The organism is Streptomyces sp. NPDC127108 (assembly GCF_042677545.1).
Taxonomy (GTDB): Bacteria; Actinomycetota; Actinomycetes; order Streptomycetales; family Streptomycetaceae; genus Streptomyces.
The window spans coordinates 55,483-170,111 of the sequence record NZ_JBHXTE010000011.1; the positions used below are offsets into that span (position 1 = coordinate 55,483).

The 114,629-nt window shown below is 70.7% G+C and carries 98 protein-coding genes, 2 pseudogenes and 1 riboswitch (2 of these 101 only partly in view); of the genes and pseudogenes, 56 read left to right on the forward strand and 44 right to left on the reverse strand.

What is annotated here, in order from left to right; all coding sequences use genetic code 11:
- On the reverse strand, positions 1-436 hold the 5' portion of the coding sequence (locus tag ACFVHO_RS11540) for a c-type cytochrome (RefSeq protein WP_385712520.1). It extends 374 nt beyond the left edge of the window; the window shows 436 of its 810 coding nt (coding positions 1-436); it begins with the start codon at positions 434-436; the stop codon falls past the left edge of the window.
- A 103-nt stretch (positions 437-539) separates the two neighbouring features.
- A complete protein-coding gene (locus ACFVHO_RS11545) occupies positions 540-1,160 on the reverse strand; it encodes a heme-copper oxidase subunit III (RefSeq protein WP_030360900.1) in 621 nt (206 codons plus the stop codon).
- Positions 1,161-1,325: 165 nt separating this feature from the next.
- On the opposite strand from ACFVHO_RS11545, the gene ACFVHO_RS11550 reads away from it, so the two are divergent.
- On the forward strand, positions 1,326-1,727 hold the full coding sequence (locus ACFVHO_RS11550) for a hypothetical protein (RefSeq protein ID WP_385712522.1): 402 nt from the start codon (positions 1,326-1,328) through the stop codon (positions 1,725-1,727).
- 6 nt (positions 1,728-1,733) lie between these two features.
- On the opposite strand, the gene ACFVHO_RS11555 is transcribed toward ACFVHO_RS11550, so the two are convergent.
- From ACFVHO_RS11555 to coxB, 4 genes are all read right to left on the reverse strand, one after another.
- On the reverse strand, positions 1,734-2,981 hold the full coding sequence (locus ACFVHO_RS11555) for an Ig-like domain-containing protein (protein ID WP_385712524.1): 1,248 nt from the start codon (positions 2,979-2,981) through the stop codon (positions 1,734-1,736).
- Between the two features lie 146 nt (positions 2,982-3,127).
- A complete protein-coding gene (locus tag ACFVHO_RS11560) occupies positions 3,128-3,526 on the reverse strand; it encodes a cytochrome c oxidase subunit 4 (RefSeq protein ID WP_030360903.1) in 399 nt (132 codons plus the stop codon).
- The gene (ctaD, locus tag ACFVHO_RS11565; RefSeq protein ID WP_087883761.1) at positions 3,523-5,259 is read right to left on the reverse strand and encodes a cytochrome c oxidase subunit I; all 1,737 of its coding nucleotides are present in this window, start codon (positions 5,257-5,259) and stop codon (positions 3,523-3,525) included. The genes ACFVHO_RS11560 and ctaD overlap by 4 nt, the downstream gene beginning before the upstream one ends.
- Positions 5,256-6,218, reverse strand: a complete 963-nt coding sequence (gene coxB / locus ACFVHO_RS11570; RefSeq protein ID WP_030360905.1) for a cytochrome c oxidase subunit II — start codon at positions 6,216-6,218, stop codon at positions 5,256-5,258. Before coxB ends, ctaD begins: the two co-directional genes overlap by 4 nt.
- A 333-nt stretch (positions 6,219-6,551) precedes the next feature.
- Between coxB and ACFVHO_RS11575 the strand changes: the two genes are divergently transcribed.
- A complete protein-coding gene (locus ACFVHO_RS11575; protein ID WP_385712527.1) occupies positions 6,552-7,931 on the forward strand; it encodes a cysteine desulfurase/sulfurtransferase TusA family protein in 1,380 nt (459 codons plus the stop codon).
- Between the two features lie 49 nt (positions 7,932-7,980).
- On the opposite strand, the gene ACFVHO_RS11580 is transcribed toward ACFVHO_RS11575, so the two are convergent.
- Positions 7,981-8,955: a carbohydrate kinase family protein gene (locus tag ACFVHO_RS11580; RefSeq protein WP_385712528.1), complete on the reverse strand. Its 975-nt coding sequence runs from the start codon at positions 8,953-8,955 to the stop codon at positions 7,981-7,983.
- Positions 8,956-9,088: 133 nt separating this feature from the next.
- Between ACFVHO_RS11580 and ACFVHO_RS11585 the strand changes: the two genes are divergently transcribed.
- Both ACFVHO_RS11585 and ACFVHO_RS11590 read left to right on the forward strand, forming a co-directional pair.
- On the forward strand, positions 9,089-9,316 hold the full coding sequence (locus ACFVHO_RS11585) for a hypothetical protein (RefSeq protein ID WP_385712530.1): 228 nt from the start codon (positions 9,089-9,091) through the stop codon (positions 9,314-9,316).
- Positions 9,317-9,515: 199 nt separating this feature from the next.
- Positions 9,516-11,168, forward strand: a complete 1,653-nt coding sequence (locus ACFVHO_RS11590) for a hypothetical protein (RefSeq protein WP_385712532.1) — start codon at positions 9,516-9,518, stop codon at positions 11,166-11,168.
- A 104-nt stretch (positions 11,169-11,272) separates the two neighbouring features.
- Here ACFVHO_RS11590 and ACFVHO_RS11595 read toward each other — a convergent pair whose 3' ends face one another.
- Positions 11,273-11,629, reverse strand: a complete 357-nt coding sequence (locus ACFVHO_RS11595; RefSeq protein ID WP_030360910.1) for an iron-sulfur cluster assembly accessory protein — start codon at positions 11,627-11,629, stop codon at positions 11,273-11,275.
- Between the two features lie 253 nt (positions 11,630-11,882).
- Here ACFVHO_RS11595 and nadA point away from each other — a divergent pair, with 253 nt between their 5' ends.
- Complete coding sequence (gene nadA, locus ACFVHO_RS11600; protein ID WP_385712534.1) at positions 11,883-13,091, forward strand: quinolinate synthase NadA; 1,209 nt, start codon at positions 11,883-11,885, stop codon at positions 13,089-13,091.
- 1 nt (position 13,092) lies between these two features.
- Here the strand turns inward: nadA and ACFVHO_RS11605 are convergent, their stop codons facing one another.
- The 4 genes from ACFVHO_RS11605 to ACFVHO_RS11620 all read right to left on the reverse strand — a co-directional run bounded on the left by ACFVHO_RS11605 (position 13,093) and on the right by ACFVHO_RS11620 (position 16,343).
- On the reverse strand, positions 13,093-13,773 hold the full coding sequence (locus ACFVHO_RS11605; protein ID WP_385712536.1) for a response regulator: 681 nt from the start codon (positions 13,771-13,773) through the stop codon (positions 13,093-13,095).
- Positions 13,770-15,026, reverse strand: coding sequence for a sensor histidine kinase (locus ACFVHO_RS11610; protein ID WP_385712538.1), 1,257 nt, complete (start codon positions 15,024-15,026; stop codon positions 13,770-13,772). The genes ACFVHO_RS11605 and ACFVHO_RS11610 overlap by 4 nt, the downstream gene beginning before the upstream one ends.
- A gap of 196 nt (positions 15,027-15,222) precedes the next feature.
- Positions 15,223-15,501, reverse strand: a complete 279-nt coding sequence (locus tag ACFVHO_RS11615; RefSeq protein ID WP_385712539.1) for a hypothetical protein — start codon at positions 15,499-15,501, stop codon at positions 15,223-15,225.
- A 44-nt stretch (positions 15,502-15,545) separates the two neighbouring features.
- Positions 15,546-16,343, reverse strand: a complete 798-nt coding sequence (locus ACFVHO_RS11620) for a PspA/IM30 family protein (protein WP_385712541.1) — start codon at positions 16,341-16,343, stop codon at positions 15,546-15,548.
- Between the two features lie 277 nt (positions 16,344-16,620).
- Between ACFVHO_RS11620 and ACFVHO_RS11625 the strand changes: the two genes are divergently transcribed.
- The 3 genes from ACFVHO_RS11625 to ACFVHO_RS11635 all read left to right on the forward strand — a co-directional run bounded on the left by ACFVHO_RS11625 (position 16,621) and on the right by ACFVHO_RS11635 (position 19,257).
- Positions 16,621-17,220, forward strand: a complete 600-nt coding sequence (locus ACFVHO_RS11625; protein ID WP_030360916.1) for a DUF3043 domain-containing protein — start codon at positions 16,621-16,623, stop codon at positions 17,218-17,220.
- Entirely contained in the window at positions 17,217-17,972 is a 756-nt protein-coding gene (locus ACFVHO_RS11630) for a class I SAM-dependent methyltransferase (RefSeq protein ID WP_385712712.1), read from the forward strand. Before ACFVHO_RS11625 ends, ACFVHO_RS11630 begins: the two co-directional genes overlap by 4 nt.
- 202 nt (positions 17,973-18,174) lie before the next feature.
- On the forward strand, positions 18,175-19,257 hold the full coding sequence (locus ACFVHO_RS11635; protein WP_385712543.1) for a S1C family serine protease: 1,083 nt from the start codon (positions 18,175-18,177) through the stop codon (positions 19,255-19,257).
- A gap of 184 nt (positions 19,258-19,441) precedes the next feature.
- On the opposite strand, the gene ACFVHO_RS11640 is transcribed toward ACFVHO_RS11635, so the two are convergent.
- Positions 19,442-19,666: a hypothetical protein gene (locus ACFVHO_RS11640; protein ID WP_385712545.1), complete on the reverse strand. Its 225-nt coding sequence runs from the start codon at positions 19,664-19,666 to the stop codon at positions 19,442-19,444.
- 113 nt (positions 19,667-19,779) lie between these two features.
- On the opposite strand from ACFVHO_RS11640, the gene ACFVHO_RS11645 reads away from it, so the two are divergent.
- Positions 19,780-20,979: a bifunctional adenosylcobinamide kinase/adenosylcobinamide-phosphate guanylyltransferase gene (locus ACFVHO_RS11645; RefSeq protein WP_385712547.1), complete on the forward strand. Its 1,200-nt coding sequence runs from the start codon at positions 19,780-19,782 to the stop codon at positions 20,977-20,979.
- A 619-nt stretch (positions 20,980-21,598) separates the two neighbouring features.
- On the opposite strand, the gene ACFVHO_RS11650 is transcribed toward ACFVHO_RS11645, so the two are convergent.
- On the reverse strand, positions 21,599-22,810 hold the full coding sequence (locus ACFVHO_RS11650) for a class I SAM-dependent methyltransferase (protein ID WP_385712549.1): 1,212 nt from the start codon (positions 22,808-22,810) through the stop codon (positions 21,599-21,601).
- Between the two features lie 313 nt (positions 22,811-23,123).
- On the opposite strand from ACFVHO_RS11650, the gene cobT reads away from it, so the two are divergent.
- The 3 genes from cobT (at position 23,124) to ACFVHO_RS11665 (ending at position 26,901) form a co-directional block, all read left to right on the forward strand.
- Positions 23,124-24,317 carry a nicotinate-nucleotide--dimethylbenzimidazole phosphoribosyltransferase gene (gene cobT, locus ACFVHO_RS11655; RefSeq protein WP_385712551.1) on the forward strand — a complete coding sequence of 398 codons (1,194 nt, stop codon included), beginning with the start codon at positions 23,124-23,126 and terminating at the stop codon, positions 24,315-24,317.
- Between the two features lie 92 nt (positions 24,318-24,409).
- The gene (locus ACFVHO_RS11660) at positions 24,410-26,206 is read left to right on the forward strand and encodes a phosphatidylglycerol lysyltransferase domain-containing protein (protein ID WP_385712553.1); all 1,797 of its coding nucleotides are present in this window, start codon (positions 24,410-24,412) and stop codon (positions 26,204-26,206) included.
- A complete protein-coding gene (locus ACFVHO_RS11665) occupies positions 26,203-26,901 on the forward strand; it encodes a hypothetical protein (RefSeq protein ID WP_385712554.1) in 699 nt (232 codons plus the stop codon). Before ACFVHO_RS11660 ends, ACFVHO_RS11665 begins: the two co-directional genes overlap by 4 nt.
- Here ACFVHO_RS11665 and ACFVHO_RS11670 read toward each other — a convergent pair.
- Complete coding sequence (locus ACFVHO_RS11670) at positions 26,853-27,605, reverse strand: hypothetical protein (RefSeq protein ID WP_385712556.1); 753 nt, start codon at positions 27,603-27,605, stop codon at positions 26,853-26,855. The two genes, ACFVHO_RS11665 and ACFVHO_RS11670, sit on opposite strands and share 49 nt — an antisense overlap.
- A gap of 114 nt (positions 27,606-27,719) precedes the next feature.
- Here ACFVHO_RS11670 and ACFVHO_RS11675 point away from each other — a divergent pair, with 114 nt between their 5' ends.
- From ACFVHO_RS11675 to ACFVHO_RS11705, 7 genes are all read left to right on the forward strand, one after another.
- Positions 27,720-28,514: an adenosylcobinamide-GDP ribazoletransferase gene (locus ACFVHO_RS11675; protein ID WP_385712558.1), complete on the forward strand. Its 795-nt coding sequence runs from the start codon at positions 27,720-27,722 to the stop codon at positions 28,512-28,514.
- A 102-nt stretch (positions 28,515-28,616) separates the two neighbouring features.
- The gene (locus ACFVHO_RS11680; protein ID WP_385712559.1) at positions 28,617-30,182 is read left to right on the forward strand and encodes a leucyl aminopeptidase; all 1,566 of its coding nucleotides are present in this window, start codon (positions 28,617-28,619) and stop codon (positions 30,180-30,182) included.
- 339 nt (positions 30,183-30,521) lie between these two features.
- Positions 30,522-31,910, forward strand: a complete 1,389-nt coding sequence (gene lpdA / locus ACFVHO_RS11685; RefSeq protein WP_385712560.1) for a dihydrolipoyl dehydrogenase — start codon at positions 30,522-30,524, stop codon at positions 31,908-31,910.
- 101 nt (positions 31,911-32,011) lie between these two features.
- Complete coding sequence (gene sucB, locus ACFVHO_RS11690; protein WP_385712562.1) at positions 32,012-33,793, forward strand: 2-oxoglutarate dehydrogenase, E2 component, dihydrolipoamide succinyltransferase; 1,782 nt, start codon at positions 32,012-32,014, stop codon at positions 33,791-33,793.
- 118 nt (positions 33,794-33,911) lie between these two features.
- Positions 33,912-34,535: a GntR family transcriptional regulator gene (locus tag ACFVHO_RS11695; RefSeq protein ID WP_087883774.1), complete on the forward strand. Its 624-nt coding sequence runs from the start codon at positions 33,912-33,914 to the stop codon at positions 34,533-34,535.
- Positions 34,536-34,902: 367 nt separating this feature from the next.
- A complete protein-coding gene (gene aceE / locus ACFVHO_RS11700) occupies positions 34,903-37,596 on the forward strand; it encodes a pyruvate dehydrogenase (acetyl-transferring), homodimeric type (protein WP_385712564.1) in 2,694 nt (897 codons plus the stop codon).
- Between the two features lie 270 nt (positions 37,597-37,866).
- Positions 37,867-38,838 carry a helix-turn-helix transcriptional regulator gene (locus ACFVHO_RS11705; protein WP_385712565.1) on the forward strand — a complete coding sequence of 324 codons (972 nt, stop codon included), beginning with the start codon at positions 37,867-37,869 and terminating at the stop codon, positions 38,836-38,838.
- Positions 38,839-38,875: 37 nt separating this feature from the next.
- Here ACFVHO_RS11705 and ACFVHO_RS11710 read toward each other — a convergent pair whose 3' ends face one another.
- A complete protein-coding gene (locus ACFVHO_RS11710; RefSeq protein WP_385712567.1) occupies positions 38,876-39,904 on the reverse strand; it encodes an SDR family oxidoreductase in 1,029 nt (342 codons plus the stop codon).
- Between the two features lie 133 nt (positions 39,905-40,037).
- Between ACFVHO_RS11710 and ACFVHO_RS11715 the strand changes: the two genes are divergently transcribed.
- Positions 40,038-40,559 (forward strand): DUF4240 domain-containing protein, encoded by a 522-nt coding sequence (locus tag ACFVHO_RS11715; protein ID WP_385712714.1) that lies wholly within the window; start codon positions 40,038-40,040, stop codon positions 40,557-40,559.
- Between the two features lie 42 nt (positions 40,560-40,601).
- Here ACFVHO_RS11715 and ACFVHO_RS11720 read toward each other — a convergent pair whose 3' ends face one another.
- The gene (locus ACFVHO_RS11720; RefSeq protein WP_385712569.1) at positions 40,602-41,393 is read right to left on the reverse strand and encodes an SDR family NAD(P)-dependent oxidoreductase; all 792 of its coding nucleotides are present in this window, start codon (positions 41,391-41,393) and stop codon (positions 40,602-40,604) included.
- 141 nt (positions 41,394-41,534) lie between these two features.
- On the opposite strand from ACFVHO_RS11720, the gene ACFVHO_RS11725 reads away from it, so the two are divergent.
- The gene (locus tag ACFVHO_RS11725; RefSeq protein ID WP_385712571.1) at positions 41,535-42,191 is read left to right on the forward strand and encodes a TetR family transcriptional regulator; all 657 of its coding nucleotides are present in this window, start codon (positions 41,535-41,537) and stop codon (positions 42,189-42,191) included.
- A gap of 46 nt (positions 42,192-42,237) precedes the next feature.
- Here ACFVHO_RS11725 and ACFVHO_RS11730 read toward each other — a convergent pair whose 3' ends face one another.
- Entirely contained in the window at positions 42,238-43,386 is a 1,149-nt protein-coding gene (locus ACFVHO_RS11730) for a PP2C family protein-serine/threonine phosphatase (protein ID WP_385712572.1), read from the reverse strand.
- Positions 43,387-43,585: 199 nt separating this feature from the next.
- Positions 43,586-44,074 (reverse strand): GNAT family N-acetyltransferase, encoded by a 489-nt coding sequence (locus ACFVHO_RS11735; RefSeq protein WP_385712574.1) that lies wholly within the window; start codon positions 44,072-44,074, stop codon positions 43,586-43,588.
- Between the two features lie 62 nt (positions 44,075-44,136).
- Here ACFVHO_RS11735 and ACFVHO_RS11740 point away from each other — a divergent pair, with 62 nt between their 5' ends.
- The 3 genes from ACFVHO_RS11740 to ACFVHO_RS11750 all read left to right on the forward strand — a co-directional run bounded on the left by ACFVHO_RS11740 (position 44,137) and on the right by ACFVHO_RS11750 (position 49,128).
- Complete coding sequence (locus ACFVHO_RS11740; RefSeq protein WP_385712576.1) at positions 44,137-45,114, forward strand: TIGR01777 family oxidoreductase; 978 nt, start codon at positions 44,137-44,139, stop codon at positions 45,112-45,114.
- A gap of 179 nt (positions 45,115-45,293) precedes the next feature.
- Complete coding sequence (locus ACFVHO_RS11745) at positions 45,294-46,697, forward strand: NAD(P)/FAD-dependent oxidoreductase (protein ID WP_385712577.1); 1,404 nt, start codon at positions 45,294-45,296, stop codon at positions 46,695-46,697.
- A 223-nt stretch (positions 46,698-46,920) separates the two neighbouring features.
- Positions 46,921-49,128: a family 20 glycosylhydrolase gene (locus ACFVHO_RS11750; protein WP_385712579.1), complete on the forward strand. Its 2,208-nt coding sequence runs from the start codon at positions 46,921-46,923 to the stop codon at positions 49,126-49,128.
- A 44-nt stretch (positions 49,129-49,172) separates the two neighbouring features.
- Here ACFVHO_RS11750 and ACFVHO_RS11755 read toward each other — a convergent pair whose 3' ends face one another.
- Complete coding sequence (locus tag ACFVHO_RS11755) at positions 49,173-50,615, reverse strand: hypothetical protein (protein WP_030360942.1); 1,443 nt, start codon at positions 50,613-50,615, stop codon at positions 49,173-49,175.
- Between the two features lie 254 nt (positions 50,616-50,869).
- On the opposite strand from ACFVHO_RS11755, the gene lipB reads away from it, so the two are divergent.
- The 4 genes from lipB (at position 50,870) to ACFVHO_RS11775 (ending at position 54,197) form a co-directional block, all read left to right on the forward strand.
- Positions 50,870-51,733: a lipoyl(octanoyl) transferase LipB gene (gene lipB / locus ACFVHO_RS11760; RefSeq protein WP_385712581.1), complete on the forward strand. Its 864-nt coding sequence runs from the start codon at positions 50,870-50,872 to the stop codon at positions 51,731-51,733.
- 162 nt (positions 51,734-51,895) lie between these two features.
- A complete protein-coding gene (locus tag ACFVHO_RS11765; protein ID WP_385712583.1) occupies positions 51,896-52,861 on the forward strand; it encodes a lipoyl synthase in 966 nt (321 codons plus the stop codon).
- A 394-nt stretch (positions 52,862-53,255) separates the two neighbouring features.
- On the forward strand, positions 53,256-53,459 hold the full coding sequence (locus ACFVHO_RS11770; protein WP_189732871.1) for a hypothetical protein: 204 nt from the start codon (positions 53,256-53,258) through the stop codon (positions 53,457-53,459).
- Between the two features lie 30 nt (positions 53,460-53,489).
- A complete protein-coding gene (locus ACFVHO_RS11775; protein WP_385712584.1) occupies positions 53,490-54,197 on the forward strand; it encodes a DUF4191 domain-containing protein in 708 nt (235 codons plus the stop codon).
- Between the two features lie 134 nt (positions 54,198-54,331).
- On the opposite strand, the gene ACFVHO_RS11780 is transcribed toward ACFVHO_RS11775, so the two are convergent.
- On the reverse strand, positions 54,332-54,796 hold the full coding sequence (locus ACFVHO_RS11780; protein ID WP_385712586.1) for an RDD family protein: 465 nt from the start codon (positions 54,794-54,796) through the stop codon (positions 54,332-54,334).
- Positions 54,797-54,999: 203 nt separating this feature from the next.
- Here ACFVHO_RS11780 and glnA point away from each other — a divergent pair, with 203 nt between their 5' ends.
- The gene (gene glnA, locus ACFVHO_RS11785; protein ID WP_385712588.1) at positions 55,000-56,409 is read left to right on the forward strand and encodes a type I glutamate--ammonia ligase; all 1,410 of its coding nucleotides are present in this window, start codon (positions 55,000-55,002) and stop codon (positions 56,407-56,409) included.
- 295 nt (positions 56,410-56,704) lie between these two features.
- Here glnA and ACFVHO_RS11790 read toward each other — a convergent pair whose 3' ends face one another.
- The 3 genes from ACFVHO_RS11790 to ACFVHO_RS11800 form a co-directional block, all read right to left on the reverse strand.
- Complete coding sequence (locus ACFVHO_RS11790) at positions 56,705-58,246, reverse strand: hypothetical protein (protein ID WP_385712590.1); 1,542 nt, start codon at positions 58,244-58,246, stop codon at positions 56,705-56,707.
- Positions 58,247-61,190: 2,944 nt separating this feature from the next.
- Positions 61,191-61,727: an NUDIX domain-containing protein gene (locus ACFVHO_RS11795; protein ID WP_385712592.1), complete on the reverse strand. Its 537-nt coding sequence runs from the start codon at positions 61,725-61,727 to the stop codon at positions 61,191-61,193.
- A gap of 1 nt (position 61,728) precedes the next feature.
- Positions 61,729-63,090, reverse strand: coding sequence for a tetratricopeptide repeat protein (locus ACFVHO_RS11800; RefSeq protein WP_385712593.1), 1,362 nt, complete (start codon positions 63,088-63,090; stop codon positions 61,729-61,731).
- Positions 63,091-63,326: 236 nt separating this feature from the next.
- Between ACFVHO_RS11800 and ACFVHO_RS11805 the strand changes: the two genes are divergently transcribed.
- The 4 genes from ACFVHO_RS11805 (at position 63,327) to ACFVHO_RS11820 (ending at position 66,374) form a co-directional block, all read left to right on the forward strand.
- On the forward strand, positions 63,327-64,082 hold the full coding sequence (locus ACFVHO_RS11805; RefSeq protein ID WP_385712595.1) for a hypothetical protein: 756 nt from the start codon (positions 63,327-63,329) through the stop codon (positions 64,080-64,082).
- 94 nt (positions 64,083-64,176) lie between these two features.
- On the forward strand, positions 64,177-65,097 hold the full coding sequence (locus tag ACFVHO_RS11810; RefSeq protein ID WP_385712597.1) for a phosphotransferase family protein: 921 nt from the start codon (positions 64,177-64,179) through the stop codon (positions 65,095-65,097).
- Positions 65,098-65,796 carry a class I SAM-dependent methyltransferase gene (locus tag ACFVHO_RS11815; protein WP_385712598.1) on the forward strand — a complete coding sequence of 233 codons (699 nt, stop codon included), beginning with the start codon at positions 65,098-65,100 and terminating at the stop codon, positions 65,794-65,796.
- A gap of 29 nt (positions 65,797-65,825) precedes the next feature.
- Positions 65,826-66,374, forward strand: a complete 549-nt coding sequence (locus ACFVHO_RS11820; protein ID WP_385712600.1) for a hypothetical protein — start codon at positions 65,826-65,828, stop codon at positions 66,372-66,374.
- Positions 66,375-66,441: 67 nt separating this feature from the next.
- Here the strand turns inward: ACFVHO_RS11820 and ACFVHO_RS11825 are convergent, their stop codons facing one another.
- The 4 genes from ACFVHO_RS11825 to ACFVHO_RS11840 all read right to left on the reverse strand — a co-directional run bounded on the left by ACFVHO_RS11825 (position 66,442) and on the right by ACFVHO_RS11840 (position 71,150).
- Complete coding sequence (locus tag ACFVHO_RS11825; RefSeq protein ID WP_385712601.1) at positions 66,442-68,118, reverse strand: relaxase/mobilization nuclease domain-containing protein; 1,677 nt, start codon at positions 68,116-68,118, stop codon at positions 66,442-66,444.
- Positions 68,108-68,848: a plasmid mobilization relaxosome protein MobC gene (gene mobC, locus ACFVHO_RS11830; protein ID WP_385712603.1), complete on the reverse strand. Its 741-nt coding sequence runs from the start codon at positions 68,846-68,848 to the stop codon at positions 68,108-68,110. The genes ACFVHO_RS11825 and mobC overlap by 11 nt, the downstream gene beginning before the upstream one ends.
- Positions 68,849-69,049: 201 nt before the next feature.
- Positions 69,050-70,246: a DUF3631 domain-containing protein gene (locus ACFVHO_RS11835; protein ID WP_385712605.1), complete on the reverse strand. Its 1,197-nt coding sequence runs from the start codon at positions 70,244-70,246 to the stop codon at positions 69,050-69,052.
- A gap of 676 nt (positions 70,247-70,922) precedes the next feature.
- A complete protein-coding gene (locus tag ACFVHO_RS11840; protein WP_385712606.1) occupies positions 70,923-71,150 on the reverse strand; it encodes a helix-turn-helix transcriptional regulator in 228 nt (75 codons plus the stop codon).
- Positions 71,151-71,551: 401 nt separating this feature from the next.
- Here ACFVHO_RS11840 and ACFVHO_RS11845 point away from each other — a divergent pair, with 401 nt between their 5' ends.
- From ACFVHO_RS11845 to ACFVHO_RS11860, 4 genes are all read left to right on the forward strand, one after another.
- A complete protein-coding gene (locus ACFVHO_RS11845; protein WP_385712608.1) occupies positions 71,552-71,818 on the forward strand; it encodes a helix-turn-helix domain-containing protein in 267 nt (88 codons plus the stop codon).
- The gene (locus ACFVHO_RS11850; protein ID WP_385712610.1) at positions 71,811-73,088 is read left to right on the forward strand and encodes a tyrosine-type recombinase/integrase; all 1,278 of its coding nucleotides are present in this window, start codon (positions 71,811-71,813) and stop codon (positions 73,086-73,088) included. Before ACFVHO_RS11845 ends, ACFVHO_RS11850 begins: the two co-directional genes overlap by 8 nt.
- Before the next feature lie 123 nt (positions 73,089-73,211).
- The gene (locus tag ACFVHO_RS11855) at positions 73,212-73,577 is read left to right on the forward strand and encodes a hypothetical protein (protein ID WP_385712611.1); all 366 of its coding nucleotides are present in this window, start codon (positions 73,212-73,214) and stop codon (positions 73,575-73,577) included.
- 2 nt (positions 73,578-73,579) lie between these two features.
- The gene (locus ACFVHO_RS11860; protein ID WP_385712715.1) at positions 73,580-74,731 is read left to right on the forward strand and encodes a caspase domain-containing protein; all 1,152 of its coding nucleotides are present in this window, start codon (positions 73,580-73,582) and stop codon (positions 74,729-74,731) included.
- A gap of 693 nt (positions 74,732-75,424) precedes the next feature.
- Here ACFVHO_RS11860 and ACFVHO_RS11865 read toward each other — a convergent pair.
- Positions 75,425-75,568: pseudogene (locus ACFVHO_RS11865) on the reverse strand (integrase); the annotation flags it as partial.
- 366 nt (positions 75,569-75,934) lie between these two features.
- Between ACFVHO_RS11865 and ACFVHO_RS11870 the strand changes: the two are divergent.
- On the forward strand, positions 75,935-78,673 hold the full coding sequence (locus ACFVHO_RS11870) for an ATP-dependent RecD-like DNA helicase (RefSeq protein ID WP_385712613.1): 2,739 nt from the start codon (positions 75,935-75,937) through the stop codon (positions 78,671-78,673).
- Positions 78,674-79,260: 587 nt separating this feature from the next.
- On the opposite strand, the gene arsB is transcribed toward ACFVHO_RS11870, so the two are convergent.
- Both arsB and ACFVHO_RS11880 read right to left on the reverse strand, forming a co-directional pair.
- Positions 79,261-80,367 carry an ACR3 family arsenite efflux transporter gene (gene arsB, locus ACFVHO_RS11875; protein ID WP_385712614.1) on the reverse strand — a complete coding sequence of 369 codons (1,107 nt, stop codon included), beginning with the start codon at positions 80,365-80,367 and terminating at the stop codon, positions 79,261-79,263.
- A complete protein-coding gene (locus ACFVHO_RS11880; RefSeq protein WP_385712616.1) occupies positions 80,367-80,678 on the reverse strand; it encodes an ArsR/SmtB family transcription factor in 312 nt (103 codons plus the stop codon). Before ACFVHO_RS11880 ends, arsB begins: the two co-directional genes overlap by 1 nt.
- 91 nt (positions 80,679-80,769) lie before the next feature.
- Between ACFVHO_RS11880 and ACFVHO_RS11885 the strand changes: the two genes are divergently transcribed.
- From ACFVHO_RS11885 to ACFVHO_RS11895, 3 genes are all read left to right on the forward strand, one after another.
- A complete protein-coding gene (locus tag ACFVHO_RS11885) occupies positions 80,770-81,189 on the forward strand; it encodes an arsenate reductase ArsC (RefSeq protein WP_385712618.1) in 420 nt (139 codons plus the stop codon).
- Positions 81,190-81,420: 231 nt separating this feature from the next.
- Complete coding sequence (gene chrA, locus ACFVHO_RS11890; RefSeq protein WP_385712620.1) at positions 81,421-82,593, forward strand: chromate efflux transporter; 1,173 nt, start codon at positions 81,421-81,423, stop codon at positions 82,591-82,593.
- A 161-nt stretch (positions 82,594-82,754) separates the two neighbouring features.
- Positions 82,755-83,759, forward strand: coding sequence for an arsenic resistance protein (locus tag ACFVHO_RS11895; protein WP_385712622.1), 1,005 nt, complete (start codon positions 82,755-82,757; stop codon positions 83,757-83,759).
- On the opposite strand, the gene ACFVHO_RS11900 is transcribed toward ACFVHO_RS11895, so the two are convergent.
- Positions 83,760-84,134 carry an ArsR/SmtB family transcription factor gene (locus ACFVHO_RS11900; protein WP_385712623.1) on the reverse strand — a complete coding sequence of 125 codons (375 nt, stop codon included), beginning with the start codon at positions 84,132-84,134 and terminating at the stop codon, positions 83,760-83,762.
- 94 nt (positions 84,135-84,228) lie between these two features.
- On the opposite strand from ACFVHO_RS11900, the gene arsM reads away from it, so the two are divergent.
- The gene (arsM, locus tag ACFVHO_RS11905; protein ID WP_385712625.1) at positions 84,229-84,981 is read left to right on the forward strand and encodes an arsenite methyltransferase; all 753 of its coding nucleotides are present in this window, start codon (positions 84,229-84,231) and stop codon (positions 84,979-84,981) included.
- Positions 84,982-85,194: 213 nt separating this feature from the next.
- Here arsM and ACFVHO_RS11910 read toward each other — a convergent pair whose 3' ends face one another.
- The 8 genes from ACFVHO_RS11910 to ACFVHO_RS11945 form a co-directional block, all read right to left on the reverse strand.
- On the reverse strand, positions 85,195-85,800 hold the full coding sequence (locus ACFVHO_RS11910; protein WP_385712627.1) for a hypothetical protein: 606 nt from the start codon (positions 85,798-85,800) through the stop codon (positions 85,195-85,197).
- Between the two features lie 221 nt (positions 85,801-86,021).
- Positions 86,022-86,312 carry a DUF6355 family natural product biosynthesis protein gene (locus ACFVHO_RS11915; protein WP_385712629.1) on the reverse strand — a complete coding sequence of 97 codons (291 nt, stop codon included), beginning with the start codon at positions 86,310-86,312 and terminating at the stop codon, positions 86,022-86,024.
- A 116-nt stretch (positions 86,313-86,428) separates the two neighbouring features.
- The gene (locus ACFVHO_RS11920; RefSeq protein WP_385712630.1) at positions 86,429-86,926 is read right to left on the reverse strand and encodes an MmcQ/YjbR family DNA-binding protein; all 498 of its coding nucleotides are present in this window, start codon (positions 86,924-86,926) and stop codon (positions 86,429-86,431) included.
- Positions 86,927-87,008: 82 nt separating this feature from the next.
- Positions 87,009-87,929 (reverse strand): ABC transporter ATP-binding protein, encoded by a 921-nt coding sequence (locus ACFVHO_RS11925; protein WP_385712632.1) that lies wholly within the window; start codon positions 87,927-87,929, stop codon positions 87,009-87,011.
- Positions 87,926-88,981 carry a FecCD family ABC transporter permease gene (locus ACFVHO_RS11930; RefSeq protein ID WP_385712633.1) on the reverse strand — a complete coding sequence of 352 codons (1,056 nt, stop codon included), beginning with the start codon at positions 88,979-88,981 and terminating at the stop codon, positions 87,926-87,928. Before ACFVHO_RS11930 ends, ACFVHO_RS11925 begins: the two co-directional genes overlap by 4 nt.
- The gene (locus ACFVHO_RS11935; RefSeq protein ID WP_385712635.1) at positions 88,978-90,021 is read right to left on the reverse strand and encodes an ABC transporter substrate-binding protein; all 1,044 of its coding nucleotides are present in this window, start codon (positions 90,019-90,021) and stop codon (positions 88,978-88,980) included. Before ACFVHO_RS11935 ends, ACFVHO_RS11930 begins: the two co-directional genes overlap by 4 nt.
- A 57-nt stretch (positions 90,022-90,078) precedes the next feature.
- A riboswitch (cobalamin riboswitch) is annotated at positions 90,079-90,266 on the reverse strand.
- The gene (locus ACFVHO_RS11940) at positions 90,264-90,770 is read right to left on the reverse strand and encodes a VOC family protein (RefSeq protein ID WP_385712637.1); all 507 of its coding nucleotides are present in this window, start codon (positions 90,768-90,770) and stop codon (positions 90,264-90,266) included. It overlaps the preceding riboswitch by 3 nt.
- On the reverse strand, positions 90,767-91,678 hold the full coding sequence (locus ACFVHO_RS11945; RefSeq protein ID WP_385712639.1) for a helix-turn-helix domain-containing protein: 912 nt from the start codon (positions 91,676-91,678) through the stop codon (positions 90,767-90,769). Before ACFVHO_RS11945 ends, ACFVHO_RS11940 begins: the two co-directional genes overlap by 4 nt.
- 175 nt (positions 91,679-91,853) lie before the next feature.
- Between ACFVHO_RS11945 and ACFVHO_RS11950 the strand changes: the two genes are divergently transcribed.
- Entirely contained in the window at positions 91,854-93,014 is a 1,161-nt protein-coding gene (locus tag ACFVHO_RS11950) for a haloacid dehalogenase-like hydrolase (RefSeq protein WP_385712641.1), read from the forward strand.
- Positions 93,015-93,086: 72 nt separating this feature from the next.
- Here the strand turns inward: ACFVHO_RS11950 and ACFVHO_RS11955 are convergent, their stop codons facing one another.
- Together ACFVHO_RS11955 and ACFVHO_RS11960 are read right to left on the reverse strand one after the other, a co-directional pair.
- On the reverse strand, positions 93,087-94,055 hold the full coding sequence (locus ACFVHO_RS11955; RefSeq protein WP_385712642.1) for an asparaginase domain-containing protein: 969 nt from the start codon (positions 94,053-94,055) through the stop codon (positions 93,087-93,089).
- A 155-nt stretch (positions 94,056-94,210) separates the two neighbouring features.
- The gene (locus tag ACFVHO_RS11960; protein ID WP_385712644.1) at positions 94,211-94,570 is read right to left on the reverse strand and encodes a hypothetical protein; all 360 of its coding nucleotides are present in this window, start codon (positions 94,568-94,570) and stop codon (positions 94,211-94,213) included.
- Positions 94,571-94,799: 229 nt separating this feature from the next.
- Here ACFVHO_RS11960 and ACFVHO_RS11965 point away from each other — a divergent pair, with 229 nt between their 5' ends.
- The 5 genes from ACFVHO_RS11965 (at position 94,800) to ACFVHO_RS11985 (ending at position 99,227) form a co-directional block, all read left to right on the forward strand.
- Positions 94,800-95,168 carry an arsenate reductase family protein gene (locus ACFVHO_RS11965; RefSeq protein ID WP_385712645.1) on the forward strand — a complete coding sequence of 123 codons (369 nt, stop codon included), beginning with the start codon at positions 94,800-94,802 and terminating at the stop codon, positions 95,166-95,168.
- A 110-nt stretch (positions 95,169-95,278) separates the two neighbouring features.
- The gene (locus tag ACFVHO_RS11970; RefSeq protein WP_385712647.1) at positions 95,279-95,749 is read left to right on the forward strand and encodes a hypothetical protein; all 471 of its coding nucleotides are present in this window, start codon (positions 95,279-95,281) and stop codon (positions 95,747-95,749) included.
- Positions 95,750-96,051: 302 nt separating this feature from the next.
- Positions 96,052-97,089 (forward strand): glutamine synthetase, encoded by a 1,038-nt coding sequence (glnII, locus tag ACFVHO_RS11975; protein ID WP_385712648.1) that lies wholly within the window; start codon positions 96,052-96,054, stop codon positions 97,087-97,089.
- 386 nt (positions 97,090-97,475) lie between these two features.
- Positions 97,476-98,105 (forward strand): winged helix-turn-helix domain-containing protein, encoded by a 630-nt coding sequence (locus tag ACFVHO_RS11980; protein WP_385712650.1) that lies wholly within the window; start codon positions 97,476-97,478, stop codon positions 98,103-98,105.
- A 126-nt stretch (positions 98,106-98,231) separates the two neighbouring features.
- Positions 98,232-99,227, forward strand: coding sequence for an NAD-dependent epimerase/dehydratase family protein (locus ACFVHO_RS11985; RefSeq protein WP_385712652.1), 996 nt, complete (start codon positions 98,232-98,234; stop codon positions 99,225-99,227).
- Positions 99,228-99,796: 569 nt separating this feature from the next.
- Here ACFVHO_RS11985 and ACFVHO_RS11990 read toward each other — a convergent pair.
- Positions 99,797-101,983, reverse strand: a complete 2,187-nt coding sequence (locus ACFVHO_RS11990; RefSeq protein ID WP_385712654.1) for an MMPL family transporter — start codon at positions 101,981-101,983, stop codon at positions 99,797-99,799.
- A gap of 248 nt (positions 101,984-102,231) precedes the next feature.
- On the opposite strand from ACFVHO_RS11990, the gene ACFVHO_RS11995 reads away from it, so the two are divergent.
- From ACFVHO_RS11995 to ACFVHO_RS12005, 3 genes are all read left to right on the forward strand, one after another.
- The gene (locus ACFVHO_RS11995) at positions 102,232-103,509 is read left to right on the forward strand and encodes a sensor histidine kinase (RefSeq protein WP_385712655.1); all 1,278 of its coding nucleotides are present in this window, start codon (positions 102,232-102,234) and stop codon (positions 103,507-103,509) included.
- A complete protein-coding gene (locus ACFVHO_RS12000; RefSeq protein WP_385712657.1) occupies positions 103,494-104,144 on the forward strand; it encodes a LuxR C-terminal-related transcriptional regulator in 651 nt (216 codons plus the stop codon). Before ACFVHO_RS11995 ends, ACFVHO_RS12000 begins: the two co-directional genes overlap by 16 nt.
- Positions 104,145-104,219: 75 nt before the next feature.
- Entirely contained in the window at positions 104,220-105,758 is a 1,539-nt protein-coding gene (locus tag ACFVHO_RS12005; RefSeq protein WP_385712717.1) for a DUF1996 domain-containing protein, read from the forward strand.
- A gap of 93 nt (positions 105,759-105,851) precedes the next feature.
- Here the strand turns inward: ACFVHO_RS12005 and ACFVHO_RS12010 are convergent.
- Positions 105,852-106,300, reverse strand: a pseudogene (locus ACFVHO_RS12010) (hypothetical protein); the annotation flags it as partial.
- 112 nt (positions 106,301-106,412) lie between these two features.
- On the opposite strand from ACFVHO_RS12010, the gene ACFVHO_RS12015 reads away from it, so the two are divergent.
- The 5 genes from ACFVHO_RS12015 to ACFVHO_RS12035 all read left to right on the forward strand — a co-directional run.
- A complete protein-coding gene (locus ACFVHO_RS12015; RefSeq protein WP_385712658.1) occupies positions 106,413-109,550 on the forward strand; it encodes an alpha-N-acetylglucosaminidase TIM-barrel domain-containing protein in 3,138 nt (1,045 codons plus the stop codon).
- Positions 109,551-109,985: 435 nt separating this feature from the next.
- Positions 109,986-110,483: a tetratricopeptide repeat protein gene (locus ACFVHO_RS12020; protein ID WP_385712660.1), complete on the forward strand. Its 498-nt coding sequence runs from the start codon at positions 109,986-109,988 to the stop codon at positions 110,481-110,483.
- 68 nt (positions 110,484-110,551) lie between these two features.
- A complete protein-coding gene (locus ACFVHO_RS12025; RefSeq protein WP_385712719.1) occupies positions 110,552-112,516 on the forward strand; it encodes a hypothetical protein in 1,965 nt (654 codons plus the stop codon).
- 335 nt (positions 112,517-112,851) lie between these two features.
- Entirely contained in the window at positions 112,852-113,766 is a 915-nt protein-coding gene (locus ACFVHO_RS12030) for a metal-dependent hydrolase (RefSeq protein ID WP_385712662.1), read from the forward strand.
- A 1-nt stretch (position 113,767) separates the two neighbouring features.
- On the forward strand, positions 113,768-114,629 hold the 5' portion of the coding sequence (locus ACFVHO_RS12035; RefSeq protein WP_385712664.1) for a PDR/VanB family oxidoreductase. It continues 230 nt past the right edge of the window; only the first 862 of its 1,092 coding nucleotides appear in the window; the start codon lies at positions 113,768-113,770; its stop codon lies off the right edge, out of view.

The window sequence follows — 114,629 nt, forward strand, 5'->3', positions numbered from 1 at the left end:
TGGCGATGTCGGCGCCCTCGGGGCTGACCTGCTTCTCGGTGGGGATGTTGGGTCCCGCGCCGAGCGAGGCGATGTACGCGGCGAGCTGGTCGATCTGCGCCTGGCTGTAGATGACCTTCTTCTTGGGCGCCTGGGCGCCCTGCTGCTGGAGCGGCATCCGGCCGGTGCCGACCTGGAAGTCGACAGCGGCGGCGCCCACGCCCACCAGGCTCGGGCCGTCGGAACTGCCCTGACCGCCGGTTCCGTGGCAGCTGGAGCAGCCCACGGCATAGAGCTTCTTGCCCTCGTCGATGGCGAGGGACTGAGCGGTTTCGTCGGCCTGCGCCTTGTCCGCCGGCGCGAACGCGGCGTACAGCCCCCCGGTGGCCGCCAGCGCGAGGAGTAGGACGACGACCGCCGCCAGCGGATGGCGTCGTCGTGCGGAGAGCTTTTTCACGGATTACCCCGGTGTCAGGATCTTCTGCGTCGATGCTTCTGGAATGTGTCGGTACGTCGGGTGCGTCCGCGTGGCCGAGGGCCGCCGCGGTCCCCGCTACCGTCTACTTGATCATGTAGATCGTGGCGAAGAGGCCGATCCAGACGACATCGACGAAGTGCCAGTAGTAGGACACGACGATGGCGGCGGTCGCCTGCTCGTGGGTGAACCTCCTGGCCGCGTAGGTGCGGCCGAGGACCAGCAGGAAGGCGATCAGGCCGCCTGTCACATGCAGTCCGTGGAAGCCGGTGGTCAGGTAGAACACCGAGCCGTACGGGTCGGACGAGAGCGAGAGGCCCTCGTGCTTGACCAGCTCCGTGTACTCGAAGACCTGACCGCCGATGAAGATCGCACCCATGATGAAGGTGACGATGAACCACATCCGGAGCTTCTTCACATCACCGCGCTCGGCGGCGAAAACGCCGAGCTGGCAGGTGAGGGAGGAGAGCACCAGGATCGTGGTGTTCGTCGCCGAGAACGGGAAGTTCAGGCTCGACGCCATTTCCTTCCAGTGATCGGGACCCGTAACCGATCGCAGGGTGAAGTACATCGCGAAGAGGGCCGCGAAGAACATCAGCTCGGAACTCAGCCAGATGATGGTTCCGACGCTGGTGAGGTTCGGTCGATTGACCGGCGGGTGCGCGTGCCCGGTATCTACTGTCGTTGCTGTCGCCACGACCGACATTATGTCGGTCGCTTATCCCGCCCTCACCCCGGGGGGTGCCGTTCGGAGTGTCTGTGGGGTGTGTCCTGCCCGGATGGCCCATCGGAGCGGCGTCCGAAGCGCTGTTGACGGGGTGTCGGGAGGAGTAGCATCCGCGCGAGATGCCCTCGACCAAGCGGAGGAACCATGCAGCCGACCGCCACGGTGCTGGTCTACAGCGACAACGCGAACACCCGTGAGCAGGTCCGCCTGGCCACCGGACGCCGGCCGGCCAGCGATGTCCCAGAAGTCCGCTTCATCGAGTGCGCGACGCTGCCCGCGGTCCTCGCCGAGCTCGAACGGGGCGGGATCGACGTGTGCGTCCTTGACGGCGAGGCCGTCCCCGCGGGCGGCATGGGCGTGTGCAGGCAGATCAAGGACGAGATCTTCCAGGCCCCGCCGGTGCTGCTGCTCATCGGGCGCCCGCAGGACGCCTGGCTGGCCACCTGGAGCCGTGCGGAGGCCGCGGTGACCCTGCCGGTCGACCCGGTGGAGTTCGCGGCCTCACTGGCCGCCCTGCTGCGTGACAGGACGGCCCTGAGCGCCTGACGGGGCTCAGACCGACTGGGGGCGCAGTCTCGCCGCGTCCGCGGGCTTGGAGCCCTCCTTGGCGCCGCCGAGGAGGGCGCTGCCCTCGACCCACTTCTTCCAGCTCACGTTCCAGTCGCCGAATCCGTTCCCGAACGGGTCCATGTCGGCGCCGTAACTGTTGACGACCTTCACGATGTCACCCTGACGGACGGTCTCGTAGAACCACGCGGCGTTGCCGGTGCTCATGCCGGTGCAGCCGTGGCTGGTGTTGGCGTAGCCCTGGGAGCCCACCGACCAGGGGGCGGCGTGCACGTACTCGCCGCTGTCGGTGACCCTCGTCGCGTAGTAGACCATCTTGTCGTAGAAGTCCGAGGCGCCGATGCTGGCGCTGGTCATGCGGACCGCGTACTCCTTGCCCAGGACCACCTTGATGCCGTTGCGCGTCGCGTAGCCGGGCTTGCCGGTGGTGACCGGCATGGAGTTGATCTCCTCGCCGTTGCGGTAGACGGTCATCCAGTGCGAGCCCGCGTCCGTCACCGCCACGATCTTGTCGCCGGTGGTGAAGCGCAGGGGCTTGGTCGCGGTGCCCCAGAGCCTGTCGGTGACCTTGATGCCCTCGAGGTTGCTCTCGACGTCGACGGTGGCGTCGGTGGGCCAGTAGTCCTTGGGGCGGTAGTGCAGCGTCTGGCTGTCCACCCAGTGCCAGGCGCCGTCCGTGGCGGGCTGCGAGCGGACCTTCAGGGCGCGTTCGACGACGGCCCTGGCCTCCTTGCCCTTGACCTTGGCGCTGAGCTTGGCCGTGACGGGCTGGCCGACGCCGTACTTGCCCGCCTCGGGGCCGAAGGTGACCTTCAGCTGCTTCTTCTTGGCGGCCTTGTCCGTGGCGAAGTTCAGGACCTTGCGGCCCGGTGAGCCCTCGTCGTCCTCGGTGCTGACCCGCACCGTGTAGTCCGCGCCCGCCGCGAGGGGCGCCGTGCTGTGCCACCGGGAGCCGTCGGCGGTCAGCTCGCCCGCCACGTAGCGGCCCATGGCGTCGGTGGCCGTGACGTCGGTGATGCGGCCCTCGTCGCCCTGCGCGGTGATTTCGAGCGGCTTGTCGGGGTCCGCCTTCTGGCTGCCCGCGGGGCCGTTGAACGCGATCTGGCTCGCCGCGTCGTACGGCTTGGCCGAGAGCGGATGGCCGTCGCTGCCGCAGGCCGTGGCCCCCGCACCGAGGGCGACCACCAGCATCGTGCAGCTCAGTACCGTGCGGATTCGCGGTGAGTGTCTCATGAGCACACGTTATGAAGATTCGTCAGGACCGGCGCGCCGAGTGACCCGTACGAGGTCCCCCGAAAGGCCGAACGGCCGAACGGCCGAGGGGCCCGGACGCTCCTGACGGAGTGTCCGGGCCCCTCGGGACCGCTGGTGCGGGAGAGCTACTGGTTCTGGTTCTCGCCGCGGTAGTACTCGAAGACCCAGCCCCACAGTCCGATGAGGAGCAGCGGAGCGGAGAAGTACAGCAGCCACCAGCCGAAGACGACGCCCATGAAGGCGAGCGCGCCACCGACGGCCAGGGAGAGCGGCTGCCAGCTGTGCGGGCTGAAGAAGCCCACTTCGCCGGCCTCGTCCGCGACGTCGGCCTCGGTGTTGTCCTGTGCGGAGGCGTCGACACGCCGGGCCGTGAAGGCCAGGTAGTAGCCGATCATGATGCACAGGCCGAAGGCCAGGAAGAGCGCGGTGGTACCGGCGGGCTCCTTCGACCACCAGCCATAGACGATCGCCATGGCCAGTACGAAGACGCTCAGCCAGATGAACATCTTGCCCTGGATCTTCACTTGCCGGCCTCCTTGCCGCCGGCGAGAGCCTTCTCGCCGTGACCGGCGTTCTCGAGCTGGTCGAGAGCGGCGATCTCCGGGTGGTGCAGGTCGAACGCCGGGGATTCGCTACGAATTCGCGGCAGTGTGAGGAAGTTGTGCCGCGGCGGCGGGCAGGACGTCGCCCACTCCAGCGAGCGGCCGTAGCCCCACGGGTCGTCGACCTCGATCTTCTTGCCGTACTTGGCCGTCTTCCAGATGTTGTAGAAGAACGGCAGGATCGACAGGCCGAGCAGGAACGAGGCGATCGTCGAGATCGTGTTCAGGGCGGTGAAGCCGTCCGCGTCCAGGTAGTCCGCGTACCGGCGGGGCATGCCCTCCGCGCCCAGCCAGTGCTGGACGAGGAACGTGCCGTGGAAGCCGATGAACAGCGTCCAGAACGTGATCTTGCCGAGCCGCTCGTCCAGCATCTTGCCGGTGAACTTGGGCCACCAGAAGTGGAATCCGGCGAACATCGCGAACACCACGGTGCCGAAGACGACGTAGTGGAAGTGCGCGACCACGAAGTACGAGTCCGACACGTGGAAGTCCATCGGCGGCGAGGCGAGGATGACGCCCGTCAGACCACCGAAGGTGAAGGTGATCAGGAAGCCGATCGCCCAGAGCATCGGGGTCTCGAAGGACAGGGACCCCTTCCACATCGTTCCGATCCAGTTGAAGAACTTCACGCCTGTTGGCACGGCGATCAGGAACGTCATGAAGGAGAAGAACGGTAGGAGTACGCCGCCTGTGACGTACATGTGGTGCGCCCACACCGTCACCGAAAGGCCGGCGATGGCGATGGTCGCGCCGATGAGACCCATGTAGCCGAACATCGGCTTGCGGGAGAAGACCGGGATGACCTCGGAGATGATTCCGAAGAATGGTAGGGCGATGATGTACACCTCTGGATGGCCGAAGAACCAGAAGAGGTGTTGCCATAGCAAGGCCCCGCCATTGGCCGCGTCGAAGATATGGGCACCGAATTTGCGGTCCGCCTCCAGGGCGAACAGCGCGGCGGCCAGAACCGGGAACGCGAGCAGCACGAGCACGGCGGTGAGCAGCACGTTCCACACGAAGATCGGCATGCGGAACATCGTCATGCCGGGGGCGCGCATGCAGATGATGGTGGTGATGAAGTTGACCGAGCCGAGGATCGTGCCGAAGCCGGAGAAGGCCAGACCCATGATCCACATGTCGGCGCCGATGCCGGGCGACCGGACCGCGTCCGAGAGCGGCGAGTAGGCGAACCAACCGAAGTCCGCGGCGCCGTTCGGGGTGAGGAAGCCACCGACCGCGATCAGCGAGCCGAACAGGTACAGCCAGTAGGCGAACATGTTCAGGCGCGGGAACGCGACGTCGGGCGCGCCGATCTGGAGCGGCATGATCCAGTTCGCGAAGCCCGCGAACAGCGGCGTCGCGAACATCAGCAGCATGATCGTGCCGTGCATCGTGAACGCCTGGTTGAACTGCTCGTTCGACATGATCTGCGTACCCGGGCGGGCGAGCTCGGCGCGCATGAAGAGCGCCATGACGCCGCCGATGCAGAAGAACGCGAACGACGTGACCAGATAGAGCGTGCCGATCGTCTTGTGGTCAGTGGTGGTCAGCCACTTGATGACGACGTTTCCCGGCTGCTTGCGCCTGACCGGCAGCTCGTCCTCGTACGAGTCGGCTGCTGCCGCGGCACCCTGGGGTTCGTTGAGGATGCTCACAGGTTGTTCGTCTCCCGGTTCTTCTCGTGGCCCGTCTGCTCGATGCCGGCCGGGATGTAACCGGTCTGGTTCTTCTTCGCGAGGTCCTCGAGGTGCTTCTGGTAGCGCTCGGGAGAGACGACCTTGACGTTGAAGAGCATCCGGGAGTGGTCGACGCCGCAGAGCTCGGCGCACTTGCCCATGAAGGTGCCCTCCTTGTTCGGAGTGACCTCGAAGGCATTGGTGTGACCCGGGATGACGTCCTGCTTCATGAGGAACGGAACCACCCAGAAGGAGTGGATGACGTCACGCGAAGTCAGTACGAAGCGGACCTTCTCGCCCTTGGGGAGCCAGAGGGTCGGGCCGGGGTTGCCGTTCTGCGGGTTCCGCTCGCCGGGCGTACCGACCTGGTAGACGCCGCCGGCGTTGGCCGGGAAGTCCTTGCGGAACCGGTCCGGAATGGCGTCCAGTTCCTTGGCGGTCCTGGCGTTGTCCTTGTTGGAGCCCTTCACGTTCTCGATGTAGTTGAAGCCCCAGCTCCACTGGAAGCCGACCACGTTGATGGTGTGGGCGGGCTTGTCGTCGAGCTTGAGGAGCTTGGACTCATCGCGTGCCGTGAAGTAGAAGAGCACCGAGACGATGATGAGCGGGACCACCGTGTACAGCGCCTCGATGGGCATGTTGTAACGCGTCTGCGGAGGGACCTCCACCTTGGTGCGGCTGCGCCGGTGGAAGATGATGCTCCACACGATCAGGCCCCAGACCAGCACGCCCGTGGCGAGCGCAGCCGCCCACGAGCCCTGCCAGAGGGAGAGGATCCGCGGAGCCTCCTCCGTGACCGGGGTCGGCATACCAAGGCGGGGAAAGTCCTTGTATGTGCAACCGGTGGCGGTTACCAGGACCAGGCCCGCAGTCAATGCCTGCAGCAGCTTCCGCCGCATCGGGCGCCGCGGCGAGCGGTCGGAGCCGTTGGGACTCACGTAGCGCCTTCCCGAGAGTCTCGCCCGCGCTGTTGGCTGCGGCCTTCTCGGTGGTCGGTCGCCGCCCTGCGTCGGGCAGGGGTTTGGATGTTTATGCGGACCAAACCCTACTGGACGCTATTTGGGGTCGCGCGGGGAGGGTGCCTAACGCGCCGCGGGTCACCCTGAAGAGGTGGGATGCCCCTCCGTCGGCCGGTATCTGACGGAGGGTTGGGGCGCCTCTCGGCTCGGGGCTGAGCCTTTGTTCGGCGGCTGCGGGTCCGCTGTGGCCGGTCGCGCAGTTCCCCGCGCCCCTTGGGCACGGATCACTGGCCCGAACGTTAGTTTTGCGGTGTGTCCTACTTCGACGTTGCCTCCGCTGCGCCCCTCCATCCCGTCGCCCGGCAGGCGCTGATGGCCTCTCTCGACGAGGGGTGGGCCGATCCGGCGCGGCTGTACCGGGAGGGGCGGCGGGCCCGGATGCTGCTCGACGCGGCGCGGGAGGCCGCCGCCGAGGCCGTGGGGTGCCGACCGGACGAGCTGGTGTTCACTCCATCGGGGACACGGGCCCTGCACGACGGCATCGCGGGTGCCCTCGCCGGACGGCGTCGGGTGGGGCGGCATCTGGTGGTGTCCGCGGTCGAACACTCGGCCGTACTCCATTCGGCCGCGGCGCACGAGGGGACGGGCGGCGCGGTGACCGAGGTCGGCGTGGACCGGGCGGGCGCGGTGACGGCGGCGGCGTACGCGGACGCGCTGCGCGAGGACACGGCGCTCGCGTGTCTGCAGTCCGCCAACCACGAGGTCGGCACCGAGCAGCCGGTGGCCGAGGTCGCCGAGGTCTGCCGGGCGGCCGGGGTGCCGCTGCTCGTGGACGCGGCGCAGTCCCTTCCGTGGGGCGCGGTGGACGGCGACTGGTCGCTGCTCGCCGCCAGTGCCCACAAGTGGGGCGGGCCCGCCGGGGTCGGTCTCCTCGCGGTGCGCAAGGGGGTGCGGTTCGCGCCGCGGGGGCCGGTGGACGAGCGGGAGTCGGGGCGCTCCCCCGGCTTCGAGAACATTCCGGCGATCGTGGCGGCAGCGGCGGCGCTGCGGGCGGTGCAGGCCGAGGCGGTGGCGCAGGCGGCGCGGCTGCGGGAGCTGACGGAGCGGATCCGGGCGCGGGTGCCGGAGCTGGTGCCGGATGTGGAGGTCGTCGGCGATCCGGTGCGGCGGCTGCCCCACCTCGTCACCTTCTCCTGTCTCTATGTCGACGGGGAGACCCTGCTGCACGAGCTGGACCGCGCGGGCTTCTCGGTCTCGTCCGGCTCGTCCTGTACGAGCAGCACGCTGACGCCGAGCCATGTGCTGACGGCGATGGGGGTGGTGAGCGAGGGCAATGTGAGGGTGTCGCTGCCGCCGGGCACCGAGGCCGCCGAGGTCGAGCGGTTCCTGGACGTGCTGCCCGGTGCCGTGGCCGGGGTGCGCGAGAAGCTGGGCGCGCCGGTCGGCACCGCCGCCGTGGGCACGCTGGACGAGCTGACCGTCGACGCCCTGGGCGAGCGCTGCCCGCTGCCCGTGATCGAGCTGGCGAAGGCGCTGCCCCGGGTGCGGGTCGGCGGCACGGTCACCGTCCTGTCGGACGACGAGGTGGCGGCCGTGGACATCCCGGCGTGGTGCTGGACGCAGCGCCAGGAGTACGTCGGGGCCCGGGAGCGGGCGGACGGGGTGGCCTACGAGGTGCGGCGGCTGGTGTGAGCCGGGTGCCGGGTGCGGGCGCCGGTCGGCGTCCGCACCCGGCGGCCGGTCACGGCAGGTGGACCTTGACCTCGGCCGCGGCCTCGTCGCCGTACTGCTTGGTGAAGCGCTCCATGAACTGGACGCGGTGCAGCTCGTACTCCTGGGTGCCGGTGGTCTCGATCACCAGGGTGGCGAGCATGCAGCCGACCTGGGCGGCGCGCTCGTGCGAGACGCCCCAGGCCAGGCCGGAGAGGAACCCGGCGCGGAAGGCGTCGCCGACACCCGTCGGGTCGGCCTTGGCCTTCTCCTCGGGCACGCCGACCTCGATCGGGTCCTCGCCGACGGCCTCGATGCGCACGCCGTTCGCGCCGAGGGTGGTCACGCGGTGGCCGACCTTGGCCAGGATCTCGGCGTCGGTCCAGCCGGTCTTGGACTCGATGAGCCCCTTCTCGTACTCGTTGGAGAAGAGGTACGTCGCGCCCTCCAGGAGGGTGCTGATGTCGTCGCCGCTCATGCGGGCGATCTGCTGGGAGAAGTCCGCGGCGAACGGGATCTCGCGGGTGCGGCACTCCTCCGTGTGGCGGAGCATCGCCTCCGGGTCGTCGGCGCCGATCAGGACCAGGTCCAGGCCGCCGACGCGGTCGGCGACGGTCTTCAGCTCGATGAGGCGGGCCTCGCTCATCGCGCCGGTGTAGAAGGAGCCGATCTGGTTGTGGTCGGCGTCCGTGGTGCACACGAAACGGGCCGTGTGCAGGGTCTCGGAGATACGGACCGAGGCGGTGTCCACCCCGTGCCGGTCGAGCCAGGCGCGGTACTCGTCGAAGTCGGCGCCGGCGGCGCCGACGATGACGGGGCCGGTGCCGAGCTGGCCCATGCCGAAGCAGATGTTCGCGGCGACGCCGCCGCGGCGGACGTCTAGGGCATCGACCAGGAAGGAGAGGGAGACCGTGTGCAGCTGGTCGGCGACCAGCTGGTCGGCGAAACGGCCGGGGAAGGTCATGAGGTGGTCGGTGGCGATGGAGCCGGTGACTGCGATTCGCACGGCTGAAAGCTCCTGCGGCGAGGCGAGGGGTTGACGGTTAACGCTATCCGGTCGAACACCCAACATAGAACTGGCCAAAAATACCCAATAGTAGGGCTTTCTTCTTCGCCGTAGCGGTGCATACGGTTCCGTTATGGCCGTCACCCCGAAGTACAGCGTCCCGCAGCACTCCGCCGAAGCCGTGGAGGTGTCGCGCGCCGAGACCCTGGAGACGCTGCGCGGCGACTGCGCCCGCATGGCCCCGCACTGGGTGGTGCCCGCCGTCGCGGCCGCGCCGGTGCCGCCGTCGCTGATCCACGGGGTCACGGTCCCGGCCGCGTCCGCCCGCGTCATCGACCGCATGCCGGACTACGGCAACTGACACCGGAGTACGGGCACTGACACCGGCACTGGCACCGGCGCCGAAATCGGCCGCGCCGCCCGGCGCACGCTGAGGGAACCGTGCGCTCCCCCGCCGCGTCCCACCGCTGTCCCCTTCAGAGGGGATGCGATGTACGCCGAAACCTCATGGGTGGGGTTTCTGCGACCAGGGACGGCTGGGCGTTCTAAGGAGCGATGCGGTGAGCAGCGAGCAGACGCAGGACGGACAACGGCGGCGGTCACCGCTGATGGTCGCCTCGGTCGCGGCCGCGGTGCTGCTCGCGGGCGGCGGCGGGGCGTATCTGGCGACGATGTCGTCCGACGGCGACGGGGGCCGCGACTCGGCGACGGGTGACGGCGGCGCGCCGCCGCCGCTCACCCTCGACGCGTACACGGGCGACCGCGACGGCCGCAGCAGCCAGGGCCCCGACGGCAGCACCGAAGGCATCGCGCCGGGCGAGCCCGACCCGAGCGGCGCGACGTACAAGGCCGTGGGCGAGCTGCCCGACGGGCCGGACTCGGCGGCCGTGCACCAGGTGCGCGACGACGTCCCCCGGGACCGGGTGGACCGGCTCGCGAAGGCCCTCGGCCTCTCCGGCACCCCGGTCACCCGCGACGGCGCCTGGTGGATCGGCCCCTCGAACGACGGTGCGGGCCCCTCGCTGCGGGTGAGCAAGTCGGCGCCGGGCACGTGGACGTACACGCGGCACGCGACCCCGGGCGGCGACAACTGCCTGAAGGGCAAGCGGTGTCCGGGCACGGGTCCGGGCGCGGATTCGAGTACGGGCACCGGGACCGCCGACCGGCGTCCGGCCGACGACTCCGGCGGCGCCGTCAGCGAGGCCGCCGCGAAGAAGGCGGCCGCCCCCGTCCTGAAGGCCGTCGGCCTGGACGACGCGAAGCTCGACGCACGCCAGCTCATGGGGGCGGTGCGGGTGGTGAACGCCGACCCCGAGGTGGGCGGTCTGCCGACGTACGGCTGGTCGACGGGGGTCCAGGTCGGCGCCGACGGCCAAGTGGTCGGCGGCAGCGGTCACTTGACCGAGCCGGAGAAGGGCGCGACGTACCCCGTCGTGGGCGCGGACAAGGCCCTGGACCTGCTGAACAAGGCCGGTCGGGGCGACGGACGCGGGGGTGTCGGCGGCTGTGCGCGGCCGGTGCCGCACGCGGACGGCGAGGACGCGCGGAAGGGGCGGGGCACGGACGGCGGCGACCCGGCGCAGGGCCAGGGCGCCGACGGTGTGGCGCCGGGCGAACCCGCCCCCGGCGAGAACGCCCCCTGCCCGCCCTCCCCCAAGCCGCCGACGCCGCAGCCGATCGGGGTCGAGGACGCCGAGTTCGGGCTCGCGGCGCAGTTCGTGGACGGGCAGACGGCGCTCGTGCCGTCGTGGCTGTTCGAGGTGAAGCCCGCGGGCGCGCCGGACGCCTACACGGTGACGCACCCCGCGGTGGACCCGAAGTACCTGCGGGCTCCGGGCGACTCCGGCACCGTCGGCCCCTCGCAGGGGCCGACCACCCGGCCCGGCGACCCGGACACCCGTACCGAGGACGTGAAGGTCGAGAGCTACAGCGCGTCGGGCCGGACCCTGACCCTGCACTTCACGGACGGGGTGTGCAGCACGTTCGCGGCCTCGGCGAAGGAGCGCGGCGGGCAGGTCGAGGTGCGGGTCACCTCGACCACGAAGAAGGGCACGGTGTGCGTCGCCATGGCCCAGTCCTACGTCCTGTCGGTGAAGCTGGACGAGCCGCTCGGCGACCGGAAGGTCGTGACCGAGGGCGGCACGGCGGTGCCGCGCGACGACGGCACACGCAAGGGCACTCCGGCGCCCCGGAATCCGGCGGCCCGGAAGTAACGCCCGTACCGGGCACGACGAAGGCGGCGGCTCCCCCCGAGGGGAGCCGCCGCCTTCGTACGCGCGGCCTGGCCGGCGCCCGCGCGGGGCGGGCGTGGAGCGGCTTAGCTGAACGAGTCGCCGCAGGCGCAGGAGCCGGTGGCGTTCGGGTTGTCGATCGTGAAGCCCTGCTTCTCGATGGTGTCGACGAAGTCGATGGAGGCACCGCCCAGGTACGGGGCGCTCATGCGGTCGGTGACGACCTTCACGCTGCCGAACTCCTTGACGACGTCGCCGTCGAGCGAGCGCTCGTCGAAGAAGAGCTGGTACCGCAGGCCCGAGCAGCCACCGGGCTGAACGGCCACGCGCAGCGCCAGGTCGTCCCGGCCTTCCTGGTCAAGGAGGGCCTTGACCTTCTCCGCGGCGGCGTCGGACAGGAGGATGCCGTCGCTCACGGTGGTGGTCTCGTCCGATACGGACATCTGCTTCTCTCCCGGGTTGTACGGAGACTGCTTGCCGACGGTTGCAACCGGCGGAGCGGCGTGTTCATTCCCATGCTCGCACACGGGGCCGCACGGGGGATGCGTCACATCGACACAATGGCCATCGTCAAACTGACGTGAAGCAGTTATGATAGATAGCGTCAATTCGACGAAAAGGATCCGTGGTGCCGACCTCCGGCCCACTTCGGACGCGGCCCCGGCCGCGTCCATCACAGAAGAAAGGGTGTGTGTCGTGACCACCGCCCAGTCCACCGTGGACCGCTCCGACCTCGACGTACAGCCGACCCCGCTCGCCCTGCTGCTGCTCGGCCGCGAGGCCGACCCCCGGAGCGAGCGCGGCGTGGAGTGCCCCGGCGATCTGCCCTCGCCCTCGGACCCCGGCCTGGTGGAGCGCGCCCGCGCCGCCAAGGAGCGGCTCGGCGACAAGGTCTTCGTGCTCGGCCACCACTACCAGCGCGACGAGGTCATCCAGTTCGCCGACGTCACCGGCGACTCCTTCAAGCTGGCCCGGGACGCGGCCGCCCGCCCGGAGGCCGAGTACATCGTCTTCTGCGGTGTGCACTTCATGGCCGAATCCGCCGACATCCTGACCGGCGACGAGCAGAAGGTGGTGCTCCCGGACCTGGCCGCGGGCTGCTCGATGGCCGACATGGCGACGGCCGAGCAGGTCGCCGAGTGCTGGGACGTGCTGACCGAGGCCGGCATCGCCGAGCAGGTGATCCCCGTCTCGTACATGAACTCCTCCGCCGACATCAAGGCGTTCACGGGCAAGCACGGCGGCACGATCTGTACGTCGTCGAACGCGAAGCGGGCCCTGGAGTGGGCCTTCGAGCAGGTCGACGCCACCACCGGCAAGGTCCTCTTCCTGCCCGACCAGCACCTCGGCCGCAACACCGCCGTGCGCGACATGGGCATGTCCCTGGAGGACTGCGTCGTCTACAACCCGCACAAGCCGAACGGCGGCCTCACCGCCGAGCAGCTGCGGGACGCGAAGATGATCCTGTGGCGCGGGCACTGCTCGGTGCACGGGCGCTTCTCGCTGGAGTCGGTCGAGGACGTGCGGGCCCGCATCCCCGGCGTGAACGTGCTCGTCCACCCGGAGTGCAAGCACGAGGTCGTGGCCGCGGCGGACTACGTGGGCTCCACCGAGCACATCATCAAGACCCTGGAGGCGGCCCCGGCGGGATCGAAGTGGGCGATAGGCACCGAGCTGAACCTGGTGCGGCGCCTCGCGAACCGCTTCGCCGCCGAGGACAAGGAGATCGTCTTCCTCGACAAGACGGTGTGCTTCTGCTCGACCATGAACCGCATCGACCTGCCGCACCTGGTGTGGACCCTGGAGTCCCTCGCCGACGGCAAGCTCGTCAACCGCATCGAGGTCGACCGGGAGACCGAGCAGTTCGCGAAGCTCGCCCTGGAGCGGATGCTGGCGCTGCCGTAGCTCACTCGCCCCGCGGCCGGACCAGGCCCGACTCGTACGCGATGACGACGAGTTGGGCCCGGTCGCGGGCACCGAGCTTGGCCATCGCGCGGTTCACATGGGTCTTCACCGTGAGCGGGCTGACCTCCAGGCGTTCGGCGATCTCGTCGTTCGAGTGACCGCCCGCGACCTGCACCAGGACCTCCCGCTCCCGTCCGGTGAGCGCGTCCAGGCGCTCGCTGCGGGCGGGTGCGTCCCCGTCGGAGCCCTCGCCCTGCGCGAGGAACCGGGCGATCAGGCCCTTCGTCGCCGTGGGCGAGAGCAGCGCCTCGCCCGCCGCCGCGATCCGGATGGCGCCGAGCAGCTCGTCCGGCTCCGCGCCCTTGCCCAGGAAGCCCGACGCCCCCGCCCGCAGGGACTGCACGACGTACTCGTCGACCTCGAAGGTGGTCAGCATCACCACACGTACGTGGGACATGGCCGGGTCGTCGCTGATCATCCGGGTCGCGGCCAGACCGTCGGTGCCCGGCATGCGGATGTCCATCAGGACGACGTCGGCGGACTCGGACTTGGCGAGCCGCACCGCCTGGGCGCCGTCGGAGGCCTCGCCGATGACCTCCATGTCGGGCTCGGAGTCGACGAGGACCTTGAACGCGCTGCGCAACAGCGCCTGGTCATCGGCGAGCAGCACCCGGATCGTCACGCGGTAGTCCCTCCCTTGACCGTGGTCTGACCCCGGTCGCCCTGTTTCGCGGTCGTGACGGGCAGGATCGCATGTACCCGGAAACCACCTCCGTAGCGGGGCCCCGCGCTGCACCTCCCGCCGAGGGCACTCACGCGCTCACGCATGCCGAGGAGGCCGTGTCCGCCGCCGCGGTCCGGGTCGTCGGCGGCCTGGGCGTCCTCACCGGCGCCGTCGTCGAGGACGGTGATCTCCAGGTTCGGCCCCACGCGCACGACGCTGACCTCCGCCTTGGCGTGCTCCCCCGCGTGCTTCTGCACATTGGTGAGGGCTTCCTGGATGATGCGGTACGCGGCCAGGTCGACGGCGGCCGGGGGCGTCAGGTCGGCGTCGCCGCGGGCCACGTCCACGGGCAGGCCCGCGTTGCGGAAGGTGTCGACGAGGTCGTCGAGGCGGCCGAGGCCCGGCGCGGGCTCGGTGGGGGCCTCCGGGTCGCCGGTCTGGCGCAACAGGCCGACGGTGGCGCGCAGTTCGCCGAGCGCGGAGCGGCTGGCGTCGCGGACGTGGGCGAGGGCCTCCTTGGCCTGGTCGGGCCGCTTGTCCATGACGTGCGCGGCGACCCCGGCCTGCACGTTGACCAGGGCGATGTGGTGGGCGACCACGTCGTGCAGATCGCGGGCGATGCGCAGCCGTTCCTCGGCGACCCGGCGCCGGGCCTCCTCCTCGCGGGTGCGTTCCGCGCGTTCGGCCCGCTCCCTGATGGCGTCGATGAAGGCGCGGCGGCTGCGGACGGCGTCTCCGGCGGCCGCGGCCATGCCGGTCCAGGCGAAGATGCCGAGGTTCTCCTGCGCGTACCAGGGCAGGGGGCCCGCCAGCATGGCGACGCCGGTCAGGCCCGTCATGGTGACCAGGCCGATGCGCCAGGTGGTGGGGCGGTTGGTGGTGGCGGCGACCGTGTACAGGGCGATGACGGCGCACATCACGACCGGGGCGCGCGGACCGCTGGTCACCAGTTCCACGATGGAGAAGCCACAGGTGGCCGCGAGCACGGTCCAGGGGGCGCGGCGGCGGAAGACCAGGGTGGCGGCGCCGAGGCCCATGAGGGTGAGGCTCAGATTGCCCGGGGCGTGGACGTTCCAGGTGGAGCCGTGCTCCCCATAGGGCTCCGCGAAGGAGCCGATGACCATGCAGACGAGGGCGACGGCCGCGAGGACCGCGTCGACGGCCAACGGGTGCGTTCTGGCCCAGCCGCGGCACCGTTCAAAGTTGGTCACGTACTAAACGGTACGGGGCCGCTCAGACGGAGGGAACGGAAAGGGGGTTCCCTGGGCAGGCGTTGACCCGGCCCGTTGACGAGCACGGCCGAACACGGCCGAGCACGGCCGAGCACGGGCGGGGCACGCCGTGCGTCATCCGCGACCGGCCGTCGCTCGGCGCCCGACCGGTCCTGGCCCTCCGACCACCCCGGGGCTAGCCCGGGATGAGTCCGTCGTCGGAGAGCATGGCGCGGACCTCGTCCAAGGTCGCGTCGGGCGCCGGGAGGATCAGCTCGGACGGCTCGAGGGCGTCGTCGGGCAGTGGCTCGCCCAGCTCGCGCACCTTGTCCAGGAGCGCGTGCAGCGTCCTGCGGAAGCCGGGCTCGTCGCCGCTCTCCATCTCCTCGAGCAGCTCGTCGTCCAGCTTGTTCAACTCGGTGAAGTGGCTGTCGGCCAGCTTCACCTGCCCCTCCCCCATGATCCGTACGATCATGACGCCCTCCTCGGACGTGAGCGGTTCGGAAACGGCCCGAGCGGTTACTGCTTGTCGAAGCGCGGGGTGTCCCGCGGCTGCAGCTGCTGGCTCTGGCCGCCCTGGCCGCCCTCGATGGCCTGCTGCGACGCGCTGGAGCCGCCGGCCAGCTCGGCCTTCATGCGCTGCAGCTCCAGCTCTACATCCGTACCACCGGAGAGCCGGTCGAGCTCGGACTGGATGTCGTCCTTGGCGAGGCCGGAGGAGTCGTCGAGGGCGCCGGAAGCGAGAAGTTCGTCGATCGCGCCGGCCCGCGCCTGGAGCGTCGCGGTCTTGTCCTCGGCGCGCTGGATCGCCATGCCGACGTCGCCCATCTCCTCGGAGATGCCGGAGAAGGCCTCGCCGATCCGGGTCTGGGCCTCGGCGGCGGTGTACGTCGCCTTGATGGTCTCCTTCTTCGTGCGGAAGGCGTCCACCTTGGCCTGCAGGCGCTGGGCCGCGAGAGTGAGCTTCTCCTCCTCGCCCTGCAGCGTCTGGTGCTGCACCTCCAGGTCGCTGACCTGCTGCTGGAGGGCGGCTCGGCGGGACAGGGCCTCGCGGGCCAGATCCTCACGGCCGAGCGCGAGGGCCTTGCGGCCCTGGTCCTCCAGGGTGGAGGACTGCTTCTGGAGCTGGTTCAGCTGCAGCTCGAGGCGCTTGCGGGAGGTCGCCACGTCGGCGACGCCGCGGCGCACCTTCTGCAGCAGCTCCAACTGCTTCTGGTACGAGTAATCGAGGGTTTCGCGCGGGTCCTCGGCCCTGTCAAGGGCCTTGTTCGCCTTCGCGCGGAAGATCATCCCCATACGCTTCATGACACCGCTCATGGGCTTCGCGCGCCCCCTTCTGACGGACTTCCAGCTCCAGCTACTGCAACAGAACCCACGGTACGGGGTCTGTATCCATTACCGCACTGTTCGCGAGCGGATGCGCTCATCCCCAAGGACGACTGCACCGCCCGACTCTCCGGCGCAAGGAGTAGGTGCGCCCCTGGGAAACCGCCCCGCAAGGCCCCTTAGCCACATAATCAAGACGTCCGGTGTTGCGGGATCGTTCCCCACGGGACTGCGGTCCATTCCCCGGAACCCCGTACCCTTGGGCTTTGTGTTCCGTAGCCGATCCAAGGACGAGAAGGCCCCGGCAGCCAAGGCCCCGGTGACCGACTCTTCGTCCGAGCCCCGTGACCCGCAGGCCCCCAAGGGCCGCCCCACCCCCAAGCGTGCCCTGGCCCAGTCCCAGCGCCGCAGCGTGATGAACACGCCGACGACGCGCAAGGAGGCAGCCAAGCGCCAGCGCGACGAGCGCCGCGCCGCGATGGCCAAGCAGCGCGAGGCGCTGGCCAGCGGCGACGAGCGGTATCTGCCCGCGCGTGACAAGGGTCCGGTGCGCAAGTACGCACGTGAGTTCGTGGACTCGCGGTTCTGCGTCGCCGAGTTCTTCCTGCCGATGGCCGTGATCATCCTCGTCCTGAGCATGGTCCGCGTCCCGCAGCTGCAGAACATCGCGCTGCTCCTGTGGCTCTTCGTGATCGTCCTGATCGTGGTCGACTCCGTCGCCACGGTGATCCGGCTCAAGAAGCGCCTGAACGAGCGCTTCCCGGACGAGAACAAGAAGGGCGCCGTCGCGTACGCCCTGATGCGCAGCCTCCAGATGCGCCGACTGCGGCTGCCGAAGCCGCAGGGCAAGCGCGGGGGCCGGTCCTGAGCGAGGACCGGGGCGCGAGCCCTGGCGCGGGTGCGGCCGTCCGGCACGAACTGGTCGGCCGCCAGCTGGACGAGCGGATAGTGGCGCGGTTCCCGCTGGGCAAGCGGCTTCGGGTGCTCGACGTCGGCATGGGGCGCGGGGCGCAGGCGCTGCGTCTGGCCCGCGGCGGGCACGAGGTGACGGGCGTCGAGCAGGATCCGGACGCGCTCGCCGCCGTGCGCGCGGTGGTGGCCGCGGAGCCGGAGGGCATCCGGTCGCGGATGCGGGTCGTCGAGGGCGACGCGCGGGACACCGGCGTGCACTTCCTGCCCGGCAGCTTCGACGTCGTGCTGTGCCACGGCGGCCTGATGCACGTCGACGAGCCCGACGCGCTGCTCGCCGGGCTCGGCCGGGTGCTCGCGCCCGGCGGCCTGCTGTCCCTGGTGGTGCGCAACGCCGACGCCCTCGCCATGCGCCCCGGACTGCGGGCGGACTGGTCCGGCGCGCTCGCGGCCTTCGGCTCCGACACCTACCGCGACGAGAGCGGCGCCGAGGTCCGGGCGCACCGCCTCGACGCCGTCGGGCAGTCCCTCGCGGGCATCGCGGCACCGCTGGTCGCCTGGTACGGCGTCCGGGTCTTCTCCGAGGCCACCGACATACCGGCCGCCGGTCCCGACCTTGAGGCCCTGCTGTCCGCCGAGACCCGGGCCGGGCGCACGGACCCCTACCGGCGGGTGGCGACGATGCTGCACCTGTGCGGCGGGCGGGACTGACGCCTCGTGGCGAGGTGCGGGGCTCTGTAGCGAAGCACGGGGCCCTGTAGCGAGGTGCGGGACTCTTGGCGAGGTACGGGACCCTCGGGCGCCGCGGGCCGTGCGGCGCCCCTGACAGCGGCCCCTCTGCCCCCGGTCCGGCGGCCCCCTGTTCGGACGCTCCCCGCAGGACGGGGCGTTTGGCGCCGCCGAGACTCGGGCTATGAGACTGCTGCGTACCCGCGTCCCGTCGCTACCGGTGCTTCCCGCCGCCGCCGTCCTGGTCGTCCTCCTCGCCGGGTGTTCCGCCGGCGGGGGCGGTGGGGACGGGGACCGGGCGGACGAGTCGGACCGGTCGACCACGCAGGCGGCGCCCGCCGCCGCGAGCGACCTTCAGGACGACTACCAGAAGGTGATCAAGGACGTGCTGCCGTCGGTCGTCCAGATCGACGCGTCCGACAGCCTCGGCTCCGGGGTGGTCTACGACGACAAGGGGCACATCGTCACCAACGCCCACGTCGTGGGCGACGAGAAGGCGTTCCGGGTGACCACGGCCACCGGTGAGCAGCCGCTCGCGGCGAAGCTGGTGTCGGCGTACCCGGAGCAGGACCTCGCCGTGATCAAGCTGGACAAGGTGCCGAGCGGGCTGAGGGCCGCGAAGTTCGGCGACTCCACGAAGGTCGAGGTCGGCACGATCGTGCTCGCGATGGGCTCGCCGCTCGGCCTGTCGTCGAGCGTCACCCAGGGCATCGTCTCGGCGACCGGACGCACGGTCAGCGAGGGCCGGGACGACGGCGGCACCGGCGCCACCATCGGCAACATGGTGCAGACGTCGGCCGCGATCAACCCGGGCAACAGCGGCGGCGCCCTCGTGGACCTCGACGGTCAGGTCATCGGCATCCCGACGCTCGCCGCGACCGACCCGGACATGGGTGACGGCGCGGCCCCCGGCATCGGCTTCGCGATCCCCTCGTCCATGGTCAAGACGGTGGCCGGTCAGATCGTGAAGAACGGCCGGGTCACCGATTCGGGCCGGGCCGCGCTCGGCGTCACCGCCCGCACCGTGCTCGGCGACGACTACCGCCCGGCGGGCGTCGCGATCGTGGAGGTGCAGGACGGCGGCGCCGCGGCCGAGGCGGGCCTGGAGGACGGGGACATCGTCACCGACCTCGGCGGCACCCCCATCACCACCGTCACGTCGCTCTCCGAAGCCCTGGCGGCGGTCGAGCCGGGCGCCAAGGCGCGGGTGACGTACGTACGCGACGGGGCCGAGCGGACGACCGAGGTCACGCTCGGCGAGATGTAGCCGGGCGGCGCGCCGGTGGGTACGCGCGTCGCCGGACCGGCGGACCGGCGGACGGGCGGACGGGGGCGGCGCGAGCGCGCCACCCCCGCCGGAGCCGTCCGAGTCACCGGAGCCGCCCGGGTACCGGAGTCGCCCGGGCCGCCGGAGTCACCGGAGTCACCGGAGTCGCCGAAGCCGCTGGGCTTCAGGACCCCTGGGCCGCGTCCTGTGCGTGCAGGCTCATCGGGCCGTAGATCTCCGAGGTGTCCTCGAAGAGGGTCACCTGGTCCGCGCCGCCCTCGCTCAGGTCCTTCCAGTGCTCACCGAGCCAGGTCTCCGCGTCTCCCTGGGTGGTGAACTCCTCGGGCTGCACGGCAGGCTGGACCTCCGTCCCGTCCGCCTTCTCGAACCGCCACGTCCATGCCGCCATGTCAGCCTCCCGAGGTCCAGTGGGTGTCCCGGCAGCCGCCCGGAGCGGGAGCCGGAGCCGCTTGAAGCCTAGCCGGGCGCGCGGCCCCGGGGGCGACGCGGGAGGATCTTCCTGTGGAACTGACTCTGCTCGGCACCGGAGCCCCCGAAGGGCTGCCGTTCCCCGGCTGCCCCTGCGCCGTGTGCGCGACCGCACTCGGCGACGCGGCGCGGGCCGCCACGGCGCTGCTCGTCGACGGCGTCCTGCTGCTCGACCTCACGCCCGGCGCCGCCTTCGCCGCCGCCCGCGCCGGACACTCCCTCGGCGGGGTGCGCCAGGTGCTGCTCTCGCACCCGCACGACGGGCCCGCCGTGGAGGTGCCCGCGGGGCTGCCGCAGCCCGGGCGGGTGCCGGACGGCCGGGAGCTCGCGCTCCTGACCGGGCACCGGGTGCGCGCGGTGGCGACGGACGCGCCCGGCACCGGCTACGAAGTGACCGGGCCCGACGGCGACCGGCTGCTGTATCTGCCGCCGGGTGCGGCGCCCGCCGGTTTCCCCGCGGAGCAGGTCGCGTACGAGATGGTCGTCGCGGACATCGTCGGCCGCCCGGACGTCCTCGCCCGGCTGCGCGCGGCCGGGGGCGTGACCCCGACCACGGACGTCGTGGCCGTCCACATCGGGCACGGGGCGCCCGCCGGGGCGGAGCTGACGCGGCGGCTCGCGGCGGCCGGGGCGCGGGCCGTGCCGGACGGCACGACGCTGACCGTCGGCGCCTACGAGGACGTGCCCGACCTGCCGCGCCGCACCCTGATCCTGGGCGGGGCCCGCTCGGGGAAGTCCGTCGAGGCGGAGCGGCGCCTGGAGGCCTTCCCCGATGTGCTGTACGTCGCCACGGGTGGCACCCGGGGCGGGGACGGCGAGTGGGCGGAGCGGGTGCGGGCGCACCGCGAACGGCGCCCCGGTTCCTGGCGGACCACGGAGACCTGCGACCTCGTACCGCTGCTCACGGAGCCGGGGCCGCCGCTCCTCGTCGACTGCCTCTCCCTGTGGCTGACGCACGCGATGGACGAGGTGAGCGCCTGGGACGACGCCGAGTGGGCGAGCGGCGGGGAGCGCTCGCTGCGCAAGCGGGTCACGGAACTCACGGACGCGGTGCGCGGCACGCGCCGGGTCGTCGTCGCGGTCTCCAACGAGGTCGGCTCGGGCATCGTCCCCGCGACCGCCTCGGGCCGCCGCTACCGCGACGAACTCGGCCGCCTCAACGCCGCGTTCGCCACCGAGTGCGAACATGTGCTCCTTGTGGTGGCGGGCCAGGCGCTGACGCTGCGGGGCTGAGCGGGGCGGGTGTGAGCGGAGCGGCGCGCGGGCGGTGCGTGCGGAGCGGGGGCTTGCGAGGCGGGACGCGTCGGGGCGAGTACGCGTGAGGCGGGTACGCGTCGGGGACCACGCGTCGGGCGCCCCGTGGTCTCCCGCATCGGACACCGCGCGACGGCACGCGCCGGGCACGCCGCGACTGCACGCGCCAGGCGCCCGCCGCCTCACGCACCAGGCTCCGCCGCGTCGGCATCCCGCACCTGCGCGCCGGGAGCTCCGCGCCCTCCCCTGCCGGGAACCCCGCACCCCTGTGCCGGGCACCACGCAGCCGCACGCTTCGGGTACCCCCACAACCCTCCGTGCCCGACCCCATGACCTCATGCATCGGGCACCCCCACCCCGACTGTCAGGCATCGCACACCTGCGCGCCGGACGCCCCGCACCTCACGCGTCAGACACCCCGCACACGCGTCAGGCACCTAGCACCTCCCCCGCCGGGAACCCCGCACCCGCCACGTCGGGCACCCCCGCGACCTCACGCGGCCCGACACCGAGCCCCCCGTCAGGCCCCCACCCCCTCACATCAAGCACCTCGCAACCTCCCGCACCCCATGCCTCCCGCACCGGGCGCTCCGCCCCCTCAAGCCCCCGCCTCCCGGCGCGCGATCACCCTGTACGCGTTCCCACCCCCGATGCGCGTCAGCAGCGGCGCGAGGAGCAGGTCGGCCGCGTATGCGAGGGCGAGCAGGGGGGTGGCCGTGTGCCAGGCCGTTCGGCGGAGGTGGCGGCGCAGGGGGCTCGGGGGCTTCGGGTGCCACGGGGCGTCGGTCTCGGGCAGGAGCCGGTTGAGGACGAGTGCGCAGGCCGTGGTCAGGTCGGACGGCACGTGCGGGGTGCGGCGGTCGACGTCGACGACGGTGAAGCCGAGCTCGTCCAGCTCGCGGCAGAGGTTGGCGAGCGGCACGAAGTGCGGGTGGCGCGGCTGGCGGTAGGACGCCCACCACTTGCCGAGCAGCCGGGCCGAGCGGCACTCGGGATCCGGGGCCTCGATCAGGAGATGCCCGCCGGGGCGCAACACGGTGCGGGCGGCGGCGAGTTCCGCGCGCGGGTCGGGGCGGCGTTGCAGGTAGTGGACCATGCTGAGCACGTCGTAACGTCCGGCGAGGCGCTCGGCCAGGTCCGTGAGGTGGCCGCGGTGGGCCTCCTCGATGCGGCCGCGCCGCACCCCCGCCGCGAGGCCCGGGTCGGTGTCGAGCCCGTCGAAGGCCGTGTACGGCAGCACGTCCCTGGCGGCGCCGGGGAAGCGGGCGCGGCCTGTGCCCACGTCGAGCCAGCTCTCGGGCTCGTCGAGGCGGCTCAGCGCGCGGACCCCGGCCAGCCGCCGGGCGCGGCCCGACCCGGCCCGGGCGAGGAGGGCCGGGGCGCCGCCCCCGAGCCCATGGCACAGGTCCTGGCGCCAGAAGTCCCGGTGGCCGACGTCGTGGCGGGCCGAGCCCAGGCGGTAGAAGTCCAGGCCCTCGGCGCTGAGGCGGGGGTTCTGGAAGGTGTGGGCGCAGTCGTCGCACCGCTCCAGGGTGAAGCCGCCCGGCTTGCGCTGGATCAGGTCGGCGGTGCGCAGCCGCACCCGCAGGCGGGTCGAGCCGCACCAGGGGCAGTCGTCGCGGCGCGGTTCGTGGAACCGGGCGGTGCCCTCGGCGAGGCGGGCGAGGCAGGTGGAGCGGCGTTCGTCGGTCTGCTGGGCCAGGTCCATGACGTACTCCCGGATGCTTCCGGCCCGCGGGACGCTCGCGCGAGGCGGCAGCGCGCCGGAGGGGACGGCCGGCGGTACGACCATGCGATACATGCGGGACATTCGGAACGTATGGGACGCGCTTCGGGGATTCAATGACGTTGGGGCGCGCCTGCGTCGCATGGCGTAACCGGTCGATGGGTGGGCGCTGGGGACCAGGTGACGGGCGGGCGCCCGGGACCGGCCGGTGGGGCGGACGGCCGACATCGACGCCAACGCCGACGGCCGCTGAGGGCACGGACGGCCGACGTCGACCTCGGCCGAGGGTGCGGACGACCAGAGGGCGGCTGACGGTGCGTCATGCGGGTGCCGAACCTGGCCCGGGCCCCCGGGCCCGTCCGCGCGCGCGTCACACCCCGCCGGTACTGTTCGCCGAATGAGCTCGCTGATTCTCGACGACTTCACCGACCTGATCGAGCGGCCCGACGGCGGGGTGCGCCGTGACGCCGAAGAGCGCAGGGAGCGCCAGGCCGTGCCGCCCGGCGCGCTGGGCCGCCTCGACGACCTCGCCGAATGGCTGTCGGCGGCGCAGGGCGCGGTGCCGGTCAGGCCGATCGAGCGGCCCCGCGCGGTGCTGTTCGCGGGCGATCACGGGGTGGCCGAACTCGGCGTCTCCGCACGGGCGGCGGGCGGTGCGGCCGACCTCGTACGGGCCGTGCTGAGCGGCACGAGCCCCGCGGCCGTGCTCGCGCGGCAGCTCGACGTACCCGTGCGGGTCGTCGACATGGCCCTGGACTGCGATCCGGAGTCGCTGCCCGCCGAGGTCGCCGGGCACCGGGTGCGACGCGGCTCCGGGCGCGTCGACATCGAGGACGCGCTCACGCAGGAGGAGGCCGAGCGGGCCGTCGCGGCGGGCATCGCGCTGGCCGACGAGGAGGCCGACTCGGGCACGGACCTGGTCGTCCTCGGTGACATCAGCGTCGGCGGTACGACGCCCGCGGCCACGCTGATCGCCGCGCTCTGCGGCACGGACGCCTCCGTCGTCACCGGCCGGGGCGGGGCGCCGATCGACGACCTCGCGTGGATGCGCAAGTGCGCGGCCGTGCGGGACGCGCTGCGGCGGGCCCGCCCCGTCCTCGGCGACCAGCTGGAACTGCTCGCGACGGTGGGCGGGGCCGACGTGGCGGCGATGACGGGGTTCCTGCTGCAGTGCGCCGTGCGGCGGACACCGGTGATCCTCGACGGGGTCGTGGCCGCGGCGGCGGCGCTGGTGGCCCAGCGGGTGGCGTTCCGGGCGCCGGACTGGTGGCTCGCGGCGCACGACAGCGGGGAGCCCGCGCAGGCCAAGGCCCTGGACCGGATGGCGCTCGAACCGCTGCTCGCCCATGGTGTGCAGGTCGGCGAGGGCGTGGGCGCCCTCCTTGCCGTGCCGGTGGTGCGGTCCGCGGCGGCACTGTCGGCGGAACTGCCCCTGGCGGCCGCCGAGTCCGAGGAATCGGGTGAGTCCGGGGAATCCGGTGAGTCCGAGGAATCCGGCGAGGCCGGGGAAGCGGCTGTGTCCGGCGAGTCCGCCGAGGCGGCCGGAGCCACGGATCCCTTCGCCAAGTCCCCGGGCACACCCACCGAGTAACCCCTGACGACCCCCGACAACCCCCTGACAGCCGCGGCAGCCCGTCGCGCTGACGGCATATCACACCACAACGCCCCATAAGATCCCGTTTCATGGGAGATGAACGGGCAGGGGAAGAGCGGGCGGTCGACGAACGGCTCCGGACGTCCACAGCGGCCTCGCGGCGGGGGGCCGCCGTGGCCGTCTGGTATCTGCGGGCCGTCACGTTCGTGAACTTCCTCAGCGCCGTGTGGGTCTCCCTCGGCCAGGACCTGCGGCGCCACAACACCGAGAACTTCTTCACTCCGTACCTGCTCACCGCGGGCTTCGCCTCCGGCGTCTTCACGATGTTCCTGGCGATCACCATGCGGCGCCGGAAACGGGCCGCCTGGATCCTCAACCTCGTCCTGAGCGGCCTCTTCCTGCTCCTGTTCGCCTTCGCGATGTGCTTCCCGGAGATCAGGCAGTACGCGCAGAACTGGATCTCGCTCGGCCTCACCGCGCTGTTCGTCGCCGCGCTCCTCGTCGGCCGCCGCGAGTTCTACGCGGTCGGCGACCGCTCGAACCCCAAGCTCGCGGCGGCCGTGGCCGTCGGCGGGCTCCTGGTGACGTCCCTGCTCGCCGCGCTCCTGGTGACCGTCACCAACCACGCCCACGACGACTACCGCTCGACGTTCGTCGACCGCTGGCGCTACGGCACGATGCGCCTGGTGTCGCTGGCCGCCGACGACACCCGGTTCGCCGGGATCACCACCCCGGGCTGGGTCAACGTCACCATCAACGTCCTGAGCACGGTGCTCCTGTGCGCCGTCCTGTACGCCGCGTTCCGCTCCCGCCGGGCCGTCGACCCGCTGTCGGAGGGCGACGAGGAGCGGCTGCGGGCCCTGCTCGACCGGCACGGCGAGCGCGACTCGCTCGGCTACTTCGCGCTGCGCCGCGAGAAGAGCGTGGTGTGGTCGCCGACGGGCAAGGCGGCGGTCGCGTACCGGGTCGTCAGCGGCGTGTCGCTGGCCTCCGGCGACCCCATCGGCGACCCCGAGGCCTGGCCCGGCGCCATCGAGCCCTGGCTCGCCGAGGCCCGCGCGCACGGCTGGACCCCCGCCGTGATGGGCGCCGGCGAGGAGGCGGGCACCATCTACGCCCGGCATGGCCTGGACGCCCTGGAGCTGGGTGACGAGGCGATCGTCGAGATCGCCGAGTTCACCTTGGAGGGGCGGGCCATGCGCACCGTCCGGCAGGCCTACAACCGCGTCAAGCGCGCCGGGTACGAGGTCCGCATCCGGCGCCACCGCGACATCCCCGCCGACGAGATGGCGTACCTCCTGGAGCGCGCCGACGACTGGCGCGACGGCGCCACCGAGCGGGGCTTCTCGATGGCGCTCGGGCGGCTCGGCGATCCGGCGGACGGCGAGTGCGTGATGCTGGAGTGCCGGGACGGCGGCGCCGGGGACGGCGAGGGCGAGCTGCGGGCGGTGCTCTCGTTCGTGCCGTGGGGGCCGCACGGGCTCTCGCTCGACCTGATGCGGCGCGACCGGGACTCCGAGAACGGCCTGATGGAGTTCATGGTCATCGAGCTGCTCCAGCGCGCGACGGAGATCCAGATCACGCAGGTGTCACTGAACTTCGCGATGTTCAGGTCGGTCTTCGAGCGTGGCTCACGGCTTGGCGCGGGCCCGGTGCTCCGGCTGTGGCGCTCGCTGCTCAGCTTCTTCTCCCGGTGGTGGCAGATCGAGTCGCTGTATCGCGCCAACGCCAAGTACCGGCCCATCTGGGAACCCCGCTTCCTCCTCTTCGAGAAGAGCGGCGACCTGCTGCGCATCGGCGTCGCCGCCGCCCGCGCGGAGGGGTTCCTGGAGGCGCCGGGACTGCCGAAATGGCTGCACCGCACACATCTGGAGTCCCGACGATGAGCACCCTGTCCCGGCTGGCCCGCGCCGAGTGGGGCCCGCTGTACAGCACGGTCCGGGACAGACTCCTCGCCCGGCGCTGGCGCGCGATCCCCATGACGCTGGCAGCCGTCTGTCTGACGGCGTCGTTCCAGTACGTCCAGAACCAGTCCTGGGGCTACCAGTTCGTCCAGAACATCGGATGCGTCCGGGCCGAGGACCCGCTGTGGCTCTCCCTGCTGCGCACCCCGCTCTCACTCTTCGTGCCCGCCCTCGACCTGCCGGTGTGGGGCGCGCTCGCGCAGATCCTGCTGGTCTTCGGCATCGCGGAGTGCAGCCTCGGCTGGTGGCGCACGCTCCTCATCGGGTACGCGGCGACGCTCGGCGGCACCTTGTACGCGCGCCTCGGCATCGAGTTGGGTCCCGACAACTGGATCGGTCTGCCCGCGTCCGACGCGCAGGTGGTCGACACCGGCCCTTCGGCTGCGGTCGTGGGCCTCGCGGTGTACGTGTGCTGGCGCTACCGGGCGTACGCCACGGGGGCCCTGGTGATCGTCCTGATGGTCGTCGAGGTGCTCATCAAGAACAACCTCGCGGGCAAGGAGCACCTGGCGGCGATCGCCGGGGTCCTGGTGGCGACCGTGGTCGTCGAGGTGGTGGCGCGGGTGCGTCAGCGGGAGCGGGGCTCGGGGTCCGGCTTGCCGCCGATGAGGTCCTGAAAGCGGCGCCTCGGGCCCGTCCAGCGGCGGTCGTGGCGGAACGCGCGCAGGCCGGCGCGGGCCCGGGCGCGGGGCCGGTTGCGGTAGAACTTCCGCGCCCACGCCGAGCCGGGCCGGGCGAGGCGGATCGCGCCGACCAGCGCGACGAACGGCACCACCATCCCGATCAGGGCCGTGCGCAGCTTGCCCTTGGCCAGCGCGATCACGGCGAAGCCGCAGTTCAGGGTGATGTTCAGGGCGAACGCGACGCGGTCGTGGCGCTCGTCCGCGGAGAGCTCGTTCACGCCGAGCGGACTGAATCCGGTGAGGATGAGGACGACCAGGGCCGTCGTGAGGACCACGACCTCCACGCTCTTGCGGCCCTGCTCGCTCCAGTACACGTCGTCCAGGTGCAGGATCAGCGCGAACTCGTCCAGGACCAGGCCCGCGCCGATGCCGAAGATGACGGCGGCGCACATCGACCCGAAGCTGTGCCGCCCGGCGGCGACCGCCCAGAAGCCGCCCACCAGCATCAGGAAGATGCCCGGTACGACGTGGTGGATGTGGACGTCACCCGTACTGATGTTCCGGAACGGCCCCTTCCCGGCGCGGATGAGGCGGGTGATGGTCCTGGTGACCAGGAACGAGCCCACGAAGGCGACCAGCGCGAGCAGCAGGGGCAGCTTCCCCGGCTCGACGATGTTCCGGTACCACCAGTCGTCCATGGGCCCATCTTCCGGTTCGCCCCCCGCTTTCGCAGGCGGGGGCGGCGGCCGACGGCGTCGCGGGCGCCCCGTCCCGCCCCCGCCGGGCCCGGCCGCCCCGGGTAACCTCGCCGAATGCCCAGACCCACCCCCGCCGACGGCCTCCGGTTCGCCTTCGGGACGCTCACCGTGATCCCCGTCCACGTCCGCAGGTGGGACCGCGATGCCGCCCGCGCGGGCATGCTGTGCGCCCCGCTCGCGGGCCTGGTCGTGGGGCTCGGCGCGGCCGCGGCGGGGTCGGCCCTCCTGGCCCTCGGCGCGAGCCCGCTGCTCGCGTCCGTCGCCGCCGTCGCCGTCCCCGCGGCGGCCACCCGGGGGCTGCACCTGGACGGCCTCGCCGACACCGCCGACGGGCTCGGCAGCGGCAAGGCGGCCGAGGACGCGCTGCGCGTCATGAAGCAGTCCGACATCGGCCCGTTCGGCGTCATCACCCTCGTCCTGACGCTGCTCGCCCAGGTCGCGGCCCTCGCCGAGCTGTACGACGAGAGCTGGACGCACGGCGCCACGGCCACCGTCATCGCCGCCACCACGGCCCGCCTCGCCCTCACCCTTGCGGCCCGCACCGGCGTCCCCGCGGCCCGCCCCGAAGGCCTGGGCGCCGCCGTCGCCGAGACCGTCCCCGTGCCCGCGGCGGTGGCCGTCCTCGCCGTCACCACGGCCGCGGCGGCCGTGGCGGGAGTGCCCGGTGGGGCGCCCGCGGTCGCGCACGACGCGGCCGCCGTCGTGCTCGGCTGCGCCGCCGCCGGACTGCTCCTGCGGCACTGTGTGCGGCGCTTCGGCGGCGTCACCGGCGACGTCTTCGGCGGACTCGCCGAGACGAGCGCCACCACGGTCCTCCTTGTGCTCGCCCTCGGCCAACACGCACAGTGAGGCGCACCGCAACAATTACGGGCGTAGGCTCGCGACGGGCTTACCACCCAAAAGCCCGCAAGACTTCATTGAAACCTCCTATGAAAGAGGGACTTCAGCACCGTGACTGCTCTGACTCTCAGCACCGCCGCCGCGTCCGGCCTGCGTGCCGACGCGATCGTCGTCGGTGTCGCGAAGGGCGCCAAGGGGCCGGTCGTGGCTCTTGGCGCCGAGTCCGTGGACAAGGCGTACGACGGCAAGCTCGCGTCCGTCCTGGAGACCCTCGGCGCCTCGGGCGGCGAGGGCGAGGTGACGAAGCTGCCCGCGCCGTCCGGCTTCAAGGCGCCGGTCGTCCTGGCAGTCGGCCTCGGCGCGGTCCCCGAGAAGGACTCGGCGTACGACGCGGACACCCTGCGGCGCGCGGCCGGTGCCGCCGCCCGGGCCCTCGCGGGCACCAAGAAGGCGGGCTTCGCCCTGCCGATCGCCGACGCGGCCGACACGGGCGCCGTCGCGGAGGGCGCCCTGCTCGGCGCGTACTCCTTCGACGCCTACAAGGGCAACGGCAAGGACACCAAGGCCGCCAAGGGCAAGGGCAAGGCGGATGACGACAAGGGTGCCAAGGGTGCCAAGGCGCCGCTCGCCGAGGTCGCCCTGCTCGGCGCCAAGCCGCGCGACAAGGCCCACAAGGCCGCCGTCGAGCGCGCGACCGCCGTCACCGAGGAGCTCAACCGCGCCCGTGACCTGATCAACACCCCGCCGAACGACCTGAACCCGGAGGCCTTCGCGGCGGTCGCCACCGCCGCCGCCAAGGAGCACGGCGTCAAGATCCAGGTCCTGGACGAGAAGGCGCTCGCCAAGGGCGGCTTCGGCGGCATCCTCGGCGTCGGCGTGGGCTCGGACGCCCCGCCGCGGCTGGTGAAGCTGTCGTACACCTCGTCGAAGGCGAAGAAGCACCTCGCCTTCATCGGCAAGGGCATCACGTACGACTCGGGCGGCATCTCGCTGAAGCCCGCCGGGCACAACGAGACCATGAAGTGCGACATGAGCGGTGCCGCCGCCGTGTTCGCCGCCGTGATCTCCGCCGCCCGCCTGGGCCTGGAGGTCAACGTCACCGGCTGGCTCGCGCTCGCCGAGAACATGCCGTCCGGCTCCGCCACCCGCCCCGGCGACGTCCTGCGGATGTACAGCGGCAAGACCGTCGAGGTGCTCAACACCGACGCCGAGGGCCGCCTGGTCCTGGCCGACGCCATCGCCAAGGCCTCCGAGGACAAGCCCGACGCGATCGTGGACGTGGCGACCCTGACCGGCGCCATGATGATGGCCCTGGGCGGCCGCACCTTCGGCATCATGGCCAACGACGACGCCTTCCGGACCTCGGTGCACGAGATCGCGGAGGAGGTCGGCGAGCCGTCCTGGCCGATGCCGATGCCGGAGCACCTGCTCAAGGGCATGGACTCCCCCACCGCCGACATCGCCAACATGGGCGAGCGCATGGGCGGCGGCCTGGTCGCCGGACTCTTCCTGCGGGAGTTCGTCGGCGAGGGCATCACCTGGGCCCACCTGGACATCGCGGGCCCCGCCTACAACGAGGCCGCACCCTTCGGCTACACCCCGAAGGGCGGCACCGGCTCCGCGGTCCGCACCCTGGTGCGCCTCGCCGAGCGCACCGCCGCGGGCGACCTCGGCTGATTCCGTACGCTGGGTACGGCCCCGGAAGCCTCGGCTCCGGGGCCGTACCCATGGGTGCGCGCGGGCGACGTCCGGTGCGCGTACGCAAGGACGTACGGATTTCGCTGTGAATGAAATCCGCGTGTCCACACGTGGTCCTGACCCTTTCGACGGGCGATCGGCCGTCCCATCGCCCGGCCCGGCGTCCCGCCTGTCGCCGACAAGTGCGAAGATGGGTTCTCGGCAGGACAGGGCCCCCACCACAGGGCCGAAGAAGAGCGGCCGTATACCAGCCGACCGACCGGTCGTCCCCGTCTCACCGGGGTCCGGCGCACGGCGCACATGCATGGAGGACGTGACGTGGCGAACGACGCCAGCACCGTTTTCGACCTAGTGATCCTCGGCGGTGGAAGTGGCGGTTACGCCGCGGCCCTGCGCGCCTCGCAGCTGGGTCTCGACGTCGCACTGATCGAGAAGAACAAGCTCGGCGGCACCTGCCTGCACAACGGCTGCATCCCCACGAAGGCGCTGCTGCACGCCGGCGAGATCGCCGACCAGGCGCGCGAGGCCGACCAGTTCGGCGTCAAGGCGACCTTCGAAGGCATCGACATCAAGGGCGTCCACAAGTACAAGGACGACGTGATCGCCGGCCTGTACAAGGGCCTGCAGGGCCTGGTCGCCTCCCGCAAGGTCACCTACATCGAGGGCGAGGGCCGGCTCTCGTCCCCCACCTCCGTGGACGTGAACGGCCAGCGTATCCAGGGCCGCCACATCCTCCTGGCGACCGGCTCCGTGCCGAAGTCGCTGCCCGGCCTGGAGATCGACGGCAACCGCGTCATCTCCTCCGACCACGCGCTGGTCCTGGACCGGGTGCCGGAGTCGGCGATCATCCTCGGCGGCGGCGTCATCGGCGTCGAGTTCGCCTCCGCCTGGAAGTCCTTCGGCACCGACGTGACCGTCGTCGAGGGCCTGAAGCACCTCGTGCCCGTCGAGGACGAGAACAGCTCCAAGCTGCTCGAGCGCGCCTTCCGCAAGCGCGGCATCAAGTTCAACCTCGGCACCTTCTTCGACAAGGCCGAGTACACCGAGAACGGCGTCCGCGTCACCCTCGCCGACGGCAAGACCTTCGAGGCCGAGGTGCTGCTCGTCGCCATCGGCCGCGGCCCGGTCTCGCAGGGCCTCGGGTACGAGGAGCAGGGCGTCGCGATGGACCGCGGCTACGTCCTGGTCGACGAGTACATGCAGACGAACGTGCCGACGATCTCGGCCGTCGGCGACCTCGTCCCGACGCTCCAGCTCGCGCACGTCGGCTTCGCCGAGGGCATCCTGGTGGCGGAGCGCCTGGCCGGCCTCAAGACCGTCCCGATCGACTACGACGGCGTGCCCCGGGTGACGTACTGCCACCCCGAGGTCGCCTCCGTGGGCATCACCGAGGCCAAGGCCAAGGAGGTCTACGGCGCGGACAAGGTCGTCGCCCTCAAGTACAACCTCGCGGGCAACGGCAAGAGCAAGATCCTCAAGACCGCGGGCGAGATCAAGCTCGTCCAGGTCAAGGACGGTGCCGTGGTCGGCGTCCACATGGTCGGCGACCGCATGGGTGAGCAGGTCGGCGAGGCCCAGCTGGTCTACAACTGGGAAGCGCTGCCCGCCGAGGTGGCCCAGCTCATCCACGCCCACCCGACGCAGAACGAGGCGCTCGGCGAGGCCCATCTCGCCCTCGCCGGCAAGCCCCTGCACTCCCACGACTGACCCCTCAGTCACACGGGCGCGACGACCACAGACTTCCTTCCCCGGGCTCTCGACTAACCTCGAGCAGGGGAGGCCCCATTGCGTAAGGAGCAACAGAAACCATGTCGGTTTCCGTAACCCTTCCGGCGCTCGGCGAGAGCGTCACCGAAGGCACTGTCACCCGCTGGCTGAAGGCCGAGGGCGAGCGCGTCGAGGCCGACGAGCCGCTGCTCGAGGTCTCGACCGACAAGGTCGACACCGAGATCCCCTCCCCCGCCGCCGGCGTCCTGGCCTCCATCAAGGTCGCTGAGGACGAGACCGTCGAGGTCGGCGCCGAGCTCGCCGTCATCGACGACGGCTCGGGCGCGCCCGCCGCGGCCCCGGCCCCGGCTGCCGAGCCCGCTCCGGCCGCCGAGCCCGCCCCGGCGCCGGTCGCCGAGGCCCCGGCCGCTCCGGCCGCCCCCGCCGAGGCGCCCGCCGCCCCGGCCGGTGGCGCCGCCGAGGGCACCGAGGTCACCCTGCCCGCGCTCGGCGAGTCCGTCACCGAGGGCACCGTCACCCGCTGGCTGAAGGAGGTCGGCGAGGAGGTCGCGGCCGACGAGCCCCTCCTCGAGGTCTCCACGGACAAGGTCGACACCGAGATTCCGTCGCCGGTCGCGGGCGTGCTGCTCGAGATCGTCGTCGGTGAGGACGAGACCGCCGAGGTCGGCGCCAAGCTCGCCGTCATCGGTGCGCCTGGTGCCGCGCCCGCCGCCGCTCCGGCTGCCGCCCCGGCCGCCCCCGCCGCGGCTCCGGCTCCGGCTGCCCCCGCGGCTCCGGCCCCGGCTCCGGCTGCCCCCGCCGCTCCGGCCGCCCCGGCGCAGCCCGCCGCTGCCGCCCCGGCTCCGGTGCGGCCCGCGGCCCCGGCCGCTCCGGCGCAGCCCGCCGCCCCCGCCGCCCCGGCCCCGGTCACCCCGGCCGACGACGGCGCGTACGTCACCCCGCTGGTGCGCAAGCTCGCCTCGGAGAACGGCGTCGACCTGGGCTCGGTCAAGGGCAGCGGCGTCGGTGGCCGCATCCGCAAGCAGGACGTGCTCGCCGCCGCCGAGGCCGCGAAGGCCGCGGCTCCGGCCGCTGCCGCCGCCCCGGCCGCCGCGGCTCCGGCGGCCGCGTCGAAGGCCCCGGTCATCGAGGCGTCCCCGCTGCGCGGCCAGACGGTCAAGATGACCCGCATGCGCAAGGTCATCGGCGACAACATGATGAAGGCCCTGCACGGCCAGGCGCAGCTCTCCAGCGTGGTCGAGGTCGACATCACGAAGCTGATGAAGCTCCGTGCCGCGGCCAAGGACTCCTTCGCCGCCCGTGAGGGCGTCAAGCTGTCCCCGATGCCGTTCTTCGTCAAGGCGGCGGCGCAGGCGCTGAAGGCCCACCCGGTCGTCAACGCCCGCATCAACGAGGACGAGGGCACCATCACCTACTTCGACTCGGAGAACATCGGCATCGCCGTCGACTCCGAGAAGGGCCTGATGACCCCGGTCATCAAGGGTGCCGGTGACCTGAACCTGGCCGGCATCGCCAAGGCGACCGCCGACCTGGCCAACAAGGTCCGGGCCAGCAAGATCACGCCGGACGAGCTGTCCGGTGCGACCTTCACCATCTCCAACACCGGCTCGCGCGGCGCCCTGTTCGACACGATCATCGTGCCCCCGAACCAGGTCGGCATCCTGGGCATCGGCGCCACCGTCAAGCGCCCGGTCGTCATCAACCACCCCGACCTCGGCGAGACCATCGCGGTGCGGGACATGACGTACGTGACGCTCTCCTACGACCACCGTCTGGTGGACGGCGCCGACGCCGCCCGCTACCTGACGACGGTCAAGGCCATCCTGGAGGCCGGCGAGTTCGAGGTCGAGCTCGGCCTGTAGTCGCCCGCATACGGCTGTAACACTCGTCTCATCAGCGAGTACGCCCCCGTCCGGAGGTTTCCGGGCGGGGGCGCGGCCGTATTGTCTAGAGGTCGTTGCCCTGTATTTAGGAGCCCTCATGACCGCGCCCGTCGTTCACTCGCTGCGCGAACAGATCCGCGAGCACATCGTGGAAGGCATCGTGAGCGGGCGCTGGAAGCCGGGCGAGCGGATCGTGGAGCGACGGATCGCCGTCGAGCTGGAGGTCAGCCAGACGCCCGTGCGGGAGGCGCTGCGGGAGCTGGAGTCGCTCCGGCTGATCGAGTCCGCGCCCAACAAGGGCGTTCGCGTACGGAACTTGACCGCCGCCGACCTGGAGGAGAGCTACCCCGTCCGGGCCGGTCTCGAGGCCATCGCCGCCGAGCTGGCGGCCGAGCGGCTCGCCGACGACTGCTCGGCGCTCGAACCCCATGTCGCGGCGCTGTACGAGGCCGACAGGGCTTCCGACGGCACCGGGCAGGTGCGGCACACCGTCGGCTTCCACCGCGAGTTGGTGCGGGCCGCGCACAACTCCGTGCTCCTGCACACCTGGGAGGGGCTCGGCATCGAGGTCTTCACCGCGCTGTCCATCCGGTGGCTCGGCACGGTCCAGCAGTCGTACGCGGAGGAGCACGAGGCCCTCGTCTCGGCCTTCCGCCGGCGGGACCCGGCGATCGCGGAGCTGGTGAAGGCCCATGTGCTGGGCTGTGCGCCCCGGGCCTGACGGGTCCTGACGGGCATCAGTCGGGTGCTGACGGGCGCTGACGTGTGCCCGGACGGGCGGCACAGCCGCCGGGTGCTCATTCTCCGGAGCGGCTGCTCATACGTCGCCCCACCTGCGTAAATCCTTCGATTTGAAGGCACTCCGTGCCCTCCGGCGCGGCACCCTGTGCCCACTTTTGTCGATCTGAGGAAGTTTTCCCTTCAAGACTTTGATCGATCATCGATCGCGGGCTTACAGTCGACGACGGGCCCTCACCAGGGCCCTCGCCCTGTCCTGCCAAAGACCAAGGGCACCCCCGACCCTTTCCGTTTAGGGACCCCGCCCGACTCGGGCACGGGCACCCCGTCCGACTCAGGAAGGCGGCGTCATGACCGACCCCCGCATCCAGCCGAGCGAGCTCGACCAGCTCCCGGACCGCGACCCGGAGGAGACCGCCGAATGGCAGTCCTCCCTGGACGCCGTGACCAAGGCGGCCGGGCCGCACCGTGCCGCGTACCTGATGCGCCGCACGCTGGAGCGCGCCGAGGGCGCGGGCCTGGCCCTGCCCAAGCTTCTTGAGACGGACTACGTCAACAGCATCCCGACCTCCGCCGAGCCCGTCATCGACGGCGACGAGGCGATGGAATCCCGCATCACCGCGTGGAACCGCTGGAACGCGGCCGCGATGGTCACCCGCGGTGCCAAGCACGGCGTCGGCGGCCACATCGCCACCTTCGCCTCGGCGGCCTGGCTGTACGAGACGGGCTTCAACCACTTCTTCCACGGGAAGGAGGGCGACGGCTCCGGCGACCAGCTGTACATCCAGGGCCACGCCTCGCCCGGCATCTACGCCCGCGCCTTCCTCGACGGCCGTCTGAACGAGACGCAGCTCGACAACTTCCGCCAGGAGGCGGGCGGCAACGGCCTGCCGTCCTACCCGCACCCGCGGCGGCTGCCCTGGCTCTGGGAGTTCCCGACCGTCTCCATGGGCCTCGGCCCGCTGTCGGCGATCTACCAGGCCCGCTTCAACCGCTACCTCACCAACCGCGGCATCAAGGACGTCTCGTCCTCGCACGTGTGGGCGTTCCTCGGCGACGGCGAGATGGACGAGCCCGAGTCGACGGCGGCACTCGCACTCGCCGCCCGCGAGGGTCTGGACAACCTGACCTTCGTCATCAACTGCAACCTGCAGCGCCTCGACGGCCCGGTGCGCGCCAACTTCAAGATCGTGCAGGAGCTGGAGGCCCAGTTCCGCGGCGCCGGCTGGAACGTCGTGAAGTCGCTGTGGGGCAACGCCTGGGACGAGCTGTTCGCGCTCGACACCACGGGTGCCCTGGTCCGCCGCCTCCGCGAGGTCCCGGACGCGCAGGTCCAGACGTACCAGACCCGCGACGCCGCCTACATCCGCCAGGACTTCTTCGGGTCGGACCCGGCGCTCGTCGAGATGGCGAAGCTGCTCTCCGACGACAAGATCCTCGAGTGTTTCCACCTCTCCCGCGGTGGTCACGAGCCGCGCAAGGTGTACGCCGCGTACAAGGCCGCGCTGTCCCACAAGGGCGCGCCGACCGTCATCCTGGCGCAGACCGTCAAGGGCTTCACCCTCGGTGACGGCTTCGCGTCCAAGAACGCGAACCACCAGATGAAGAAGCTCACGACGGACGAGTTCAGGAACATGCGGGACCTTCTTGAGCTGCCCATCAGCGACAGCGAGTTCGTCGACGGCGTCGTGCCCTACGGCCACCCCGGCGCCGACTCCCCCGAGGTCCGCTACCTCCAGGAGCGCCGCGCGGCCCTCGGCGGCCCGGCCCCGGCCCGCCGCACGCACGCGATCGCCCCGCTGCCGGCCGCCGCCGACAAGGTCTTCGCCTCCTTCGACAAGGGCTCCGGCTCGCAGAACGTGGCGAGCACCATGGCGCTCGTACGGCTGCTCAAGGACCTCGTACGCGACAAGGAGACCGGCAAGCGCTGGGTGCCGATCGTCCCGGACGAGGCCCGCACCTTCGGCATGGAGTCGCTGTTCCCCTCGCTCGGCATCTACTCGCCGAAGGGCCAGACGTACGAGCCGGTCGACCGCGACCAGCTCATGTACTACAAGGAAGCCAAGAACGGCCAGATCCTCAACGAGGGCATCACCGAGGCCGGTTCGATGGCGGACTTCATCGCCGCTTCGTCGTCGTACGCGACGCACGGCGAGGCGATGATCCCCTTCTACATCTTCTACTCGATGTTCGGCTGGCAGCGCACCGCCGACCAGATGTGGCAGCTCGGCGACCAGCTCGGCCGCGGCTTCCTCATCGGCGCCACCGCCGGTCGCACGACGCTGACCGGTGAGGGCCTGCAGCACGCGGACGGCCACTCGCCGATGATCGCCGCGACGAACCCGGCGGCACTCTCCTACGACCCGGCGTTCGCCTACGAGATCGCCGCGATCGTCAAGGAGGGTCTGCGCCGTATGTACGGCGAGGCCGCTCCCGGTGAGGACCAGGACGTCTTCTACTACCTCACCGTCTACAACGAGCCGATGCCGCAGCCCGCGAAGCCCGCGGGTGTGGACGAGGGCATCGTGAAGGGTCTGTACCGCTTCAACACGGCGGAGACGGCGGGTCTTTCCCCCGCCGCCAACGCCGCGCGGATCCAGCTCCTCGGCTCCGGTACGGCCATCCACTGGGTGCTCAAGGCCCAGCGGATGCTCGCCGAGGAGTGGGGCGTGGCCGCCGACGTGTGGTCCGCGACCTCCTGGACCGAGCTGCGGCGCGACGCCCTGGAGGCGGACGCGGCGCTGCTGCTCGGCGAGGAGCGGATGCCTTACGTGCGGCAGGCGCTGCAGGGTGCCGAGGGACCCGTCCTCGCGGTCTCCGACTACATGCGCCAGGTCCCGGACCAGATCGCCCAGTGGGTCGAGCAGGACTACTCCTCGCTCGGCGCCGACGGGTTCGGCCTGTCCGACACGCGTGACGCGGCCCGCCGCCACTTCGGCGTCGACGCCGAGTCGATCGTCGTGGCCTCGCTGGCCCGCCTCGCCGCCCGCGGCGAGGTGCCTGCGGCGGCGGTGAAGGAGGCTCGGGCCAAGTACGGCCTGTAAGCGGGGGTAAGCCTCCGGCTCGGTACGCAGGTGTGGGGCTCCGTCGGGGTGACGGGGCCCCACACCTGCGTTGCCCCCCGGCAGCCGTTTCCCCGCCGCTCCGCGGCGGGGTCTCCCACCCACCCACCCGTGACCGTCGGACCCGGGGCGCCCCCTGCTCGGGCGAAGCCGAGCGCTTGCGGAGGGTGGGCACAGGCTGACCTCCGGCGCCGGGCAGCCTCTTCGCCCCTGCTCCAGCCTCGGTGCCTCGCACCCGGCATCATGGGGAGCATGCGCGCTGCCCGGCTCATCAAGATGGTGCTTCTGCTTCAGTCTCGGGCCTCCATGACCGCCGCCGAGCTCGCGGAGGAGCTCGAGGTCTCGGAGCGCACCATCACGCGGGACGCGCAGGCGCTGTCGGAGGCGGGCGTGCCGGTGTACGCGGACCGGGGGCGGACCGGCGGGTACCGCCTCATCGGGGGGTACCGGACCCGCCTGACGGGCCTTGCCCGCAGCGAGGCGGAGGCCCTGTTCCTGTCCGGAGTCCCGGGCGCGCTGCGCGAGATGGGCCTGGAGGACGCCGCGTCCGCCGCCCGCCTGAAGGTCTCCGCCGCCCTCCTCCCCTCCTTGCGCGACGCCTCCGAGAGCGCCGCCCAGCGCTTCCACCTGGACGCCCCGGGCTGGTTCAAGGAGTCCCCGGCCCCGGCCCTGCTGCCCGCCGTCGCGGACGCCGTGTGGGACGACCGCCGCCTGATCGCCCGCTACCGCCGCCAGGAGTCCGAGGTCAGCCGCGAACTGGAGCCCTACGGCCTCGTCCTGAAGGCCGGCGTCTGGTACCTGTGCGCCCGCGTCCCGGAGACCGGCTCCTACCGCGTCTACCGCATCGACCGCTTCACCTCCGTCGAACCCCACGGCGAGCACCGCTTCGAACGCGACGAGGACTTCGACCTCCCGGGCTTCTGGGAGGAGCGCGCCGCCCAGTTCGCCCGCGCCATCCTGCGCGACCACGCCGTCCTGCGCCTGTCCCCGGACGGCGCCCGGCAACTCCCCTACGTCACCGACCGCGCCGCCGCCCACGAGGCCCTGGCGGACGCCGAACCCGACGAGCGGGGCTGGGTCACCATCACCCTGCCCGTCGAGTCCACCGTGGTCGCCTACACCCAGCTCCTCATGCTGGGCTCGGAGGCCGAGGTCATCGGACCGCCGGAGCTACGGGACCGCATCGCGGCGACGGCGGCCCGCATGGCCGCCCTCTACCGCTAGCCCGCCCTAGCGCCGCTGGCCCGTCCTACCACCCGCCCTAGCGGTAGCCCGTCACGTCCGCCTCCTTGCTCTCCTGGTCCACCTCCGTGATGTACCGCCACGCGTCCGGCGCCGAGCCGTCCACGTCCGTGAAGCCGTACTCCTTGGCGAGGCCGCCGCTGGACAGGGACGCGCCGTTCCACCGCGCCACCTCGGGGTCGGTGGCGAGGGCGACCAGGGCCCGGCCCACGAACGTCGGTGTCTCGGAGATCGCGAAGTGCGGGTTCTGCTTGGTGCCCGCCATCCAGTCGTCCTCGGTGACCTTGAAGTACGTGTCGAGCATCGCCTCCGAGCGCAGCCAGCCCGGCGTCAGACACAGCGCCGTGCAGTCGTACTCCTTCACCTCCTCCGCGAGCGCGCGGGCCATGCGCAGCGGGGCCGCCTTCGCCAGGTCGTAGTAGAACGGCTTGCGGTAGCGCTGGTTGTACTCCTCGGTGCCGTCGGTCACCTCGACGACGAGGCCGCCGGGGCTGCGGACAAGGAGCGGCAGCGCGAAGCGGCTGGTGACGATGTGCGTCTCCATGCCCAGGCGGAGGATCCTGAGGCCCTTCTCCAAGTCGTGCTCCCACATCTTCTTGTCCCACTCGACATGGACGTCACCTCCCCAGATGTCGTTGACCAGGATGTCGAGGCGCCCCTGCTCCCGCTCGATCCGCTCGACGAGCGCGCGCACCTGCTCGGGGTCCAGGTGGTCCGTCGGCACCGCGATCCCCGTACCGCCGGTGCCCGCCTCGGCGCCCGCCGCGCTGACGAGTTCCGCCGTGCCCTCGATGGTCTCCTGGGTCCGGCCCACCTCGCTCGTGTGCTGCCGCGTCGTCCGCCCCGTCACGTAGACGGTCGCCCCCGCGCGGCCCAGCTCCACCGCCATGGCCCGCCCGGCCCCGCGCGTGGCCCCCGCCACCAGCGCGACCTTCCCGGCCAGCCCTTCGGCCGCCCCGGTCGTCCCGGTCCCCTCGGATTCCGGCTTCGTCGTCACTGCGCTCTCCGCTCCGCTCGCCAGGCCTGCCGACTGCTGTGTGTTCTCCATGGGGGGAGCCTCGCAGCGAATGCCGACACCTCCTGTCGGTCTTTCCATGGGCATGTGCACACATAACGACACAGCCGCATTCCGGAGCACTCCGCGTGCGCCCCCACTCCCCAGGACCGATGCTTGACCCGTGATGGACGAGACGGAGTTCTGGGAGATCGTGGACAGCACCCGCGAGGCCGCCGAGGGCGACCCCGAGGACCAGGCCGAGCTGGTCATCGACAAGCTCCTCGAGTACGACCCGGACGCCGTCCTGGACTTCGCGCGGCACTTCGAGGCCCGCTACAACCGCGCCTACCGCTGGGATCTGTGGGGCGCCGCCTGGATCGTGCTCGACGGGGCGAGCGACGACGCCTTCGACTACTTCCGGTGCTGGCTGATCGGGCAGGGCCGGGAGGTCTTCGAAGGCGCCGTGCACGACCCGGACTCGCTGGCGGAACTCCTCGACGAGTTCGACGACGAGATCGACGGCGACGGCGAGGAGCTCGGCTACGCCGCCGACGAGGCCTACGAGCGGATGACCGGCGTCGTCGCCCCCGACCTCGGCATCGCGCCCGCCCCGCCGGAGCCGGAGGGCACCCCGATCGACTTCGAGGACGACCGCGTCCTCGCGGAGCGCTACCCGAAGCTGTGGGAACGCTTCGCGGCACGCTGAGGCCGGTCCGGCGCGCCTCCGCGGATCATCGGGCCCGCCGCCTCAGAAGTGGGTGCCCCCGTCCACCCGTATCTCCGTGCCCGTGATGAACCCGCCGTCCTCGGACGCGAGCATCGCGACGACGGACGCCACCGTCTCGGGGCCCGCGAAGCCCTGACCGATCGCCGGGGCCAGCTTCGCGAACAGGCTCAGGTCCGCGTCCTCGGGCAGGCCGGGGCCGTGGCTCTGCCCGCTGGCGCCGCTGCCGTCGGTCATGCCGCTGGAGATGGAACCGGGCTGGACCGCGGTGAAGCGGATGCCCCGCTTCGCGTACTCGCTCGCCAGGGCGTGGGTCATGGACTGGATGCCGCCCTTGCTGGCCGCGTACGCCGCCATGTACGGATGGGCGAACGCCGCCGACGTGGAGCTGAAGTTGACCACGGCCGCGTCCTCGCCCTCGAGGAGGGACGGGATCGACTCGCGGATCATCAGGAACGTGCCGGTCAGGTTGATCCGGAGCACCTGCTCGAAGGAGTCGAGGCTGGTCTCGTGCGTGTGCGAGGAGCGCAGCACGCCCGCCGCGTTGACCAGCACGTCCAGGCCCCCGAGCGCGGTGACCGCGGCGGCCACGCCCGCGCGCACCGACGCCTCGTCCGCGACGTCGACCACGAGCGTCGTCAGCCGGCCCGCGGTGGCGCCCGCCTTCTGCTCCGTGTCCTTCAGGCCCGCCTCGCTGATGTCGGCGGCCACCACTCTGCCGCCCTCCGCGAGCAGGCGAAGCACGGTGGCCTGGCCGATGCCCGAGCCGCCGCCGGTGACGAGGGCGCGGCGGTCCGCGTAACGCGTCAGGTTCATGGGTCTCTCCGATCAGCCTCGGACAGCCGGGCCCGCTGCGGGTCCGGCACGGTCCAACTGATTTCAATGTACGCCCTCGTGGCACGTTTTGCCATAGCGTCATTTCGTGAATTCCGACCCGGTCCCGCGTAGGCTTCGAACGTGAGCACCCAACCGCCGCAGCCCGCACGAGCGCCGCAGCCGACCCGCCCCTCGCTGACCGAGCGCCGCAAGGCGGCCACGCAGCTCGACATCGCCCGCGCCGCCGCCGAACTCTTCGCCGAGCGGGGCCCGGACGGCACCACCGCCGAGGAGATCGCGCACCGTGCGGGCGTGGCGCTGCGCACCTTCTACCGCTACTTCCGCAACAAGCAGGACGCGGTCGCGCCGCTCCTCGCGGGGGGCGCCGCCGAGTGGCGGGCCCGCCTCGCGGACCTGGACGCCGGGGTGCCGACGGCGCTCGAACGCTCCATCGCCGAGGCCCTCACCCCCGTCGGCACCCGCGCCGACGAGGCCCTGGAGTGGACCCGCGGCCTGCTCCGCGCCGCCCAGGACGACCCGGCCCTGCGCGCGGTGTGGTACCGGGTGAACCAGGAGTCCGAGGAGCAGCTGGTCCCGGTGCTCGCCCGGCTCGTGGGCGAGGGCGCCGACGAGCTCGAGGTGCGGCTCGCCGCCGCGGCCGCCACCGACGCCATCCGGATCGCCCTGGAGACCTGGGCCGCCACGGACGACCCGCCGAGCGGCCCCCGCTCCCCCGCGGAGCTGGCGGTCCGCTGCCTGCGCGAACTGACGGGTGGCCTCAGGCTCCTGGAGAGGTGAGGCGGAGGGCCGCCGGAGTCGCGCCCCGGAAAGCCGCCCGGCCCCGCTACGCCCCCGCCGCGCCCCCTCCCCCTCCCTCTGTCCCCACCCCCTCTTCCACCACGAACACCAGCAGCGCCACGTCGTCCCGTACCCCACCGGAGAACCGGACCAGATCGCTCCAGATCGCGTCCGTGAAGGCGGCCGGGTCGCGCTCCGCCGCGAAGAGCGCGGGCAGCCGCTCCACCAGCGGATAGAAGGCCCCGGACGCGTCCCTCGCCTCGGTCACGCCGTCCGTGACGGTCAGCAGCCAGTCGCCGGGCTTGAGGCCGACGACGACCGGGGCGGGCGGCGCCACCCCCGCGATGCCGAGGCCCAGGGGCGGACCGGGCGTGACGTCGAGTTCGGTGACCGCGCCGTCGCGCAGCAGCAGGGGCGGCGGGTGGCCGCAGGAGACGAGGCGCAGCTCACCGGCAGTGGCGCCGAACTCCAGGAGGACGGCGGTGGCGAAGAGTTCGCCGGGCTCACCGTGTTCGGCGTCTTCGGAGTCGATGACGAGGCGCCGGTCGAGGCGCGCGGCGACCCCCTCCAGGTCGCCCTGGTCGAGGACCGCCTCCCGGAAGGCGCCGAGCAGCGCCGCGACGGTCCCGACGGCCGCGAGCCCGTGCCCCTGCACGTCCCCGACCAGCGCCCGCACCCCGCAGGGCCCCCTGCGTACGTCGAAGAGGTCACCGCCGACCAGGGTGCCGCGCTGCGCCGCCCGGTACAGGCCCGCGCAGCGCACCGGGCCCACGCGTTCCGGCAGTGGCGGCAGGACCGCGAACTGGGCCGCCTCGGCGACCGTGCGGACCGTGACGAGCTGGGCGTCGCGGCGGCTGCGCACCCAGGCGAAGAGCACACTGAGCACCGCCACGAAGGCGACGGTCGCGGTGTCGCTCGCACCGGGGTGCCCCAGGTCGTAGTGCGGCAGGGAGAGCAGCAGCAGGACGGTGCCGCCCAGGAGCGCGGTGGCCGCGGGCCCGTAGGCGAGGGCGGCGAGCGGCGGTACGGCGGCGAGCAGGAAGCTCAGGTCGAGCGTCTTCGGGGTCAGGAGCTGGATGACGCAGGTCAGGACCAGGAGCACCGGCGCGGGCCAGCGCGCCCAGGGAGGCGTCGGCGCGCCGCGGTGCCAGCCCGCGTCCCGGGCGCTGCGCCGCCTGGCCGCGGCCCTGATCATCGGTGCTCCTTCCCGGCGGGCCCGAGGACGTGCCCACGCCCGCGCAGGACGCGTCCTCGCGCGCGGCGCACGTGTCCACGCTCGCGGGGGACGTATCCACGCTCCTACGCGCGCGTGGCGGGCGCACGCCGGGCCGGTCCGTCAGGTGTGCCGGGCCGGGCGCTCCGGGGGACGGCCACGGGGCCCCGGCGGCCGGGTGTCAGAGAGGGCGGCCCATCAGGACGTCGTCCACGTACCGGCCGTCCAGGAGGAACTCGCCGGGCAGCACGCCCTCGGTCACGAACCCCTCGGACTCGTAGAGCGTGCGCGCCGCGGCGTTGTGTCCGAGCACCCGCAGCGTGATGCGGCGCGCGCCCTGGCGGCGTGCCTCCGCCACCACGGCCTGGAGCAGCCCGCGTCCCACGCCCTTGCCGCGCGCCTCGTCGGCGACGACGAATCCCAGGATCTGGCGGACGTGCGCGTTCACGGCGAGCGGGGTGGGGAACCCGAGCCTTATGTAGCCGACGACGTGCCCGTCGAGCTCGGCGACCAAGTGGTCGCGGGGGCCGAAGCGTTCGGAGAAGAACGGCTCGTAGGGCGGCTGCGGACGCGGCTGCACGGAGTGCACGGTGGACCAGTTCGCACGGTCCATGCGGGCCAGGGCGGCATCGTCGTCGGCCCGCGCGGTGCGTATGTACGTCTGCTGCATGAGCGCCACTGTACGGCGGGCGTACGACGGCACAACCGTCTCTTTCACGGCAGGATGGCCCCATGGAGCAGCACGCGTCACCCCCGGAGTCGACGGATCCGGTGAACCGGGCGGATCAGGCGAACCCGGCGGAGCCCCCGCACGAGCCGCGCCGCGTCGCCGTGTCCGGCGCCTCGGGCCTCATCGGCTCCGCGCTCACCCGCTCCCTGTCCGAGGACGGCCACGAGGTCGTCCGGCTCGTGCGCCGGGCACCGCGCACGAAGGACGAGGTGCGCTGGGACCCCAAGGAGGGGTACGTCGACGCCGCCGGGCTCGCGGGCTGCGACGCCGTCGTGAACCTGGCGGGCGCCGGGATCGGCGACCGGCGCTGGAACGACGCGTACAAGCGCGAGCTCCGCGACAGCAGGGTGCTCGGCACCAGGACCCTCACGGCCGCCGTGGCGGCCCTCGACGAGCCGCCCCGGGTGTTCCTGAACGGCAGCGCGATCGGCTACTACGGAGACACCGGTCAGCGCGCGGTGGACGAGACGGCCCCTCCTGGAGAGGGCTTCCTGCCGTCGATGTGCGTGGAGTGGGAGCAGGCGGCCGCCGCGGCCCAGGACGCGGGCGTACGCACGGTGTTCACGCGTACCGGTCTGGTCGTCGCGCGCGGGGGCGGTGCCTGGGGGCGGATGTTCCCGCTCTTCAAGGCGGGGCTCGGCGGGCGGCTCGGCAACGGCCGGCAGTACTGGAGCTTCATCGCGCTCTACGACGAGGTGGCGGCGATGCGGCATCTGCTCGCGCGGGACGACCTGTCGGGGCCGTTCAACCTGACGGCCCCGGAACCGGTCACCAACCGCGAGGTGACGGCCACGATGGGCCGGGTGCTGCACCGCCCGACCGTGTTCACCGCGCCCGCGCCCGCACTGCGGGTCGTCCTCGGCGAGATGGCGGGGGACGTCCTCGGCAGCCAGCGCGTCCTCCCCACCCGGCTCACGGAGTCCGGGTTCGCGTTCACCCACCCCGGCATCGAGGACGCCGTCAGGGCCGCGTCGGCCTGACTCCCGGATCACCCGCACCCGACCGTGCGACCACCGTGCGACCATGCCCGGTCCATGCGCGACTCCCAGCGGCCGCCCGCGCTCCTACCCTCGACCGGAACTCGGGGATTCCGCCGCCCTCACGAGGGCATAAGGCTCCCCAGCAGTCGAGCGAGCCGCGCAACCTCCGGGAGGAGCACGTGCCAGAGCCTGCGCACCATGTGGATGTCGTCATCGTGGGAGCCGGGGTCGCGGGACTGTCGGCCGCCCACCAGCTGACCAGCGCCGGTGTAACGACCGTTGTCCTGGAAGCCGCCCCTTACGTCGGCGGCCGGATGTCGACCGAGAAGGTGGACGGCTTCCGGCTCGACAGGATCGGGCAACTGCTGACGACGTCGTATCCGGAACTGCGTCACACCCCCGGCCTCGACGCACTCGTCCTGCGCCCCTTCGCCCCCGGCCTGCTGGTGCACAGCGCCGGCAGGCACCACCGCATGGCGGAGCCGAGCGGCGGAAGGAGCGCGAGGGGCGCACTCACGGCGGCGCGCGCCCTCGCGAGCGCCCCCCGGGTGCCGCGGCCCGCACGCACGGCCCCGGGTTCCCCGCCCCGGCCCCCGTCCAGGACCACTCCATGGCCCTCCAGGCCGCCGTCCCGCACGGCGCCCCTGGGAGGCGCACTCGACCAGGCCCGCCTCGGCGCGGCGCTCTCCCGGATCGCGGCGACCCCCGTGCGACGGCTCCTCGCGCGCCCCGAACTGCCCGCGGGCCAGGCCCTGTCCGCGCGCGGACTGCCCGCGCGCACCATCGAGGGGTTCCTGCGCCCGCTTCTGTCGGCGCTGCTGTGCGACCCGGACCTGACGACGTCGAGCCGGTGCGCCGACCTCGCCCTGCACGCCTTCGCGCGCGGCCGCCTGTGCCTGCCCGAGGGCGGCGCCGACGCCCTGCCGGAGCTGCTCGCGGGCGCGCTGCCGCCCGGCACCGTGCGCACCGGCGTCCGCGTCACCTCGGTGTCCGCGAACCGTGTCACCACCGCCGACCACGGCGAACTGTCCTGCGCCGGTGTCCTGCTCGCCACCGACGCGCGCGCCGCCGCCGAACTCCTCCCCGGCCTGCGCGTACCGCCGTTCCACCCGGTCACGGTGGTGCACCACGCGGCCCCCGAGCCGCCGCTCGCCGAGCCCGCGCTCCTCCTGGACGCCGACCGCGGGGGCCCGGTCGCCCACACGGCCGTCGTCAGCCACGTCGACCCCTCACGCGCGCCCGCGGGCCGGACCCTGGTGTCCTCGACCGTCCTCGGCACGCCCCCGGACGACCTGGAGCGGTCCGTGCTCGGCCACCTCGCGAAGCTGTACGGCACGCCGACCGACCGCTGGGAGCTGCTGGCCGTGCACCGCACGCGCGAGGCGGTGCCCGCGATGCCGCCGCCGCACGATCTGCGCCGTCCCGTAAGGCTGTTGGCGGGTCTCTACGTGTGCGGCGACCACCGCGACACCAGCACGGTGCAGGGCGCGCTGCACTCCGGGCGCAGGGCGGCGCACGCCGCGCTCGCCGACCTCGGCATCCGCCCTGCCGGCACGGAGGAACCACTCCCCGCAGCCGCCTGAGCCCCCTCCCCGGGGCTCACTCATCGGACCTGTCCGACGTGTCGGACCGGCTCCCCCTAAGCCCCCGCGCCCCCCACGCGGGGGCTTCAACCGTCCCGCGGTCTTGTCACCGACCCAGCACAGCACTACCGTCCCAGCGGATCCGGGCACCGGACCACCGAGCCGCGGGAGGACTGACGTGCGTCGCACCTTGCCGGTGTTCACTCTCATCCTGGGCCTATTCATGGGATCTCTGACCGCGCCGATCGCCCAGGCCGACGACCTAGCCGACGACCAGGCCGCACCCCGCGCAGGCGACGGAACCGGCGCTCCCCGCCCCGACGACGACGTGCCGTCCGTCGTCCCCCGCCCCACCGACTGGACCGCGCTCCCGGGGCGCACCGAACTCACCCATCGCACCCGCATCCTGATCGATCCACGGCAGGCGTCGGCCACCGCGCTGCCGTCCGGCCGCGCCGAATTCCCGGGCCCCGCACGCCAGTCCGTCCACGCGCTCGCGACCCAGCTGCGTACGGAGATCCAGCAGGTCAGCGGCATCGCCCCGCGCGTCGTCGCGGGTGGAAGGCCGGACCGGGACGACATCACCCTCACCCTCGCCGCCGGACAGGTCCCCGGCGCCGAGGCCCAGGCCGAGGGCCACCGCTTCGACAGCGCGGGCCCCGTCCGCGTATCCGCAGCCTCCACGCACGGCCTGTACTACGGCACCCGCACCCTCCTCCAGCTCCTGCGCACCACCGCCGCCGACCACCGCGCGGTCCCGCGCGCCCGCTCGGCCGACCGGCCCGCGCAGGCGGTCCGGATGGTCCACCTGGACGCGGGGCGCAAGTACTGGCGGATCCCGTATCTGAAGAACCTGATCCGCAGGATGGGCGACCAGAAGCTCAACACCCTGTTCCTGCACCTGTCGGAGTCCGAGGGCTTCCGGCTGTACAGCCCGAGGTTCCCCGGCCTCGCCGACCCCGACCACAGCTACAGCCGCGCCGACATCGAGGACCTGAAGGCCTTCGCCGCGCGTCATCACGTGCAGGTGATGCCGGGTCTGGAGCTGCCCGGCCATGCCACGGCGATCAGCGAGGCGTTCGGCATCGGATTCGGCTCGGGTCCCGGCGCGTGCACGGGGGCCCATACGCACTCCCACCTCACGCCGGACTGGATCATCGACATGACCAGCGAGAAGGCGATCGCCAAGAGCAAGGAGATCGTCGACGAGTTCGCGGGCTGGTTCGACGCGCCGCTGTTCTCCATCGGGGCCGAGGAGGTGCCGGGTCAGCTCGCCGAGTGCCCGCGCGTCAAGAACCACCTGGCCGCCGCGCCCGACGTGTCCACCCTCGGTGACCTGCTCAACCGGTACATCAACACCCTGGACGACGTGGTCACTTCGCACGGCAGGCGCACCGCCGTCTACAACGGCTCCGAGCACCTGCCCGCGCCGCAGCAGCGCGTGCACGCGCCGGTCGTCTTCCTCACCTGGGAGGGGACGGGCGCGGAGCCCGCCATTCCGGGCCATGACGAGATCGCCATCGGCCCCCTCTACAACACGCCGAACAACTACCACCACAAGTACCCCGACGAGCCCTGGATGTACGACACCTGGGCACCGAGCACCGCCCCCGACATGCTCGGCTCCGGCGTCGTGAACTGGGCGGACTACAACTTCTGGGCCGACGACGCGTACTTCGAGCAGCATCTGGCGGGCCCCCGCGCGATCCTCGCGGACCGCACCTGGAACCGCTCCCCGACGCCGGACACCCTGACCGCCTTCCAGGCGCGCGTGCGGCGCGTCGGCGATCCCCCGGGCACCACGCCCGCGTGGTCGCGGCCCCGGGTGCAGGACCGCCCGAGCCACCACTGGACCTTCGACGACGCCGCGTACCCGAAGGGCTGGACGTACGCGGGCAGCCCCGGCAACACGATCTTCGCCGAGGACGTCGCGGGCGACCTGCCCGGCACCTCGTACATCGTCGACAACCCCACGCCCGTGCCCGGCGTGCGCGGGCAGGCCTGGCGCTTCGACTCGGACCGGGACGGCGTCGGCTTCGGCGGGGTGGACGTGGCCGCGCCCTGGACGGTGTCGGCCCTGGTCCGGCCGTCGGCGAGGACCGGCGACCAGGTGCTGCTCAGCTCCGGGGCGGGAGCCCTGAAGCTGATGCAGCACGGCACGGGCCGGGTGGGCTTCACCCGTTACGGGGAGGCCGACTTCAGCTTCCCGTACACGCTTCCGCTGGACCGGTGGACCCGGCTGACCTGGGTGGCGACGGAGGAACGAACGGTCCTGTACGCGGACGGGGTGCGGGTCGGTGTCGTCCCCGCGTCGATTCCGTTGCCGATGCGGTCCATCGGCAACGAACGCGCGAGCTTGCGCGGGGACTTGGACGACCTCGCCACGTGGGACGTGGCGTTGGGGGAACCGGCCGTCGCCCGCCTGCGGTGATCCCGGCAGGGGGCGGCCCGAACCGGCCGCCCCCGCCGCTCCCGCTAGCCCAGCGCCGCGACCCTGTCGCGATACCCCCGCACCGGCGCCGCGTCCCGATACGGCTCCAGCCGGCGCTCGAAGTCGCGTACGTACTCCACCGCCCGCACCGACCGCATCTCGCCCGCCGCCTGGGCCGCCTCCGCGCCCAGTTGGCAGGCCTGTTCCAGCTCTCCGAGGCCGAGGCGCGAGGAGGCTAGGACGACGCGGCAGAAGAGCCTGCTGCGGGCGTACCCGGGGGCGCGCAGCTGCAGGGAGCGCTCGGCGTGCTGGGCGGCCGCGCGGTACTGCTGGAGGTCGCGGTTGCAGTGCGCGAACTCGTCGGCGAGCTGGGCCTCGTCGAAGAACCGCGCCCAGTACGGGACCTCGTCGCCGGGCCGCGCGGTCTCCAGCGCGCGCTCGGCGCGCACCATCGACGCCGAGCAGGCCCGCACCTCGCCGAGGACCCCGTGCCCGCGTGCCTCGACGGCGTGCAGCAGGGCCTGCACGACGGGCGGCGCCGAGGAGCCGACGCCCTGCTGGGCGACGCGCGCGAGCTGCACGGCCTCGCGTCCGTGGCCGAGGTAGACGGCCTGGCGGCTCATGGTGACGAGCACATAGCTGCCGTACGCGCGGTCGCCCGCGGCCTGCGACAGGCGCAGCGCCTGCACGAAGTACCGCTGGGCGAGTCCGTGCGCCGCGATGTCGTACGACGTCCAGCCCGCGAGCCGGGTCAGGTCGGCGGCGGCCGCGAACAGGCGCCGTCCGGCCTGCTCGCCGTAGGTGCCGCGGAGCATCGGCTCGGCCTCGTGCTCCAGGTAGCGCACCAGGGCCTGGCGGGCGTGCCCGCCGCCGTAGGCGTGGTCGAGCGCGCGGAACAGCTCGCCGACGGAGCGCAGGGCCGCGATGTCGCCGCCGGTGACCCGGTGGCCGGGCCCCCGGTCGGTGTCGCGGCGCTGCCTGGGCACGATCGGGCGGCCCTGCGGGGGCACCCGGGGGGTCTGCGGCGGTTCGCCGCGGGCGACGCGTTCGTCGGCGCGGCCGATGAGCCAGTCCCGGCTCGGCACCACGAGCCCGGCCGGGGTGAAGGCGATCTTGCGCAGCTCGGCGTGGCTGCCGGAGTCCTTGCGCCACAGGCCGCCGACGATGTCGACGGCTTCCTCGGGCGAGGAGGCGAACTCCAGGCCCGCGTAGACGGGCGCGCACGCGTCGAGCCCGAGGTCCTGTGCGGACAGGCGGCGGCCGAGGCGCCGCGTGAAGACCTCCGCGATCAGCGCGGGGGTGGTGCCGCGGGGCTGCTGGCCTCTGAGCCAGCGTGTCACCGATGTCTTGTCGTACCTGAGATCGAGACCGTGCTCGAGCCCTAGCTGATCGACGCGGCGCGCCAGGCCCGCATTGGAGAACCCGGCTTCCGCGATGAGCGCGGCTAGCTGGCGGTTGGGGGTGCGCTGCGGGGGTCGTTCCGTCATCAGCTGTGCGGTCTCCTGCCTTCCGGGCCTGCCTTGAGCAGCCCTTATGGCCTCGTGAACGGCGCGAATGTAGCGGCCCCTACGGGCCTCATCTCGACCTTCAAGCCGCATTCATCCGATCGTGTGAGGATTGACCGGAGGGCTGACGGGATTCCGCCGGACGTACAGTGGCAGGGGCACGATCCGTGCACGGTGAAGGTTTCCGTGGAGGCGCGGGTCAGGTGCACGCGGATGTTCTTAGGGAGGCACGTGCCGTGGGCGAGATTCGATTCATCCGGCTGGGTTTCGGTCCGGAGTCCGTCGAGTACCAGGAGGCCTGGGACGAGCAGCGGCGGGTGCACGCCGCCCGCTTCGCGGACGAGGTCCCGGACACCTGCCTGCTCCTCGAGCACCCGCCGGTGTACACGGCGGGCCGCAGGACCGAGGACAGCGAGCGCCCACTGGACGGCACCCCGGTCGTGGACGTGGACCGCGGCGGCAAGATCACCTGGCACGGTCCGGGCCAGCTCGTGGGCTACCCGATCCAGAAGCTGCCGCGTCCGGTGGACGTCGTAGCACACGTACGCCGCCTGGAAGACGCACTTATCCGAACGTGTGCCGAGTTCGGTCTCGAAACCACGCGCGTCGAGGGGCGCAGCGGCGTATGGGTCCTCGGCGATCCGGTGGAGTCGCGCCCGGCCCTCGGCGGGCTCAGACTCGACTTCGACCCGCGCCTCACGGACGAGGAGTTCGACCCCCGCCTGAACGGCCCGGAGTACGCGCCCTCCAACGCCGGCCAGCGCCGCGAGGACCGCAAGGTCGCCGCGATCGGCATCCGCGTCGCCAAGGGCGTGACCATGCACGGCTTCGCGCTGAACGTGAACCCGGACAACACCTGGTTCGACCGGATCGTGCCCTGCGGCATCCGTGACGCCGGTGTGACGTCCATCGCGCACGAGGTGGGCCGCGACATCACGATCGCCGACGTGCTGCCGGTGGCCGAGAGGCACCTGCGGGACGTACTGGAGAACGCGGACCTCAAGCCGCGGGTGGTGGAGAAGCCCGCCGCCGAGGTGCCGCAGCCCGCGCAGGAGGCGGCAGCGGCCCCAGCCGGGTCCCCCGAGACCGCCCTCGCCTAGCCGTCGGGCCCCGGCCCGACCGGCCCGGGCCGACCCCCGGGCGCCCGAGCGGGAATGCACCCCTCGGGCCGGAGGTTGGCCAGAAGTAAGTCCAATGACATCGCGGGCGTACCCTGGGGTGCGCCGACGAATCGAAGTTACGCCAGCTATCAGGGAGCCGATGTGTCCGCAGTCGCACCCGACGGACGCAAGATGCTGCGCCTGGAGGTCCGGAACGCCCAGACCCCCATCGAGCGCAAGCCCGAGTGGATCAAGACCCGGGCGAAAATGGGCCCCGAGTACACGAAGATGCAGGCGCTCGTGAAGAGCGAGGGCCTGCACACGGTGTGCCAGGAGGCGGGCTGTCCGAACATCTACGAGTGCTGGGAAGACCGCGAGGCCACGTTCCTCATCGGCGGCGACCAGTGCACGCGGCGCTGTGACTTCTGCCAGATCGACACCGGCAAGCCGCAGGCCCTCGACCGCGACGAGCCCCGCCGCGTCGGCGAGTCCGTCGTCACGATGGACCTGAACTACGCCACCATCACCGGCGTCGCCCGCGACGACCTGGAGGACGGCGGCGCCTGGCTGTACGCGGAGACCGTGCGCCAGATCCACGCGATGACCGCCGAGCGCGAGAGCGGCCACACCAAGGTCGAGCTGCTCATCCCCGACTTCAACGCGGAGCCGGACCAGCTGGCCGAGGTCTTCTCGTCCCGCCCCGAGGTGCTCGCGCACAACGTGGAGACGGTGCCGCGCATCTTCAAGCGCATCCGTCCGGGCTTCCGCTTCGAGCGCTCCCTGAAGGTCATCACCGAGGCCCGCGAGGCCGGTCTGGTGACGAAGTCGAACCTGATCCTCGGCATGGGCGAGGAGCGCGCGGAGGTCAGCGAGGCGCTGCGCCAGCTGCACGACGCGGGCTGCGAGCTGATCACGATCACGCAGTACCTGCGCCCGTCGGTGCGCCACCACCCCGTGGAGCGCTGGGTCAAGCCGCACGAGTTCGTGGAGCTCAAGGACGAGGCCGAGCAGATCGGCTTCTCCGGCGTCATGTCCGGCCCGCTGGTCCGGTCCTCGTACCGCGCCGGGCGGCTGTACCAGATGGCGATCGAGCGGCGCGGCGCGTACGTGGCCTCGCAGGCGGTCTGAGCCGGGCGCAACCGGAATCGCGGCGCGGACGGGCGGCCCCGTCCGGCGCGGCGGGTCGGCGGCGAGCGTGTGAATCTGCGCACAAGCGACTACCGACCAGTAGCGGCCGAGATGACGCGGCCCGTACGTTCTTCGCAGGTGAAGGGGAACGTATGGGCCGCGTCAGCGTTTTGGGGCCCCGCGTCAAGGCTTCATCGGTGTTTGACCGGTCGGTCACGCCCTGGTAACACCAATCAGTGACCCTGGAATTACCGCACGTACAGCCTTACCCAGAGCACGGCGAGCTTTACCCAGAGCATCGAGAGCTCTCCCCGGAGCCCGGAGAGCTTCCCCCAGAGCCAGGTACCCCTCGTAGCGCTCCCCCGTCCACAGTCGCTCACCGGAGGGCATCACCATGCAGGCCGCGCCCGTTCGCGCCACCGCCATCCCGTCCGTCACCGACGCGCTGCGCGCCGTCGAGTCGCTGCTCATGAGCAGCGGCCAGCGCACCGCGCGCCGCAACGCCTGGACGTCCGTCCTCGAGGACCGGCGCCGCGCGAAGGACCGGGTCGAGGCACAGCGCGTACTGGAAGAGGCAGGGGCAACCCGCACGTCGTAGTCGCCTCCAGGGCCACGTAGACTTCGAGGCATGGCGAGGAAGGAAACCACCGCGGCGGCTTCGGCCGCGGAACCCGGGCGACTCAAGCAGATCGCCCTGACGTACAAGATGACCCGGCGGGCCGACTCCAAGATCGGTCTCATCATCGCGGCTGTGGGAATCGTCACCTTCGGTGTCTTCCTCGCGATCGGCCTCTGGATCGACCACCCCATCTACCTGGGCATTCTCGGCTTCATCCTCGCCTTCCTGGCGATGGCGATCGTCTTCGGACGCCGGGCCGAGCGCGCCGCCTTCGGGCAGATGGAGGGCCAGCCCGGTGCGGCGGCCGCGGTGCTCGACAAGATCGGCCGCGGCTGGACGACGACCCCCGCGATCGCGATGAACCGCAGCCAGGACGTGGTGCACCGCACCGTCGGCAAGGCCGGCATCGTCCTGGTCGCCGAGGGCAACCCGAACCGGCTGAAGCCGCTGCTGGCCGCCGAGAAGAAGAAGATGGCCCGCATCGTCGCGGACGTCCCCGTCCACGACGTGATCGTCGGCAACGGCGAGGGCCAGGTCGAGCTCAAGAAGCTCCGCACCACGCTTCTGAAGCTCCCCCGCGTCCTCCAGGGCCCGCAGGTCACGGCGACCAACGACCGCCTGAAGGCGATGGGCGACCTGATGAGCAACATGCCGCTGCCCAAGGGGCCCATGCCGAAGGGCGCTCGGATCCCGCGCGGCGGCCCGAAGATGCGCTGACGCTGCCGCTGTTCCTCGCGGGACGGCGTCTTACCCAGGTGTTACGTCGATGGGGCGCCCGGAACCACTCGGTTCCGGGCGCCCCATCGACGTATGCAAAACGAACCTGGGCGCCCTGGCCCTGGATCCTGGTCCTAGATCCTGACCTGCACCGCGCGCGCGAGGCGGTCGTGGAGGCCGCGGCCGTCGCGGTCCCAGATGAGGGCCGGGATGCCGATGCACAGCAGCGCGCTGCGGACCAGGACGCGGACGGGGCCGAGGCGGCCGCCCTCCTCGCTGACGACGCGCAGGCCCAGCAGGCGCTTGCCGGGCGTGCTGCCGACCGTGCCGACGGTCAGGAGGCTCATCACGAAGAGGAGCCCGAGCGCCCAGTTGCCCATCGCCTGCGGGTTGCGGGCGAGCAGGCCGTACGCGATGAGCAGGCACAGGCCCCAGTCGATGGCGATGGCGCCGATCCGGCGGCCGGGCCGGGCGACGGAGCCGGGGCCCTCCTCGGGCAGGCCGAGCCGCTCGCCCCGGTATCCGAAGTCGACGCCCTGTGCCTCGGCTGCCGCGCGGGGGCCGGAGAGCCACGATCCGATTGCTTGCCTGTTGTCCACCCGTCCACGGTACTGCGCCCCTGAGCGGGGCCGGACCGGTGGGGTCGCGCCGTGGACCCGCCCCGGTTAACTTCGGCGAAACAAACGGGTCACGCTTGAGAAATCCGCCGTCCTTATGGTCGGGTCCCAGCGTGTGCCACCGCACTGGCCGCACAACCGAGCTGCAACCCCGCTCCTTCCCGGGCGGGAGTAGGAGGAGCTGGATGTTCCAGAACGCCGACGAAGCCAAGAAGTTCCTCGCGGACGAGGACGTGAAGTTCGTAGACGTCCGCTTCTGCGACCTGCCGGGTGTCATGCAGCACTTCACGGTGCCGGCCGAGGCGTTCGACCCCGCGGAGGAACTGGCCTTCGACGGCTCGTCCATCCGCGGCTTCCAGGCGATCCACGAGTCGGACATGGCGCTGCGCGCGGACCTCTCCACCGCCCGCGTCGACCCCTTCCGCCGCGACAAGACGCTGAACGTCAACTTCTTCATCCACGACCCGATCACGGGCGAGCAGTACTCCCGCGACCCGCGCAACGTCGCCAAGAAGGCGGAGGCGTACCTGGCCTCCACCGGCATCGCCGACACCGCGTACTTCGGCCCGGAGGCGGAGTTCTACGTCTTCGACTCGGTGCGCTTCGAGACCTCCGCCAACCGTTCGATCTACGAGATCGACTCCGAGGCGGGCGCCTGGAACACCGGCGCGATCGAGAACAACCGCGGCTACAAGGTCCGCTACAAGGGCGGCTACTTCCCGGCCCCGCCGGTCGACCACTTCGCCGACCTGCGCGCCGAGATCTCCCTGGAGCTGGCCAACTCCGGCCTGAAGGTGGAGCGCCAGCACCACGAGGTGGGCACGGCGGGCCAGGCCGAGATCAACTACAAGTTCAACACGCTGCTCGCCGCGGCCGACGACCTGATGCTCTTCAAGTACATCGTGAAGAACGTCGCCTGGCGCAACGGCAAGACCGCGACCTTCATGCCGAAGCCGATCTTCGGTGACAACGGCTCGGGCATGCACGTCCACCAGTCCCTGTGGACCGGCGGCGAGCCCCTCTTCTACGACGAGCAGGGCTACGCGGGCCTCTCGGACACCGCCCGCTACTACATCGGCGGCATCCTCAAGCACGCCCCCTCCCTCCTCGCCTTCACCAACCCGACGGTGAACTCCTACCACCGCCTGGTGCCCGGCTTCGAGGCCCCGGTCAACCTGGTCTACTCGCAGCGCAACCGCTCCGCCGCGATGCGCATCCCGATCACGGGCTCCAACCCGAAGGCCAAGCGCGTCGAGTTCCGCGCCCCCGACCCGTCCTCGAACCCCTACCTCGCCTTCTCGGCCCTCCTCCTCGCGGGCCTCGACGGCGTCAAGAACAAGATCGAGCCCGCCGAGCCGATCGACAAGGACCTCTACGAGCTCGCCCCCGAGGAGCACGCGGGCGTCCCCCAGGTCCCGACCTCCCTCCCGGCGGTCCTCGACGCCCTCGAGGCGGACAACGAGTACCTCCAGGCCGGCGGCGTCTTCACGTCCGACCTGATCGAGACGTGGATCGACTACAAGCGCACGAACGAGATCGCCCCGATCCAGCTGCGGCCGCACCCGCACGAGTTCGAGCTGTACTTCGACATCTAAAGATCAGGTCCGGGCGACCTGGGAGGGTTCCTGGGAAGCAAGCGTTGACCTGCGAAGACACTGCTCAGCAGTGCTTGCTGTTGCCGCTTGGTTTCCGCCCTCTTGTGCACCGCGTGTGCACCGCCCGACCGAATCCCTGACTTAGCGTCAGCAACAATGAGGCCGCCACTCTGACCGGGTGGCGGCCTCACTCGATATAGGGCTGGGTTCCATCCCCCCGGTCGCTTTCTAGGCGCCTGAAGTCACGCGCACGTCATCCCACGCGAGCTGGATGCTACTCGCAACCATGTACCCTTCATGCCGCGCCGTCCCTCTGATCATTTGCTCGCAGGAACTCCGCACCGACAGCGGAGACGACCGCAGGCTCAAGACGCAGCAATGCTGGCAAGCAGATACTCCAGTGTCCGATTGACAGCGCTTGCGCGAGCAACACCCTCGAACGGGGAATCTCAAAGTCGGCAGCCAATGCGGTCAAAGCCCTAGCGCATTCATACGGGTCGGTGATCGCAGCAGCGATAGCCTCGGCACGCACAAAATCGCCAGCGCCCCCGCAGGCATGGGCGACGGTGCCAACGGCTCGAGATCGTGTAAGCGGATCGGAGATCGACTGAGCCATGCGCTCCGCCTCATCCAAGGCACCAGAATTCGCTGCGATCTGCACGATGGTAGCCAGCGTCTTAGCCCTCCGGTAAGCATCCGAGACCGTATTAGCAATACGCTCCGCCAGGACGAGCTGGCCAGACTTCGCCGTGGCTGACGCGACAATACCCAAGGCTCGCTGCCGCAGTGGCGGACTCTCGATCGACCGGACTAGCTGTTCCGCCCGATCCGAGTTGCCCGAAGTGGCGAACTGCTGCGCGATCCCAGTGAACATTTGATCGCGGTGCGTGGAGTTGGGAACTGCACGGCTCACAGCCATGGCGAGGCTGGAGAACTCTTCAGCACGCTCCGCATCTCCAGCCTCCTCCAGCACCGACGACAAGGACATTAGGGCTCTGACTCTGAGTGCGGGAACGCTGATGGACTCGACCAACATTCTGGCCAAATCCACATCCCCGCACCTCAAGGCCGTAGTGGCCTGATGAGTGAGCTCATTGGCTTGGCGAAAAGAGTTGAGCCGAGTTCTAGGGGACTCACTCTCGCCCAGGTTCTCGTTCAAATCCCTCTCTACCTGGGGCACCTCTTTCGGAGCCATGTCCGTCCCACGCTGATCCACGTAGAGGCCATGGACGCCCCCTTCTGTGTGCGGCAGCAGAGCCAGGGCTTTGCGCCGATACACCGGGTCCTCAATCGATCGAGCGATTTTACCCACCCGATCCTCGGCACCATGTTTGCTCCCTACCTTGGCGAGCAGAAGCAACGCCTTCGACCGCTGCGTCTCATCTGCGATTGAGTTAGCAACCTCTTCCGCCTCCTCAAGGTCACCAGTCAGCGCGATGGCCTCCGCAACAAAAGTCAGCGTACGGTCGCGTTGACGTGCGTCGGCGATAACACGAGCTATCTCGTAAGCATGGGAGAGGTCGCCGGCCGAGGCCGTTGCTTGCGCCAGTACGGCCTGGTCCCTGACCGCGTGGTCCCGGTCGTTCACGGACCGAGCCACCGCCTCCGCCTCGGTGGCCAGCTTCTCGGCGCCCTGAAGTTCACCGCTCACAGCCAAGCCTGACGCGACCATTGCCAGGGCCTTAGCCCGCCGGTAGGGGTTCTCAAGCTTGTGCGCAAGGTCCGCCGCTCGCTCCTGAGCACCAGTCAGAGCCATCACCCCGGCGATCGAAATTAGGGCGTCTCTTTTAACGGAAACCCGCGGCTCTGCATTAGCTGCATTCTCTGCTTGGCGCAACAGGTCTCTCGATCTCCTGTCCCCATCGACCTCTGCCAGCTCACGTGCGATGGCAGCGAGAATCCAAGCTCGGCGCCCTGGGTTGCGGATGGAAAGCGCTAGGGATTCAGACTGTCTCGCGATATCCGTGGCCCGTTTTCGGGCGCCTGCCGCGTTTGCGGCTCGCGCGACGACTGCAAACGTATGGGACCGATCCGATCGGGAGCGGATTATATTAGCGATAGAAAGGCTTTTCCTCCAATCGCCAGAATCCGCAACTTCCATCGCCACACCACTCAGGGCCTGTGCGCGCTCAGACCAATGCATGAGGGATTTCGCAATAGTAAGCGCCTGCCCAACATCTCCGCAGGCTGCTGCGCTACGCGCAACAGCACAGAGAGCATGTTCTCGCTGAGGTCCATCCGCCAGGGACCGGGCCGCCTCGCCTGCACGTGCTACAAGGATTTGTGCGCGGGGGAAGTCCTCGGCCCGGGCCGCAGCTCGGGCTACGACTGCATACGCCTGCACCTCCGCGTCTATAGCTGCTATTTCGGGAATTACCTGTTCGGCTTGCATAGACACCACTCGGGCGCCCAATAGATCGCCCTGGTTAGCTATTTGGCGTGCCACAGACGCTAGGGCCCTCACTTGTCGAGCTGGTGTAGTAATCGAACGAGCGAGCGCCTCGGCACGATTATGTCGATCCAATTGGGCCCAGACCACAGGAAGATGACTAGGAACATGATTGTTGCGCTCGGCAAGCTTGATACGGTGAACTGCGAGTCGACTCAACTCGACAAGGTTAGGGACTGGCTGAGTCGAAAGGATCTCCTGAGTCGCCACAATCTCAGAGAGCGCAGCACTGTCTCCTCCAATGATGTCTAGCATGCGGTGGTGCCGGTCAGGATCTGTAGAACACCCAATCAAGCGGGGAGTATCACCTGTGGAATGCAGGAGTCTAGGGTAGCCGCGAAGGAGGTATTCGGGAGTATCTACCGGCCATTTCCTTGCACGATACAGGTCTGCCCAAACATGAATACGCGCTCGGTATTCAGCCATGCCACTCTCGCCGAGAAATTTCTGAGCCTGCTGCTGAATCTCTTCGTGGCTGAGGACGTACACCGCCATCTGTGGCTGCCAACGTCCCGGCCGTGGGGAAAAGGTACGAGCAGAAACCGCGCGAAGTTGGTCCTCAATCTCCCAAGCAGACAAACCCGTGAGCTGTGCCAGATCCACTTCAGAGAGACCTCCACCGGCTGCCGTCAGGAGACCGAGCAGGTCTCTCTCGATCGTGCTTCCACGCAGGAGCCTCTTAAGTTCGCGCTCTGCGTCCTGCCTTACTACCTCGGCATGAGGGGAGGATGCCAGTGACCTCAAAATTCCCGGCTGACGTAGCGGATGCCCATCTGGTACATCCGAAGGGATCGGCGGATTCACGCGACCGGCGACGATTATGCGCATACCAGCCGGCGGGTGAGCTGGCAGGATAGCGGCGATACTATGCGCGTCTGGAGCCGTGGTTACCCCAGAATCCTCATCAAGGCCGTCCACAACGAGGACCAGGCGCTCACCCCGACGCCGACACAACTCGGACGCGCGCTCGAAGGAACCTAGAAGGTGTGCCTCGCGCGTGGCGTTGGTGAGCAGCATTGGCATGGGCTCACCAAGAAGCTCCAGTACCTGCTCAAGTACAACCTCGATGAATGCCGTGCTATCTGCCTGTCCCGCCCAACGGCCAGTGACGAAAAATGAAACAACTCGGATTCCAACTGGCGGATTTAGAACGAAGCTTGCCAACAGAGCAGACTTCCCAGCCCACGCCTGTCCACGCCACCACTGATACTGTTCTACATCTGAACCAAGGGAAAAGCGGGCCAGCTCAGCTAATTCATCATCGCGTCCTTGCAGCTGTTCTGGAGCAATTCGCTGAACCTGAGTCAGGTAGGCAGAGCGCACCATCGGGGGAGGAATTCCCGCATCTTCGGCGCCAGCAGCGCCATCACTTTGCGAGGACTTCCCGACCAAGGGAAACCCGGCCAAATCGCGCCGCACAGAATTCGCCGTCTTCGCTGCAGCTGCCTGCGCATACCGGCCCACGAGTTCACAGAGGCGACTAAAAAGCCGATCTGCAGCGTCTGCGGTTCCTGCCTCAACAACTCCTCTTAGGCGCCCCACTGCGATCGCACGATCCGTCTCATCAACGCCTTCAAGACGGACTTCCCGCAGCCGCAGTGCCCCAAGAACCCTCCAGGTCAACTCCGCAGCGGATGCTCTGCTCGTGGGGATACCGGCACCTGCCGCAGCCAGCGCAACGACAGTGTCAAAGTAGCGCAGCCTGTCACGAACTTGCCGATTTGTACGCCCAGCACGGGTGACCTCTGAGCGGAAGCGGCTCTCACTCGCCGCATCACGTGCAATGACAGCCAGCTCTCGAAGCTGTCGTACATGCTCGTTAGGGCTCACTACGACAAGAGCGAGACGCCACCGGCCTTCTTCAACTTCTACCGGATAGTCGTGCACCACTCTGAGATAGGCCCCAATGAGCTCGACTGACGCCTGGTCGCTGGGCACAAATGATGGATCACGTCGCACGCCAATCGAGACCCGCCTCCGCGTGCCGTCAACCGACCGTCCGCTCACCACCAAGTCGTCCACGGCACTATAGGAGCTCGCCTGGAATTCAATTCCATCCGGGGTAACGTCGTCGCCTAGCTCATCCAAGGGATCAGCGGTGAGCAGGTGACTCAGCAATAGCGCGCCGAATCGGTGCTCCAATACGGTGCCGCCGCCGCCCGTCGAGTATGGGCTCGCAGGTCTCACGTCGCGTCGGTCAGAGGAATCCTTAGGCACCGTATAAGCATACGTCTGAAACCACATCCGCCGCCGACAAACGTCAGTAGCTACTCACTGTGGATGGGAAGGCCCTGTCATGGAACTGGATGGCCGTGCCTTCCTGAGTCACGGCCTAGCAGTCCCAGCCGTTGAGAGAGACCTGGGAGCCATGCTCCAGATAGCGGTGCAACGCGGTGGCGGTGGTATCAACGAAGTCCTCGGGGATGGCGTTGGCGTCGGCCCAGCAAACTTGGGCGTGCTTGAGGGGTTCCCGGTTCTCCGGTTCGCCTGTCCATTGGTGCACGGCGAAGACGACGGTGAGGAAGCCGTTGGGAGCTTCGACGCCCCAGGCGCTATGGATGATATGGGCGACCTGCAGGGCTTCCGGCTTCACCGTCAGGCCGGTCTCCTCGTAGAGCTCGCGCACCGCGGTTTCGGTGATGGCCTCTCCTGGCTCGCTCTTGCCGACCGGCAGGTCCCACATGCCCTGGGCGAACTTGGCGTTCTCGCTGCGCTGCAGCAGGACGACGCGGTTGGTGGCCTTGTCGTGGACGATGACGGCCGCGACCAGGAGAGTCATGGATTCGAGGGCGGGCTTGAGAGCTTGAGGGCGGGCGTCGGTCGTCGGCTCGGCCACGGGGTTCCCTTCGTCGGCCTGGTTGTTGGGCATGTTAGGCGAGCGCCTCGCGAGCTCGGCGAGCGAGCTCGCCAGCGCCGGGTACCTTGCGGCGCTGGTAGATCGCGAGGGGCGAGCGCAGGGACGAGATGGCCTTGCGGGTGCGGTCCGACGTCATGCCTTCCATCAAGGTCAGGGACTGGGACCACGCGGCGATTGCCTCGTCTGCGCGTGCCTGGGCAGCGAGGCTGTCGCCCAGGTCTGCGTAGGTGAGGGCGTGGACGCGCTTGTACTGGACCGGGTCCCAGCGGGTGAGTGCAGCTCGGTGTTGGATCTCCGTGCCGGGGTGGTCGGCGAGATCGGTGAGGGTGCGGGCGGTGTGGCTGGCAACGGTGCCGGCCGCTGGGCCGCTGACGCGGGAGTAGCTGGGCTGCGGGTCGTCCTCGCGGAGCAGTGCGTCCTCTGCGGCGAGGAGGGCGCGGGCCGCGGAGGGCTTCTCGCCGATGGCGGCGTACGCGCGGGCGTGGGTGATGTGCAGGAGGGCTTCGGTTTGGCCATCGACACGGCCGAGTCCCCGGGTGAGCGCGCCTTCGACGAGGTCCACGCAGTGGTGGGGTTGTTTGAGGCTGAGGGCTTGGTGGGCGAGGGCGCGCATCATCCAGGCGGCGTGGCCGTTCGGGTCGGCTTCGCAGGCGAGTTGGTAACCGACCTGGTAGTAGCGCTGGGCTGCGCCTTCCTGGCCGAGGTCGTGGTGCTTCCAGCCTGCCAGGTAGGCGAGTTCGGCGACCGCGCCGAAAGCTGCTTGGCGTAAGGCTTCGTTCGGGAAGCGGGCGCGGAGCATGGGGGCTGCCGTGTCGGCGAGGTAGGCGGTGACGGTGGTCAGGCCGTGGCCGCCGCCGAGGCGTTCGTCGGCGGAGCTGAACGCGGTGGTGATCTGGCGTACGACGTCGACGTCCTCGGCTCCGACCAAGACTCCCCCGGTGCGGGCGCGGAGCATGCGGGAGGTCGCCTCGTGGTCGTAGGCGAGCGGCATTGCCACCCCGGCGGTGGTGAAGGCCGCGATCGCCAGGAAGCGCCGGCGGTCGACGTCGGCGCGGCCCAACTCCGTTGCTGCGACTACCGGATCAGGGTTCGCGGTAGCGGTCGGCGTCTCCGCCTGGCCGCGCAGGCCGATCTCCGTGGGTGTGACGGTGCGTGCCAGACGACGGGACAGCGCTTCGGCCAGGTACTGGCCCATGCGGCCGCTCGGCTCGCGTGCGCCGTTGACCCAGTGGGAGATCGCAGACTTGTTGGTCTGGAGGATCTCGCCGTTCTCAGCGGCGATGCGGCGCACGTCCTTCGCGAGGGCGTCGAAGGTGCAGCCGCTGGCAGAGATCACTTCGCGTAGATGCGAGTTGGGCTGGTTGGGCGTTGGCACGACCTCCCCCGATCAGGAGCTGTAAACCGCGTATACCGCTTCCGCCGCCTCTCACCGTACCCACTGTGCGTGACGACCGGTTCACTAATCATCAGCCGCCCGGAACGGTTCCGAGTTCCGATCGACCGTGATCCAGGCTCCCCCCTTCCTGGTCCGGGTGGCCTCAAGTTCCGTACGCCCGCTTCGGGTTCGGGCATTCCTGTGCCCGAACCCGGCCGATGAGAAACGGAGACACCGTGACCACCATCGAAACCGCGACCATCACGGTCGTACTGCCCGAGGCGTTCGACGAGCGCTGGAGCCGCATGCCCGGCGTCCAGGTCGACGGCCGGCGCATCACCATCGACCCGGCCGAGTACTTCTTCCGCTTCGAATCCAGCACCTGGCTCGTCGCCGACTGGGAGCTGGTCAAGGAGCAGCTGCTGGGCGTGGACGAGACGACCGAGAGCGCGGTCGAGCAGCTCGCGCTCGACTTCATCAAGGAGCACGCCCGCTCCACCTCGGACGCCGCACACGTCCTGGCCACGGCGTACGAGGTGTACGCCTACCTGTTCCGCGAGGAGCACCTCGCCTCGCTCGGTCTGCCGCAGATCACCACCGAGCACCTGCGGATGCTGCGCGAGGCGGCCACGCTCATGGCCCTGAACAAGGTCGAGCTGGACGGGCACATCTCCAACGTCGGCCCGTGCTGGTTCTTCCCCGCCGCCACCTCCGTCGTCTTCGACCTGGACGTCGACATGGGCGGCCTGCTCGACGAGGTCTACCACGGTGGCTGGTTCAACGAGTACCGCCGCATCGAGTCCATCAAGGCCCACGCCGCCCTCGGTGGACGTTTGGTCCACGGCTGCCAGTCCGTGCCGGACCAGACCGGCGGCGTCGTCGCGCCCTACGGTGCGTCGATGGCCAACTTCCGTGACGACCTTGCCCAGTTCAAAGCTGGGTGGATCGAGCAGGTCTACTCCCACCTCGTGACCGGCAACCCGGCCGCGTAGCCCTTCGACGAGGCTCCGGGGCGGGATGCCACCGCAGCACTCCTCCCGCCCCGGACGCCTTCATCCCCGTACAGGAAATCCAGGAGCACTCCCCATGGACGAGTCCCTCACCGTCGAACTCCTCCACAACCTGTGCACCGCCACAGGCCGCCCCCTCCCCACTCGCGAAGCGGTGCGGGTGTGGTCGATGTCCGGCGTCGAACGCGTCACCTTCCCCGACCGCAGCACCGCGATCTTCAAGTACGCCAAGCGCCCCTTCGACAGCGAGGACCAGGCCCTGCGCCTCGCGCACACCCTCGGCATCCCCGTGCCCGAGGTGTACGCCTCGGCCGTACGCGACGGCCGGCTCGGCATGCTTCTCGAAGACCTTGGCCCCGCGACTCGCGAGGCCGACGACCTCGACGGTGTCGCAGCGGCGGTCGTCCTGCACGGCGCTCGCACCGCACCGGCACTCTCCCTCATCGACGAGGAGCGGCTGCGTACCCTTCCGGCCCGCGCCCTCGACCACCTCCGCGCCCTGCGCAAAGCCGACCGCTGGGCAGCCGAAGACACCAACGACATCGAGCAGGCCCTCGAACTCATCGCCCGCGCAGCCCCGCACCGCGCGACCGGCGCCAACCTCGCCCCGTTCGGCTGGGTGCACTCCGAGTTCCACCCCACCAGCCTCCACATCGGCCATGGCAACACCTGGCGCCTGCTCGACTTCGCCCGCGCCTTCACCGGCCCCGGCCTCATTGACCTGGCCAGTTGGCACGGCACCGTCGAGAACCCCGACCCCGTCCGTCTGCGCGTCTTCATCGAGCAGTACGTGGCTGCGGGCGGCTCGCCTGATGCCCTCGCCCGGCGCGGTGAACTCCCGGCTGAGCACTGGGCGTTGGGATGGCAGCGCATCTGGAGCGTGGAGTGGTTCATGGAGCAGGCGATCCGTTGGATCAACGCCCCCGGCACCGACCCGGCGTACATCAAGGTGGTACGCCGCCATCTCACTGACGTCCTCCGCCTCCTGGAGGTCTAGATGCCCACGGCACCAGCGCCCTCTCCCTGGCACGCCCACGCCCTGCAACGCACCGCCACCGCGCCCGCCGAACCTCTCCCCGTCCCCGCCCGGATGGAGTGGACCACCCGCCCGGGTCTCGGCCCCGGCGCGGAGATCCTCGGCACCGACCTCGCCCACCGCCGCATCCTCGAACTCGGCTGCGGCCCCGGCCACAACGCCGCCCACCTCGCCACCCGCCGCGGCGCCCGCGTCACCGGCGTCGACCTCGTCGGCATCCAGATCCGCCGAGCCCGCACCCACTACGGTCGCCTCTCCGGTCTCACCTTCGCCGCCGGTCACGCCCTCCACTACCTCCAGGCCACTGACGAACACTTCGACGCGATCTATTCGGTCTTCGGCGCCATCGGCCTCGTTCCGCCGAACCTCCTCCTGCCTGCTGTCGCCGCCCGCCTCAAACCCGGCCGCACTCTCGCCTTCTCCGTCCCTCACCCTCAACGCGGCGGACGACTAGCGGCCATCGACGACCGGCCCCGTCGCGACCACGTCACCCTCCCCGACCGCACCCGACTCCCGCTGATTCGCTGGGAGTTCGATGCCCGGCGCTGGGATCAGCACCTCTCGCGCGCCGGCCTCTGTCTCACCTCCGCCCAGGACTTCCACGACCCGCGTCACGGCCCGTGGCCAACCACGCTCCTGATCACCGCGCGCAAGCTCTGACCCGCACCTCGCCTGAACCGGAGGAACCCATGCGCCTGCCCTACCTGCTGATCGACATCGACGGTGTCCTCATACCGTTTCCCCAGGCGGACGGGGCCACTCCGTCCAGCCACGTCCGCTACGACGTCGTGCCTGCCAGTCGCCCGCCTGACGCTCCCGTCCCGGTGTGGCTGAACCCGGCACACGGACCGATGCTCACCGACCTCATCCGCACGAGGCTGGTCGGCCCCATGTGGTGCACCAGCTGGCGCCGCGACGCCACCACGCTGATCGGCCCTCTTCTCGGCCTCCCTACCTTCCCGTACATCGACCTGCCCCGTCCCAACATCACCACCAGCCACCCCAACGGCTACCTCTGGAAACGCGATCACGTCGACGCGTGGCTCGGCGACGCGCCGGTCGCGTGGATCGACGACGACTTCACCGATCTCGACCACGCCTGGGCGACCGCACGCGTCGCTCGTGGGCTTCCAACCCTGTTGGTTCAGCCCGACCCCCACATCGGCCTGTTGCCCGAGCATCTTGCGGCAGTGCGGGACTGGGCAGCGGCCCTGAACTCGGCGGAACGGGCCGCCTAAGGCGATCCCAATAGCCCGAACATCGCCGCTGGAGGTCGCCGTCCCTGGCGCGGACACTCCGCCGCCGTCAGCGTCGGCGGCCGTGTCCCGGGCGGTCCCCGCCCTGCACCGCGGCAGCGGGCTGAGGCGCAGATGCGACCCACGTAGTACTGCGTGTGCTCGCCCTACGCGCTGCCTGTGCGCGCTTGTTCGGCTCGGCGGTGATGCGCCAGTTGAGGACCTCCGCCGGATGTTCGGCGGTGTCGAGTTCGCGTTCACCCGCGATCCGGGCGAGGAGTTGGCGGGGCTCGTGGCCAGTGGTTTGGGCGCGAGCGAGTGTGGTGGCCATGGCTGGCCACGACGGGTCGGTGAGGATACGAGCAGCGTGGTCAGGAATCGCCTCACGCACCGTGGCCTCGAAGCGATCCATGGTCTGTTTACGTGGCGCGCGCCGGGTGAGGTCCGTCAGGACCGGGTCGGCTGCCTGGCGGTAGGCCGCCTGTAGGTGGCGAAGGGCTTGCTCGGCTGCGGCGGCCTGCTGCTCGTGGCCGCGCTGCTCGTGCCACTTGGCGGCGGCGCGGGCCAGGTGCAGGGCGGTGAAGACCAAGGAGATGGCAAGCCCGCCCGGAACGCTGGGGGCGTACGCGAGTTCCTTGGCGGCCCGACGCAGTTCGCCGGCGGCTTGGTGGTCGGCCTGGATGGCAGATCGGCGAGCGCGGTTGAACGCCTGCGCTGCTGCTTGGAGTTGGGACTGGTGCGGACCCGATGTGGCGCGGGCCAGGTTGTGCAGGGCATCGCTGAAGCCGTCCAGCTGCCCCTGGGCCACCGAGTCATCGTCTGCATCGAGAGACGTGCGGGCGGTACGCATGGCGGAATCGACACGGCGCCACGTGTCCGCCGGGTCCGCCACCGGTTGTGGTCGGTCGGCCACCTCCTGGTCGGGCAGGCGTTGGCACAGGCGGCTGTAGGACAGGTCCGGGGCGAGTTTGGAGCCGCCGAAGTAGACGGTGTCCCCGGGAGCGGCCAGGCTGTAGCCGGTCACCTCGCCGGTCTCGGGGCCGACGCGGGTCTTCACCTGGATGCCCATCGAGGCAAGGACGGTGAAGTAGTCGTCGATGCTGCGGACCGCGGCGGCGACCGCGTACGCCTGCTCGCGGAGCCACTCTCGCGTCGCCTGCTTCTGGCCGAGGCGTTCGGCCTTGGCGCGCTCGGCGCCAGTGGGCGTCTTGGGAGCGGTCAGGTCACCGGACTTGAGTCGGCGCAGCCCGAACTCGTCCTCGATCTTGCGGCACTCCTGCTGCGCTCGCCAGCCGTCACGGTTGGTCCGTGGACGGCGACCGTCGGCGCGGACCGTCGTGGCCAGGATGTGGATGTGGTCGTCCGCGTGACGTACGGCGATCCACCGGCACGCCTTCTCATCGCCTTCGGGAGCGATGCCAGTGGCGGCAACGACGCGGCGGGCCACCTCGGCCCACTCGGTGTCGGTCAGGTAGCGGTCACCGGGCGCGGTGCGCACCGGGCAGTGCCACACGTGCTTCGGCGGCTTCTTCCCGCCCAGCTCGCGGGTCCGCAGGTCGACATGGTGGTCGAGCCGCTTGGCCAGCAGGCTGTAGGTGGCGGCAGGGTCGCGGCCGGGGTCGGGAGCAGCGGCCATGTCCCAGGCCGCCACGATGTGCGGGTCGGTGTGCTCGTCGCGGCGGCCCTTGCCGAAGAGGTAGTTGATCAGGCCCTGGGTGTCGGAGCCGGTGGAGACGTCAGGCACCATGGCTGCCGCCTTCCGCCATGAGCTCGTCCATCAGCTGGTAGCTGCGCTCCACCGTGTGGCCGACCCGGTCGAGTATGTCCTCGGCCTGATCGGGGACGGTTCCGCTGTTGATGGCCATGGTGATCTGGTTGAGGTTGGTGCCGATCCGGTTGAGCGCCTTGGTGTGCGCCTCGACGGCTTCCATCAGTGGGCGGATCGGATCGTCTTCCGGGCTGCCGGGCATGGTCGTCTTGCCCAGCGCGACCGCAAGGGCGGAGTCGCCTACGAATCCGGCGAATGTCAGGTGGCGTTGCTTGGCTGCATCGTCGATGATGCGGACCGCGGTCGGAGTGAAGCGGATCTTCTTCTCCCGGTCGCGCTTTTCGGTGGTGCGCTTGCGGTTCATTCGCGCGGGAAGCGCTGGGGCGTCGAGCGCGCGCCACGAGGGCTGCTCGATGGGCAGCGGAGGGTGGGCGGTTGACTCGGGCTGCGGAGCAGTGACGTCGGCGGGCGACTCGTCGCACGTGATGACGGCGTTGGCTTCGGACGCGGCGCTTGACTCGTCCTCCCCCGGCTCGGGTGCCCGCTGGCGCCCGGCCCCCTCCTCCCCCGTCACCCCATGGGCGGGGGCAAGCGCGGACGAAGCCCCGTTAGGGGCTCGAACGCTCCAGCTTGCTGCTGTTCGTTGTCCCAGGCCGAGCCACCCCCGACGGCGGGCGGGGCGGGAGTCGCTGGTGTCGGTTTCAGGCATCGTGGTGCTCCCATCGGAAGGGGTGGCGGGGGTGTCACATCCGTTGCATGCGTCGCATGCCTGGTCAGTCCAGGTACGGACAGGCGGGCAGGTACGGATACGTCCGTCCCGGCGAGAGCCTCCGTCCCTGCGCTGACCTGCGCAGGGACGGATGCGACGCACTGCTACGGACTGCGGCCCGAGTGCAATTCGCTTGCGAGATCAGAGAGTTCGCCTCGGCCCGGCAGCACCATCGGGTGGACTGACGGGCAGTGGCCCCGTCGGCCCGCCCATGGGCGACTTGCCCGGCGTCGAGCGGGCGAGTGCGGCGCCGGACGCAGGCTCGGGTGCGGTGTCCATCGGGAGGAGGTCGGGGCAGTGGCGGGCCCAGGCGTCCAGGAACCGGTTGCGCAGGTATGCCTTGGCCTGGCGGCCTTGATCGAAACGGTAGTTGGCGGGACTGATCCCGAAGTCACGCAGCAGGTTGCCCAGGTGGTAGGCGTTCAGGCCCTTGGCACCGTGTTCCGCCCAGGGAGCGTCCGCGTCCTGGATCAGGGCGGCGACCAGATCCAGGGTGGGCAGTGCTTCGGGGTTGTTCGCCCGCTCGAATACGCGGTGGATGTCGCGCAGCAACCGCGTCTTCAGGCTGGTCTGCTCGTCCTGGGCCGCTTCGTGTCGAGTCATGGTCACGCACGCGACACGCGCCTGCGCCGGCCAGTGGCCACCGGCCAGGTCGGCAATGATGACCAGCGGCTCCCATGTGTCCGCCGCCCGGTCCTCCACCGGCATCGGCGGAACCATGCGGGCGGCCGCGCTCCGTAGCGGACCTAGCCAGGAAGCCAACTGGGTGCGAAGCGCGTTGAGTTCGGGTGCCGCGTACCGCGTACGGAACGGGGCGACCTTCTCTCCGGGCTTACGCTTCTGCATACGCAGCACCACCGACCGGTCGGTGATCGTGTCCGGCAGGTCACCGATCCCCGCGATCGCGGCCATCGCGAAGGTGGGGAACGGGGTGGGCTTGTGTTCCGGTCCGGAGATCCGCCAGGCAGGTCGGTTGCGTTGGTGGCCCGCGTTCAGCAGTCCGCGCAGGATCTCGCTGTCGCCCGCCGCCTTGGGGCTGAAGATGGTGTCCGCCTCGTCCACCAGCAGGGTGGGCGGGATCTTGCCAATGGTGCGGAAGATGACCGCCGGCGAGGTGTTCACGGTCATCATCGGGTCGTGGACGGTCTCGTAAAGCACATCCAGGACACGGGACTTGCCGCAGCCCTTCGTCGGGCTCATCACCGCCAGACGCGGTGCGTGCTGCAGCACGGTCTGGATGTGCGTGGCGGCCACCCACAGAGTGACCGCGGTCAGTGCCTCCTCGCTCGACAGCACGACGTACTTGCCGATCGTTGACCGCAATTCGTCCAGCAGCACCACTCCCTCACCGGTCACCGCACTCCCACCGTCGGCGGTCCCCGAAGCTCCACCGGAATTCACGGCGTCCCCTGTCCCGGTATCCAAACGGTCGACGGTCACCGTCTCCTCACCGGTCCCCAGTGACCGTTGGGGACGGAAATCTCGGCCCCCAACGCGCTGCGATGCGTCCCCGACACCGTCCCCGAATCGGTGCGGGACGTCCCCGCCACGGTCCCCAAGCTCCGTCCCCACCTCGCTGACCTGCGGATCAGCAGCGGGCTCGACGCTCTGGTCACCGATTGGGGACCGGCCCCCGACTACAGCCGCGGATATCTGGTCCCCAACTTCTGGTCCCCGCGCGCCGGTTTCGCTTCGGGGACCGTGCTGGTCCCCGTCGACCGAAATAGCCATCTGACCGGGGACCGAATCCCCAGACCGCGCGTCCCCCTGATCTTCGCTGAGCCAGGGGACACCTTGGCCGGGGACGGCGACCTTGGGCCAGGTCGTAGGGGATGCATCGGCGGCAGGGGTGGACGTAGAGTCCTCCATAGACGTTCCTCTCCGATGAGGGCAGGTCCGGCAAGACCCGCCCTCACTCGTTCGTTCCTTCAGATGCGGGCGATCAGTTGGGGAATCCTCGGCCCTCGGCGGTGGCTCGCCGGGGGCCGCTTCGTTGCCCTCGTGGGGTGCAGGGTCAGACCGTGAGGTCGTACGAGGTCTGCGCGTCCAACCACGCGTCCACCTCCCGCCACCGGTAGCGCAGATGCCTGCCGACCTTGTGCACGGTTGGACCGGTACGGCGATGGCGCCACTGGTAAAGCGTCTTCACCGGCACCCCCAGGTAGGCCGCGACCTCCTCCGGCGTGGCCAGCGGGACGGGACCAGCACCGCTTGCGGGGGCGGAACGAGGGGTTCGGGGCATAGGGGCTCCTTCTCGGAAGTAGCGGGGTGGACAAGACAGCCACAGGATTACCTGTCGCGTCCAGCGGCATTGTGCGGAAATTGCGCGGCCGCCCCAAACGGCTTGCCGCCGGCTGGAATCAAAAACGGTAGGCCCGAATCCCCGGTTGCCGAAATCACGCCGAGAGCAGGGGGATCTGTCCTCTTTTCCCGCCAGTCACCCCCGTCGCCCGAATCCAACCGAAACACCAGGCCAGACCGCAGGCCAGCGACCGACCCAAGCACCTACGGGACAGCGGCGCGGGACCATAGCACGAGAATCCGGCTTCACCGAGCCGCTCGAATTCATGGCGCCGCCGAGTTTTCACAAATTCTTGAGCAACCCTTGCAGCGGACGCCGAATTCGAGTTACAGCTATCTGTCATGGCAACCCGACCCATAGAAATAGGACCGTCTGGAGTCCAGGCCGCCCGCAATATCGAGCGCCTGCGTCTGCTGCGCGGGCTCTCCCAGCGGGGCCTCGCTGAGCGGTGCACCGCCCTCGGTCGGCCCATGACCAACATCGCCCTTAGCCGCACCGAACGTGCCCGCCGCCCCTGCGACATCGACGACCTCGTCGCCATCGCCACCGCACTCGACGTCTCGCCGGTCGACCTGCTCACGGACTCCGTTGCGGGGCAGCGTGGCTGAGCCGTACGACCGCTGGCACAAGAAGCGGCCTCAGGCCGACGAGGAAACCTGCACGGCCCACAAGAAGGTTCCGTCCCGCGAACACGGTCGCGGCAAGCGGTGGTTGGCTCGCTGGCGCGATCCCGACGGGCAGCAGCAGAGCGAGAGCTTCGACCGCTACGAGGACGCCCGGCAACACCTCGCCAAGATGCAGGGCAGCGTCGACGACGGCACGTACATCGACCCCAGGAAGGGCGAGGCCCAGCTCAAGGCGGTGGCCGAACAGTGGCTGGCGAACCAGACCTTCGACAACCCTCGGACGTACGCCCAATACGAGTCGCGTGTCCCCAACCACATCATCGAGCCGCTGGGCTCGCTCAAGCTGCGCCAGATCAAGGCGTCCATCGTGCAGACCTGGATCAAGCGCCGGCTGCAGGTGCTCGACGAGACGACCGTCGGCCTGGTCTTCACACACCTCGCGTCGATCCTGGCCATGGCCGTGGACGACGACTTGATCGCCAAAAACCCCTGCGAGACCGGCTCGGTGAAGCGCGTGAAGCCCCGACGGTCAAAGAAGGCGGCGAAGGACTCACCGCTGTCATGGGAGCAAACAGATGCCCTGCGGCCCCACCTACCCGAGCGCTACCAAGCGACGGTCGACTGCGGCCGGGGACTGGGCATGCGGCAGGGCGAGATCTTCGGGTTCAGCTCCCAGGACGTCAACTGGTTGCAGAAGGACAAGGTCGTCCACATCCGCCGCCAGATCACCCACGACCGCGGCACGCTGGTCTTCGCCCCACCGAAGGGAGGCACGGAGGACGACCCCAAGGACCGCTTCGTACCGCTCGGCGATGCGCTGGCCGTACTGCTCACCGAGCACATGCACAAACACCCGCCGGTCGAGGTCACCCTGCCGTGGATGACGAAGGACGGTGAGCCGGTCACCGTGCGCCTGGTGTTCTCCACGCGGGAGCACAAGCCGCTGAACAAGAACTACTTCAACTACCTCTGGAAGGGCGCCCTGGAGGCGATCGGCGCGATAGCAGCCCTCAACGACAAGCCCGTTGGCAAGGGCCGCAGGTGGGAGAACTGCCGCGACAAGATGATGCACGCCCTGCGGCACCTCTTCGCCTCCGAGGCGATCAACGAAGGCGTTGATGTCTACACGCTTGCCGACCTCCTCGGCCATGAAGACCCTGCGTTCACCCTCCGCCGCTACGTACACCGCGTGACGGGTGCCATCGAGAAGGCCCGCAAAGCAATCGGCCGACGATATCGAGTCGCCGCGTAGGCCCATCTGCGTCTCAACCCATCTTCGCTCAGCGAGGTTCAGCGAAGACGGCCCTCAACGCCCGCTCATCCCCGACCATGGTTAAGACCGCCAAGGCCCGGAGTACAGCAACAGGGGGACCACATGCGCGTTGAGGTTCGCGTCGAGCCGTCGAACGACGAACTCCGTTCGCTGCTCGCCTGGCTTCGCCAGGACCCTGACATCCGGCGAACCGCGACCCTGGAGATGCGCGAGCAGCCACCGCGCGACGGCGAGATGGGGGCAGTCGCCGACGTTCTGCAGTTGGTCACCGAGAACGGGTGGAACGCCGCGAACTTCACTCTGGCGCTTGCCGCTTGGAAGCAGACACGACCGCGAGCCTCTCGTGTCACGGTCCGGCATGACGATCTCGCCGACGCCTTGACGGACTGCAGCGACGAACAGATCGAGCGGATCACTCGGCTGCTTCGGGAGGCCCAGGGAGACGATCAGAGGGGCTCTGCAAGTTGAGCGTGTTCCCCGACGCCGGCGCCACGAAAGCGGTCCTGATCGGAACGAGCACATACGCCTTCCTCGAAGACCTCCCGGCCATCTCCAACAACCTCAACTCCCTGGCAGAGGTACTCACTGGGCCTACGTCCTGGAATCTCAGCCGAGACGATTGCATCGTGCTCTCCGACCCGACGAATGCGATTGCCGTGATGGACGCCCTGCGCGATGCCGGAGATACGGCCAGGGACACACTGTTCGTGTACTACGCGGGTCATGGGCTGGTCACACCAGAGGGCGAGCTCTATCTGGGGCTACCCCAATCCAGGCAGCAGCGGGTGGAGACAGGGCTTCAATACAGCTGGCTGCGAGGCGCGCTGCTGGAGGGACGAGCGGAGCGGACTGTCGTCATACTTGACTGCTGCTACGCCGGTCTGGCCCTGGGAACAATGGGGCCCTCGGATCTGGCCGCCCAAGCCGATGTCGAGGGGACCTACCTGCTCGCCGCAGCCTCGGAGACCCGGCAGGCACTCGCCCCGCCCGGGGAGACCCACACTGCATTCACCGGTGAGCTCCTCACGATCCTCACCACTGGTATTGCCGGAGGCCCCGAACAGCTCGACCTCGACAACGTCTTTATGCAGCTGAGGAAGTCCCTCTCTGCGAAGGGGCATCCCGTCCCCCAAGGACGAGAACGCAACAGCAACGGCCAGCTCGCACTGGGCTGGAACCCTGCCTTCAGTCGTGCCCCAGTCTCCACCAGCCACGTAGCAGGCTCCGCCGGCCTCCGCGCATGGCCAGATCCGGCAGCCATCCGCAGCGCCGAAGGGTTCATCAACGCGTTGGGGCAAGTGCGCGTCACCAGTGGCCTCACCCACTCGGCAATCAGCCACCGCTCAGGCGGCCAGATCTCCACCGGAACGGTCAGTACCCTCCTCAACCGCAAGGATCTGCCCAGAACATGGCGGACAACCGGTGTCTATCTGACCGCCTGCGGGTTGCCGGACGAGCAGCTGAACAACTGGCAACTGCGATGGGAGCAGCTGCGATCGACTCTCCCCACTACTGCGGCCCCTGATTCCAGGGAAAAGCAGGCACGGAGCCAGGACACCCGCACTCCGACTACTTGGGGACGAGCTCTCCGACAACTAACGCGACGGCGACTCCGTGACTGACTGGACCGTCCTCTGAGGTTCCGGCTTCGTCTTGTCACCGTCGTCGCCGAAGAGGGAATTCCAAGCAGCGATCAACAAGAGCACACCCACCACAACGACCCAGAAGGCCGGCTTCTTGGCCCTTCTGGAGACCGTCGTCGGCTTGACGTAGTGCGCTGCCCGGTAGTAGCCCTTCCTCGTCTGCGCCATGGCGTGCATCCCCCCCCGATTCGTTGCCTGGTACATCAGCTGTGGAGTGTGGCAGAGGTCCCGTTCCGGCAACTGTCAGACCGGACACGACGGCTAGATCTAGTCGGCGCCTGGCGCTCCTCCGCCCCTTGCCAACATCCCAACGACCTGAAAGCCGCTGGCATCCCCGTACATCTCGTACGTACGCGCGACAGACCCAAGGGTCAACCGCCGCGCTATGCCTTCTTCATTGCTCAGTCGAGGCTTCACCGAGAGGGGCTGGGACTGCATGACCGCTCACCGAGTGCACCGGTGTGCACCTCACACCCCATGTTCAGAGCATCTGCGCAGGTCAGGGCGTATACCATGCTCTATTTCGACATTGAGGGACGCCGCACGGCAGGGCGGGTTTCCGCTCCCCTGGGCCGTGGGCCGTGTTCTTTTCGCTCTCGCAAGGTACGGCCCACGGCCTTTTCTGTAGAGCCTGTTCAGGCTGCAACCGGAGGCGCACCCTCACCTCCATAGTCATCCCCCCGAGGCCGTGTCGAACGCGGCGTCGATGGCCTTGCGCGTGCGGTCCTGACTGTACGTGCGGAGCGTGAAGCCGGGGTCCAAGTGCCCGGGGTATTCAGCAGGGGCCTTGGTGTTCTCGTCGGCGTCCAAGAGCACGCAGAGGCTCACGCGAGGCTGCGTACAGACGGGTTCGCCAGTCAAATCATGCAAGATACACGAGCCCGGCCCGCTCCTCGAATCGTCACCACACAAGGCGTGGCGCAACGCGGGCCTGATCTCTGGGACGTACAGGTCGGGCCAGGAGCCGGTGTGACAGGCAAGGAGTTTCGAGAAGAAGGTCGCCTGTCGGCTCTTAAGTGGTTCTATTGATGCCTGACGGCGTGGACGGAGACGGGCCCACTGTTCAGCTACGCGCGATGGACCTGCTGGGCCCCGTCCGACCCACTTCAGCGAGGCAGGGTCGCCTCGTACCGAAGGTGACCCACGATTCTTCGAGGAAGCAGAGCGGGAGCTATGGCATCAGTGGAACAGCAAGTGAAGAACGCCGACGCCGTGATCTGCCAGAACCTTGCCAACCCAGTAGGCGACCGAGGCTTCCTCTCGCAGAATGTACTGGGGCAACTTCGAAATCTTGTCGAGGGACTCGCTGTCTGGGCGCACCTTAACGATGGCTCAACCGAGTTTCACTACAATCAAGTCGGGCCAGCTCTCGATGCCGTTAAGGCACTCTCCAAGTTCCGCCTGCTGAGTAGATTCCATGGCTTACTCCAGGCCAGCGTCTCGCACTACACCCTGGATCGCGACCCTTCCGAGCGACTGATGCTGAAGTACTACGAGTACCTACTCCGCACCCGCGACCTGGCAAAAAGTCAGCTCGGAATAACCATCCTGACCAACATCGAACAGTTCCCGATCGACCTCGATCCCTCGCTGCGGGAGTACTACGAGAAGATCGCAGGATGCATCGAGCAGGGAAAAGCGAACCTGGCCTCTAGCCCACGTCGCGAGAGATACTACATTCGCAGCTCGCGACCGTTCTTCATCGCCGGCCGAATTTACTATGAAGTTACGTTTCACCTCGCCCATAACCGGACAAGCAAATTTGATCGCATTATTGGGTTCACCGACATCGACGTCACCGACAAATATGCGGCCAGTCTGCAGCTGGCGAGCGACACGATCGAGGTACTCGGCAAGGAAATGCCGATCACGCTGATCCGCTCTTGGGAGGTGTCAATCCGACCGTGCGAATTCGACAACTTTGCGCGCCTCTTCGACGCCCCGCACGGAAAGGTAAGCAGGTCGCATTCCGAGTACCGCAACCTGATGCGGTACCTCACATCAACTCGATCAAACCTGCTTGATCTTATGGATATGACCGACGCCGCTTACGGCTCTCTTCGCTCCTGGGCGCTGGTCGGTGCTCAACGAGATGCGACAATCTTTACTGTCCTTGACCGTGCCCGGTCACTCATCCGCAACAATCGGCCAGGTTCTCGTTTGCTGCGGTATCTCATGCTGCGGATGAACAACCTTGTCATCAAGGCACAGTTCCATGCAGAACAGTGTTCTGCACTCTCTGGACTGCGCGTGTCTTGGGGTTGTAAGCCGTTCGACACGATGCCCTTCTGCACATCACCACGCGGACACAACCCGCGCTTTGGGGATCTTGCCGAAAGCCTGGACTCGAGGACTCGGGCTCACGAACTGCTTGCCAGGCGAGTCAGGAGCAATGTCGAGCAGCGCGGTGTGATCTATACACCGATAGCTGAGCTGGAGGATCTCGGGGACCTCGACGAGCTGATCGCACGTCACAATCGCCTGCTTCCACCCACTGAACGACACGCGCGACGGAAACTGACTCAAGCAAATGGGCACGTTTTCATCATCGGTTACGAGGACGACACGGTCTCGATCATCAATAGACTCCGGGAAATCTCTGCTAGTGGTGTCCCCCAACACAGCAGTGACGTGCAGGCATGGATTAATGCTAACCCGGGCCTCATCGATGACCCTTTGAAGGTCGAGGCCTTGACGAAGTTGTTCGAGCAATCGAAAGTCGCTCTCATTTACGGTGCGGCAGGTACGGGAAAATCGACGATGGTGAATCATATTGCGAACTACTTCGCGGACGCGAGAAAGCTATTTTTAGCGCATACCAACCCTGCCGTCGACAACCTCAAGAGGCGAGTACAGGCGCCGAACACCGAGTTCAGCACAATCAGCAAGCATGTGCGCAATGGCATGTCGTTCGGAGCCGCACTTGACGTATTAGTAATCGATGAGTGCAGCACCGTGAGCAACGCAAGCCTGCTCGAAATACTTGAGAATACGCCCTTCGATCTTCTTGTGCTTGTTGGTGACGTCTACCAGATCGAGTCGATCGAGTTTGGCAACTGGTTTAGCATCATTCGGTCGTACCTCCCGAGCGAGTCTGTATTCGAGCTCACAGAGCCATTCAGGACGACCGATCAGGGTCTTCTCACTCTGTGGAGCAGGGTGCGGAATCTGGACGACCACATCGAGGAGTCGCTCTCCAAGAATGGCTACTCGACGGTTCTGGGGGACTCTCTATTTCAACATCGAAGCGACGACGAGATCGTGCTCTGCCTGAACTATGACGGCCTATATGGCATCAACAATGTCAATCGGTTCCTACAGGCGAGCAACCCGAATCCAGCCGTAACATGGAGCGAGTCCACGTACAAGGTTGGAGATCCAGTACTTTTCAACGAGTCCGATCGGTTCAGCCCAGTCATCTTTAACAACCTGAAGGGAAAGATTGTCAAGATTGATCGCGTGCCCGGCCGTATCACTTTCGATGTGAATCTCGAGCGGGATGTCACTGAAGACGATGTGCTCTTCACGAGTCTGCGCTGGGTGGAAGGCTCGACTGTCCAGTTTGACGTCTTCCAGCGCGGCGACAGCGACGATGACGACGACTCTGTCACCACCATGGTGCCATTCCAGATCGCCTACGCCGTATCGATCCACAAGGCACAGGGTGTTGAGTACGAGTCAGTGAAGGTTGTCATCACGGATGCTAATGAGGAGAGCATCTCCCACAGCATCTTCTACACCGCGATCACACGCGCTCGGGAGCGTCTTGAGGTGTTCTGGACCCCGGAAACACAGCATCGCATCCTGAGCCGTCTAGCCGTGCGCGAGAACACGAAGGACGAGCACCTGATGAAGGTCCGTCGAGGTTTGATACCCGTCGAGAAGCGACCGAAGCGTCAAAAGACGCGCCAGCTACCGTAGGCGGCGGCAGTGGCGAAGGACCCATGGACGGCTGGCAGGACCAGCCAGAGCCAGCCGAGATCTGTTCGCTGCCGATCGAGGAGCCCAAGCTCCGGGCCACCGCGGCGAGATCCGATAAGCAACGATAGACGTCACCGCCCATGGGAAGTTCGGCAGGATCGCAGCGAACCTGCCGTCAGCCAGCCCAAGCACGCGGTCAGGATGCGCGGCATCGAAATACTCGGAGCCCATCACCGGTCGGCTGGCCAAGCAGTCCAGGCCATGCCGCTCGGCATCACAGGCTGCGCCGACGGGTAGGTCGGCATTAACCTGCGGACTTGGCCCAGACCGTGCTGGCTGCGGTGGGTACCAAGCCGTCACCCGAGGAGATTCCCGGCTTCACCATGGCCTCGCCCTCGCGAGGTGCACCGCCTGTGCACCGACCTACTCGCAGGACAAACGTCACCGCAGGTCATGGCCGCTTCCCATCTCTACTTCGACATCTAGCAGGCCCCCAGGCCGAAGCGGGACTCCGCTCGCCTGGGCCGTCCGTGGGCCGTCGGCCGTGTCCTTCCTCTCCAGGAAGGCGCGGCCGACGGCCGTTTCTGTCAGGTGGCGGGGGTGAACTTCCCTCGCCACGCCAGGGATACGTAGACCAGTGCCACCAGGACCGGCACCTCGATCAGCGGACCCACGACACCGGAGAGTGCCTGGCCGCTGGTGACGCCGAAGGTGGCGATGGCCACCGCGATGGCCAGTTCGAAGTTGTTGCCCGCCGCGGTGAAGGCGAGGGTCGTGGTGCGGTCGTAGGGCAGGCCGATCGCCTTGCCGAGGGCGAAGGTGCCGAACCACATGAGTGCGAAGTAGAGCAGGAGGGGCAGCGCGATCCGGGCCACGTCCAGTGGCTGCGAGGTGATCGTCTTTCCTTGGAGGGCGAAGAGGACGACGATCGTGAAGAGCAGGCCGTAGAGGGCCCACGGGCCGATCCTCGGCAGGAAGTCGGACTCGTACGCCTCGCGGCCCAGCTTCCGTTCGCCGACGCGGCGGGTGAGGAAGCCGGCCAGGAGCGGGACGCCCAGGAAGATGACGACGTTGAGGGCGATCTTCCACATCGAGATGTCGAGGCGCTCGCCCTCGCCCAGGCCGAGCCAGCCGGGCAGCAGGTCGAGGTAGAACCAGCCGAGCAGGCCGAACGCCAGGACCTGGAAGACGGAGTTGAGGGCGACGAGGACGGCGGCGGCCTCGCGGTCGCCGCACGCGAGGTCGTTCCAGATGATGACCATGGCGATGCAGCGGGCCAGGCCGACGATGATCAGGCCAGTGCGGTATTCCGGCAGGTCCGCCAGGAAGATCCAGGCGAGTGCGAACATGACGGCCGGTCCGGCCAGCCAGTTGATGACCAGCGATGATGCCATCAGCTTGCGGTCGCCGGTGACGGCGTCGAGCTTGTCGTAGCGGACCTTGGCCAGGACCGGGTACATCATGACCAGCAGCCCGAGCGCGATCGGCAGGGAGATGCCGCCGACCTCGACCTTGGCGAGCACGTCGTTCAGGCCGGGGATCAGCCGTCCCAGGCCGAGGCCGACTGCCATCGCGGCCAGGATCCACAGCGCGAGGAAGCGGTCCAGGGCGGAGAGCTTCCGGACGATGCCCGGCTCGACCGCAGTCGTCGCCCTGCTCGGCTTGCCGGTTCCGGTCGGCCGGGTCGCCGTCATCAGCAGGACCGCTTCCGACCGGTCTCCGCCGTCGTACGCGCCGTCTCGGCGAGTTCCGTGAACTGCCCGGCCAGCGTGGCGATGACATCGGGCTTGAGACGGTAGTAGGTGAAGCGGCCGCACGGTTCGGTCTCCACGAACCCGGCCTCGCGCAGCACCCGCAGGTGGTTGGAGAGGTTGGTCTGCTTCGCGCCGGTTTCCTCCACCAGGTGTGTGGTGCACAGCGTCTCTTGGGCGAGCAGGTGCACGATCCGGAGCCTGAGCGGGTCGGCGAGGACCCGGATCAGATCAGTGTCGACTGACGTCATCATGGACTGATACTTTCATATCAGTCTGGGATGATGCCAGTGCAGGCTGACCTCATGGCTCCCAGACGCGCCCCGCTCCGCGAAGGAAGAATCGATGGCCCCCACCCCGCTCGCCTCCGTGCTGTTCGTCTGCGTCCACAACACCGGGCGCTCCCAGATGGCCGCCGGATTCCTCGCCCACCTCGCAGGCGACCGGATCGAGGTCCGGTCCGCGGGGTCCGTCCCCGGGGACCAGGTCAACCCGGCCGCCGTCGAGGCGATGCGGGAGGTCGGCGTCGACATCTCCGCCGCCCGGCCCAAGGTGCTCACCCCCGAGGCCGTCCAGGCCTCCGACTACGTCATCACCATGGGCTGCGGCGACGCCTGCCCCGTCTTCCCCGGGAAGACGTATCTCGACTGGCGGCTGGAGGACCCCGCGGGCAAGGGGGTCGAGGCCGTGCGGCCGATCCGCGACGAGATCGAGCGGCGCGTCGTGGCACTGATCGCCGAGGTGGACGCGTCGCGCGAGGAGTGATCGCGACACGAGGAGAGATCGCGACCAGCCGCGGACAGAGCCCGTTCACACCCGGCCGGTAGGGTCACGCCGCCCGGAGGAAGCCCGGTGCGGGGAAGAGGTGCGGTGGACGGCACAAGCGGTGTGAGTGGTGTGAGCGGCTCTGGTGGTGTGAGCGGCTCTGGTGGTGTGAGCGGCTCTGGTGGTGTGAGCGGCTCTGGTGGTGTCAGTGGCCCGGGCGGCGTCCGTGGTGTGCGTGGTGCGGCCGAGGTCGTGCGGCCGCGGGTGGGGCTCGGGACGATCCTCCGGGAGTGGGGACGCATCGGCTGCGTCGGGTTCGGGGGGCCGCCCACCCACATCGCCCTGCTCAGGAAGCTGTGTGTGGAGCGGCGGGGCTGGATCGCGGCGGCCGAGTTCGAGGACGGCATCGCGGCGACCAATCTGCTTCCCGGGCCCGCCTCCACGCAGTTGGCCATCTTCTCCGCCTGGCGGCTGCGCGGTCTGGCCGGAGCGCTGGTCGGCGGTCTGGCCTTCATCGTGCCGGGGCTTGTCCTCATCCTCGCCCTGGCCGCCCTGTTCCTCGCAGGGAGTCCGCCGCTGTGGGTGCGCGGCGCCGCCGCCGGGGCGGGCGCGGCCGTCGCCGCTGTCGCCGTCCAGGCGGCCACCGCGCTGATTCCGGCGAGCTGGCGGCGGGCCGGTGACCGGCGGGCGGCCGGGGTCCGTTGGGCCTGCTACTTCCTCGCGGGTGGCGCGGCGGCCGCGGTGGTGGGCCCGTGGATGGTGCTGGTGCTGGTCGCGGCCGGTCTGCTGGAGGTCGCGGTGCGCACCCGCAGCGCTCCGGGGCGGCGTGCCGCGTGGCCGGTGCCGCTCGCCGTCGCGGCTCCCGCCGCCGGAGGGATGGCCGCACTCGCGTGGGTGGCGTTCAAGGTCGGCGCGCTGTCCTACGGCGGTGGCTTCGTCATCATTCCGCTGATGCAGGCCGACGCCGTCCACACGTACCAGTGGATGACCGACGGCCAGTTCCTCAACGCGGTCGCGCTCGGCCAGGTGACCCCCGGTCCCGTCGTGCAGACCGTCGCCGTCGTCGGCTACGCGGCGGCCGGGATCCCGGGCGGGCTGCTGGCCGCCGCCGTGGCCTTCGCCCCGTCGTTCCTGTTCGTCATCGTCGGCGGTCCCCGGTTCGACCGGATCCGGGCGCACTCCGGTGTGCAGGCGTTCTTCACGGGCGCGGGGCCCGCGGTCATCGGCGCGATCATGGGCTCGGCGATCCCCCTCGCGCTGGCGCTGGAACACCTGTGGCAGTACGGGGTGCTCGTCGGCGCCGCGGTCTGGCTGCTGGCGGCCCGCCGCGGCGTGGTGAGCGCACTCCTGACGGCCGGTGCTCTGGGCGCGGTGGCGGCTCTGGCCGGGTGGTCGGTCGGCTGATGTCGGGAGCTGAGGTCGGGGGCTGACAGGCCCAGGCTGGTGGTCGGTCGGCTGAGGTCAGGGGTGTCCTGTGAGGATGGAAGCTCCGGCCGACCGGCTGCCCGACCGGCTGCCCTGCCGACCGGAACGGACCAGAACGACCACGAAGGGCGTGCACACGGATGTCGCAGGACGCGCGGAGCCTGGTGGACCGGATGGACGACCACCAGGTGGCCGTCTACCTGGGCGCGATGGCCGCGGGCGCCGCACTCGGTCTGGCCGCGCCGGACGCCGGGCCCGGCCTGGAACACGCCATCAACCCGGTCCTCGCGGCCCTGCTGTTCGTGACCTTCCTCCAGGTCCCGGCCCGTGAACTGCTGCGCTCCCTCAAGGACGCCCGGTTCCTGTCCGCCGCCCTGGTGGTGAACTTCGCCGTCGTACCGCTCGTGGTCGCCGCGATGTTCGCCTTCCTCCCCGCCGACCAGGCCGTACGTGTCGGCGTGCTGCTCGTCCTGCTGTGTCCCTGCGTCGACTACGTGATCGTCTTCTCCGGGCTCGCGGGCGGCGCGAGCCGCCGTCTGCTGGCCGCGACACCCCTGCTGCTGATCGGCCAGATGCTCCTGCTGCCGCTCTTCCTGTACGTGTTCATGGGCCCGGAGTTGGGCGACGTCGTCGAGGCGGGCCCGTTCCTGGAGGCGTTCCTCGTCCTGATCGTCGTGCCGCTCGCCCTGGCCTGGGCCCTGCAGGCGTGGGCCGGGCGCGGGCAAGCCGGACAGAAGGTGTCCGACGCCGCGACCACCACGATGGTCCCGCTGATGGCCGCGACCCTCCTGACCGTCGTCGCCTCCCAGGTCCCCAAGCTCGGCGGGAACCTCACCGACGTAGCGGCCGTGGTCCCCTGCTACGCCCTGTTCCTGCTCGTGATGGCCTTCGCGGGCAAGGCCGTCGCCCGCCTCTTCCGTCTCGACACCCCCGGCGCACGCGCGCTCGTCTTCACCGGCGCCACCCGCAACTCCCTCGTCGTGCTGCCCCTGGCCCTGGCCCTGCCCGACGCGTACGCCGTCGCCGCCGTCGTCGTGGTCACACAGACCCTCGTCGAGGTCATCGGCATGGTCGTCTACGTCCGGGCCGTCCCCCGGCTGCTCCCCGAGGGGGCGCGGGGCGAGCGGACTCCGACGACGAGGTGACTACGCGGGGGCGGACCCTCCGGGGCGGGTGAGGATCCCGGCGAGCTTGTCGGTCGCCTCGGGAAGCAGCCAGTAGTAGACCCAGGTGCCGCGCCGCTCGCAGTCGATGAGTCCGGCCTGCCGCAGGAGCTTGAGGTGGTGGGAGATGGTCGGCTGGGAGAGGTCGAAGGCCGGGGTGAGGTCGCAGACGCAGATCTCGCCGCCCGCGCCCGAGGCGATCATCGAGAGGAGCCGCAGCCGGACCGGGTCGCCCAGGGCCTTGAACACCTTGGCCAGTTCGACGGCCTGATCCTCGCCCAGGGGCGCGGTGAGCAGCCCCGGGCAGCATCCGTCGGCCGCCGCCTGCCCCAGCACCACGAGCTCTTGTTTCGACATTCCTCTATGTTGACAAACTTCGATCCAAGGCGCAACGTTACATCGACAGACTTCGAATCAAGAAGCTCCGTTTCTCTCCTCCAGGAGGCGCGTCATGAGCGATCAGCCCACCGACCTGCGTGAGACCGTCCGCAAGCGGTACGCGGCCGCCGCCGTCCAGGTGGCCGAGGGCAGCACCGGCTGTTGCGGGCCCGAGCCCGTCGAGGTCGACGACAACTTCGGCGGCGCCCTGTACGCGGCCGACGAGCGCGACACCCTGCCCGCCGAGGCCGTCGCCGCCTCGCTCGGCTGCGGCAACCCGACGGCCGTGGCCGATCTCCACGAGGGTGAGCGCGTCCTCGACCTCGGCTCGGGCGGCGGCATCGACGTCCTGCTGTCCGCCCGCAGGGTCGGGCCGACCGGCAAGGCGTACGGCCTGGACATGACCGAGGAGATGCTCGCCCTCGCGCTGGCCAACCAGAAGAAGGCGGGCGCCACCAACGTGGAGTTCCTCAAGGGCGCCATCGAGGCCGTCCCGTTGCCCGCGAACACCGTCGACGTCGTGATCTCCAACTGCGTGATCAACCTGTCCACCGACAAGGACGCCGTCTTCGCGGAGATGTTCCGCGTGCTGGTCCCGGGCGGCCGCATCGGCGTCTCGGACGTCGTCGCCGACGACACCCTCACCCCCGCCCAGCGGGCCGAACGCGGCGACTACGTGGGCTGCATCGCGGGCGCGCTGTCCTTCGCCGAGTACCGGCGCGGCCTGGAAGCGGCAGGCTTCACCGGCGTCGAGATCACCCCGACCCACACCGTCGCCGACAGCATGCGGTCCGCGATCGTCCGCGCCACCAAGCCCACCGGTTAGAGTGCGGGCATGTACGGGGGATCAAGAACAGCAAGGACCGCAAGAACGCCAAGGACACGAACGTTGCCGTGCACGTGGTGCAACACACCCGTGCCGCAGTCGCGCAGATGGCGCAGGCGGCTCTACTGCAGCAAGGCGCACCGCCGCAAGAACCGCGTGGTGGAGGCCGTCGGCAACTTCCTGGACAGCCTCTAGGAGGGCGCCGGCCGTCGGCTAGGACTCGTCCTCGTCGCAGCCGACGATGTCGTCCTCGCACTCGAACACGTCGTCCGGGGCGATGGTGTTCAGGCGCCAGACGATCTGGGCGAAGTTCTCGGACCGCCGCCCGTCGGGGGCGACGCGGGCCGTGAACGGGGTGGCGCCGGGCGGGATGTTGAACTGGTCCGCCTGCCCTTCGCCGCACGGGACGATCCACTCCTGCTCGTCGTCACCACGGGCGAGCGTGAGTGTGATCTCGTCGGTGTTCGGTGCCGCACACGTGATGTCGAGGCGGTAGGGCCGTTTGCCCGGCGTCGGGAACGTCTCCTTGAGCCCCTCGGGGAAGAACGAGACTCCGTCGCTGACCCATTCGGCAGGTGTGTCGTCATAACCGATGGCCCTCTGGGCCCGCCGCAACCCGTCCTCCGCGTCGCCCTTTCCCCATTCGACGAGCTCCTGCTCCTTGTCGGCGGGCGGCGCGCTGGACGCGGGCGACTCCTCGCCGGACCGGCCGGACGTGCCCTCGGACCGGTCGGCGGGGCCGCCGCAGGCCGCGACCAGGAGGACGACGGTCGCGCCCAGGGCGGCGGTGCGCGCTGTCGTACGTATGCGAGGGATCATCAACTGGCTCTCCGGCAGGGCCTGAAGCGACTCGGTTACGTCGCACAGGCGCAAACTGTACTTTATTGGTGTAGACCAACAAGAGGCTCCCGGGAGGAGCCAGGAGAGCTTGTCCCCCTGAGGGGAACGGCGGCGGCCCGGGTGCGCGCTGGTGCGCGCGGGCCCGGGCCGCTGGTGGCGCTGCCCGCCGGCAGCGTCACCTTCTCACCGAAGTCCGGTCGTCAGCAGGTGCGGTTGACGTAGTGCGCCCCCTGGATCTTGCTCGCCGAGCCCAGCCACGTCTTGCCGGGGCCGACACAGCGCTCGTAGTCGGGGGCCATGGAGACCCTGACCTCGATGACGACGCGGGAGCCGTCCGACGTGCAGTGGTTGTAGAAGGCGTCGGCGGAGGTCTCGTAGAAACCGCACGGGTCGGCGGCCGCGGGGGTCGCGGTGACGGTCACCGCGCCCAGGGACGTGAAGGCGAGAGCGGTGGCGGCGAGGGCACTGGTCACCAGGCGGCGGACAGGCACGGGGAACTCCTTGGTGAGGGGGGTCGGTTCGGCCCGGACCGGTGAGCGGTCCGCGGCGGCTTTCGGCCCGAGGATCGCAGCCCCGTGACACCTCGGTTGATCGAATGGCGCCCCGTTCACCTGGAAGAACGTTCCCCCCTCCGCCGATCGGATGGATCTCCTCCGTTTTCCCCCGGGGACCCGGTCGCCGGGGGTGGGCCGACCCGCGCCGCGAGCCGCTTCGGTGCCTGAACGCGGTAGCTCTCGGTGAGGAGTTCCGCCACCTCGGCCCAGTCGGTGGCCTCGTCCAGGCGCATGCCCACGACGTTCCTGCCCCAGGAGAGGCGGAAGAACGGGGCGCCCGCGTTGGTCAGGGCCTCGAACTCCTCGCCGGTCGAGCGGAACGTGAGCGTCGTGGTGAGGCCCTCGGTCGCGATGGCGCGCGCCGACGGGGAGTGGGAACGGGTCCAGTCGGTCAGGTAGACGTGCGCGAAGGTCGCGGTGCGGATACGCCAGCGGGTGCCGATCCAGGCCGGTTCCTCGTGTGCGTCGGGGAGGCTCAGGCACACGGTGCGCAGGTGGGTGAGGACGTCGAGGGGGACCTCGTCGTCGGCCGGGATCCTCTGGCGCGTCATGGGTGTCTCCCCCTGGCTGGCGGGTTTCCGGTGAGCTCGCAGCGGGCCTTCCGGTGAGCCTGCCGCGGCTTCTCGGGCGAGTTTAAGGATCCTGTTGCCGCGGGGGCGTGCGCAGGAAGCGGACCGACACGTGGTCCAGCGGGTCCGCCGGTGGCGTCACCCGCGCCCGCACCCCGTACACCTCCGCGATCAGCCCCTCGGTGACGACCTCCGCGGGTGTGCCGTGCGCGTACGCCCTGCCCTCCTTCAGGACCAGGATCTCGTCGCAGAACATGGCGGCCAGGTTGAGGTCGTGCAGCGCGATCACCGTCGTCACGGGCAGCGAGGCGATCAGGTTCAGGAGGTCCAACTGGTGCTGGATGTCCAGGTGGTTGGTGGGTTCGTCGAGGAGGAGCTCGCGGGGGGCCTGGGCCAGGGCGCGCGCGATGTGGGCGCGTTGGCGTTCGCCGCCGGAGAGGGTGTGCCAGGACTGGTCGGCCCGGTCGGTGAGGGAGGTGCGGTCGAGGGCGTCCCGGACGGCGGCCTCGTCGGCGGGCGTGCTCCCTGACCAGGGCCTGCGGTGCGGGATGCGGCCGAGGGCCACCACCTCCCGTACGGTCAGCTCCACCTGGGTGCTCGCGTGCTGGTCGACCACCGCGAGCCTGCGCGCCGTCTCCCTGCGGCCGAGCCGGGGCAGCGGCGTGCCGTCCAGCGTGACCACGCCCGCGGCGGGCGCGAGGACGCCCGCGAGGAGGCGCAGGAGCGTGGACTTGCCGGAGCCGTTCGGGCCGATGAGGCCGAGCGTGGTGCCGGGGCGGGGGGCGAGGGTGATGCCGTCGACGATGAGGCGGCCACCGGCCTCGTGGGAGACCCGGGCCGCCGCGAGGCCGGGGGGCGCGGGCTTCTCGTACGCCGACGGCTCTTCCGTCTGCTCGTACGCCGTCGGCTCCTGCGCCTTCTCGTACGCCGTCGGCTCCTGCGCCTTCTCGTACGTCATCGGCTCCCGCGCCTTCCCGTACGTCATCGGCTCTTCCTCGTCCGGTAGAGCACCGCCACGAACGCCGGTACGCCGATCAGCGACGTGACCACCCCCACCGGGACCTCCTGCGGGTCGAGGACCGTGCGGGCGAGGGTGTCCACCCAGATCAGGAACACCGCGCCCGCGAGCGCCGTCACCGGGAGCAGCCGCGGATGGCCCGCGCCCACCACCGCCCGGGCCGCGTGCGGCAGCGCCAGGCCCACGAACCCGATCGCCCCGGCGCTGCTGACCAGGGCCGCCGTCAGGAGCGCCGTGGTGCAGAGCAGCAGCACGCGCACCCGGCCCACGTGGACGCCGAGGGTGGCCGCGGCGTCCTGGCCGAAGGCGAACGCGTCCAGCGTGCGGGCGTGCAGCAGGCACACGACGAGCGCGACGGCGAGTACCGCGCCGCACGTCCAGACGTCCGTCCAGGCCGCGCCGCTCAGCGAGCCGAGCAGCCAGAACAGCACGCCGCGCGTGGTCTCGGCGTCGGCGGCCGTGAGGACGACGAAGGAGGTGAGCGCGGAGAAGAGCTGCATCGCGGCGACACCGGACAGGACCACCCGGTCCGTGGTGTCGCCGAGGGTGTGGCTGAGCAGCATGACCAGGGCGAAGGACAGGACGGCGCCGACGAAGGCGCCCGCCGGGACCGACAGCGCTCCCCCGCCGACACCGAGGACCACGACGGCCACGGCGCCCGTGGACGCGCCGGAGGAGACGCCGAGCACGAACGGGTCGGCGAGCGGGTTGCGAAGGAGTGACTGGAGCACCGCCCCGCACACGGCGAGGCCCGCGCCGCACACCGCGGCGAGGAGCGTGCGCGGCATTCGCAGGTTCCACACGATGCCGTCGCGGATCGGCGTCAGCTCGGCCTCGCCCCAGCCGAGGTGGGCCGCCACGGCCGACCACACGTCGGGCACGGAGATGTCGGCGGGGCCGATGGTGACGGCCACGGCGACGGAGAGGAACAGGACCGCGAGCCCGGCCAGGGTGAGGAGTCCGCCGCGCACCGCCGAGCGCAGACGGTGCGGGCCGGCGCCGCCCGCGGCGGCGCTCACTTCGTCAGGCCGAACTCGCGCAGCGCCGCCGCGACTTGTTCGATGCCGTCGACGGTGCGGATGCTCGGGTTCAGGGCCTGGCCGCTGAGCAGGACGTAGCGCTTCTTCTTCACGGCCGTGAGGTTCTTCGTGGCCGGGTTGGACTCCAGGAACTTGATCTTCTGGCGGGCGCTCTCGGCGGACTGGGACCTGCGGGTGAGGTCGCCGATGACGAGCACGTCGGGGTCGCGGTCGGCGATGGTCTCCCAGTTGATCTGGGGCCACTCCTCGCGGGTGTCGGCGAAGGCGTTCTTCACGCCGAGTTCGCGGGTGATGACGCCGGGGGCCCCGCAGCAGCCCGCGATGTACGGGGACTCGGAGTTGGCGAACCAGTACATGAGGGTGGTGTCGGAGGCGTCGACGGACTTCTTGGCGCGCGCGGCGCGGGACTTGAGGTCCGCGATCAGCTTCTCGCCGCGCTTCTCCACGTCGAAGACGCGCGCGAGGTCGCGGATCTCGCCGTACACGGTGTCCATGGTGAGGGTCTTGGTGCGGGTGCCGTCGTCGTCACCGGCGTTGTCCTTGCCCGCGCAGTCGGTCGGCGAGACGTAGACGGGCACGCCGAGTGCGGTGAACTTGGCGCGGTCGGCGACGCCGCCCTTGCCGACCGTGTAGAGGAACGACGCGCTGACGAAGTCCGGTTCCTTGTCGAGGACCTTCTCCAGCGACGGGTAGCGGTCCGCGAGCCGCGGGACCTTGGCGTTCTCCTTCGCCAGGCCCTTCAGGACGGGGTCCGTCCAGGTGCCGGTGCCCACCATGCGGTCGGCGAGGCCGAGGGAGAGGAGGATCTCGGTGGAGCCCTGGTCGAGGGAGACGGCCCGCTTCGGCGGGGCCTGCACCTTCGTCCGCTCGCCGCAGGCGGTGAGCGTGACGGGGTAGCCCGCCCGCGCCTTGTCCGACGTCTTCGCGGGCGAGCCGCCGCACGCGGTCAGCAGGACGAGGCCCGCGGACAGGAGGGCGGTGAGGGGTATACGGCGAACGCGTCGCGTGGTCGAAGGCACACGTCTTCCCGAGTCTCAGGGCTCATGCGCGGAGCCTGGTCTGCGAACTCCGCCGCCCGTGCGGACGGCGGTGCCAGCAGGTCTTCGGACTCGGGTTCGTCCGGGCGGGGCCGCCTTCCCGGGGGTCCGTGGACTCCCAGTGGCCGCTGGCCCCGCCCGTCCCCCTCACCGCTGCGCGTCAGCTCCGGATTCCCACCGGATTCCCCGACCCAGGTGTGGGTACGACTGGCGTCCGCAAGCTATCACTCCGGTGTGGCATCGCCCCTGGTCGGGGCGGGCTCACCGCGGTAGGTGCCGAAGGACCACTTGTTGCCCTCGGGGTCGGCGATCGCGAACTCGCGGCTGCCGTACGGCTGGTCCTCGATCTCGCGGATCACCTTCGCACCGGCGGCGGTGAGACGGCGGTAGAGGTCGTCGACGTGGTCGGTGACGACGTACGCGCCGAACGTGCCCGGCCGCAGGCACCACTCGGCGGCCTTCGGGTCGTAGCTGCCGAGCATGACGCCGCCGCCCTCGGGCCAGTCGAGCTGGGCGTGGGCGACGCGGTCGCCGTCCTCGTACACGGCGGTGCGCAGGAAGCCGACGGTGCCGACGAGGAAGTCGATCAGGGCGGGGGCGTCGTCGGCCTGGAAGGTCGCCCAGACGTCGGGCGCGCGACGGTTCGCCGCGGTCGGGTCGGCCGGGTCGGCCTGGTCGCCCTGGCCGATTTGCGTGATCTGCACGTTCTGCGGGGATTCATTGGTGTTCATGCGTCCCAGTCTTCGCCGCCCGCGTGCCCTCCGGCTTGGATATTCCGGCACTCCTCGGCCAGCCAGGCGGTGGGGCTCAGGCCCGTGTACTGCTGGAAGTCCCGTACGAGGTGGGAGTGGTCGTAGTACCCGCGGTCGGCGGCGATCCGGGCGAGGTCGGGGCGCGTGCCCGCGGCGACCGCGCGGACGACGGCGGCCTTCGCGTGCTGGAAGCGGATGAGGCGGGCGGCCTGCTTGGGGGTGACGCCGGTCTCGGCACGGAACAGCGCGGACAACCGGCGTTCGCTGAGGGCGACGTGCGCGGACAGGCCGCGCAGGGTACCGGCGCCGCGGTGCCGGGCGAGCCAGGCCCAGGCCTCGCCGACCTCGGGCCGGACGCCCCCGGCACGCTCGGCGTCGGCCGCGCGGCGCGCCAAGTAGGCGTTGAGGAAGGCGAACCGGTCGCCCCAGTCGTCCTGCTCGCAGAGGCGTTCCCGTACGTCGGCGGCGACCCGGCCGAGGACGTCGGTGCCGTCGGTGACGAGCTGCCCGGCGAGCTCGGAGGCGGGCAGGCCGAGGAGCGCGCGGGCCGCGAGCGGGTGCACGGCGAGCTGGATGCCGGCCTCGTGCTCGGGCTGGACGACGTACGCGGGACTCTGGTGCAGGCCGCCGACGACGATGTCCGTGCGGACGGCGTCGGGCCCGGTCGCCTGGCCGGGGGTGCGGCCGGTGGTGACGGGGCCGTCGAGGGAGAAGATCAGCGTGAGGTACGGGGACGGCAGGCCGCGGTGCAGGGCGGGGCGCTGGCCCTGGGTGCGGTAGCCCACGGCGGACACGACCAGGCCGCCGGGCGGGGGCGCGGCGCGGACGAACTCGCGGGACGCGGCGGCGCCGTCCGGGGCGGTGGTGTCCGTGGCCGTGGAACCCATGAGCCCATTGTGCGCGGGCGCGGCCGGGCCTGTCGTCCGGTGCGGCTACCCGCGTCCGCGCGTCCCATGCCCGGCACGCACGGTGACCTCGATCATGGGAATCCGGTACGGCGTCCTCGTACCATGACGCGCCGCTCCGGACGGGTCGGCTCAGCGCTTCCAGGGAACGGGAACCATGGCAATTCGAGCAAAGGGCAGGCTGGCCGTCGCCGGGGCGGCGGGAGCGCTCGCGGCGGCGGTGTTCGCGGGCGGCGCGCTGTGGCCGTCGGCCGACGCGGAGGCGGCGAGCAAGCGGTCCGGGCCCGCGAAGAACGCCGCCGCCCGCGCCGCCACGGCCGAGCTCAAGCACTGGCCGAAGCCGGTGGCGGCGAAGCTCGGCAAGGTGATCGCGAAGAACGAGGGGCGCGGCGCGTACGCGGTCTTCGACGCGGACAACACGACGTACCGCCACGACCTGGAGGAGTCGCTCCTCCCGTTCCTGGAGATGAAGGGCGTCCTGAGCCGCGAGTCGATGGACCCGTCCCTGAAGGTCATCCCGTTCAAGGACACGGCCACGCACAAGGAGAGCCTGTACAGCTACTACAACCGGCTCTGCGAGGTCGACGACCAGGTCTGCTACCCGTGGGCGGCGCAGATCTTCTCCGGCTTCACCCTGAAGAAGCTCAAGGGGTACGTGGACGACCTCCTCGCGTACGACAAGCCGATCCCGGCGACGTACTTCGACGAGCACGGCAAGGTCACGAGGACCGAGGTGGAACGGCCGGAGTTCTCGCCCGGCATGCGGGAGCTGTACAAGTCGCTGCGCGCGCACGGCATCGAGGTGTACGTGGTGAGCGCGGCCAGCGAGGACCTGGTGCGGATGGTGCTCGCCGACCCGAAGTACGGGTACGGCGTGAAGCCGCAGAACGTCATCGGCGTGGGCCTGCAGCTCAAGGACCCGAAGACGGGCCGGGTGACCAGTTCCCGCAAGGAGATCGCCGAGGGCAGGTTCGGCCCAAAGGACCGGGCGCGGCTCGCGAAGTACGAGCTGACGCCGAACCTGTGGGCACCGCTGACCTGGTACCAGGGCAAGCCCGCCGCCATCTCCACGTACATCGACGAGTGGAAGAAGCCGGCCCTCGTCGCCGGGGACACCCCCGTGAGCGACGGCCCGATGCTGTTCCACTCGGCGGACGTGCGCAACGGCGGCGTGCGCGTGTGGGTCAACCGCAAGGACAGCTACATGAAGCAGTTGGACGGGATGAAGCGGAAGAACGCGGCGCGGCAGCGGGAGTTGGGACAGCCGGTGACGGCGGACAAGCGGTGGCTGACGGTGACGCCGGATCAGATCGGCTGACGGTGACGGGCGGAACAACCGGCTGAGCGGAACGGGAGCCCCGGGGTCGGTCGACCCCGGGGCTCCTCCGTGTCATACGGCCCGCAGCCGGTCGAACGCCGCGGCCGTCGCCGCCCGGTCCGCGCCGTCGGCGAGCAGCGCGTGCAGGAGCAGCCGGGCCTTGGGCGCGTCGAGCTGGCCCGCGGAGATCAGGCCGCGGGCCAGCAGGTCGGACTCCGAACCCGGGCCGCGGTAGGTCTCGCTGAGCAGCGGGCCCGCGCCAGTGCGCGAGGCGAGGACGACGGGCATCCGGGCTGCCGCGGCGGCCAGCGGCTCGACCAGCCACTTCGGCGCGTGGCCCGCGCCGAACGCGGCGACGACCAGGCCGTCGAAGCGGTCGTCCACGGCCTCCAGGAGCTCGCCGCCGTCGCCGAGGGAGAGCGTGAGCAGCGCGACCCGGGCGGGGGCACGCAGCCGCAACGGCCGCTCGACCGTGGCCGTCGCGGGGCGCAGCAGGATGTGCGGGACGCCCTCCACGACGCGGCCGAGGGGGCCCGCGCCCGGTGAGGCGAAGGTGGCCACGGACGTGGTGTGCGTCTTGCGGACGTGCCGGGCGGCGTGGATCTCGTCGGCGAGGACCGTGAGCACGCCGAGGCCGCGGCAGCCGGGGTCGGCGGCGGTCGCGAGCGCCGCGGCGAGGTTCGCGGGGCCGTCCGCGCCCGGCAGGTCGGGGCGGCGCATCGCACCCGTGACGACGACCGGCTCGCGGGGCGCGCAGACCACGTCGAGCAGGAAGGCGGTCTCCTCCAGGGTGTCGGTGCCCTGTACGACGACCGCGCCGTGCCCGGCCGCGGTGGCCTCGTCGACCTTCCCGGCCAGCTCGGCCAGGTCCGCCAACGCCAGTGAGGATCCGGGGAGTCGGCGGACGTCGTGCAGCTCGATGTCCACTCCGGGCGGGACCGGGGCGGCGGCCAGGGTCTGGGCGCCGGTGAGACGGGCGTGGTCCCCGCCCTGCGCGGAGATGGTGCCGCCGAGGGTGAACACGCTGACGGTCTTGGGCACGGGGGCTCGCTTCCGGGGCGGGAGGTGGGACGGAGCGGGGCGGGTGAAGCAAGGTGGAGCGGGTGGGGCGGGTGAGCCCCCTGGAGCCTCTCCCCGCTTCCACCCCGTCCCGAAACGAGCGGACCGCGCCGGGTGCGGCGCGGCCCCGGTCCGCGTCAGCGGCTGTAGCGCATCAGGGCCCGCACCATGTGGCAGGTGGTGTCCGACGGCGGGTGGATGCCGACCGTCTCCGCCATGGTGCGTATCCGTACGTTGCTCGCCTGGTTCGGCACCAGGACGCCCGCGTCGAGCAGGGCGATGGCGAGGCGCATGGCCTTGAGGCGGCGGTTGTGCGTGATGTACCAGTCGCGGGGGCGGCCGGGGGGCAGGGGGCGCTTCTCCACCGGGACGTACGGCACGTCGCAGAGCGTGGGGTGGTCCGGGCGCGGGGCGCGCGACCTGTGCGCGGGACGCTGGGCGGCAGCGTTACGAGTGCGGGTGACACCGGGCTTCGACGGCAGTGCGGCAGCGGGCACAGGCATCCTCCTGTCGCGTTCAGGAGCCCTCGCGGCCCCTTCGAACATTGCTACCAGTTTACTGCCCACCACTGACAATCAGCAGTCCACCCAGACCGTCAAACCCGCAGGTGGGCAGGGAACTTGTCGCTCCGTCACGGTTGTTCCACGAGGTACGCGTGGGGTTCTCGAAATTCGAACACCGACTGGCCTTCCGGCCCCCCGGGCACACGGCGCTAGCGTGTGAGCCATGGAGATCTGGATCAACCCCGCCTGTTCCAAGTGCCGCAGCGCGCTGTCCCTGCTCGACGAGGAGGGCGCCACGTATACCGTCCGCCGCTACCTGGAGGACGTGCCGGGCCCCGACGAGATCCGCGCCGTCCTCGACCGACTCGGCCTGGAGCCCTGGGACATCACCCGCACCCAGGAGGCCGCCGCGAAGGAGCTCGACCTCAAGGACCGCGCGCGCTGGCCGCGCGACGCGTCCGGGCGCGACGCCTGGATCGAGGCGCTCGCCGCCCACCCGAAGCTGATCCAGCGGCCCATCATCACGGCGGACGACGGCACGGCCGTGGTGGCGCGGTCGGAGGAGGCGGTGCGGGACGCCCTCTCGCGGTAGGCCGATCGACCGGCAACCGAGCGGCGACAGCAGGCAAAACGTTACATAACGCCCCATAGGGTTGAGCGCTCCATCTGCGGAAGGCAGGACACCGGAGGAAGGAGCGCACCGTGCGGAGTTGGCTGTCCGGGGGCGTGTACGGCACCGTCCTCGCGAGCGCGCTGCTCGCCGCCCTGCAGTCCGAGGGCACCCCCTACACGCCGTACTACGACGCCGCCTGGGTCATGGTCACCGCGGGCACGGCCGCGCTCGCGCACGGCTACGCCCACCACATGGCCACGCACCGGCCCGGCAGCGGGCTGCACCGGTGGCGGCAGCTCGCCTGGACGCTGGCCGACGAGTGGCCCGTCGTGGTCGCCTGCTGGCCCACCGTCGCGCTTCTCGTGACCGCCGGGGTGATGGGGTGGCCCGAGGAGAACGTCACGTGTGCGGGGCTGATGCTGAACGCTGCGCTGCTGTTCGGGTGGGGGACGTTCGCCGCGTTGCGGGTGGGGTATCGGCGGGGGGTCGCTGTGCTGGTCGGTGCTGCGGATGCGGCGATCGGGGTGGTGATCGCCGTGGCCAACGCGGTGATCAAGTAGGCCGGGGGCCTTGCCGGGGGGGCTCCCCAATCCCGCCCCTTCCCGAAACCGGGGGCTGCGCCCCCGGGCCCCCGCTGATCGGCGCTCCGCGCCTCGTCCTCAAACGCCGGACGGGCTGGAAAATGTGCCGGTAAGTTCCAGCCCCTCCGGCGTTTGTGACCCTCGCCACCCCCACCCCAGGTAACACGGGGTTCACAACCGGGCAACGGACGGGAAATCGCGGATTGGCAGTCTGCGCAGCATCACCACGGCCCGCAGCACCCGCACGTCTGCGCCGTACCAAGCGTCAAAGGATGAAGCCCGTGACCTTCAAGGCTGAGTACATCTGGATCGACGGCACCGAGCCGACGGCCAAGCTTCGCTCGAAGACGAAGATACTGGCCGACTCCCAGCGCGCGACGACGGTCGCGGACCTGCCGATCTGGGGCTTCGACGGCTCGTCCACGAACCAGGCGGAGGGCCACGCGTCGGACCGCGTGCTCAGGCCGGTCGCCAGCTACCCGGACCCGATCCGCGGCGGCGACGACATCCTCGTACTGTGCGAGGTCCTGGACATCGACATGACGCCGCACGCGTCGAACACGCGCGCCGCGCTGGCCGAGGTCGCCGGCCGGTACGCCGCGCAGGAGTCGATCTTCGGCATCGAGCAGGAGTACACGTTCTTCAAGGGCGCGCGCCCGCTCGGCTTCCCCGAGGGCGGCTTCCCGGCGGCGCAGGGCGGCTACTACTGCGGCGTCGGCGCGGACGAGATCTTCGGCCGTGACGTCGTCGAGGCGCACCTGGACAACTGCCTGAAGGCGGGCCTCGGCATCTCCGGCATCAACGCCGAAGTGATGCCGGGTCAGTGGGAGTTCCAGGTCGGCCCGCTGTCCCCGCTCGAGGTCTCCGACCAGCTGTGGGTGGCCCGCTGGCTGCTGTACCGCACCGCCGAGGACTTCGGCGTCTCCGCGACCCTCGACCCGAAGCCGGTCAAGGGCGACTGGAACGGCGCGGGCGCGCACACGAACTTCTCCACGAAGGCGATGCGCGAGGGTTACGACGCGATCATCACCGCGTGCGAGTCGCTCGGCGAGGGCTCCAAGCCGATGGACCACGTCAAGAACTACGGCGCGGGCATCGACGACCGCCTGACAGGTCTGCACGAGACCGCCCCGTGGAACGAGTACAGCTACGGCGTCTCCGACCGCGGCGCGTCCGTCCGCATCCCGTGGCAGGTCGAGAAGGACGGCAAGGGCTACATCGAGGACCGCCGCCCGAACGCCAACGTCGACCCGTACGTCGTGACGCGGCTGCTCGTCGACACCTGCTGCTCGGCGCTGGAGAAGGCCGGGCAGGTCTGACCCGATCCGAACCGTTCCCTACGGTCTGCCGGATTTCGTTCGGGGCGCCCGCCCGTGTGGTGGGCGCCCCGAACGCGTGGCCCAACTCCCCCAGCGGAGCGGGCCGTTTCCGGCCACGAGCGGCCAGGGGGCCGTATCAAGGTGCGAGAGGGATCCGCCGAACCCGTTCCCATCTGCTTCAATGGGGCCATGGGCAGCTTCCAGAACACCGCGACGGGTCACTGTGACCTCGAGCCTTTCTGGCCTTCCCGGCAGCACCACGACTTCGACCGGGTGTGTTGCCGCGCGCTGAGCGCGCGGGCCCTCTGAAGCCGTTTCCCCGGCCTCCGGCCTGACGCGCACGACGTACGTCCTCGACGACTCCTTCGCGCGAAAGAGCTGACCTCATGGCGAACTCCCGTTCCTTCTCCGCCGCCCCCGCCGCCTCCGCCGTCCCGGCTGCTTCCGGGGCCCCGGTGACCTCCCGCCCCACCACCCCCTCCGCACGCGGGCGCCTGCGTGCCGTCGCACCCGACGAAGTCGCCCAGGTGTCCGGCCTCGCCGACATCTCGGGCTTCCTGCCGCCGGGCGCGACCCTGCTGCCCGCACCCCAGCACACGCTGCCCGCACGGCCGGGGCAGCCGCCGATGATCGGCTACCTGGTCCTCCTGCCCGCCGGTCAGGAGCACGTCCCCGCCGGTCCCGTCGCCGCCGAGCCCGAGCCGTCGCTCGACGCGGCCGGGCGCGGGCCCGTGCGCATCGACACCGCGCGGCGCTCCGCGCACGTCGAGGGGCAGCCCCTGGACCTCACGTACCTGGAGTTCGAGCTGCTCGCACATCTCGTCGCCCATCCGCACCGGGTGCACACCCGCGACCAGTTGGTGACGACGGTGTGGGGGTACGGGCACGTGGGCGACGGGCGGACCGTCGACGTCCACATCGCCCGCCTTCGGCGCAAGCTCGGGATCGAGCACCGGTCGACGATCCAGACGGTGCGGCGGGTCGGGTACAAGTACGCGCCGCCGACCACCGGATGACGACCGCCGGACCCCGCCCTTCGGCGGCCGTCCGGGCCTGGCCGGATTCCTCCTGCGGCTGAACGATTCTTCCGCTGGCGGAATCCGGTTCCCCCGAGGTGGTCCCTGCCGTCAGAGTCAGCGCTCATGAGACTTCTGATGCTGGGTGGTACGGAGTTCGTGGGGCGCGCGATCACCGAGGACGCGCTCGCGCGCGGCTGGGACGTGACGGTGTTCCACCGGGGGCGGCACGCGGCGCCGGACGGGGCGCGGGCCGTCCACGGGGACCGCACCACGGCCGCGGGGCTCGCGGCGCTCGCCGCCGACGGCGGCACCTGGGACGCCGTCGTCGACACCTGGTCCGGGGCGCCGCGGGCCGTCCGGGACGCGGCGCGGCTGCTCGCCGGGCGGGCCGGGCGCTACGCGTACGTCTCCAGCGCCTCCGTCTACCGCTACCCCGGTGAGGCCGGGTCCGACGAGTCCTACCCTGTCGTGGCGGGGGACCCCGACGCCGACGCCGTCGCCTACGCGGAGGACAAGCGCGGGGGTGAGCTGGCCGCCGAGGGGGCCTTCGGGGCGGAGCGGACGCTGCACGCGCGGGCCGGGCTGATCCTCGGGCCCTACGAGAACATCGGGCGGCTGCCGTGGTGGCTGAACCGGGTCGCCCGGGGCGGGGCCGTGCTCGCGCCCGGGCCCCGGGACGCCTCCGTCCAGTACGTGGACGTGCGCGATCTCGCCGCGTGGACGCTGGACGCGGTGGCCGCGGGGCTTTCCGGGCCGTACAACATCGTCTGCCCCCGAGGGCACGTCACCATGGGGGACCTGCTCGACGCGTGCGTGCGCGTGGCGGGGGCGCCCGGGGTGGAGCTGGTCTGGACCGACCCCGAGGCGGTGCTCGCCGCGGGCATCGAGCCCTGGCAGGAGCTCCCCGTGTGGCTCCCGCCCGGCGAGCTCTACGACACGATGCACGACACCAGCGCCACCAAGGCCCTGCGGGCCGGGCTGCGGTGCCGGGGTGCCCTCGACACGGTCTCCGACACGTGGGACTGGCTCCGGAGCCTCGGCGGGGTGGCACCGCAGCGGGCCGACCGGCCGGTGGTGGGGTTGGCTCCGGACAAGGAGGCGGCTGCGCTGGGCACGTGAGGTGGCCCGGCCTGGCGCCTTTCGCGGACCAGGGGCGCTGCGGTCCCGGCCTGGCCGCCCCGGCCGGGGGCCCTGCATAGGCCAGGGTGCCGTGGGGCTTGCCGGGCTGTTGCCCGGACCCGGTGCCCCTGGACGTCAACGGCGCCGTGGGCCGGGGCTGTGCCCACCCTCCCCCAAGCTCTCGACGTCGCTCGAGCAGGGGACCCCCATCGCCCTGCGACACGATTGCCCACAGCGGTTGGCGGCAGGAAGCCCATCCCACCAATAGCGGTGATGGGCCGCACGGCCGCACGGCCGGCGGCAGCGGCAGCGGCAGCGGCAGCGGCAGCGGCAGCGGCAGCGGCAGCGGCAGCGGCAGCGGCAGCGGCAGCGGCAGCGGCAGCGGCAGCGGCAGCGGGAATCTAGCCCGCAGCCGCCGACGGTGGGCACCCGCCACGGGAGACGCTCACTGGCCGGTCTAGTGGAAACGGGTGGGCGGGTGGGAGATATCCGCCGCGGTAGCGGCGGGACAGGGACAGCCCCACCCACCCCCGGCAGGGGCGAGTGGGGCGGACCCGGTTCGTGGGGGCTCAGACACGCTCCCAGGTGGGCGCCGGAGCCGGCGGTGCCGGGGTCGGGGCCTCGTGGGAGACGTGGGGAAGCCAGCGGAGGTAGCGCGGGGTGTGCCAGTTGCGCTCGCCGAGGAGGGTCATGAGGGAGGGCAGGAGGACCATGCGGACCACCGTGGCGTCGAGGAGGACGGCGACACCGAGCCCCACCCCCATCTGCTGCATGTCCTGCATGGACAGCGTGCCGAAGACGGCGAACACGGCCACCATGATCACGGCCGCACCGGTCACCGCGCCCGCGGTCCGCGTGATGCCCTCACGGATCGCGTCCCGGTTGCCGAGGCCCCGGTCCCGCGCCTCACGGATCCGGGAGACCACGAACACGTGGTAGTCCATGGACAGGCCGAACAGGACCACGAGGACGAACAGCGGCATCCAGTTCTCGATGGCGCCGACCTTCTCCGAGCCGATCAGCGAGGCGCCCCAGCCGTGCTGGAAGACGGCGGTCATGACGCCGTACGCGGCGCCCACGGACAGCAGGTTGAGGGCGATGGAGGTCACGGCGATCACCATGGACCGGAAGCTGAACAGCATCAGCAGCAGCGTGACGGCCGCGATGAACAGGAACACCGGCACGATGCCCTTGGAGAGCTGGTCGCTGAAGTCCTCGGACTCGGCCAGGTCCCCGCCGACGTACGCCTCGACTCCCCCGCTGCCCCCGTCACGTACCTCGCGTACGTCGTCACGCAGGTCCGCGAGGGCCTTCTTCGCTTCCGGTCCCGTGCCGCTGCCGGGCAGCGGTACGGCGATCTCGGCGACGTCCTGGCGTGCGTGGACGGTGACTTCGGCGCCCTTGCCCGCCTGCTGCTTCAGCGTACGGATGGTGTCGCGCGCCGGGGCGGAGGTGATGTCGTCGGCCTTGACCACGATCCGGGCGGGTGCGGGGCCGCCGGGAAACTCGTCGGTGATCTCCTTGAAGGAGACGGTGAGCGGCGCGTCCGAGCCGAACTGCTTCTCCAGGCCGAGCTGTTCGGTCTTCATGCCGAGGGCGGGCGCGGCGAGGGCGAGCAGCAGCACGGTCGCGCCGATCGCGAAGAACCTGGGCTTGGCGAGCACGGGCTTGAGGAGCGATCCGGCGACGGAGCCGCTGGCGTGGACGCCCTTCTTGGAGCGGCGGTTGAGGAAGGGGATGCGTCCCGCGTCGATGCGGTCGCCGAGCCAGGCGAGCAGCGCGGGCAGCACCGTGACGGAGCCGAGCATGGCCACGCAGACGACGAGGATGGTGGCGACGGCGAAGCCCTTGAAGAGGAGCAGGCCGGACAGGAACATGCCCGCCATGGCCACCATGACCGTCAGGCCGGACACCAGGACGGCCCGCCCGCTGGTGGCCGCGGCGATGCGCAGCGCCGTCTCGGCGTCGTGCCCCGCGGCCCGCTCGTCCCGCTCGCGCCGCAGGTAGAACAGGCAGTAGTCGACGCCGACGGCGAGGCCCATCAGGAACATCACGGAGTACGTGGTCTCGAAGATGTGCAGCTGGTGGCTGGCCAGGGAGAGCAGGCCGAAGGCGGCCACGCAGGCGGTGAGCGCGAGCCCGACGGGCAGCAGCGCGGCCACGACGGCGCCGAAGGCGACGAGGAGGATGCCGAGGGCCAGCGGTACGGCGGTGAACTCGGCCTTCTTCAGGTCGTCGGCGAGCAGGTCGTTGAGGTGCTTCTCGGAGCTGGCGTCACCGAACTGGTGGACGCTGATCCCGCGTTCCTCACCGGCGTCCTTCGCCTTGGCGACGGCGTCGAGCACCGGCTGCACCTGGTCCGCGGCGTCGTCGGACTTGCCCTTCATCTGAAAGCGCAGGAGCGCCTCCTTGCCGTCCTCGGAGGGCAGCGGCGGCTGGACCTTCTCGACCTTGCCGGTGTCGCGGAGCGCCCGGGAGAGGTCGGCCGCGGCGTCCTTCCAGCCGTCGGCGGACTTGGCGCCGACCATGACGAGCTCGCCCGCGGGCTCGTCGATCCCGGCGTCGTCGAGGATCTTCGTGGCCCTGGCCGAGTCGCCGACGCCCATCTCGTCGTCGGTGGCCGTGACGGTGCCGGTCGCACCGCCGATCACGGTGGCGAGGACCACGAACAGCAGCCAGCCGAGGATCGCCGTCTTGCGATGGTGTGCGCTCCACACCCCGAGTCGTGCCGCGAGGTTACGCCCCTTGGCGCTCATGTCCTTCGCCCCCAGTTGAGTAAGCGTGAGATAAGCCGAACTGACGTGATCCACGCTAGAAATCGGCGGCGCGCCGCCCCAGCCGCCGAGCCCCCCTGTCGGTGAAGCACAGGCCCCGGCCCGAAGGTGGTGCTGGCAACACCCCAGAGCGGGTGCCCGGACCAATGACCGGGACCGCCGCGACCAGGGAGACTGATCGAGTGCCGGACGCAGCGACCGCGTACGGGCCGTTTGAGGAGAGGGACATCATGAAGACGTCGAGGGTGCGCGAAGCACTGGTGTCGGGGGCGCGCGGCCTGTATCTGGCGATCATCTCGCTGGCCGGGTCGATCACGCTCTTCGTCCTCGCGGTGGTCTCGATCGCGCTCATCGTGCTCGGGATCGGCCTCTTCACGACGCCGGTGGTCCTCGCGGCCGTGGCCAGGTTCGCCAATCTGCGCCGGGTGCACGCGGCCGAGTGGGCGGGCATCCGCATCCCGATCCCCTACCGGCAGCCGCCCGCGAACGAGCCGCCCGGCGCCGTCGGCCAGGTCGCGCGCTGCCTGCGGATGCTGAAGGACCCGGCGACCTGGCGTGACCTGCAGTGGCTCCTGGTCGACATGACGGCGGGCTTCACCGTCGTGATCTTCGCACCGGCCCTGGTGCTCTACCCGGTGTACGGCTGGGTGCTCGCCCTCGGCGTCTGGCGGCCGATCCACGAGGCGGGCGGCGGCGAGTGGTACGGCTTCATCCACGTCACCTCGCAGATGACGGCGAACGGCGCCGCCGTCCTCGGCACGGCCCTCGGCGCGCTCGCCCTCTTCGTCAACCCGGCCATCGTGCGCGGCCACTTCCTGCTCGCCCGCACCCTGCTCGCGCCCACCGCCTCGATGCGCGAGCGCGAGCTGGCGCTGCGCGTGGACCGCCTGGAGGAGACCCGGCACGACGCGGTGGACACCTCCGCCGCCGAGCTGCGCCGCATCGAGCGCGATCTGCACGACGGCGCGCAGGCCCGCCTGGTCGCCATGGGCATGGACCTCGGCACCATCGAGGCGCTGGTGGAGAAGGACCCGGCGAAGGCCAAGGAGATGCTCGCCAAGGCCCGCCAGAACTCCGGCGAGGCGCTGACCGAGCTGCGCGACCTGGTCCGCGGCATCCACCCGCCGGTGCTCGCCGAGCGCGGCCTCGGCGACGCGGTGAAGGCGCTCGCGCTGCGGCTCCCGCTGGACACGGAGGTCGACGTGGAGCTGCCGGGCCGCCTGGAGGAGCCGGTGGAGGCGGCGGCGTACTTCGCGGTGAGCGAGACCCTGACGAACGCGGTGAAGTACGCGCAGGCGGAGCGCGTCTGGGTGGACGTGCACCACGCCGACGGGATGCTGCGCATCGCGATCACGGACAACGGCAAGGGCGGGGCGGAGATCGGCGCCGGGTCGGGGCTGAGCGGGATCGAACGGCGACTCGGTACATTCGACGGCGTACTGGCCGTCAGCAGCCCCGTTGGCGGTCCGACCATGGTGACCATGGAGATCCCTTGCGAGTTGTCCTAGCCGAAGATCTCTTCCTGCTGCGCGACGGTCTCGTGCGGATGCTGGAGGCATTCGACTTCGAGATCGCGGCGGCCGTCGAGACCGGGCCGGAGCTGACCAAGGCCCTCGCGGAGCTGCAGCCGGACGTCGCGGTCGTCGACGTCCGGCTGCCGCCTTCGCACACGGACGAGGGCCTGCAGTGCGCGCTCGCGGCACGGCGGGCCCGCCCCGGTCTGCCGGTGCTCGTGCTCTCGCAGCACGTGGAGCAGTTGTACGCGCGCGAGCTCCTCGCCGACGGAAACGGCGGGGTCGGCTATCTCCTCAAGGACCGGGTCTTCGACGCGGAGCAGTTCGTGGACGCGGTGCGCCGGGTCGCCGCGGGCGGCACGGCCATGGACCCGACGGTCATCCAGCAGCTCCTTTCGCGGCGCGCCAGCGACCAGCCGCTCGGCGCGCTCACCCCGCGCGAGCGCGAGGTCCTCGAACTGATGGCGCAGGGCCGGTCCAATGCCGCGATCGCGGGGCAGCTCGTGGTGACGGAGCGGGCCATCGCCAAACACACCTCAAACATTTTCGCGAAGCTGGACCTGCCGGTGTCGGACGACGACAACCGCCGTGTCCTCGCGGTTCTCGCCTATCTCGATCAAGGGCGCTGATACGTACGGGAGTTCGCGCCGAGAATTTCCCGGCGGGCTTTGAACACGGCGGACCGCCGATGCGTACGTAGCCCCATGGGACGCACCTCACGACGCACGTCACGAAAACGATCAAAACTGGCCGGGCGGGCGATCGCCGCGTCGGCGGCGCTCATCCTGGGCGGCGGCGGACTTGTCGCGGTGAATGTCTACGCGAACGCCGAGGACGGCGGGGGTCCGCCGCCGGAAAGCCAGGTACAGAACCAGGCCCAGGGCGGGGATCAGCAGGCGAGCACCATCAGCTGCCCCGACGTCGGCAATCAGCTCCCGGAGGTTCCCGAGGGCGCGCGCGCCGAGGTCGACCGCGAACTCGCCACGCTCGACAGCCAGATCACCGACGCCTACGCGCGGTTCGCCGAGGCCGAGGACAAGAATTCCGTGCTCGGCCCGCTGGAGGAGCAGCGGCGCCCGACCATCGAGAACATCCGGTCCGCGATCGACCGGGGCGGCCAGGCGCCCGAGAACCTGGACGGCATGGCGCCGTGCACCCTGCGCGCCGACGACGACGGCCGCGGCCAACAGGGCGGTGACCAGGGGCAGGGCGGCAACGGCGGTGACCAGGGGCAGGACGGCGGCCAGGAGCAGGGCCAGAACCAGGGTCAGGGTCAGGGCGACGGTCAAGGCGGCGATCAGGGCGACGGGCAGGGCGGGGACCAAGGCCAGGGTCAGGGTCAGGGCCAGGCGGGCAACGGTCCCGAGGCCGGTGACTTCGTCGACATCCAGTCGGTCCGCCCCAATGTCCAAAAGCCGCGCAAACAACGCGGCGCGTCACGCGGCACCTTCACCACGAATTGCGGAACCAACGAGAACGGAAAGTTCAATCCGGACAATGTCATCGTCGCGCCCGGCGTGAGCAATGGCGCCCACCATATGCACGACTACGTCGGAAATCAGGAGACGGATGCCTTCTCCGGTGACGACGACCTCGCGAACGGTGACACCAGTTGCCGCAATCGGGGCGACAAGTCCACGTATTACTGGCCGGTCCTCCGACTGCAGAACGGAAACGACGAGAACGACGCCGACGCGGACGGCGGCGGCCGGGACAAGAACGTCGGCGAGATCCAGACGCCGGACCAGGTCACGCTGAAGTTCGTCGGCAGTCCGGTCGGCAAGGTGACCGCGATGCCGCGTTTCCTGCGCATCATCACCGGTGACGCCAAGGCCTTCACCAATGGTGACGCCAACGCCAACGCGTCCTGGAGCTGCACCGGATTCGAGAACCGGCAGCTGAAGGACAAATATCCGATCTGCCCCGAGGGCAGCAAGGTCGTGCGCACCTTCAACTTCCAGAGCTGCTGGGACGGCCAGAACACCGACAGCGCCAACCACCGCACCCACGTCGCGTTCGCCGACCAGCGCAGCGGCCGCTGCCCGCAGGGCTTCCGCGCCATCCCGCAGCTCGTGCAGCGCGTCGTGTACGACGTGCCGCCGGGGCCCGGCTTCGCCGTCGACTCCTTCCCCGAGCAACTGCACAAGCCCATCACCGACCACGGCGACTTCATCAACGTGTTCGACGAGCGGCTGATGCAGCGCGTCGCCAAGTGCATCAACGGCAACCGCCGCTGCGCATAGCGGCACCTCCGGGGCACCCGCCCCGCCCAGAACTGCTGCGCGGTCGGCTCCGCGCGGTGCCGGTGGAACCGTGCCCCACGTGCCCAGGGCCCGGTCCTCGCTCCCCCCACCACCCTCCCTCACGGCGAGTGGTGCGAGGCCCGTTCCACCGTCCCGCCGAGCCGGCCGCGCAGCGCTCCGACCACGGCCGGGTCCCCGACGGCGACCCACTTCCTGCCGACGAGATACGTACCGCCGTAGTCCTTGGCCGCGTTCAGCCAGTCGCGCTCGCCGCGGTCGGTGGCGAAGGTCGCGAGGACGAAACGGCCGTCCTCGTTCTGGCACTTGGCCTGGCGCAGCTCGTCGGCGTTCGTCTGGATGTCGGGCGCGCACTCGGCCTTCGCCGCCAGCTGCTCCAGGGTTCCGGTGGCCGTCCTCGGCGCCGCGTCCGCAGCGCCCCCGCCACCGTTGCCGTCGTCGGAGCCCGCGGCGAGACCCGCCGCGATCACCAGGCCGAGCGTCGTGGCCGAAAGCGCTCCCGCGGCCCACACCATCTTCCTCATCGCTTCCTCCTGTCCCGTCCGGCGATGCGAACTCGCCTTCTCCGTAAGCACCGTTGAGCGCTGAAGGCCGCCCGGATACCGTGCGCCGCAGTCATCGACGCAGGGGGTACACATGTACGGACCGTCGCGACGCACCATGCTCGGCACCGTCGGCGCCATCGGCCTGACGGGGCTCGGAAACCTGGGGACCGCCGTCGGCGCCCCGGCTCCGGCCCGCGCGGCCGAGGGGCCCGCCGCGGGCCCCGCCCTCGATACGGATTCCGCGCGCTCCGTGCTCAATCGGCGACTCCCGCACCACGCGGACCAGTTCAGGCTGAGACTCGTCCCGGCTCAGGACGGCCGGGACCACTTCCGCGTGACCGGCGCGACAGGCCGCATCGAGGTGGCGGGCACCACTCCCGCCGTGCTGCTCACCGGCGTCCACTGGTACCTGAAGTACGTGTGCGACGCGCACATCGCCTGGAACGGCGACCAGCTCGACCTGCCGCGGCGCCTGCCCGCCCCGGCCCGCCCGCTGACCCGCGCCACCGCGCTGCGCCACCGCTTCGCCCTCAACGACACCAACGACGGCTACACCGCCCCGTACGCCGACTGGCCGTACTGGGAGCGCATGATCGACGTCCTCGCGCTGCACGGCTGCAACGAGGTGCTCACCATCGCGGGCACCGAAGCCGTCTACCACCGCCTCCTGAAGGACTTCCACTACACCGACGCCGAGTCTCGCGCCTGGCTGCCCGCGCCCTCGCACCAGCCGTGGTGGCTCCTGCAGAACCTCTCCGGGTACGGCGGCCCCCTCTCCCCCGAGATCATCCAGCGGCGCGTGGACCTGGGCCGCAGGATCGTCGACCGGCTGCGCGAGCTCGGCATGGCGCCGGTCCTCCCCGGCTACTACGGGCACGTCCCCGACGGCTTCGTGGCGCGCAACGGCGGTGACGCGCGGGTCGTGCCGCAGGGCATCTGGCACGGCTTCAAGCGCCCCGACTGGCTCGACCCGCGCACCGACGCCTTCGCGCGGGTCGCCGCGTCCTTCTACCGCCACCAGCGCGAACTCTTCGGCGCGGCCGAGCACTTCAAGATGGACCTGCTGCACGAGGGCGGCACCGCGGGCGACGTGCCCGTGCCGGACGCCGCCAAGGGCGTCGAGCGGGCCCTGCGGACCGCGCACCCCGGCGCGACCTGGGTGATCCTCGGCTGGCAGGAGAACCCGCTGCCCGCGCTCCTCGACGCCGTCGACCGCGAGAAGATGCTGATCGTCGACGGCGTCTCCGACCGCTACCAGAACGTCAGCGACCGCGAGAAGGACTGGGGCGGCACGCCCTACGCCTTCGGTTCGATCCCCAACTTCGGCGGCCGCTCCACCATCGGCGCCCGTACGCACCTGTGGCAGGAGAGATTCTTCGCCTGGCGCGACAAGCCGGACAGCGCGCTCGTGGGCACCGCGTACATGCCGGAGGCCACCGACCGCGACCCCGCCGCCTTCGAGCTGTTCTCCGAACTGGCCTGGATGGACGACGAGGTGGACCGGGCCGACTGGTTCGCCGCGTACGCCGACTTCCGCTACGGCGGCCGCGACAGCCGGGCCCGCGCCGCCTGGCGGGCCCTGCACGACACCGCGTACCAGCACCGGGCCGTCGAGCGCAGCGACCCGCACGACTCGCTCTTCGCCGCCCGCCCCGACCTCGCCGCGAACCGCGCCGCCGAGTACGCGCCGCGCGCCCTCACCTACGACCCCGGCCGCTTCGACGCCGCCCTCACCGGGCTCCTCGGCGTCGCCGGCGGACTGCGGCGCAGCGCCGCCTACAAGCACGACCTCGTCGACGTCGCCCGCCAGGCCCTGGCCCACCGCAGCCGCCAGCTCCTGCCCCAGCTCAAGACCGCGTACGCGCGCAAGGACCAGGACACCTTCCGCGCCCTGTCGAACCTGTGGCTGCGCCTCATGCGGCTCTCCGACGACGTCACGGGGACGCATCCGGCCTTCCTGCTCGGCCCCTGGGTCGAGGACGCCCGGCGCCTCGCCACCAACGACACCGAACGCGCCGAGTTCGAACGCACCGCGAAGGTCCTCATCACCGTCTGGGGCGACCGGCCCACCTCCGACCCCGGCAACCTCCACGACTACGGCAACCGCGAATGGCACGGCCTCACCGGCGACTTCTACCTGCCGCGCTGGCAGAAGTGGCTCGACGAACTCGCCGACGCGCTCGCCGCCGGGCGCGCGCCCACGCCCGTCGACTGGTTCGGGGCCGTGGAGGAGCCGTGGACGCGGACCCGCAAGGACTATCCGCTGCGGCCCGTCGGCGACGCCCACCGCACCGCCGCCCGCGTCCACGACGTCCTCGCCCGCGCCCCCTACCAGGGCTCCCTGGAAGTCACCGCGGTGCCGCCCTCGTTCCCGCCCGGCGGGCACGCGCGCGTCACCGCCCTCTTCCGCAACGTCAACGGGCTGCGCGCCACCGGCCGCGTCGACTTCACCCTCACCGGACTCGACGCCGAACCCGACGGGCCGACGTCCCTGCCCCGGGTGCCCGCCGGGGGCAGCGGCACCGTCGCCTGGCGCGCCGACGCCCCCGACACCCCCCTCGACCGGCCGCTGCGCCCCCTCCCCTACACCCTCACCGCCCGCTACGGGCCGCAGGGCGAGAAGCGGGTGCCCGCCGTCCACGAAGGGACCCTCTTCGTCGCCGGGCCCCTCGGTCCCGGCTGGGAGACCTACACCAACAGCGGGGCCGTCTTCGGGGAGCTCGACGGGCGGTACGCCATCGACGGGGGCGGGGCCGATCTGTGGCGGGGCACCAGTGAGTTCGGCACCCTCTACCGGCCAGGAGCCCTGCGCGACGGGGTGACCGTCACCCTCCGCGTCGACTCCCAGGCCGTCACCGGGCCCTGGGCCCGCGCCGGCATCATCGCCCGCAACTCCCTCTCCACCCCCGGCTCCCCCGGCTTCCTCAACCTCGCCGTCACCCCCGCCAACGGCGTCGTCCTCTCCTACGACACCACCGGCGACGGCACCCTCGACACCTACCAGCGCGTCACCGGCGTCAAGGCGCCCGTCCTCCTCCGTCTCTCCCGCACCGGAGGGACCTTCACCGGCGCCCTCTCCACCGACTCCGGCGCCACCTGGCGCACCGTCGCCACGGTCCCCGTCCCCGGGGTGGGGTCCACCCAGGACGTGGGGATGTTCATGACGGCTACGCACGGCGGGGCGGGGGGCCGGGGCACGGCGGAATTCAGCAACTGGCAACTGCCCTGACCCACGCGGGGCGCCCCAGTCCCACCCCTTCCCGAAACCGGGGCTCCGCCCCTGGACCCCGGGGGTGGGTGTCCCGTTGCCCTGGGACGGGGCACCCCCGAATCGGCGCTCCGCGCCTCGTCCTCAAACGCCGGACGGGCTGAAAACCACTTCACCGAGGCGGGCCGAAGGCGCACCGAGCAGACAGTGCGGACCACCTTGTCCGAAGCAATGGCGGGGGCGGGTGGGTGGGAGAAAGCCCGTCCGGCGATTGAGGACGAGCGCGGAGCGCGATCCGGGGGTGACCCTCTCGGGGCTGATGGTGCCGGGCTGTTGGGCTGCCGGTGCGAGGTTGGGCGGGTGGGTGGGAGAGAGCCCGTCCGGCGTTTGAGGACCAGGCGCGGAGCGCCGAGAATTCGGGGTGCCGTCGGCCCACCCGCGTGCCAGAGTGTGGCGATGGACGCAGACTGGGAGAAGCGCATGGCCTCCGCGTGGGGCGAGTTCGACGCGTACGGGGAGGAGCGGGCCGGGGAGTTCAGGGAGCGGATCGACGAACTGGTCGCGGAGTTGCCGGAGGACAGCGCCCGGGGCCCGTTCGAACGGGCCTGCGCCTTCGACTCGACCGGCCACTCGGACAAGGCGGTCCCCCTGTACCAGGAGGCCCTGACCCGCGGCATCGAGGGCTACCAAAGACGCCGCACAGTGATCCAAATGGCCAGCTCCCTGCGGAACACGGGCCGCGTCGAGGAGGGCATCGCCCTGCTCACCCCGGAACTGGACGCGGAGCACGACGAGTTGGACGACGCCGTACGCGCCACCCTGGCCCTGTGCCTGATCGACGCGGACCGGGGCCGCGAGGCCGTCTCCCTGGCGGTGGGCGCCCTCGCCCCCCATCTCCCGCGCTACCAGCGCTCGATGGCGAACTACGCACGCCTCCTGGTCGAGCCCGAGTGACCCCACGCACCCCCGCCGAAGGCCCCGCGCCGACCAGCGTGAAGTGACCGCCGGACGATTCGCTCGTTCTGCTGAACGTGTCGTCATCGCAGTCCACGAAAGCCGCCTCCCCGAGCGGCCCCGCATCACCCGTCGTCGACGTGGAGCAGGCCGAGGCCGCCCTCGTCGAGCACTACCCGCGCCTGGTCCGCCTCGCCTACCTGGTGCTGCCCCCGGCCCTCGGCCGCAACCGCCGCGTCCTGACCGCGCACGCCCTGGTCCAGCGGGCGCTCCCCCGCGGCCGCGCCAGCGCCCCGGCGGTCCCCGACCAGCGCAGGCAGGCGGGCCGGGGCACCGACCCCGGCTACGCCTACGTCCGCTGCCAAGTGCTGCGCGCCGCGCTGGACGCCGGGCTGCCGCTGCGACGGCGGGCCTGGCCCAAGCGGGCCCAACTGCCCCCGCTGCTGCCGCAGGTGTGGGGCCTCAGGCTGTTCCCACGCTCCGGCGGCGCCGACGAACTCGCCCTGGACCAGCGGCTCGCCGCCCTGTCCGGGCCCGCCCGCGCCGCGTACGTCCTGCGCGGGCTCGAACGGCTCACGGACGACGAGACGCGGCGGATCCTCGACGCGGTCGGCGTCGACACCGACCCGGACTCCGAGGAGGCCGACGGCATCGCCGCCGCGCTCGCCGAGGTCGGCGCCGACGGCCCGCCCGGCGGCCGGGGCCCGGCCGCGCTCCTGGAGTCCCCCGAGTTCGACCCGTGCTCCCTGCAGGCCCGGCCCACCGATCTGATGCGCCGCCGCCAGCACCTGAAGGCCGCCGCCGTCGCGGCCGTCGCCGCCCTCGTGTGCGGGGCGCTGCTCGGCATGCCCGGCGACGGCTGGGGCCCGGACGGCGCCGCCGCGCCCCCGTACGCGAAGAACCCCGCCGCCGAGGCCGCCCTCGACCCCGGGCGGCTCACCCGGGCCGCGCCCGCCGCCTGGAAGCAGTCCGCGCGCACCGACTTCTCCGTATGGCCCGCGCGCGGCGAACTCACCGACGACAAGGCACTGTTGCGGCGCGCCCTCGCCGTATGGGCGCGGCCCGGCGAGACCGTGCAGGTGTCCGCGACGCCGGGCACCGCGTCGGGGGCGCCGCCCGGGCCCCCGCAACTGCTGTTCGCGGGGCCCGTCGACGGGGCCCGTGTGGTGCTCCTGTACGACGGGCTGCGCGTCGTGCGGTACGCCGAGCCGCAGGACGGGACCGGTGGCGCCGCGCTCGACTTCGCCCGCGTGGACGGCGCGGAGGCCGGTGACTCCGGGGCCGTCGTCGTGGGTCGCGCCGACGGCAACGTCCGCTATCTGACGGCGCCGTGGGTGCGTACGGCCGTCGTACGCGATCTCCTCAAGCCCGATGCCGCCGTCACGGCGCTGCGGCGCTCCGCCGACGGGGTCACCGACCCCTTCGGCAGTCCCGCCCTCGCCCGCGAGTGCCGGTCCTGGAACGCCCTTCAGCTCCGCGACCACACCGGGGCGTCCCGGCTCGCCACCGACCTCGGTGAGCTGACGCCCGCGCGCCTCACCGCGGGGCGGCCCGACGCGCCCCGTGAGGCCGCGCCCCAGGACTGGGCGCGGACCGCCTGCTCCCTCGCCGCGGCCCGGTCGCACGGGGTGCGGGTCGTGAACTCCTGGCAGTACGCCCGGCAGGCGCTGCCCGATGGCAGCGGGGGTGCGGCGTGGGTGTGCACCCGGGCCGAGACCTGGCGTGGTGGGGGTGGGCGGGTGCTCGCCCAGTTCCTCGCGCCCGGGGGCGGGGCGGGGGCTGTTGCCGCCAAGGCCGAAGGGGGGCCTGACTGTGGGGTGCGGGAGCCGCGGGTGCTGGCCGGGGTGTTGTGGAAGTCCCCTGCGGGGGGCTGGTATCTGCTCGCCGCCGGCAGCAAGGACGTGTCCTCCGTGGCCGTGTCCGGCGGTGAGCGCGTCTCCGGCAACGTCCTCGCCGCACCCACCCGTCAGGGCACCCGCCCCACGGTGACGGGCACCCTGCCCGACGGCACGAAACTCCCCACCCTGCGCTGACCCCGATCGCCGCTCCGCGCCTCGTCCTCAAACGCCGGACAGGCTTTTCTCCCACCCACCCGCCCAAACTCGCACCAACAGACCAACAGCCCGGCACCATCAGCCCCGAAACACCTGGCCCACAGCACCGCTCCGGCCCGCCCCGGGGAAGTTTTCAGCCCGTCCGGCGTTTGAGGACGAGGCCGCAGGCCGACCGGGGGCGGACCGTCCCACCCACACGGGAGACCCACCCCCGGGGTCCAGGGGCGGAGCCCCGGGATCGGGAAGGGGCGGGATTGGGGAAAGTCGCCGCACACACCTGTACCACCCCAGCTACCCACCAGTACATTGACGCCATGTCTAATACGAGGGCCCGGCTCCCGCAGCCCGTCGCCTCCGAGCACATAGCGCTCAAGGCACGCAACGTCTCCTTCTCCTGGGAGAGCACCCCGCTCCACTGGCTCCCGGGGGACCCCTTCACGACGCACACGATCAACGTGCTGCACCTCCTGCTCCCGGCAGGCGAACGCTGGTTCGTGCACGTGTACAAGCAGGTGCTCCCGCTCATCCGCGACGAGCGGCTGCGCGAGGACGTCATCGGGTTCATCGGCCAGGAGGCCATGCACTCACAGGCCCACGACGAAGTCCTGCCGCACCTGCGGGAGCAGGGCCTCGACCCCACCCCGTACACCGCCCAGGTCGACTGGCTCTTCGAGAAGCTGCTCGGCGACCGCACCCTGCCGCCGGGCAAACCCCGGCAGTGGTGGCTGATGGAGCGCGTCGCGATGATCTCGGCGATCGAGCACTACACCGCGTTCCTGGGCGACTGGGTGCTCAACGCACAGGAGTTGGACCGACGCGGGGCCGATCCGACGATGCTGGACCTGCTGCGCTGGCACGGCGCGGAGGAGGTCGAGCACCGGGCGGTCGCCTTCGACCTGTTCATGCACGTCGACGGGAGCTACCGCCGCCGCGCCCGCACCTGGGCCACCGCCTTCACCGCGCTGGTGTTCCTGTGGCAGCGCGGCGCCCGGTTCTTCATGGAGAACGACCCGACGCTCGTCGACGGCAAGGCCTCCTTCCGGGACTTCCACCGCAGCGGCCGGGCCGGCACCCTGCCCACCACCGGCGACATGATCCGCTCCATCCCGCGCTATCTGAGCCGCGCCTACCACCCCTCGCAGGAGGGCAGCACCGAGCAGGCCGTCGCCTACCTCGCCTCGTCCCCCGCGGCCACCGCCGCCGAGGCCCGCGCGAACGGGGCCGCCTGACATGCCGCTGCCCCTGCCCCGCACCACCCGCGCCGTGATCGTCGCGACCGGCGCCGCCCTCCTCGCCCGCCGCGCCCTGCGCCGCCGCATCGGGGCCTCCCCGCTGTGGCCGCTGCCCGCCCTGGAGGAGCCCGTCTCCGGGCAGCCGCGTTCGCGGGCGCTGCGGCTGCGCGTCGCCCGGCACGAGCGGGTCGCCGACGGCGTCGTACAACTGCGCCTGGAGGGCGGGCACATGGCCGAGCTGCCCGCCTGGGAGCCCGGCGCACATCTGGATCTCGTACTGCCTTCGGGTCTCGTGCGGCAGTACTCGCTGTGCGGGGATCCCGAGGACTCGTCCTCGTACACCGTGGCCACGCGGCTCATCGGGGCGGACGAGGGCGGCCGCGGCGGGTCCCGCGAGGTGCACGAGGCGCTGCGCGAGGGGGTGGAGGTGGAGGTGCGCGGGCCGCGCAACCGGTTCCCGCTCCTCGACGGCGCCGCGTCGTACGCCTTCGTCGCGGGCGGGATCGGGATCACACCGATCCTCGCCATGGTGCGGGCCGTGGAGGCGGCGGGTGCCGACTGGCGGCTGCTGTACTGCGGGCGGAGCCGGGCCTCGATGCCCTTCCTGGAGGAGCTGGAGAAGCTGGGCGGGCCGGGCGGCCGGGTGGTCGTCGTCGCCGAGGACGAGAGCGGGCGGCCCGATGTGGGGGGCTTCCTCGGGCAGGGCGCGGCGGGTGCCGTGTACGTGTGCGGGCCCGAGGGGCTCATGGACGCCGTCGCCGGGGTGCTGCCCGAGGGGTGCGCGCTGCACCTGGAGCGGTTCGCGCCCGCCGCGGCCGCGGGCGGCGAGAGCGCCTTCGAGGTCGAACTGCGGCGCAGCG

What these genes read in the sequence shown, in the direction of transcription:
- ACFVHO_RS11545 (WP_030360900.1), bottom strand. Translation starts at nt 1,160, where the DNA reads ATGTCGGTCGTGGCGACAGCAACGACAGTAGATACCGGGCACGCGCAC.
- ACFVHO_RS11550 (WP_385712522.1), top strand. Translation starts at nt 1,326, where the DNA reads ATGCAGCCGACCGCCACGGTGCTGGTCTACAGCGACAACGCGAACACC.
- ACFVHO_RS11555 (WP_385712524.1), bottom strand. Translation starts at nt 2,981, where the DNA reads ATGAGACACTCACCGCGAATCCGCACGGTACTGAGCTGCACGATGCTG.
- ACFVHO_RS11585 (WP_385712530.1), top strand. Translation starts at nt 9,089, where the DNA reads ATGGCCGTCACCCCGAAGTACAGCGTCCCGCAGCACTCCGCCGAAGCC.
- ACFVHO_RS11595 (WP_030360910.1), bottom strand. Translation starts at nt 11,629, where the DNA reads ATGTCCGTATCGGACGAGACCACCACCGTGAGCGACGGCATCCTCCTG.
- ACFVHO_RS11615 (WP_385712539.1), bottom strand. Translation starts at nt 15,501, where the DNA reads ATGATCGTACGGATCATGGGGGAGGGGCAGGTGAAGCTGGCCGACAGC.
- ACFVHO_RS11620 (WP_385712541.1), bottom strand. Translation starts at nt 16,343, where the DNA reads ATGAGCGGTGTCATGAAGCGTATGGGGATGATCTTCCGCGCGAAGGCG.
- ACFVHO_RS11635 (WP_385712543.1), top strand. Translation starts at nt 18,175, where the DNA reads ATGAGACTGCTGCGTACCCGCGTCCCGTCGCTACCGGTGCTTCCCGCC.
- ACFVHO_RS11640 (WP_385712545.1), bottom strand. Translation starts at nt 19,666, where the DNA reads ATGGCGGCATGGACGTGGCGGTTCGAGAAGGCGGACGGGACGGAGGTC.
- ACFVHO_RS11650 (WP_385712549.1), bottom strand. Translation starts at nt 22,810, where the DNA reads ATGTCCCGCATGTATCGCATGGTCGTACCGCCGGCCGTCCCCTCCGGC.
- cobT (WP_385712551.1), top strand. Translation starts at nt 23,124, where the DNA reads ATGAGCTCGCTGATTCTCGACGACTTCACCGACCTGATCGAGCGGCCC.
- ACFVHO_RS11660 (WP_385712553.1), top strand. Translation starts at nt 24,410, where the DNA reads ATGGGAGATGAACGGGCAGGGGAAGAGCGGGCGGTCGACGAACGGCTC.
- ACFVHO_RS11665 (WP_385712554.1), top strand. Translation starts at nt 26,203, where the DNA reads ATGAGCACCCTGTCCCGGCTGGCCCGCGCCGAGTGGGGCCCGCTGTAC.
- ACFVHO_RS11670 (WP_385712556.1), bottom strand. Translation starts at nt 27,605, where the DNA reads ATGGACGACTGGTGGTACCGGAACATCGTCGAGCCGGGGAAGCTGCCC.
- ACFVHO_RS11675 (WP_385712558.1), top strand. Translation starts at nt 27,720, where the DNA reads ATGCCCAGACCCACCCCCGCCGACGGCCTCCGGTTCGCCTTCGGGACG.
- sucB (WP_385712562.1), top strand. Translation starts at nt 32,012, where the DNA reads ATGTCGGTTTCCGTAACCCTTCCGGCGCTCGGCGAGAGCGTCACCGAA.
- ACFVHO_RS11695 (WP_087883774.1), top strand. Translation starts at nt 33,912, where the DNA reads ATGACCGCGCCCGTCGTTCACTCGCTGCGCGAACAGATCCGCGAGCAC.
- aceE (WP_385712564.1), top strand. Translation starts at nt 34,903, where the DNA reads ATGACCGACCCCCGCATCCAGCCGAGCGAGCTCGACCAGCTCCCGGAC.
- ACFVHO_RS11705 (WP_385712565.1), top strand. Translation starts at nt 37,867, where the DNA reads ATGCGCGCTGCCCGGCTCATCAAGATGGTGCTTCTGCTTCAGTCTCGG.
- ACFVHO_RS11710 (WP_385712567.1), bottom strand. Translation starts at nt 39,904, where the DNA reads ATGGAGAACACACAGCAGTCGGCAGGCCTGGCGAGCGGAGCGGAGAGC.
- ACFVHO_RS11715 (WP_385712714.1), top strand. Translation starts at nt 40,038, where the DNA reads ATGGACGAGACGGAGTTCTGGGAGATCGTGGACAGCACCCGCGAGGCC.
- ACFVHO_RS11720 (WP_385712569.1), bottom strand. Translation starts at nt 41,393, where the DNA reads ATGAACCTGACGCGTTACGCGGACCGCCGCGCCCTCGTCACCGGCGGC.
- ACFVHO_RS11730 (WP_385712572.1), bottom strand. Translation starts at nt 43,386, where the DNA reads ATGATCAGGGCCGCGGCCAGGCGGCGCAGCGCCCGGGACGCGGGCTGG.
- ACFVHO_RS11735 (WP_385712574.1), bottom strand. Translation starts at nt 44,074, where the DNA reads ATGCAGCAGACGTACATACGCACCGCGCGGGCCGACGACGATGCCGCC.
- ACFVHO_RS11740 (WP_385712576.1), top strand. Translation starts at nt 44,137, where the DNA reads ATGGAGCAGCACGCGTCACCCCCGGAGTCGACGGATCCGGTGAACCGG.
- ACFVHO_RS11750 (WP_385712579.1), top strand. Translation starts at nt 46,921, where the DNA reads ATGGGATCTCTGACCGCGCCGATCGCCCAGGCCGACGACCTAGCCGAC.
- ACFVHO_RS11755 (WP_030360942.1), bottom strand. Translation starts at nt 50,615, where the DNA reads ATGACGGAACGACCCCCGCAGCGCACCCCCAACCGCCAGCTAGCCGCG.
- ACFVHO_RS11770 (WP_189732871.1), top strand. Translation starts at nt 53,256, where the DNA reads ATGCAGGCCGCGCCCGTTCGCGCCACCGCCATCCCGTCCGTCACCGAC.
- ACFVHO_RS11775 (WP_385712584.1), top strand. Translation starts at nt 53,490, where the DNA reads ATGGCGAGGAAGGAAACCACCGCGGCGGCTTCGGCCGCGGAACCCGGG.
- glnA (WP_385712588.1), top strand. Translation starts at nt 55,000, where the DNA reads ATGTTCCAGAACGCCGACGAAGCCAAGAAGTTCCTCGCGGACGAGGAC.
- ACFVHO_RS11795 (WP_385712592.1), bottom strand. Translation starts at nt 61,727, where the DNA reads ATGCCCAACAACCAGGCCGACGAAGGGAACCCCGTGGCCGAGCCGACG.
- ACFVHO_RS11810 (WP_385712597.1), top strand. Translation starts at nt 64,177, where the DNA reads ATGGACGAGTCCCTCACCGTCGAACTCCTCCACAACCTGTGCACCGCC.
- ACFVHO_RS11815 (WP_385712598.1), top strand. Translation starts at nt 65,098, where the DNA reads ATGCCCACGGCACCAGCGCCCTCTCCCTGGCACGCCCACGCCCTGCAA.
- ACFVHO_RS11820 (WP_385712600.1), top strand. Translation starts at nt 65,826, where the DNA reads ATGCGCCTGCCCTACCTGCTGATCGACATCGACGGTGTCCTCATACCG.
- ACFVHO_RS11825 (WP_385712601.1), bottom strand. Translation starts at nt 68,118, where the DNA reads ATGGTGCCTGACGTCTCCACCGGCTCCGACACCCAGGGCCTGATCAAC.
- mobC (WP_385712603.1), bottom strand. Translation starts at nt 68,848, where the DNA reads ATGCCTGAAACCGACACCAGCGACTCCCGCCCCGCCCGCCGTCGGGGG.
- ACFVHO_RS11840 (WP_385712606.1), bottom strand. Translation starts at nt 71,150, where the DNA reads ATGCCCCGAACCCCTCGTTCCGCCCCCGCAAGCGGTGCTGGTCCCGTC.
- ACFVHO_RS11845 (WP_385712608.1), top strand. Translation starts at nt 71,552, where the DNA reads ATGGCAACCCGACCCATAGAAATAGGACCGTCTGGAGTCCAGGCCGCC.
- ACFVHO_RS11855 (WP_385712611.1), top strand. Translation starts at nt 73,212, where the DNA reads ATGCGCGTTGAGGTTCGCGTCGAGCCGTCGAACGACGAACTCCGTTCG.
- arsB (WP_385712614.1), bottom strand. Translation starts at nt 80,367, where the DNA reads ATGACGGCGACCCGGCCGACCGGAACCGGCAAGCCGAGCAGGGCGACG.
- ACFVHO_RS11880 (WP_385712616.1), bottom strand. Translation starts at nt 80,678, where the DNA reads ATGATGACGTCAGTCGACACTGATCTGATCCGGGTCCTCGCCGACCCG.
- ACFVHO_RS11885 (WP_385712618.1), top strand. Translation starts at nt 80,770, where the DNA reads ATGGCCCCCACCCCGCTCGCCTCCGTGCTGTTCGTCTGCGTCCACAAC.
- ACFVHO_RS11895 (WP_385712622.1), top strand. Translation starts at nt 82,755, where the DNA reads ATGTCGCAGGACGCGCGGAGCCTGGTGGACCGGATGGACGACCACCAG.
- ACFVHO_RS11900 (WP_385712623.1), bottom strand. Translation starts at nt 84,134, where the DNA reads ATGTCGAAACAAGAGCTCGTGGTGCTGGGGCAGGCGGCGGCCGACGGA.
- arsM (WP_385712625.1), top strand. Translation starts at nt 84,229, where the DNA reads ATGAGCGATCAGCCCACCGACCTGCGTGAGACCGTCCGCAAGCGGTAC.
- ACFVHO_RS11910 (WP_385712627.1), bottom strand. Translation starts at nt 85,800, where the DNA reads ATGATCCCTCGCATACGTACGACAGCGCGCACCGCCGCCCTGGGCGCG.
- ACFVHO_RS11920 (WP_385712630.1), bottom strand. Translation starts at nt 86,926, where the DNA reads ATGACGCGCCAGAGGATCCCGGCCGACGACGAGGTCCCCCTCGACGTC.
- ACFVHO_RS11925 (WP_385712632.1), bottom strand. Translation starts at nt 87,929, where the DNA reads ATGACGTACGGGAAGGCGCGGGAGCCGATGACGTACGAGAAGGCGCAG.
- ACFVHO_RS11940 (WP_385712637.1), bottom strand. Translation starts at nt 90,770, where the DNA reads ATGAACACCAATGAATCCCCGCAGAACGTGCAGATCACGCAAATCGGC.
- ACFVHO_RS11945 (WP_385712639.1), bottom strand. Translation starts at nt 91,678, where the DNA reads ATGGGTTCCACGGCCACGGACACCACCGCCCCGGACGGCGCCGCCGCG.
- ACFVHO_RS11950 (WP_385712641.1), top strand. Translation starts at nt 91,854, where the DNA reads ATGGCAATTCGAGCAAAGGGCAGGCTGGCCGTCGCCGGGGCGGCGGGA.
- ACFVHO_RS11965 (WP_385712645.1), top strand. Translation starts at nt 94,800, where the DNA reads ATGGAGATCTGGATCAACCCCGCCTGTTCCAAGTGCCGCAGCGCGCTG.
- ACFVHO_RS11980 (WP_385712650.1), top strand. Translation starts at nt 97,476, where the DNA reads ATGGCGAACTCCCGTTCCTTCTCCGCCGCCCCCGCCGCCTCCGCCGTC.
- ACFVHO_RS11985 (WP_385712652.1), top strand. Translation starts at nt 98,232, where the DNA reads ATGAGACTTCTGATGCTGGGTGGTACGGAGTTCGTGGGGCGCGCGATC.
- ACFVHO_RS11990 (WP_385712654.1), bottom strand. Translation starts at nt 101,983, where the DNA reads ATGAGCGCCAAGGGGCGTAACCTCGCGGCACGACTCGGGGTGTGGAGC.
- ACFVHO_RS11995 (WP_385712655.1), top strand. Translation starts at nt 102,232, where the DNA reads ATGAAGACGTCGAGGGTGCGCGAAGCACTGGTGTCGGGGGCGCGCGGC.
- ACFVHO_RS12005 (WP_385712717.1), top strand. Translation starts at nt 104,220, where the DNA reads ATGGGACGCACCTCACGACGCACGTCACGAAAACGATCAAAACTGGCC.
- ACFVHO_RS12015 (WP_385712658.1), top strand. Translation starts at nt 106,413, where the DNA reads ATGTACGGACCGTCGCGACGCACCATGCTCGGCACCGTCGGCGCCATC.
- ACFVHO_RS12020 (WP_385712660.1), top strand. Translation starts at nt 109,986, where the DNA reads ATGGACGCAGACTGGGAGAAGCGCATGGCCTCCGCGTGGGGCGAGTTC.
- ACFVHO_RS12030 (WP_385712662.1), top strand. Translation starts at nt 112,852, where the DNA reads ATGTCTAATACGAGGGCCCGGCTCCCGCAGCCCGTCGCCTCCGAGCAC.